This window comes from Streptomyces sp. NPDC057617 (genome assembly GCF_042800555.1).
GTDB lineage: Bacteria > Actinomycetota > Actinomycetes > Streptomycetales > Streptomycetaceae > Streptomyces.
Genome location: NZ_JBHVGV010000015.1, coordinates 1 through 94,241 on the forward strand (window position 1 = coordinate 1; position 94,241 = coordinate 94,241).

75 protein-coding genes, 2 tRNA genes and 2 pseudogenes are annotated in these 94,241 nt (G+C 69.7%); 43 read left to right on the top strand and 36 right to left on the bottom strand.

Going from position 1 to position 94,241, the window contains the following annotated elements; all coding sequences use genetic code 11:
* The 3 genes and pseudogenes from ACFU9P_RS29845 to ACFU9P_RS29855 all read left to right on the top strand — a co-directional run.
* Positions 1-183: pseudogene (locus tag ACFU9P_RS29845) on the top strand (UDP-N-acetylenolpyruvoylglucosamine reductase); the annotation flags it as partial.
* 389 nt (positions 184-572) lie between these two features.
* Positions 573-707, top strand: a complete 135-nt coding sequence (locus tag ACFU9P_RS29850) for a DLW-39 family protein (protein ID WP_208857699.1) — start codon at positions 573-575, stop codon at positions 705-707.
* A gap of 305 nt (positions 708-1,012) precedes the next feature.
* Entirely contained in the window at positions 1,013-2,419 is a 1,407-nt protein-coding gene (locus ACFU9P_RS29855; protein WP_384086746.1) for a hypothetical protein, read from the top strand.
* Between the two features lie 34 nt (positions 2,420-2,453).
* On the opposite strand, the gene ACFU9P_RS29860 is transcribed toward ACFU9P_RS29855, so the two are convergent.
* Both ACFU9P_RS29860 and ACFU9P_RS29865 read right to left on the bottom strand, forming a co-directional pair.
* Complete coding sequence (locus ACFU9P_RS29860) at positions 2,454-3,953, bottom strand: serine/threonine-protein kinase (protein WP_384086749.1); 1,500 nt, start codon at positions 3,951-3,953, stop codon at positions 2,454-2,456.
* 135 nt (positions 3,954-4,088) lie between these two features.
* Positions 4,089-4,637 carry a DNA-binding protein gene (locus ACFU9P_RS29865; protein WP_066955535.1) on the bottom strand — a complete coding sequence of 183 codons (549 nt, stop codon included), beginning with the start codon at positions 4,635-4,637 and terminating at the stop codon, positions 4,089-4,091.
* Positions 4,638-4,824: 187 nt separating this feature from the next.
* Between ACFU9P_RS29865 and ACFU9P_RS29870 the strand changes: the two genes are divergently transcribed.
* The 3 genes and pseudogenes from ACFU9P_RS29870 to ACFU9P_RS29880 all read left to right on the top strand — a co-directional run.
* Positions 4,825-4,897 (top strand) — tRNA-Ala (locus tag ACFU9P_RS29870).
* Positions 4,898-5,001: 104 nt separating this feature from the next.
* A complete protein-coding gene (locus ACFU9P_RS29875; RefSeq protein WP_384086752.1) occupies positions 5,002-5,244 on the top strand; it encodes a hypothetical protein in 243 nt (80 codons plus the stop codon).
* Positions 5,245-5,906: 662 nt separating this feature from the next.
* Positions 5,907-6,014, top strand: a pseudogene (locus ACFU9P_RS29880) (IS5/IS1182 family transposase); the annotation flags it as partial.
* 365 nt (positions 6,015-6,379) lie between these two features.
* Here the strand turns inward: ACFU9P_RS29880 and ACFU9P_RS29885 are convergent.
* On the bottom strand, positions 6,380-7,297 hold the full coding sequence (locus ACFU9P_RS29885; protein WP_384086756.1) for a LysR family transcriptional regulator: 918 nt from the start codon (positions 7,295-7,297) through the stop codon (positions 6,380-6,382).
* Positions 7,298-7,396: 99 nt separating this feature from the next.
* Here ACFU9P_RS29885 and ACFU9P_RS29890 point away from each other — a divergent pair, with 99 nt between their 5' ends.
* Positions 7,397-8,419, top strand: coding sequence for an NADP-dependent oxidoreductase (locus tag ACFU9P_RS29890; RefSeq protein WP_384086759.1), 1,023 nt, complete (start codon positions 7,397-7,399; stop codon positions 8,417-8,419).
* Positions 8,420-8,774: 355 nt separating this feature from the next.
* On the opposite strand, the gene ACFU9P_RS29895 is transcribed toward ACFU9P_RS29890, so the two are convergent.
* Both ACFU9P_RS29895 and ACFU9P_RS29900 read right to left on the bottom strand, forming a co-directional pair.
* The gene (locus ACFU9P_RS29895) at positions 8,775-9,704 is read right to left on the bottom strand and encodes a hypothetical protein (RefSeq protein ID WP_384086762.1); all 930 of its coding nucleotides are present in this window, start codon (positions 9,702-9,704) and stop codon (positions 8,775-8,777) included.
* A 26-nt stretch (positions 9,705-9,730) separates the two neighbouring features.
* The gene (locus ACFU9P_RS29900) at positions 9,731-10,351 is read right to left on the bottom strand and encodes an RNA polymerase sigma factor (protein WP_384086765.1); all 621 of its coding nucleotides are present in this window, start codon (positions 10,349-10,351) and stop codon (positions 9,731-9,733) included.
* A 341-nt stretch (positions 10,352-10,692) separates the two neighbouring features.
* On the opposite strand from ACFU9P_RS29900, the gene ACFU9P_RS29905 reads away from it, so the two are divergent.
* The 4 genes from ACFU9P_RS29905 to ACFU9P_RS29920 all read left to right on the top strand — a co-directional run bounded on the left by ACFU9P_RS29905 (position 10,693) and on the right by ACFU9P_RS29920 (position 15,191).
* On the top strand, positions 10,693-11,289 hold the full coding sequence (locus ACFU9P_RS29905) for a transposase family protein (protein WP_384086769.1): 597 nt from the start codon (positions 10,693-10,695) through the stop codon (positions 11,287-11,289).
* A 24-nt stretch (positions 11,290-11,313) separates the two neighbouring features.
* Positions 11,314-12,258, top strand: a complete 945-nt coding sequence (locus ACFU9P_RS29910; RefSeq protein ID WP_384087049.1) for a transposase — start codon at positions 11,314-11,316, stop codon at positions 12,256-12,258.
* A gap of 92 nt (positions 12,259-12,350) precedes the next feature.
* On the top strand, positions 12,351-14,579 hold the full coding sequence (locus ACFU9P_RS29915; RefSeq protein WP_384086772.1) for an acyltransferase family protein: 2,229 nt from the start codon (positions 12,351-12,353) through the stop codon (positions 14,577-14,579).
* Positions 14,580-14,780: 201 nt separating this feature from the next.
* Entirely contained in the window at positions 14,781-15,191 is a 411-nt protein-coding gene (locus tag ACFU9P_RS29920; protein WP_384086775.1) for a DUF6344 domain-containing protein, read from the top strand.
* A gap of 103 nt (positions 15,192-15,294) precedes the next feature.
* On the opposite strand, the gene ACFU9P_RS29925 is transcribed toward ACFU9P_RS29920, so the two are convergent.
* Positions 15,295-15,981, bottom strand: coding sequence for a DUF5324 family protein (locus ACFU9P_RS29925; RefSeq protein WP_376383157.1), 687 nt, complete (start codon positions 15,979-15,981; stop codon positions 15,295-15,297).
* A gap of 420 nt (positions 15,982-16,401) precedes the next feature.
* Between ACFU9P_RS29925 and ACFU9P_RS29930 the strand changes: the two genes are divergently transcribed.
* Together ACFU9P_RS29930 and ACFU9P_RS29935 are read left to right on the top strand one after the other, a co-directional pair.
* Positions 16,402-16,929 carry a peptidylprolyl isomerase gene (locus tag ACFU9P_RS29930; RefSeq protein WP_376383098.1) on the top strand — a complete coding sequence of 176 codons (528 nt, stop codon included), beginning with the start codon at positions 16,402-16,404 and terminating at the stop codon, positions 16,927-16,929.
* A 185-nt stretch (positions 16,930-17,114) separates the two neighbouring features.
* Positions 17,115-18,044, top strand: coding sequence for a rhomboid family intramembrane serine protease (locus ACFU9P_RS29935; RefSeq protein ID WP_384086778.1), 930 nt, complete (start codon positions 17,115-17,117; stop codon positions 18,042-18,044).
* A 385-nt stretch (positions 18,045-18,429) separates the two neighbouring features.
* Here the strand turns inward: ACFU9P_RS29935 and crgA are convergent, their stop codons facing one another.
* Positions 18,430-18,687, bottom strand: coding sequence for a cell division protein CrgA (gene crgA, locus ACFU9P_RS29940; RefSeq protein ID WP_046507063.1), 258 nt, complete (start codon positions 18,685-18,687; stop codon positions 18,430-18,432).
* 138 nt (positions 18,688-18,825) lie between these two features.
* Here crgA and ACFU9P_RS29945 point away from each other — a divergent pair, with 138 nt between their 5' ends.
* The 5 genes from ACFU9P_RS29945 (at position 18,826) to ACFU9P_RS29965 (ending at position 22,895) form a co-directional block, all read left to right on the top strand.
* Positions 18,826-19,593 carry a DUF881 domain-containing protein gene (locus ACFU9P_RS29945; RefSeq protein WP_384086781.1) on the top strand — a complete coding sequence of 256 codons (768 nt, stop codon included), beginning with the start codon at positions 18,826-18,828 and terminating at the stop codon, positions 19,591-19,593.
* A 157-nt stretch (positions 19,594-19,750) separates the two neighbouring features.
* Complete coding sequence (locus ACFU9P_RS29950; protein ID WP_046507056.1) at positions 19,751-19,924, top strand: hypothetical protein; 174 nt, start codon at positions 19,751-19,753, stop codon at positions 19,922-19,924.
* Complete coding sequence (locus ACFU9P_RS29955; protein WP_384086785.1) at positions 19,921-20,559, top strand: aminodeoxychorismate/anthranilate synthase component II; 639 nt, start codon at positions 19,921-19,923, stop codon at positions 20,557-20,559. The genes ACFU9P_RS29950 and ACFU9P_RS29955 overlap by 4 nt, the downstream gene beginning before the upstream one ends.
* A complete protein-coding gene (locus ACFU9P_RS29960) occupies positions 20,556-21,971 on the top strand; it encodes a class E sortase (protein ID WP_384086788.1) in 1,416 nt (471 codons plus the stop codon). Before ACFU9P_RS29955 ends, ACFU9P_RS29960 begins: the two co-directional genes overlap by 4 nt.
* Before the next feature lie 114 nt (positions 21,972-22,085).
* On the top strand, positions 22,086-22,895 hold the full coding sequence (locus ACFU9P_RS29965) for a class E sortase (RefSeq protein WP_384086790.1): 810 nt from the start codon (positions 22,086-22,088) through the stop codon (positions 22,893-22,895).
* A gap of 112 nt (positions 22,896-23,007) precedes the next feature.
* Here ACFU9P_RS29965 and pknB read toward each other — a convergent pair whose 3' ends face one another.
* From pknB to ACFU9P_RS29995, 6 genes are all read right to left on the bottom strand, one after another.
* Positions 23,008-25,026, bottom strand: coding sequence for a Stk1 family PASTA domain-containing Ser/Thr kinase (gene pknB, locus ACFU9P_RS29970; protein WP_376383085.1), 2,019 nt, complete (start codon positions 25,024-25,026; stop codon positions 23,008-23,010).
* Between the two features lie 168 nt (positions 25,027-25,194).
* On the bottom strand, positions 25,195-26,661 hold the full coding sequence (locus ACFU9P_RS29975; RefSeq protein WP_376383083.1) for a peptidoglycan D,D-transpeptidase FtsI family protein: 1,467 nt from the start codon (positions 26,659-26,661) through the stop codon (positions 25,195-25,197).
* Complete coding sequence (locus ACFU9P_RS29980) at positions 26,658-28,076, bottom strand: FtsW/RodA/SpoVE family cell cycle protein (RefSeq protein ID WP_384086794.1); 1,419 nt, start codon at positions 28,074-28,076, stop codon at positions 26,658-26,660. The genes ACFU9P_RS29975 and ACFU9P_RS29980 overlap by 4 nt, the downstream gene beginning before the upstream one ends.
* Positions 28,077-28,101: 25 nt before the next feature.
* Positions 28,102-29,610, bottom strand: coding sequence for a Stp1/IreP family PP2C-type Ser/Thr phosphatase (locus ACFU9P_RS29985; protein WP_376383079.1), 1,509 nt, complete (start codon positions 29,608-29,610; stop codon positions 28,102-28,104).
* Between the two features lie 141 nt (positions 29,611-29,751).
* On the bottom strand, positions 29,752-30,264 hold the full coding sequence (locus ACFU9P_RS29990; RefSeq protein ID WP_376383077.1) for an FHA domain-containing protein: 513 nt from the start codon (positions 30,262-30,264) through the stop codon (positions 29,752-29,754).
* A gap of 10 nt (positions 30,265-30,274) precedes the next feature.
* Positions 30,275-31,150, bottom strand: a complete 876-nt coding sequence (locus tag ACFU9P_RS29995; RefSeq protein ID WP_376383075.1) for an FhaA domain-containing protein — start codon at positions 31,148-31,150, stop codon at positions 30,275-30,277.
* Between the two features lie 339 nt (positions 31,151-31,489).
* Between ACFU9P_RS29995 and ACFU9P_RS30000 the strand changes: the two genes are divergently transcribed.
* Positions 31,490-31,576 (top strand) — tRNA-Leu (locus ACFU9P_RS30000).
* A 210-nt stretch (positions 31,577-31,786) separates the two neighbouring features.
* On the opposite strand, the gene ACFU9P_RS30005 is transcribed toward ACFU9P_RS30000, so the two are convergent.
* Both ACFU9P_RS30005 and ACFU9P_RS30010 read right to left on the bottom strand, forming a co-directional pair.
* Entirely contained in the window at positions 31,787-33,559 is a 1,773-nt protein-coding gene (locus ACFU9P_RS30005; RefSeq protein ID WP_384086800.1) for a hypothetical protein, read from the bottom strand.
* Positions 33,559-34,470 (bottom strand): hypothetical protein, encoded by a 912-nt coding sequence (locus ACFU9P_RS30010; RefSeq protein ID WP_384086803.1) that lies wholly within the window; start codon positions 34,468-34,470, stop codon positions 33,559-33,561. The genes ACFU9P_RS30005 and ACFU9P_RS30010 overlap by 1 nt, the downstream gene beginning before the upstream one ends.
* A 111-nt stretch (positions 34,471-34,581) precedes the next feature.
* Here ACFU9P_RS30010 and ACFU9P_RS30015 point away from each other — a divergent pair, with 111 nt between their 5' ends.
* Complete coding sequence (locus ACFU9P_RS30015; RefSeq protein ID WP_384086805.1) at positions 34,582-34,893, top strand: multiprotein-bridging factor 1 family protein; 312 nt, start codon at positions 34,582-34,584, stop codon at positions 34,891-34,893.
* A gap of 191 nt (positions 34,894-35,084) precedes the next feature.
* On the opposite strand, the gene ACFU9P_RS30020 is transcribed toward ACFU9P_RS30015, so the two are convergent.
* The gene (locus ACFU9P_RS30020; protein WP_384086808.1) at positions 35,085-35,669 is read right to left on the bottom strand and encodes a hypothetical protein; all 585 of its coding nucleotides are present in this window, start codon (positions 35,667-35,669) and stop codon (positions 35,085-35,087) included.
* 251 nt (positions 35,670-35,920) lie between these two features.
* A complete protein-coding gene (locus ACFU9P_RS30025) occupies positions 35,921-36,802 on the bottom strand; it encodes a TniB family NTP-binding protein (protein ID WP_384086811.1) in 882 nt (293 codons plus the stop codon).
* Positions 36,803-38,706: 1,904 nt separating this feature from the next.
* On the opposite strand from ACFU9P_RS30025, the gene ACFU9P_RS30030 reads away from it, so the two are divergent.
* Together ACFU9P_RS30030 and ACFU9P_RS30035 are read left to right on the top strand one after the other, a co-directional pair.
* On the top strand, positions 38,707-39,048 hold the full coding sequence (locus ACFU9P_RS30030; protein WP_384086813.1) for a hypothetical protein: 342 nt from the start codon (positions 38,707-38,709) through the stop codon (positions 39,046-39,048).
* 502 nt (positions 39,049-39,550) lie between these two features.
* The gene (locus ACFU9P_RS30035) at positions 39,551-39,712 is read left to right on the top strand and encodes a hypothetical protein (protein WP_384086816.1); all 162 of its coding nucleotides are present in this window, start codon (positions 39,551-39,553) and stop codon (positions 39,710-39,712) included.
* On the opposite strand, the gene ACFU9P_RS30040 is transcribed toward ACFU9P_RS30035, so the two are convergent.
* From ACFU9P_RS30040 to ACFU9P_RS30075, 8 genes are all read right to left on the bottom strand, one after another.
* Complete coding sequence (locus ACFU9P_RS30040; protein ID WP_384086819.1) at positions 39,697-40,926, bottom strand: hypothetical protein; 1,230 nt, start codon at positions 40,924-40,926, stop codon at positions 39,697-39,699. The genes ACFU9P_RS30035 and ACFU9P_RS30040 overlap by 16 nt on opposite strands.
* Before the next feature lie 4 nt (positions 40,927-40,930).
* The gene (locus tag ACFU9P_RS30045; protein WP_384086822.1) at positions 40,931-42,037 is read right to left on the bottom strand and encodes an ImmA/IrrE family metallo-endopeptidase; all 1,107 of its coding nucleotides are present in this window, start codon (positions 42,035-42,037) and stop codon (positions 40,931-40,933) included.
* A gap of 1,585 nt (positions 42,038-43,622) precedes the next feature.
* The gene (locus tag ACFU9P_RS30050) at positions 43,623-44,177 is read right to left on the bottom strand and encodes a hypothetical protein (RefSeq protein WP_384086825.1); all 555 of its coding nucleotides are present in this window, start codon (positions 44,175-44,177) and stop codon (positions 43,623-43,625) included.
* 54 nt (positions 44,178-44,231) lie between these two features.
* Positions 44,232-45,209: a hypothetical protein gene (locus ACFU9P_RS30055; RefSeq protein ID WP_384086826.1), complete on the bottom strand. Its 978-nt coding sequence runs from the start codon at positions 45,207-45,209 to the stop codon at positions 44,232-44,234.
* Positions 45,210-45,330: 121 nt separating this feature from the next.
* Positions 45,331-48,717, bottom strand: coding sequence for a Swt1 family HEPN domain-containing protein (locus tag ACFU9P_RS30060; protein WP_384086829.1), 3,387 nt, complete (start codon positions 48,715-48,717; stop codon positions 45,331-45,333).
* Between the two features lie 47 nt (positions 48,718-48,764).
* The gene (locus ACFU9P_RS30065) at positions 48,765-51,566 is read right to left on the bottom strand and encodes a DUF1156 domain-containing protein (protein ID WP_384086831.1); all 2,802 of its coding nucleotides are present in this window, start codon (positions 51,564-51,566) and stop codon (positions 48,765-48,767) included.
* Complete coding sequence (locus ACFU9P_RS30070) at positions 51,563-55,075, bottom strand: helicase-related protein (RefSeq protein ID WP_384086834.1); 3,513 nt, start codon at positions 55,073-55,075, stop codon at positions 51,563-51,565. The genes ACFU9P_RS30065 and ACFU9P_RS30070 overlap by 4 nt, the downstream gene beginning before the upstream one ends.
* A gap of 527 nt (positions 55,076-55,602) precedes the next feature.
* The gene (locus tag ACFU9P_RS30075) at positions 55,603-56,217 is read right to left on the bottom strand and encodes an FMN-dependent NADH-azoreductase (RefSeq protein WP_376383074.1); all 615 of its coding nucleotides are present in this window, start codon (positions 56,215-56,217) and stop codon (positions 55,603-55,605) included.
* Between the two features lie 142 nt (positions 56,218-56,359).
* Between ACFU9P_RS30075 and ACFU9P_RS30080 the strand changes: the two genes are divergently transcribed.
* The 7 genes from ACFU9P_RS30080 (at position 56,360) to ACFU9P_RS30110 (ending at position 62,893) form a co-directional block, all read left to right on the top strand.
* Positions 56,360-56,710, top strand: a complete 351-nt coding sequence (locus ACFU9P_RS30080; protein WP_376383072.1) for a winged helix-turn-helix transcriptional regulator — start codon at positions 56,360-56,362, stop codon at positions 56,708-56,710.
* Positions 56,711-57,057: 347 nt separating this feature from the next.
* On the top strand, positions 57,058-58,569 hold the full coding sequence (locus ACFU9P_RS30085) for a DUF2252 domain-containing protein (RefSeq protein WP_384086837.1): 1,512 nt from the start codon (positions 57,058-57,060) through the stop codon (positions 58,567-58,569).
* 54 nt (positions 58,570-58,623) lie between these two features.
* A complete protein-coding gene (locus ACFU9P_RS30090; protein ID WP_384086839.1) occupies positions 58,624-59,547 on the top strand; it encodes a hypothetical protein in 924 nt (307 codons plus the stop codon).
* Positions 59,548-59,682: 135 nt separating this feature from the next.
* A complete protein-coding gene (locus tag ACFU9P_RS30095) occupies positions 59,683-60,027 on the top strand; it encodes a rhodanese-like domain-containing protein (RefSeq protein WP_376383067.1) in 345 nt (114 codons plus the stop codon).
* Between the two features lie 99 nt (positions 60,028-60,126).
* A complete protein-coding gene (locus ACFU9P_RS30100) occupies positions 60,127-60,834 on the top strand; it encodes a DUF5819 family protein (RefSeq protein ID WP_384086842.1) in 708 nt (235 codons plus the stop codon).
* On the top strand, positions 60,831-62,174 hold the full coding sequence (locus tag ACFU9P_RS30105) for a PT domain-containing protein (RefSeq protein WP_384086844.1): 1,344 nt from the start codon (positions 60,831-60,833) through the stop codon (positions 62,172-62,174). Before ACFU9P_RS30100 ends, ACFU9P_RS30105 begins: the two co-directional genes overlap by 4 nt.
* A complete protein-coding gene (locus ACFU9P_RS30110) occupies positions 62,171-62,893 on the top strand; it encodes a TrmH family RNA methyltransferase (protein WP_384086847.1) in 723 nt (240 codons plus the stop codon). The genes ACFU9P_RS30105 and ACFU9P_RS30110 overlap by 4 nt, the downstream gene beginning before the upstream one ends.
* Positions 62,894-62,922: 29 nt before the next feature.
* On the opposite strand, the gene paaN is transcribed toward ACFU9P_RS30110, so the two are convergent.
* Positions 62,923-64,641, bottom strand: coding sequence for a phenylacetic acid degradation protein PaaN (gene paaN, locus ACFU9P_RS30115; protein ID WP_384086850.1), 1,719 nt, complete (start codon positions 64,639-64,641; stop codon positions 62,923-62,925).
* A gap of 169 nt (positions 64,642-64,810) precedes the next feature.
* Between paaN and ACFU9P_RS30120 the strand changes: the two genes are divergently transcribed.
* Both ACFU9P_RS30120 and ACFU9P_RS30125 read left to right on the top strand, forming a co-directional pair.
* Positions 64,811-66,379, top strand: a complete 1,569-nt coding sequence (locus ACFU9P_RS30120; protein ID WP_384086853.1) for a 3-hydroxyacyl-CoA dehydrogenase — start codon at positions 64,811-64,813, stop codon at positions 66,377-66,379.
* Complete coding sequence (locus ACFU9P_RS30125) at positions 66,376-67,005, top strand: TetR/AcrR family transcriptional regulator (RefSeq protein ID WP_384086855.1); 630 nt, start codon at positions 66,376-66,378, stop codon at positions 67,003-67,005. Before ACFU9P_RS30120 ends, ACFU9P_RS30125 begins: the two co-directional genes overlap by 4 nt.
* Positions 67,006-67,024: 19 nt before the next feature.
* On the opposite strand, the gene ACFU9P_RS30130 is transcribed toward ACFU9P_RS30125, so the two are convergent.
* The gene (locus ACFU9P_RS30130) at positions 67,025-67,672 is read right to left on the bottom strand and encodes a winged helix-turn-helix transcriptional regulator (protein ID WP_384087053.1); all 648 of its coding nucleotides are present in this window, start codon (positions 67,670-67,672) and stop codon (positions 67,025-67,027) included.
* A 191-nt stretch (positions 67,673-67,863) separates the two neighbouring features.
* On the opposite strand from ACFU9P_RS30130, the gene pdhA (ACFU9P_RS30135) reads away from it, so the two are divergent.
* The 7 genes from pdhA (ACFU9P_RS30135) to ACFU9P_RS30165 all read left to right on the top strand — a co-directional run bounded on the left by pdhA (ACFU9P_RS30135) (position 67,864) and on the right by ACFU9P_RS30165 (position 76,351).
* The gene (pdhA, locus tag ACFU9P_RS30135) at positions 67,864-69,030 is read left to right on the top strand and encodes a pyruvate dehydrogenase (acetyl-transferring) E1 component subunit alpha (protein ID WP_384086858.1); all 1,167 of its coding nucleotides are present in this window, start codon (positions 67,864-67,866) and stop codon (positions 69,028-69,030) included.
* Positions 69,027-70,031 carry an alpha-ketoacid dehydrogenase subunit beta gene (locus ACFU9P_RS30140; protein WP_384086861.1) on the top strand — a complete coding sequence of 335 codons (1,005 nt, stop codon included), beginning with the start codon at positions 69,027-69,029 and terminating at the stop codon, positions 70,029-70,031. The genes pdhA (ACFU9P_RS30135) and ACFU9P_RS30140 overlap by 4 nt, the downstream gene beginning before the upstream one ends.
* Positions 70,031-71,473: a dihydrolipoamide acetyltransferase family protein gene (locus tag ACFU9P_RS30145; protein WP_384086864.1), complete on the top strand. Its 1,443-nt coding sequence runs from the start codon at positions 70,031-70,033 to the stop codon at positions 71,471-71,473. The genes ACFU9P_RS30140 and ACFU9P_RS30145 overlap by 1 nt, the downstream gene beginning before the upstream one ends.
* Positions 71,474-71,581: 108 nt before the next feature.
* Positions 71,582-72,433, top strand: coding sequence for an NTP transferase domain-containing protein (locus tag ACFU9P_RS30150; RefSeq protein WP_384086867.1), 852 nt, complete (start codon positions 71,582-71,584; stop codon positions 72,431-72,433).
* Positions 72,430-74,199 (top strand): molybdopterin-binding protein, encoded by a 1,770-nt coding sequence (locus tag ACFU9P_RS30155; protein ID WP_384086870.1) that lies wholly within the window; start codon positions 72,430-72,432, stop codon positions 74,197-74,199. The genes ACFU9P_RS30150 and ACFU9P_RS30155 overlap by 4 nt, the downstream gene beginning before the upstream one ends.
* Before the next feature lie 20 nt (positions 74,200-74,219).
* Positions 74,220-75,281, top strand: a complete 1,062-nt coding sequence (locus tag ACFU9P_RS30160) for a potassium channel family protein (protein WP_384087056.1) — start codon at positions 74,220-74,222, stop codon at positions 75,279-75,281.
* 80 nt (positions 75,282-75,361) lie between these two features.
* Positions 75,362-76,351, top strand: a complete 990-nt coding sequence (locus tag ACFU9P_RS30165; protein WP_384086872.1) for an NAD(P)H-quinone oxidoreductase — start codon at positions 75,362-75,364, stop codon at positions 76,349-76,351.
* Between the two features lie 79 nt (positions 76,352-76,430).
* Here the strand turns inward: ACFU9P_RS30165 and ACFU9P_RS30170 are convergent, their stop codons facing one another.
* The 6 genes from ACFU9P_RS30170 to ACFU9P_RS30195 all read right to left on the bottom strand — a co-directional run bounded on the left by ACFU9P_RS30170 (position 76,431) and on the right by ACFU9P_RS30195 (position 84,223).
* Positions 76,431-76,970 (bottom strand): bacterial proteasome activator family protein, encoded by a 540-nt coding sequence (locus ACFU9P_RS30170; RefSeq protein WP_376383044.1) that lies wholly within the window; start codon positions 76,968-76,970, stop codon positions 76,431-76,433.
* Positions 76,971-77,095: 125 nt separating this feature from the next.
* Positions 77,096-79,933 carry an FtsX-like permease family protein gene (locus ACFU9P_RS30175; RefSeq protein ID WP_384086876.1) on the bottom strand — a complete coding sequence of 946 codons (2,838 nt, stop codon included), beginning with the start codon at positions 79,931-79,933 and terminating at the stop codon, positions 77,096-77,098.
* Positions 79,930-80,679: an ABC transporter ATP-binding protein gene (locus tag ACFU9P_RS30180; protein ID WP_384086878.1), complete on the bottom strand. Its 750-nt coding sequence runs from the start codon at positions 80,677-80,679 to the stop codon at positions 79,930-79,932. Before ACFU9P_RS30180 ends, ACFU9P_RS30175 begins: the two co-directional genes overlap by 4 nt.
* A 75-nt stretch (positions 80,680-80,754) precedes the next feature.
* A complete protein-coding gene (locus ACFU9P_RS30185; RefSeq protein WP_384086881.1) occupies positions 80,755-81,402 on the bottom strand; it encodes a PadR family transcriptional regulator in 648 nt (215 codons plus the stop codon).
* A 131-nt stretch (positions 81,403-81,533) separates the two neighbouring features.
* Positions 81,534-82,325, bottom strand: coding sequence for a hypothetical protein (locus tag ACFU9P_RS30190; protein WP_384086884.1), 792 nt, complete (start codon positions 82,323-82,325; stop codon positions 81,534-81,536).
* Between the two features lie 200 nt (positions 82,326-82,525).
* Entirely contained in the window at positions 82,526-84,223 is a 1,698-nt protein-coding gene (locus ACFU9P_RS30195; RefSeq protein WP_384086887.1) for a protein kinase, read from the bottom strand.
* Between the two features lie 399 nt (positions 84,224-84,622).
* Between ACFU9P_RS30195 and ACFU9P_RS30200 the strand changes: the two genes are divergently transcribed.
* Positions 84,623-86,236, top strand: a complete 1,614-nt coding sequence (locus tag ACFU9P_RS30200; RefSeq protein WP_384086890.1) for a protein kinase — start codon at positions 84,623-84,625, stop codon at positions 86,234-86,236.
* 258 nt (positions 86,237-86,494) lie between these two features.
* On the opposite strand, the gene ACFU9P_RS30205 is transcribed toward ACFU9P_RS30200, so the two are convergent.
* From ACFU9P_RS30205 to ACFU9P_RS30215, 3 genes are all read right to left on the bottom strand, one after another.
* Entirely contained in the window at positions 86,495-87,589 is a 1,095-nt protein-coding gene (locus tag ACFU9P_RS30205) for a phosphotransferase enzyme family protein (protein ID WP_384087059.1), read from the bottom strand.
* 267 nt (positions 87,590-87,856) lie between these two features.
* Positions 87,857-88,273 carry a pyridoxamine 5'-phosphate oxidase family protein gene (locus tag ACFU9P_RS30210; protein WP_376386397.1) on the bottom strand — a complete coding sequence of 139 codons (417 nt, stop codon included), beginning with the start codon at positions 88,271-88,273 and terminating at the stop codon, positions 87,857-87,859.
* A gap of 200 nt (positions 88,274-88,473) precedes the next feature.
* The gene (locus ACFU9P_RS30215) at positions 88,474-89,133 is read right to left on the bottom strand and encodes a response regulator (protein WP_376386403.1); all 660 of its coding nucleotides are present in this window, start codon (positions 89,131-89,133) and stop codon (positions 88,474-88,476) included.
* Positions 89,134-89,466: 333 nt separating this feature from the next.
* Here ACFU9P_RS30215 and pdhA (ACFU9P_RS30220) point away from each other — a divergent pair, with 333 nt between their 5' ends.
* The 4 genes from pdhA (ACFU9P_RS30220) to ACFU9P_RS30235 all read left to right on the top strand — a co-directional run bounded on the left by pdhA (ACFU9P_RS30220) (position 89,467) and on the right by ACFU9P_RS30235 (position 94,108).
* Positions 89,467-90,669 carry a pyruvate dehydrogenase (acetyl-transferring) E1 component subunit alpha gene (pdhA, locus tag ACFU9P_RS30220; RefSeq protein ID WP_384086894.1) on the top strand — a complete coding sequence of 401 codons (1,203 nt, stop codon included), beginning with the start codon at positions 89,467-89,469 and terminating at the stop codon, positions 90,667-90,669.
* 2 nt (positions 90,670-90,671) lie between these two features.
* The gene (locus tag ACFU9P_RS30225; protein ID WP_217307591.1) at positions 90,672-91,652 is read left to right on the top strand and encodes an alpha-ketoacid dehydrogenase subunit beta; all 981 of its coding nucleotides are present in this window, start codon (positions 90,672-90,674) and stop codon (positions 91,650-91,652) included.
* Positions 91,653-91,666: 14 nt separating this feature from the next.
* Positions 91,667-93,214, top strand: coding sequence for a dihydrolipoamide acetyltransferase family protein (locus ACFU9P_RS30230; protein ID WP_384086898.1), 1,548 nt, complete (start codon positions 91,667-91,669; stop codon positions 93,212-93,214).
* A gap of 285 nt (positions 93,215-93,499) precedes the next feature.
* The gene (locus tag ACFU9P_RS30235; RefSeq protein WP_384086901.1) at positions 93,500-94,108 is read left to right on the top strand and encodes a hypothetical protein; all 609 of its coding nucleotides are present in this window, start codon (positions 93,500-93,502) and stop codon (positions 94,106-94,108) included.
* Positions 94,109-94,241: the final 133 nt, after the last annotated feature.

Below are 94,241 nucleotides of genomic sequence, written 5' to 3' on the forward strand. Positions count from 1 at the left end.
ACCAAGGGGTACGGCACGGGCCCGGCCCGTATCTCCAGCAAGCACACCCTCGCCCTCACCAACCGGGGCGGCGCGACCACCGAGGATCTGCTCGCCCTGGCCCGGGAGGTCGTCGCCGGGGTGCACGAGGCCTTCGGAATTACACTCGCCAACGAACCGGTGACGGTAGGCGTGAGCCTGTAGGTCCTGGGGGTCGGCCTTTCGTACCCCGGCGCTACCCCAGCATTACCCCGCCGAGCGACTGAGGGGAGCAGGGGCGGGCAGGGGACGCAGAGGGTAGACGGCTGTAGATGCGGCGATTGGCGCTGGTTGGAGTGACCTGCGAAGGTTCCCGTTTTTGACCTGAATCCTGATAAGGATGAGGCCACAGGTTCAAATCCTGTTAGCCCCACCGCGACAATGGGTCCGTACGGAACACCTCCGTACGGACCCGATTGCATTTATCCGACCGACTGTTTTACTGCCTGATCAAGGCCGGAGTTGGGTTGCGGGCAGGTCACCGATCGGTATCGGTCGGTGTGTATAGTCGGGCGGCAGAAGTCCCCTACGTCAAGGAAAGACGAGGTCGCGCGGTGAAGAAGCTTCTCCTGATCGCACTGGCCGCCATTGGCGGGCTCCTCGTGTACCGCCAGATCCAGGCGGATCGCGCCGAGCAGGATCTGTGGACGGAGGCGACCGACTCCGTGCCCGCAGGTTCGGGTGTGTGAGACGCAACAGTCCTGAAGAGTGGAAGCCCCGGCCGCCGAGCGGCCGGGGCTTCGTGCTGTCAGGGGGCGTGGACCGGGTGGGAGGCATGGGGCTCACTGGGCATGGTCTGGTTCACTGGCGCGAACTGTTCGCTTGCGCGAGCAAAGTCGTACGGGTGAACCGGCCGGGTGGGACAGTGGCGGATCCGCCGGGGCAGGATGGGCGGGCGCCGCGATCGCTGCGGCGCGTAGGGTCCGTCGGTTGGATCGAGCCCAGCAAGATCCGAACGAGAGGCCCTGACGGCCGAGAGGGCGAGGGGAAGCGCGTGAAGTGGCAGCGCAGCAGGGGCCGGGCGGTGTCGGCCGGGGCGGCGGCGATGGGCATGGCGGTGGCGGCGATATGCGCCGTGGTGGCGCTGCCGGGGCAGGCGGGGGCGGCGGACGGCGAGCCGAGCCCGTACGTCTTCGACCCGGAGGCGCGGCAGATCGAGGGCGCGACGGCGAACGGCGGGGCGAAGCCGCTGGACGCGGGCGCCACGTACCGCGACTCGATCGAGCCGGGCGACAGGCTGATATACCGGCTGAATCTCGACGCTCGGACGAACGCGTATGTTTCGGCGGTGGCCGTGCCCTCGCTCGGTACGACCGTCGCTTACGGGGACCGGATCACGGTGTCCGTGGAGGACCCCCAGGGCCGCGACTGCTCCTCCAACGACGCGCAGTTCGGCTCGGCCGGCCGTTTTCCCCGGCCGCTGGCGGGCTACGCGTACCGGATGATCGAGCAGGGCACGCACGCGTGCCAGGAGGCCGGTCCGTACTACGTCGTCATCGAGCGGATCAGCGAGGACACCTCCTCTCCCGAGCCCTGGGAGCTGGAGATACGCCATGTCGCCGAGCCTGGGCTCACGACGGCCGGCCCCACCGAGGCGCCTTCCGACTGGCCCAGCGCCTCGCCGGCACCGGCCGGGGGTACGCCGCGGGCGCGTGAGGGCGGTACGGGCTTCAACGACGCCGAGGTCCTGGCCGACGGCGCGTGGACCGCGTCCGTCGAGCCGGGCGAAACGCTCTTCTACAAGGTGCCGGTGGACTGGGGGCAGCAGCTCTTCGCCACCGCCGGTCTGGGCACCTCGCCGGGGCGCGGCTTTGTGAGCGGGGCGCTGGCGATGTCCCTGTACAACCCGGCGCGGGGGCTCGTCGACAGCGCCGGTTCGATGGCGTACTCCGGCAAGGAGAAGACCACCGCGCTCGACCCGCTGCCCCCGGTGGCGTACGAGAACCGTTTCGGCTCGCGCGCCGGGGACAAGGAGATGCGCTTCGCGGGCTGGTACTACCTGAAGGTCAGTCTCAATCCGCAGCTGGGCGAGGAGTTCGGCCCCGGTCCCTACGGGCTGACGATGCGGGTGGACATCAAGGGCGAGGCACGGCAGGGGCCGGCGTACGACGGGCCCGCGGACGACTTCACCGTGGCCGGCGGCGGTACGGACGGTACGGACGAGCCGGGCGGCGCGACGAGCGACAGCACCACGATGGCGGCGGTCGCGGCGGGCGGGATCGGCGCGGGTACGGCGCTGGTGCTCTGGCTGGGGGTATGGACGCTGGTCGCGCGACGGCGCGGACGCCGGGGCCGGGGGCCCGGGCAGGGTACGGGGACAGGGACGGGGCCAGGCGTGGGTTCGGGGCCCGGGACGGGGACGGCGGAGACGCAGTCGTACGGTCCGCCCTCGGCCTGGTAGTTACGGGAGCGGGGGCGGACCGGAGCAGACCGGGTCACATCCGGGTCAGCGCCCAGAAGCCGACCGCGAAACAGGCCAGTGCCAGCAGCAGCACCGGGACCGCCACCCTCGGGGGCGGTCCCGGCCGCTTTCCCAGGGCGTGACGGGCCGCAGCCGACTGGGGCCGGGGCCCTGGCAGGGACTGCGCCTGCGGTTGCGCCTGTGGTTGGGGCAGTGGTTGCGGTTGCTGCTGGAGCGGGATCTGCGGGCTCTCCGCGGTGTACGGGCGGGTGTCGCCCTGCTCGTGCCAGACCGCCGCGGTCTGGGCCTGGGACAGGTCGGGCGGCGGGGTCTGGAACGGAGCCTGATGGGGGGAGGCCTGTGGCTGGGGCTGCTGGGGCCCCGGCTGTTCCTGCTGCCTGCCGGGAGGCGGGGGGAGATGGAAGCTGCCGGTCTCCGACATGGAGGTGGGGGTGGGGGTCGGAGTGACCGGTGCCGAGGGGGGAGGCAGTGGTACGGACGGCTCGCCGCCGGTCCGCAGGGCCGCGCGGGGATCGGTGGACGGATCGGCCTGGAGACCGGAGTGCGGACCGGCGTGAGGGGTGCCGGTGCTGTACGAGCCGGTGTTCGGGCCCGTCGGCCGGACCTCGGGCCGGAGGTCGGAACCCGCGCCCGCGATGGGCCCGTCGGGGCCGAACGCGGCGGGGAGCGGCCCGATCTGGTCGAAGATCTCGACCACTTCGTCGTCGATGTCCGGCTCGGGCAGCAGCTCCGCGGCCGACGCGAGCGCCTTGCGCGCGCCCGTGGCCGTACGGAACCGCGCGTTCGGATCGGGCTGGAGCAGGCCCGCCAGGACCTGCCACAGCGGCTCGGGGATGCCCTGTGGCGCCCCGGGCGTCCCATGGGCGAGGAAAAGCTCCACCAGGGCCTTGGAGTCGGGCTTCTGACCCTGCAGCAGATAGAGGGCGACCAGACCGACCGCGAAGAGATCGGCGGGGAAGTCGGGCTCGGCGCCCATCATCTGCTCGGGCGCGAAGTAACCGGGCGTACCGACCACATAGTTGGTCTCCGTCAGACGCGGCTCGCCCTTGCGCATGGAGATGCCGAAGTCGGAGAGGCGCAGATGGGGCCGGGCCGTTCCGGTGGCCTCCAGCAGGACGTTGGCCGGTTTGATGTCGCGGTGCACGACTCCTTCGGCGTGCACCGCGGCCAGTCCGGAGAGCAGTTGGTCGAGCAGGGTGCAGACGAAGCGGGGCGGGAGCGGCCCGTAGTCGCCGATGACATGTGCCAGCGATCCGCCGCTCACCAGATCCATGGTGAACAGGACCTTGTCGTCGTCGGCGGCCCAGCTCGCCGGGGCGAGGACATGGGGGTGATCGATTCTGAGCGCCTGTTCCCGGACGAAGCGGAGCAGGGTGTGCGCGTCGCTCTGCTGGAGGACCTTCGCCGCGACATAGCGCCGGCGCCGGTGGTCCCAGGCGCGCCACACGGCGCCGACGCCGCCGCGTCCGACCGGGTCGATCAGCTCGTACCGCCCCGCGAAGACCTCACCCATTGCGCCGCGCTCGCTCCCACGTCGTCGTGTCCGGGGGCCCGCCGCCCCCGGTCCCCGCCCGGTCGTCCCGCTCCGGTTCCCGTCAGTTCCGGTGCGGCTCTCCCGTGTCCCGTACTCGCTCCGGACCGCTCCGGACTAGCTCTGGTGTGCTTCGTAGTGGGCGACCGCCTCCGCGGTGCGCCCGGCGCCGTAGACCCGGAGGAACTCTGCCAGTTCGGGCTGGGTCGGGGCGAGGGAGTCGGCCGCGTCGATGATGTCGCCGGCCGCGGCGACCGACCGCAGCAGCGACTGGATCTCGCGGACCACCCGGCGTACGGTCGGTGCGCCCGAGCTGTTCGTGGTCTGGCTGGTACCGGTGAGAACAGAGCCGCCCTGCGACTTCTTGATCTCCTCCATCCGGTCGGTGGCCTCCCCCGCGCTGACGCTGCCGTCGGCGACCTGACCCGCCAGATCCTGCAGCGCCTGGACCCGCTGGACCACCGCGGGATTGCCAATCTTCGCGCGTTGACCGCTCATCAACTGGGAGAGCATCGGCGCGGAGAGCCCCAGCACGGCGGCGAGCCTGGCCTGATTCAGGCCAAGATCGTCGATGAGCCGGCGGAAGAGCGCCCCCAGTGGCTCTCCGTACCAGCTTCTCTGGAGTTCTCTGGCTCTCGCTGTCGTTTCCTGCTGTGCGGCGTCCATCTGCGTCTCCCCATCGCTTCCCCATCGCGGCAGCTTCGCTGCTGCGAACCTCGTGGGGCATCTTACGGAGCGTGGTCGCGCACGGGGAGTCCCAATCCTTTTGCGGGATCCCGGGGAACACCCGGTAGTCTGGTTCCCGGCGATGGACGAGCCATGCGTCGTAGCGTGGCCGTATCCCAGCCGTCCCGGGGCCTTAGCTCAGTTGGTAGAGCGCTGTCTTTGCATGGCAGATGTCAGGGGTTCGACTCCCCTAGGCTCCACTTGTCGAGAGGTCCCCTGACCTGCGGGAACGCAGGTCAGGGGACCTCTCCGTGTTTATGACGTCAGCACCGTGTCAGCACATGCCTGTCGTACGGTGCCGAGCATGGCGTACATCAAAAAACGGATGAAAAGCGATGGAATGACCAGCTTCGCCGTCATACGGCGGGCGGGCGGCGCTCGCGGTGCCAAGCAGAAGTCCGAGGTCTTCGAAGAATCCGAGGCCGCAGACCGCTTCCCGGATCTCGTGAACGCGCATGGTCAGCAGTGGCCGCCGGGCTGGATACGCGGCCGCGGGTTGGTCCAGGACCTCCGCACCCGGACGAGATGCTCATGCCTTTCGCCATGAAGCAGATCGGTCTGCGGCTTGCTCCACGCCATCCTCCAGGCCGCTGTGGATGCCGAACCGTCCCCCCGTGCGACAAACCCGTGCGCGTACTCCCGGCTCCCTCGGCTTGACGGCGCTGAGGACGAGGAGGAGATGATCTTCCTCGAACGGGAGGAGTACGTCTGGATTCATGAGTGCATGGGCGAGGATGCCGAGGACCTCACTGACGCTCTCGCAGAGACCGGACGCCGCTGGGGTGAGGCCACCGCACTTCAGCCGCGCGACGTCCGTCGTCGCAATGGGCGGCCGGCGGTCCGTGTACAGCGCGCCTGGAAGAGAGATGAAAACGGCAAGCCATACATGGGTGCGCCAAAGACCAAGAAGTCGCGCCGGATGACCGTCATCACGGCCCGGCTCGACCGGATGCTCCGGCGACGGGCACAGGGCCTGGCCCCCAACGATCTGGACCCGTCGGCGCCACTGCCCGGATTCCTCCTGCACTCGGGCCTCGTGAAGGCGGCAGAGGGGCTTCCAGCTGTGCCCCGCCAGCAATCCGGTCCGCCTGGGGACCCCTGGAAGGACGCGAGCGATATGGCACAGCAGGGCACCGCGTACGGCAGCCCCTCGTCGCATCGATCCCGCCGGTTCGCAGCCGACGCGCGCCCCCCGCCGCAGACGGCCGGATTGAACGCACCATGGCCTGGCTCGCCGGTTGCCGCCGAATCCACCGGCGCTACGAGCACAAGCCCGAACACTTCCTCGCCTTCACCGCCGTCGCCACCACACTGATCAACTTACCGACGGCTCACCAAGTGAAACGGCCTCCAAGCATGGTGCAGCAGCGCGCAGGGCGTCTCGGTGGCGACGATTCAGGTGTCCGCGAGGTCCTGGGGCGGCTCGGCTGATGGGGACATTTGAATCTCCCCACCCCCTGCTCCGGGTGGCCTCGGAGTCGCTCGGCTTGATTCCTCAGGCGGACCCACGCTGACCTGCGGTCGGGCGCCACGGGGGAGGGGTCGCCCAATAGTCGGTCAGCGCCAGGGCCGTGGCGGCATTCCGCGACCTCGCGATCGCCCGGGTCGCCCTGACCGGCAGACCGACCTGGCCGCCACCGTCGACCGCTGCCGGTCATACCCGGGTCACGCGCTCGACCTGATCAAGCCTCGCCGCCGAGAAGGCTCACACCCTGGTTGACCGTGGCCCGCAGTTCCCTCACCAAGGCGCGCACGACGGCGGACCTGGCCAGTTCGGAGGTGGTGACATAGCCGACCTGGCGTGTCGGGCGCTCGGGGCCGAGATCAGTGACACGGACCGAGTCCGGTGCTCCGGCCAGGGAGAGCGCGGGCATGATCGCCATTCCGTGGCCTGCGCTCACCAAGGCGAGCACCGCTCCGTCGTCCTCGGCCTCGACGGTGGCCTTCGGGATCCAGTCCTGCGCAGCCCACCAGTCGCGGGTGTACGAGCCGCAGTTTTCGGCCCAGTCGACCAGTGGCAGCGAGCGCGGGTCGGCGCTATTCGGCGCGTGCACCAGGGCATACGGCTCCTCAAAGAGTCCGCTCGCGGTCAGTCCCGGTGGAAGCGGCACGGAGCCGCCCAGCGTGGCGATGGCTATATCGGCTTTCCCGTCGGCCACTTCGCCGGCGGTGCCGCGCCCCGTCTCGCGTACGATCCGCACCCGCGGCTCGATCCTGGGATGCCGGGCGCGCAGCCGCTGGAGGACGGGCGGTAGGAGGTGGAGAGCCGCGCTGCGGAAGACCGCGATCCGTAGCGGCCCTCGCGCCGCGTCGGACCGGGCCGCACCGCGCGCCTCAGTGGTCAGGACGTCCAGCAGGCGCAGGATGTGGCGGGCGTGCGCGACGGCCTTCTCTCCGGCAGGGGTGGGGCGGGCGCCGGTGCGGCCGCGTTCGAAGAGGACGGCACCGATCTTGCGCTCGCTGCCGCGAACCGAGTGGGAGACCGCGGACTGCGTCAGCCCGAGTGTCTCGGCCGCGGCAGAGAAGCCGCCGGTGTCCGCCGCCGCCACCAGGACGCGCAGTTCGTGCGGGGCGAGATCGGACTCGGTCGTGCGGGCCACGTGGCGCTCACCTCAACGTATGAGAGCTACTCATGGAACGGCGGTCACATGAGCCCAACCAGCTGCCCACCAGGCGCATTCCCGCCCTACGGTCCGGGAATGAACGAGACCGCGCTCACCGTGCACCAGACCGCCCGCCCTCACGGCTTCCCCACCGCCGAGCACTTCGCCTTCGTCGAGCACGCGCTTCCCGAGCCCGCAGCCGGCAGCGCGCTCGTGGAAAACCTCTACTGGTCCGTCGACCCCTATCACCGCGAGATGATGGACGACGTGCCTGGCGGCTTCGCGCTCGGCGCACCACTGGAGGGGCGCACCATCGGGCGGGTCATCGCCTCGCGCACACCTGGGCTGGCCGAGGGCGAGATCGTGTTCCACCGGCGGGGCTGGCGCACGCACGCAGCGGTCACGCCCGAGGAGATCCGGCGGCCGCCCCGCTTCGACGGGGTGCCCCTCACCGCGTACTTGAGCGTCCTCGGCGGCACCGGTCTGACCGCCTATGTGGGCCTGACCCGAATCGCCCGGCTCCAGGAGGGCGAGGACCTGTTCGTGTCGGCCGCCGCGGGCGGGGTCGGCACGGCGACCGGGCGGTTCGCCCGGCTGCTCGGCGCCGGACGGCTCGTGGGCAGTGCGGGTTCGGCGGCGAAGGTCGGCCATCTCACGCGGGAGGTCGGGTATGACGCCGTCTTCGACTACCACCTGGGGCCCGCCGCCGATCTGCTCGGCAAGGTCGCGCCGGAGGGCATCGACGTGTTCGTCGACAACGTCGGCGGAGAGCAACTGGCCGCCGCGGTAGGAGCGTTGCGCGAGTTCGGGCGCATCGTCCGCGTCGGCACGATCAGCCAGTACAACATTCCCGACGCGTCGCCGCCACGATTCAACTACGCGGACATTGTGGAGAAGAGCATCCGTATGGAGGGCTTCTTGGTCAGCAACTACCGTGACATGCAGGAGGAGTTGTACGAGTTCGCGATACCGCATCTGCAGAGCGGCCGGCTCGCTCTGGACGAGACGGTCGTTGATGGGTTCGAGCACATCGTGGACGCGTTCCTGGGAATGCTGCGCGGCCATAACACCGGTAAGATCATTGTGCGAGGCCGCACGCAGATCCCGTCCGTAAACTGACACCCAAGTCGGTATTACGGAGCGACGCCCCCTCTCGTGCTCTTCCCGTCCCGTGGGCAGACACCTTGATCATCAGGTTCGTGTCACACATCCCCGGGATCCGCACAGGTTGCCAAACCAGGATGACTTGATCGAGTGAGGCGAGGAGCAGCCCTGGCCGTTTCCAAGGGTCTGGTCGGAATTTCGTGACGGTCACGATCGCGTGTTCCGGGCGGGGCTTGGGGGGCCGTCCTCAGCGTGACGACCATGCACGCCGCCGCCGTCAGGAGCAGGAACAACTGACCGAGGGCGCCTGGGGGCGCTGTACGCCCCCAGGCGCCCTCGGTCGTTCGAGGACCTCCCCGCCAGTCCGGTGTCAGCCGATCTTGTCCGTGAAGCCCACCGACAGGTACGTCTGCTGGGTGACCTTGCCCTTGCTGGCTCCCGCCGTCCACGTGAAGGTGTACTCCAGAATGGAGCTCGTCTTCGGGTCGACGATCACCCGGCCGACGCTCTTGGCCTCCGCGAACTCCAGGGCGGTCCCGCCGCGCCCGGTGCTGTCCTTGACGGTCCCGACGAGTTTGACGCCCTTCAGCCCCGCCATCGCCTTGAACAGCCCTGCCCGCAGTTTCGGGCTCGCCGGGGACCCGCCGAGCAGGGTGACCGCCTGGTCGAAGGGGGAGATGCTCTTGGGCCTCGGCGGAGTCTGGAGCAGCTGGAGCAGCTTCGCCGGGTCCGTGGTCAGCTGGTCCAGGGCCTTCCAGTCGAGGTCCTTCGGCCCGAACTGCCAGTCGGGCTGGCGCCCCTTCTTGTAGGCCTTGCCGTCGTTGACGACGTAGAAGTCCATGGACTGCGAGAGGTACGAGTCGCCAACCGTCAGATGCATCTTCCAGTACTTCCCCGAGGAGACCGACTGGGTGGCGGCCACCGTGGAGATGTCGTTGAGGAAGACGGACGCGGTGTCCGCGCGCGCCTCGCTCCGCGTGCCCGTGGGTGTCTCACCGGTGTTCGCGTACGTCACCACGCCGACCGCGACCGCGGCGGCGGTGAACAGGCCGACGAGGACCCGGCGGCGCCCGGACATTCCCCGCAGCGGTGCGGTCACCACCGCGCCCTTCTTGCGCCCGGCGGCGTGCCCGGCCTCCTGCGCGGCCACCGCCGCCTCGATCCCCGCCAGCGCCCTGGCCAGCGCCTGTGCCGAGGGCGGCTCGACCCGCCCTGCGGCCACCAGTTCATCGCTGCCGGGGAAGTCCAGCAACACCGCCCGCTCGGTCATGCCGGTCTCCTCCACGTCCTGCGTACTCATGCCGGTCCTCTCCACGTCGTACGTACTCATGCCACGTCTCCCGTCACGCTCAGGTGCCGTCCGGCCGGGCGTGTTGCTGCGAGCCGGTCGCGCAGCCGACCCCGTGCCCGGTGCAGCCGCGAGCGGGCGGTGCCCGCCGGGATGCCCACGGCGGCGGCCGCCTCGGCGGGGGTGAGCTGCTCCCAGCTGACAAGCAGCAGCACCTCCCGCTCCTCTACGGGCAGTTCGGCCAGCGCCCGGCGCAGCGCGGGGGCCAGCGCGGCCGCGTCGAGCCGCTGGTCCACCGCCTGCCAGGGATCGGTGATCTCCACTCCCGGTACGGCCTCCTGCCGCCCCGCCCGCCGCAGGTGTTGGGCCAGTACGTTGCGGGCCACCCCGAACAGCCAGCCCCGCGCCGAGCCGCGCGAGGGGTCGAACGTGCGCCGCGCGGCGAACGCCTGCAACCACGCCTCGGCCAGCAGATCGTCCGCCGCACTGGGCATGCGCCGGGCGAAGTAGCCGTGCAGGGCGGGCGAGTACGCCTCGACCAGCGGGGTGAACGCCGCCGCGTCCCCCGCCGCCGACCGTGTCAGCTGGGCGTCGCTGTCGCCGTCACGGTTGGGGGCGCCGTCGCTGAGCTCCTCGTGTTCCCGGGTATCCGGTTTCACAGAATCTCCGTCTCCGACCGCCGGACGACGGTCTCACCCTGTACTTGTCATCAAGTTGCGGATCCGTTCGCACCCCCTGCCAGAGTGGCTCCCCGTCGGAGTGACCTCGTCTTTTGTTGGCACGGCTCGAACGCGTGCATCATTGCTCAGCCGTTGTCAATGGAGCTGGCGAATGACGGATGGCGCGGCTTGCCGCCGACGGTGATGCCCCGTGCAGGCGCTCTGAACCCGCAGTCTGGGCGCGACACCTCCGCCACGTGGTGCCGACAGACGGCATACCGATAGCGGCGGTCCACCTTCGATGAGGCCAACTCACGTTTGACGGCGGGAATGCCCTACTCATGGGGGATCTGTTCGTGCTGAAGGACGTACTGTTCCCGAACTCCGTGGGGATGGTGCTGGACCGGTTGACCGAGGTGGGCGGGGTGGTTGTGGCCGAAGCCCACAGCGCCGTACCTGAGTTGAGGTGCCCGGACTGCGCAACCGCCTCACATCGGGTGCACAGCCGGTACGGGCGGCGGCTCGCCGAGTACCCAGTCGGCGGGCGCCGCGTGGTGGTGAAGTTGGAGGTCCGGCGGTTCTTCTGCGACGCACCCGATTGCGGGCGGCGCACGTTCGTCGAGCAGGTCGAGGGTCTGACCACGCGTTATGCCCGTGCCGGGCCCGGCGTGAAGACGCTGTGGCGGTCTGTCGCGCTCACAGCAGGCGGCCGACCGGGTATGCGGCTGTGCCGCTCGCTGGCCGTGCCCACCGGCCGGGCCCGGCTGCTCGGCCAGCTGCACGCGCCCGACGTTCCCGCCCACAGCCCGCGGGTGCTGGGTGTCGACGACTTCGCTTTTCGCCGCTCGCGCACCTACGGGACCATCCTGCTCGACGTCGAGACCTCCACCCCCATCGACCTGCTGGCCGACCGCACCAGCGAGACGCTCGCCGCCTGACTCACCGCACACCCCGGCGCCGAGATCGTCTGCCGGGACCGCGACAGCGGTTACAGCCGTGCGATCAAGGAGGCGGCACCGGACGCGACCGAGGTGGCCGACCGCTGGCACATGCTTCAGAATCTGTCGGCCGCGATCGAGAGGACCTGCCACCAACACCGCGCCTGCCTGCACAAATACGCCCTGGACGACGTGGACGCACCCCCGTCGGCGACCGCACCGCCAACGGCACTGCTGCCGCTGGCGCCGCCACTCGACAACATCCCCGCCACCCCGCTCATGCAGCGGGTGACGGACCGGCATGCGGAAATCCACCGATTACGGGAGGCGACGTGGACGATCAGCGCCATCGCCCGCCGGTTCGGACTGGACCGTAAGACCGTCCGCCGCTACCTGACCACCGATCTCGACGTGCTGATCGCCTCGGCCCGCGACCGCCGCCCCCGCCAACTCGACCCCTACCGCCCCTACATCCAGCAGCGGTTCACCGACGGCTGCACCAACGCCGCCCAGCTCTACCGCGAGATCCACGAGCACGGCTACCGCGGCAACCATCAGGCCGTCCGCCTCTACATCCGCTCCATGCGCGGCGGCACCGCCGCGGCCGAGCCTCCCCGTCCCATCCCCACACCGCGCAAGATCACCTCATGGATCATGAGACCGCGCGACGGGCTCAGCCGTGAGGAACAAGACCAGCTCGACGAGGTGCGCATCGCCTGCCCGGACATCGCCACCGCCTGGCGGCCTCCTGGCCCACCTGGCGGGCCCCGAGCAGGGCCGCGCCCGATGGGTCTTCGAACGGGTCATGGATCTGTGGCGGTCCCAGGCAAGCGCGTACGAGACGGACACGTTGCGCCCGTCGGCGTGCACCGTGGACGGCGCGTTCTGGTACTGGAGCCTCAGCTTCCCCGGCACACCGACCTGGTACAACCTCACGCGGTTCTGAGGGCGGTGTCCGGCGTACGGTGACCCGGTGATGGGATGACTCCGGCGCACAACCGTCCGAGCGAGTCGATGGTCTGTGCAGTGCGGATTCCATCGGCCCGACGCAAGGACATCGAGTGAAGACGCCATCCCGCGAGGGCCATGTCTCGCGGCCCTCAAGCACGTTGACACCCGACGCCCAGGCCCCGAGCCTCGATGCTCCCGGCGCCGATGTTCCCGGCGCCGATGCTCCCGGTACCGAGGCTTCCGACGTCCACGCTCCCGGGGGCGGGACCCCGCCGCGCGACGAGCGGGCCGGGGGGCGGCATGCGGTGCGGCTCGATGTGCAGGGGCTTCGTGCGCTGGCGGTGTCTCTTGTTGTCCTCTCCCATGCCGGGGTGAGCGGGTTCAGCGGTGGTTATATCGGCGTTGATGTCTTTTTTGTGATATCGGGCTTTCTTATCACCTTGCTGCTGTTGCGCGAGTTGTCAGCCTCGGGCGGGATATCGATCCGGAAGTTCTACGCCCGCCGGGCGCTGCGTCTGCTTCCCGCGTCGACGCTCGTCGTCGTCACCACCCTGGTCGGCTCCTGGCTGTTCCTGTCGAAGGTCCGCTTCGAGGAGTACGCGGGGGACGCGCTGAGCAGCGCGCTGTACGCGGTGAACATCCGGCTGGCCGTCAACGGCACGGACTACCTCGCCGAGGGGAGTCCCCCGTCACCGTTCCAGCACTTCTGGTCGTTGGCCGTCGAGGAGCAGTTCTATCTGCTCTGGCCGCTGCTGCTTCTGGCGAGCTGGCGGCTGGCGCGCCGGCGCGGACGGCTGCTGGCGGTGCCGCTCGCCGTGCTCTGCCTGGTCTCGTTCGGGCTGAGCGTCACGGCGACGGGCGGCTCGGCGTCATGGGCGTACTTCGGCTCGCACACCCGGTTCTGGGAACTGGGCGTCGGCGCGCTGCTCGCCCTGGCGGCCGGGCGGCTCGACCGGCTGCCCGCCAAGGCTGCCGCGCCGATGACCTGGGCCGGTCTGGGCTGCGTACTGCTGGCGGCCGTTTGGTACGACAACGACACCCCCTTCCCCGGGGTCTACGCCCTCCTGCCGGTTCTCGGGACCGCGCTCGTACTGGCCGGTGGCTGCTCGCCCGCTCCGTACGACGCCCGGTGGCTGCTCGCCAGGCGGCCGGCGGTCTGGCTCGGCGGGCTGTCGTACAGCTGGTACCTGTGGCACTGGCCGCTGCTGGTCATCGGGCCCATGGCGCTGGGCAGGCCCGGCAGCGTCCGGCTGGCGCTGGTGTTCTCCGCGCTCGCCCTGCCGCTGGCCTGGGCGACCCTGCGTCTGGTGGAGAACCCCGTACGGTTCCACTCGGTGTTCCGCGGCCGGACGGGCCGCGCGCTCGGGCTCGGGGCCGGTCTGTCGGCGGGCGCCGCTGTGATCGCCCTGACGGCGTCCCTCTTCCCGCCGGCGATCAGTTCCGGCAAGGCCGCGCCGGAGCTGAAGCAGGAGATCGCGACCGCGGCGGATCCGCTGCCGCGCCTGCGGCAGCTCCTGGAGACGTCAGGTACGAGCCTGCCCAGCAATCTCACACCGGCCCTGACCGAGATCAAGGCGACGAAGTCCGCGGTCTACCGGGACGGCTGCCATGTGGCATACGTGGGCACGCAGACGCCGCCGTGCGTCTACGGAGACCCCGCCTCGGACACGGTCGTCGTGCTCTTCGGCGATTCCCACGCGGCCCAGTGGTTCCCCGCGCTCGACCAGCTTGCGCGTACGCACCATTGGAAGCTGGTGTCGCTGACGAAGGCGTCCTGCAAAACGGCCGCCGTGACCACCGTTTACCACGGCGGTCCGTATGCGTCCTGCGACACCTGGCGCAACAAGGCGATCGCGAAGATAAACGCGCTCCGGCCCTCGCTGGTGATCGTCTCGTCCTCGGACGCCGGTACCCCGGCCCATCCGGCGGCCGACCCCGTACAGCAGTGGACCGACGGGTTCCACGAAACCTTCGGCGCGCTCGGAAGATCAGGGGCCCGGGTCGCCGTACTGCTCGACACCCCCTGGCCGAAGACCGACGCGGTCGACTGTGCGGCGTCCTATCCGCTGCGGCTGGGGCGTTGTACGAACCACCTGCCTGAGGCAGTCCGTGACCAGTCGCGGCGGAAGCAGGTCAAGGACGCGGTGAAGTCGGCCGGTGTCTCGCTGATCGACCCCGAGCCCTGGCTGTGCACCCGCGCGGGCGACTGCCCCGTGCTCGTGGGAAACACGGTCGTCTACCGCGACGACAGCCATGTGTCCGAGGCGTACGCCGCGGCCATCGCCCCCGTGCTGGGCAACCGGCTGACCGAACTCTTCGGGGCGAAGCTGGATCGGTGAGGGCCGGCTCGGCGAGGGGTGAGGGCCGGATCGGCGAGGACCGGAGCGGTTGGACCGTACAAGCGGTTGGACCGTACGAGTGGTGTTGATCCGAAGAAATGCGCAGGAACGGCGTAGCTCCGCCGATTCTCAAGATGCGTACACATCATGAGGAAGGTATGTAGATCGCCCAACCCGAACCGAACCTGAAAGCGAGGGGTCATGGCCGCCCTCAAGGTCAAGAAGTTGTGGACTGTCTTCATCACCGCGTTCTTCGCGGTGCTCGCCTCCCTGGGGTTCTCGACCCCGGCCGCCGCTGCCGGTACGGCCGTACAGCAGCCGGCCGAGCAGCCCGTGCCCGCGCCGGCCGGGGAGGCCGGCGGTACGGCCGAGGCCGCCGAAGCCGCTGATCCCGTACCCGTACGGGCCACCGTGCCCAGAGCGGCCGGGGCTTCACGCGATCGGTCGCTGCCGCCGACGATCAGACAGCGCATCACCGCCGAGGCGCACGGTTCCTCCCCGTCGGTCCGTCATCTTCCCGCCGACACGCATCTCTCCGCGGGCGCGCCGAACGAGGCCAACCCCGCCGCGGACGCGGCACTCGTCGGCGCCGGCGCGGCTCCCACGACGTGACGCGGCAGTTCGGCCAGGCCTTGAGACGGGCCCCACGACACGCCCCACGACACGTCCCACGACGGGCCCCGCGACGGGCCTCGAACGGCGTCGCGTGCAGCGTTCAGGGACGGTGCTTCCGTCGCTCCGCCTCCGCTTCCGCCTCGGCCTGCTTCGCCTTCGCCTGCACCTCGGGATCGAGCGGATCCACCACATGGCTGCCACCGGTGTTGGTCATCGACCCGCGCTCCGAGACCTCCGTAGCGGCCGGCGGCTCCACCAGCCAGTCCGGATTCGCCTGCTTGTCCCACCACTTCCAGGCGGCGAAAGCCCCACCGGCCAGCACGCCCAGGACCGCCAGGCCCTTGGCGATCCGCGCGGCCCTGGCCCGCCGTTCGTGCTTCCTCACCAGCTTCTTGATCTCATCCGCCGTGACCTGTCCGCGCAGAGCGGCCAGGGCGGCCGCGGATCGCGCCGCGGCCTGTCCGGCCATCGGCTGCGCCACGGCCACCGCCTGCCCGACCCTCGGCACCGTGTAGTCAGCCGCCTGACGGGCGGCCTGGCGCGTGCGCTGAGCGGCTCGGTGAGCGGCCACATCGACCTTTGGGGGCACCCTGGGCGCCACATGGGCGCCGTACTGAGTACGAGCTTGCTGAGCGGCCTTCGTCATTGTCGGCGCGAGCCTCACCCGCGCTTCGTGGGCATATAGAGCGGCCTGCTCCTTGGCCGTACCGGCGTAGGGGGCCACCGCTTCCGCGGCGTGCTGCACGCTCTCCTTCGCCGAACCGGTAGCGGCGCGCACGCTGTCCATGCGGGTCACAGGATCATCCTCCTCGGTGGCGTTCCGTATTTCGCCTGTCCACCCTTTTCGAGATCATGCCTGCCGGACCCGGTCTCGGCATGTGATGCGGGCATCCGGGTCATTGCTCCGGGTCATCGCTTCTGCCGTGGCACCCGACGCGGACGGCTTCACGGCCCTCCGGCGTTCCCGCGTGCCCTCGTTGCCTTCGTACCGGCGTGACATCACCGCCGGGCGTTCCTTCGCCATGCCCGCCGCGCGTACCCGGCCTGTCGGCCAGGCCTGTTGTGCCTTCCCTCCATCGTGCCCCCATACGGCCCCGAAATCGCCCCAAGACGGGCGCAAAGCCCTTTCAAGGGCAGCGGCCGGACATCATCCGCGCCGTCCGTGCGAGGATCGTGAGGGTCAGAGCAGACTTACGGAAGGCAGATCGTGGCCGAGCAGCTTTACGCCACCCTGAAGACCAACCACGGCGACATCGAGATCCGGCTCCTGCCGAACCACGCGCCGAAGACGGTCAAGAACTTTGTCGAGCTCGCGCAGGGCGAGCGGGAGTGGACCCACCCTGAGACCGGCAAGAAGAGCAAGGACCGGCTGTACGACGGCACCATCTTCCACCGGGTGATCAGCGGGTTCATGATCCAGGGCGGGGACCCGCTGGGCAACGGCACCGGTGGCCCGGGCTACGAGTTCGAGGACGAGTTCCACCCGGACCTGGCCTTCGACAAGCCGTATCTGCTGGCCATGGCGAACGCCGGCCCGGGGACGAACGGCTCGCAGTTCTTCATCACCGTGGCGCCGACCGCCTGGCTGACCCGGAAGCACACCATCTTCGGCGAGGTCAGCACCGAGGCCGGCAAGAAGGTCGTGGACACCATCATCGGCACCCGCACCAACCCGCGCACCGACCGCCCGGTGCAGGACGTGGTGATCGAGTCGGTCGTCGTCGAGACGCGCTGACGCGGCGTACGGACCGCTCCGACCCGGCGTCACGAACCGCCCCGGGCGTCCCGGACCGCTGGGATCCCGGGGGCCCGGGAACCTCCCGCCCTGCCCGTCCGTAGTGGTTACATACCGGGCGGGCGGGGCGGTGCGCCGTGCACTGCCCGGTACGCGCCCGCCGTCACCAGGACCCGAGGGGACCGATGGACCACCCGCCAGGCGGCCATGGAGGCCAGGACCAGCCCGCCGTCAGTGAGGGCCTGCCCGACTGCTACCGCCATCCGGGGCGGGAGACGGGCATACGGTGCACGCGCTGCGAGCGCCCCATCTGCCCCGAGTGCATGATCGACGCCTCGGTCGGCTTCCAGTGCCCGGAGTGCGTCCGGCAGGGCTCGGGTACGGGTACGGGGCGCGGGCCTGCCCCACGTCAGGCGCGTACGCTCGCCGGCGGGACGATCGTGGCCGATCCCCGGCTGATCACCAAGATCCTGCTGGGCATCAATGCCGCTGTCTTCATCGCGGTGCTCGCGGTGGGCGACAGCCTGGTCATGGATCTCGATCTGGTCGGCCGTGCCTTCGACCCGGCGGCGGGCGGGCTGGTCGGGGTCGCGGACGGCCAGTGGTACCGGCTGTTGACGGCGATGTTCCTGCACCAGGCCGTCTGGCACTTCGGGTTCAACATGCTGGGGCTGTGGTGGCTCGGCGGGCCGCTGGAGGCGGCGCTCGGCCGGGGCCGGTTCCTGGCGCTCTACCTGCTCTCCGGACTCGCGGGGAGCGCCCTCACGTATCTCATCGCCTCGCCGAACCAGGCCTCGCTGGGCGCTTCCGGCGCCATCTTCGGGCTGCTCGGCGCCACCGCCGTACTGATGCGCCGGCTCAACTACGACATGCGGCCCGTCTTCGCCCTGCTGGCGCTGAATCTGCTCTTCACCTTCACCTGGTCCGGTATCGCCTGGCAGGCGCATGTCGGCGGGCTGGTGGCGGGCACGGTGATAGCCATCGGCATGGTGCACGCGCCCCGGGAGCGGCGGGCGCTGGTGCAGTACGGGACCTGCGCGCTGGTGCTGGCGGTGACGGTCGCGATAGTGGTGGCGAGGACGGCGGCGCTGCCCGCGCTGCCCTCGGCGTTCTGAGCCCGTACGGGCCGGAGGCGGGCCGTACCGTCCGTACTGTCCGTACGGCCTGTCCGTAATGTCCGTCCGTACTGCACAGTTGTCCACAGTGCGTGCAGGATCTTGTGCATCCTGTGGAGAACGTGCGTACCCCTTGTCGTCAATGCTGGGTTGACCAGCGGCGACAAGGGGCGGGCACGTCAACCGAAGGGCGGACGCGGTCACACCGGCGTCAAGAACCCGTGGAGTTATCCACAGATCGTCAGACCTTTTCCCCTGCTGTGGACAAGGCTGTGGATAAGTGGGGACGCAGGGTGACGACGGGCTGGTGACGACGGTGACGACCGCGCCGGTGCGGCTGCGGGACAGCGACTGCCGGGACTGCGACTGCCGGGGTGCGGACCCGCTACTTCCACTGGGTGGAGACACCGAAGCCGGCGGCGATGAAGCCGAACCCGACCACGATGTTCCAGTTCCCGAAGCTCGACAGCGGCAGATCGCCCTCGGTCACATAGAAGACCACGATCCAGGCCAGTCCGATCAGGAACATGGCCAGCATGACCGGGGCCACCCAGCTCCGGTTGGTCAGCCTTATGGCGGTCGCCTGCTTCGCCGCCGGAGGCGGCGTGAAGTCGGCCTTCTTGCGGATACGTGACTTCGGCACGAGGGACTCTCCTGTCGATGCGCTGCGTGACCGCGCAGGTAACTGTTACGGGTGCCGGGGCGGAGAGCAGGGGGAACCGCCGCCACCGGGCGTCCGTTAGCGTAGTGCTTCCGCGGCGCCTAAGGAGATAAGGGTACGTTGAGCAATTCCGCCGACTCTCCCCCAGGGCCGGTCCGGCGCCCCTCGCGGCGGCCCGTCCGGCTGCTCACGGCTGCCGTCTTCGCGCTCGCCGGGCTGATCTTCGTGACCAGTTTCAACACGGCCAAGGGCACCAACATCCGTACGGACGCCTCCCTGTTGAAGCTCTCCGACCTGATTCACGAGCGGGACCGCAAGAACGCCGAGCTGGGTGACACCACCGCGGCCGTCCGCCGGGACATCGACGCGCTCGTCGGCCGCGACGACGGCTCCACCGAGGCAGAGAACGCCCGGCTGAGCGCCCTGGAGAAGGCCGCGGGCACCGAGAAGCTCACCGGCCCCGCCCTCACCGTCACCCTCAACGACGCCCCGCCCAACGCCACCGCCAACCCCGGCTACCCCGAGCCCCAGCCCAATGACCTCGTGATCCATCAGCAGGATCTCCAGGCCGTCGTCAACGCCCTCTGGCAGGGCGGCGCCCAGGGCATCCGCGTCATGGACCAGCGGCTGATCTCCACCAGCGCGGTCCGGTGCGTGGGCAACACGCTGATCCTCCAGGGCCGCGTCTACTCACCGCCCTACAAGATCACCGCTGTCGGTGACCAGGACGCCCTCCGCAAGGCCCTCACCGACTCCCCGGCGATCCAGAACTACCAGCTCTATGTGAAGGCGTACGGCCTCGGCTGGAAGGTCGACGAGCACGGCGAGGAGACGCTTCCCGGCTACACGGGCACGGTCGATCTCCACTACGCGGAACCGGTCGGGTAGCCCGGCGCCCACACCGGACTCCCCCCGGCCCCGGCCGGACTTCCCCCCAACCCCGCCCGAACCTCAGTGCACCTGCCGGATGCGCCGCCCATGTGTCACCGCCGCCGTTTAGTCTGGTGCAGTAGCGCCTGGGGCGGTACCGAACGGAAGGGACAGCATGTACGGCTGGATCTGGCGTCATCTGCCGGGCAACGTGTGGCTGCGGGCGGCCATATCGCTCGTCCTGGCGCTCGCGGTCGTCTATGTGCTGTTCCAGTACGTCTTCCCCTGGGCGGAGCCGCTGCTGCCCTTCAACGATGTGACGGTCGACGGAGCGGGGGCCGCCGGATGAGCGCGCGGATCCTCGTCGTCGACAACTACGACAGCTTTGTCTTCAACCTCGTTCAGTACCTGTACCAGCTCGGCGCCGAGTGCGAGGTGCTGCGCAATGACGAGGTGGCCACCTCGCACGCGCAGGACGGCTTCGACGGCGTTCTGCTCTCGCCCGGCCCCGGCACCCCCGAACAGGCCGGTGTCTGCGTCGAGATGGTGCGGCACTGCGCGGCGACCGGAGTACCGGTCTTCGGCGTCTGCCTCGGTATGCAGTCGATGGCCGTGGCGTACGGCGGAGTTGTCGACCGGGCGCCCGAACTGCTGCACGGCAAGACCTCGCTGGTCACCCATGAGGGCAAGGGCGTGTTCGCGGGCCTGCCTTCACCGTTCACCGCGACCCGCTACCACTCGCTGGCGGCCGAGCCCGCGGCGCTGCCGGCCGAGCTGGAGGTCACGGCGCGTACGGCGGACGGGATCATCATGGGCGTACGCCACCGTGAACTGCCCGTCGAGGGCGTGCAGTTCCACCCCGAGTCGGTCCTCACCGAACACGGTCATCTGATGCTGGCCAACTGGCTTGCGCGGTGCGGTGATCCGGGGGCGGTGGACCGGTCGGCGGATCTGGCGCCGGTGGTGGGCAAGGCGCTGGCGTGACCGCACTCCGCCCCGAACACGAGGCAGGCTACGGAGGCTCGTACGAGCAGGGAGCGTACGAGGCCTCCGGCGCGTTCGGGGCGGCCGCGGAGAGACCGGCGGAGCCCGCCGACCCGCTCAACGACCCACTGAACGGTCCGCTCGACGACCCGCTCAGCGACCCGTTGAACGGTCCGCTTCCGGGGCAGCGGCGCGGGCACCGCCGGCACGCACGGCCGCCCGAGCAGGAGCCGCCATGGTTCCAGCCGGAGGAGCAGGCGCAGCCGGCCGCGGACCCGGAGTCCGAGTGGTCCGGTGACTACTACCGGCAGTACGCGGCGGAGTCCCCGGACGGCCGGACCAATCCGTACTACGCGGAAGGCCCGGCGGTCCCGGCTCCCGCCTCCTCCCCGGCTCCCGCTCCCTCCCCGGCGCCCGCGCCTTCGCCGCCCACCGTGCCGTCCCCGGCTCCGGCTCCGATGGACGACCGTACGGTCGCTCTCCCCGTGGTCGAGATGCCGCCCGATCCGGGGCCGGAGCAGCCGGAGCACGCGGCCGGGCCGCCCGAGCCGGCTCCTCGTACCGGCGGGCGCGCGGAGCGCCGTAAAGCGGCCGCCAAGGGCGGCCGGGGCCGCAGACGGGCCGAGCCCGCGACGGCACCGTCCGGGGGGCCCGCATCCGGCTCCGGGCCCGGCTCCGAGGGCGAGGCGCCCGCCCGGCCGCTCTCCCGGGTCGAGGCCCGCCGCGCGGCCCGCGCCGCCAAGGACAGCCTCGCGGTCGTCGCCAGCCGGGTCGTCGGTGAGTTGTTCATCACGTTCGGCGTGCTGATGCTGCTCTTCGTCACGTATCAGCTCTGGTGGACGAACGTACGAGCCGACCAGTTCGCCGGCAACGAGACCAACAAGATCCAGCAGGGCTGGGCCGAGGGCCGGCAGCCCGGGGCCTTCGAGCCCGGCCAGGGCTTCGCCATCATGCACATCCCCAAGCTGGATGTCGTCGTCCCGATCGCGGAGGGCATCAGCAAGGCGAAGGTCCTCGACCGCGGCATGGTCGGCCACTACGCGGAGGGCAGCCTCAAGACGGCGATGCCGTCCGACAAGCAGGGCAACTTCGCGGTGGCCGGTCACCGCAACACCCATGGCGAACCGTTCCGCTATATCAACCAGCTCACGCCCGGCGACAAGATCGTCGTCGAGACGCAGGACGCGTACTACACGTATGACATGACGAGCATCCTGCCGCAGACCGCGCCGTCGAATGTGAGCGTGATCGGTCCGGTGCCGCCGGGCTCCGGTTTCACGGGGCCGGGACGCTACATCACGCTGACGACCTGCACGCCCGAATTCACCAGTACCTATCGCATGATCGTGTGGGGCAAAATGGTGGAAGAACGGCCACGCGGTGAAGGCAAGCCCGACGCTCTCGTCGGCTAGGGTCTTTCGTTTGGATCTGGCGCGAGCCCAGCAAGATCCAAACGAGAGGCCCTAGGCCGATCGGACTCAGGACAGGGCCGGCGGACCGGCGAAGACGAACGGGGACGGGGCGCTGTGTCAGCGAGCACCGAGAACGACAGAGAGACGGGCACACCGCCGCCGGACCGGACGGCGGCCGACGCCCCCGCGGCTTCCGCGACTCCGCAGGCACCGGCACCCCGGCCCGCCCCGCCACGCCGCTTCCGCAGTCCCCTCGCGGCCGTGGTCAGCGTCTGCGGCGAACTGCTCATCACCGCGGGCGTCATACTCGGCCTCTTCGTCGTCTATTCGCTGTGGTGGACGAACGTGCTGGCCGACCGGGAGGCCGCCAAGCAGGGCGGCGACGTACGCGACCACTGGGCGCAGGAAGACACCAAGGGCGGCAAGCCTCCGGTGTACGACTCCGCGGACGGCATCGGCTTCCTCCATGTCCCGGCGATGGGCGGCGGGGAGATCCTCGTCAAGAAGGGCACGAGCACCTCACTGCTGAACGACGGTGTGGCGGGCTACTACACGGACCCGGTCAAGTCGGCCCTGCCCTGGGACCCGAAGGGCAACTTCACGCTGGCGGCGCACCGGGACGGCCATGGCGCCCGGTTCCACAACATCCACAAGATCAAGACCGGTGATCCGGTGGTCTTCGAGACCCGGGACACCTGGTTCGTCTACAAGGTCTACAAGGAACTCCCGAGGACCTCGAAGTACAACGTGGACGTCCTCAAGCCGGTCCCCAAGGAGTCGGGGAAGACCAAGCCGGGCCGCTATCTGACCCTGACGACCTGCACACCGATCTACACCTCGGAGTACCGCTACATCGTCTGGGCCGAACTGGTCCGCACGGACAAGGTCGACAAGAACCGCACGCCACCGCCGGAGCTGCGCTAGAGGCGCGCCAGGCGGCGCTCAGGACGGCTCAGGACAGACTCAGGACAACGGAAAGCCCCGGCACCCTTCATGGGTGCCGGGGCTTTCCGTACGGGCCGTACGGCCGGTCCCGCTAGTTGTCCTTACGGGCGACGGCGCCGGACTGGCCGCCGAAGAAGCCGCCGCCGTTGTCGCCGCCTCCGTTGTTGCCCTGGCCGCCGCCGGCGGTGAACAGGGTGACCGTATCGCCCTTGTTCACCATGCTGCCCGGTCCCGGCTGAGCGGTCAGAACCCGGGAGTTGGGGTCGTTGGACGAGTTGGGCGCAAGAGCGACATTGAGGCCGAGCCCGGTCAAGATCTGCTGGGCCTCCTGGAGCGACTTGTTGCCGCCGGCGATGTCGCCGGGGATCTGGACCTGCTGTTGCTGCGGCCCCTTGGAGACGTCCAGTGTGACCTTCGTGCCCTTGTCCGCCTTGGTGTTTTCCTGCGGATCCTGCTTGACGACCGTGCCCGCGGGCTGGTCCGAGTCCACGTCGTTCCGTTCGACATTGAACTCAAGCTGCTCAAGCTGGTTCTTCGCTGCGTCGAACTGTGTGCCGACCACGGGGGCCACCGTGACCTGGGCCGTCTTCGCGATCTTCAGCGTGATCGTGGCGCCCTTCTCGGCCTGCGAGCCGCCCTCCGGGTCCTGCTCAAGGACCGTGTTGGGGTCCTCGTCCGACTCGACCTGCTCGATTTCGACGTTGAAGTTCTCGTCCTCCAGTATGGAGGTCGCGTTGTCCACGTCCTTCTGGGTGACGTCCGGGACCTTGACCTGCGGCGCGCCCTCCGAGACGACGACCTGGACGGTCTCGCCCTGGTTCATCTTGCCGCTCGCCGGGTTCTGGCTGCAGATGGAGCCCTTGGGCACGTCGCACCGCTCGGAACCGGACTGGGCGACCTTCACGCTCGCGTTGCTCGCCAGCGTCTCGGCCTCCGCGAGCGTCTTGCCGACGAGCTGCGGGACGGTCACCTGGCTGGTGTCGCCATCGCCGTTGAAGAAGGCTCTCCCGATCAGTATCGCGCCGATCAGGACCAGGACGCCCGCGGCCACCAGCAGTATCGTCGAGGTGTTCGATTTCTTCTGGCGGCGCCGGTCCGGGCGGTCGTCGTAGCCGCCGTATCCGCCGCCGCCGTCCGGGTTCATCGGCGGCAGCATCGTCGTCTGGCCGGCCGGGTCGTTCTGGCGCAGCGCGGTGGTCTGCTGGGCGTCATGGCCGCCGTATCCGCCGCCGTACCCGACCGCGCCCATGGCGGCCGTGGCCGCGACGGGCTGGCCGTCGAGGCAGGCCTCGATGTCGGCCCGCATCTCGTCGGCGGACTGGTAGCGGTAGTCCGGGTCCTTGACGAGGGCCTTCAGCACGATCGCGTCCATCTCGGGCGTGATCTCGGGGTCGAAGACGCTGGGCGTCTGCGGCTCTTCCCGTACGTGCTGGTAGGCGACCGCGACTGGGGAGTCCCCGATGAAGGGCGGCCGGACCGTGAGCAGTTCGTAGAGCAGACAGCCGGTGGAGTAGAGGTCCGAGCGCGCGTCGACCTGCTCGCCCTTGGCCTGCTCCGGCGAGAGGTACTGGGCGGTGCCGATGACCGCGGAGGTCTGCGTCATCGTCATACCGGAGTCGCCCATGGCGCGGGCGATGCCGAAGTCCATGACCTTGACCTGGCCGGTACGCGTCAGCATCACGTTGGCGGGCTTGATGTCCCGGTGGACGATGCCGTTGCGGTGCGAGTACTCCAGCGCCTGGAGGATGCCGATGGTCATCTCCAGCGTGCGCTCGGGCAGCAGTCTTCGCCCGGAGTGCAGCAGCTCGCGCAAGGTCGAACCGTCGACGTACTCCATCACGATGTACGGGATGGAGACCCCGTCGACATAGTCCTCGCCGGTGTCGTAGACCGCGACGATCGCCGGGTGGTTGAGCGAGGCGGCCGACTGGGCCTCTCGGCGGAACCGGGCCTGGAAGGACGGGTCGCGGGCGAGATCGGCCCGCAGCGTCTTCACAGCGACGGTGCGGCCGAGCCGGGTGTCGTGCGCGAGGTAGACCTCCGCCATGCCACCACGGCCGAGCACCGAGCCCAGCTCGTACCGGCCGCCGAGGCGACGCGGCTCTTCCATAACTGTTCCAGCCCTCTCCGTCAGTCCCGACCGCACCGGTGTGTGGTCCGGCGGTGTGCTGTTCGCGCCTACGCTACCGGGCACGCCGTATGCGATTGGCCCGTAACGGTGACCTGATATACGACCGGTATCGCAATGTGCGTGTATGGAGGTGAGCCGTGACCGGCGTCACCTCCTGCTGTCGATGACCGCCTTCATCACATTCTTGGCGATGGGGGCCGCGAGGCCGCCACCGGAGATGTCGTCGCGGTTGGCCTTGCTGTCCTCGACGACGACCGCGACCGCGACGGGGGAGCCGCCGTCCGTTTTGGCGTACGAGATGAACCACGCGTACGGGTTCTTGCTGTTGTTCTCGCCGTGCTGGGCGGTGCCGGTCTTGCCACCGACCGTCACATTCGGGATCTGGGCGTTCTTGCCGGTGCCGTCCTTGACGACCGTCTCCATCATGCTCTGGAGCATCTGCGCGTGCTCCTGGGTGAGGGGGCGGCTCAGCTCCTCGGGCTCGGTCTTGCTGAGCACGTCCAGATTGGGCGCGCGGAGCTGGTCGATCATGTACGGCTTCATCAGCTTGCCGTCGTTGGCGACCGCCGCGGCGACCATGGCCATCTGGAGCGGGGTGGCCCGGGTGTCGAACTGGCCGATGGAGGAGAGCGCGGTCTGCGAGGAGTTCATCTCCTCGGGGAAGAAGGACGCGTTGGAACGTACCGGAGTGAACTGTTCGGCGTTGAAGCCGAACTTCTTCGCGGTCTCCAGCATGTCGTCCTTGCCGAGATCGGCGCCGAGCTTGCCGAAGACGGTGTTGCAGGAGTAGCGCAGCGCGTCCCGGAGGGTGGCGTCCTTGCAGGGGATGTTGCCCTCGTTGACGAGCGGGGTGGTGGTGCCCGGCATGATCCAGGGGAGCGGCGAGTCGGTCGGCTCGTCGATGTCCGTGATCTTGCCGTGCTCCAGGGCGGCGGCCGCGGTGACCACCTTGAAGGTGGAGCCGGGCGGGTAGGTCTCGCGCAGCGCCCGGTTCTGCATCGGGTCGTCGGGGTTGTTCTTCTTGTCGAGGGCGACCCAGGCCTTGGAGTCCTTCTCGCTGTTGCCGGCGAAGGTGGACGGGTCGTAGCTCGGCGTGGACGCCAGTGCCAGGATCTTGCCGGTCTGCGGGTCGATGGCCGCCACCGCGCCCTTGGCCTTCCCGAGGCCCTCGTACGCGGCCTTCTGGGCGGCGCCGCTGAGGGTGGTGACGACGTCGCCGCCCTTCTTCTTCTTGCCCGTGAACATGGCCATGGTGCGGTCGAAGAAGAGCCGGTCGTCGTTGCCGGTGAGTATGCCGTCCTCGAGCTTCTCGATCTGGTTGGCGTCGAAGGCCTGCGAGGCATAGCCGGTGACGGGTGCCCACATGGGGCCGTCGACATAGGTGCGCTTGTACGCGAAGTCGCTGTCGTCGGTCTTGACGGAGCCGGTGATCGCCTTGCCGTCGACGATGATGTTGCCGCGCTCGTTGCTGTAACGCTCGATGAGCACTCTGCGGTTGAACTTGTGCGAGTTCAGCTCGTCCGCGCGGACGTACTGGAGCCAGTTGTCCCGGATCAGCAGGGCCAGGACGAGCAGCCCGCAGAAGATCGCGATGCGTCGCAGCGGCTTGTTCACGGTCGGACCACCTGGGTCATCTCGGCGTCGGGTGACGGGGCGGGGGCCGGCGCGGGCCGGCGCGCGGTGTCGCTGATACGGATCAGAACGCCGATCAGCGCCCAGTTGGCGAGCACGGAGGAGCCGCCGTACGCGACGAACGGCATGGTCATACCGGTCAGCGGGATGAGCCCCATCACGCCGCCGGCGACGACGAACACCTGGATCGCGAAGGCGCCGGAGAGGCCGATGGCGAGCAGCTTGCCGAACGGGTCGCGGGCGGCGAGCGCGGTCCGTACGCCCCGCTCCACGATCAGCCCGTAGATCATCAGGAACGCCATCGTGCCGGCCAGCCCGAACTCCTCGCCGACCGTGGTGAGGATGAAGTCCGCGTTGGCGGCGAAGCCGATGAGGTCGGAGTTGCCCTGGCCGAGGCCGGTGCCGAGGGTGCCGCCCGAGCCGAAGGACAGCAGGGCGTCGCCGATCTGCTGGCAGGCGCCGGTGACATCCGTCTGGTAGCAGGCGAAGGGGTCGAGCCAGGCGTTGACACGGGACTGGACGTGCGGCTCGAAGGAGGCGACGCCGACCGCGCCCGCGACCGACATCAGCAGACCGAAGACGATCCAGCTCGTGCGCTCGGTCGCGACGTACAGCATGATCACGAAGAGGCCGAAGAAGAGCAGCGAGGTGCCCAGGTCGGTCTCGAAGACCAGGATGAGGATCGACATCGCCCAGATGGCGAGGATCGGGCCCAGGTCACGGCCGCGGGGCAGGTACATGCCCATGAACCGGCGGCTGGCCAGGGCCAGCGCGTCACGCTTCACCATCAGATAGCCGGAGAAGAAGATCGCGATGATGATCTTCGCGAACTCACCGGGCTGGATGGTGAAGCCGCCGATGCTGATCCAGATCTTGGCGCCGTTCACGGCCGGGAAGAACATCGGCAGGATCAGCAGCACGAGGGCGGCGGCCATCGAGATGTACGTGTAGCGCTGGAGGATCCGGTGGTCTTTGAGGACCATCAGTACGGCGACGAACAGCGCGACCGCGATGGCCGAGTACATGAGCTGCTTGGGGGCGTCCGGGCTGTAGGCGCCGAAGAGCGCCTCCGCGCGCCGGATCAGTCGCGGCGACTGGTCCAGCCGCCAGATCAGCACCAGACCGAGCCCGTTGAGCAGGGTGGCCAGCGGCAGCAGCAGCGGATCGGCGTACGGGGCGAACTTGCGCACCGCGAGATGGGCGATCCCGGCGAGCAGGCCGACGCCCAGCCCGTACCCCAGCATCCCGGCGGGTACCTTGCCGTCGAGGGCGAGTCCCACGTTCAGATACGCGAACACCGGGATGACGACGGCGAAGGCGAGCAGCCCCAGTTCGGTGTTGCGGCGGCTCGGTGCTTCGATCGCGCCGATGGTGGTCGTATTGGTGACAACGCTCATGTGGTGAAAGGCCCCCTACGGCCGGCTACTGCTGCTTCCCGCAGTTCGAGGCCACTTTCTGCTCCTCCTCCGAGAGGCTGGGGCCCGGAGTGGGAGTCGCGGCTTTCGGCTTGATGGTGGTGGTCCGGCCGGAGGTGTTCGTACCGGTCGTGCCGCCGGCCTGGCCTTCGCCGGTGACCACATTGGCCTCGCGGTCGGCCTGACGGCGCTGCTCGTCCTTCTTGCAGGCCGACGCCTGGGTGGCGAGTTCCTGGATCTTGTCGCGGCCGTTGGCGAGGCTGCCCTCGGCGATGGTCTCCTCGACCTGCTTGCGCTGGTAGGGCGGGAGGTACTTGAGTTCGATCTCGGGGTGGTCCTTCTCGATCTCCGAGAGGGAGAGCCAGGCGAGATCCTGGCTGATGCCCCGGTAGAGCGCCACATGCTCCTCGTTGGCACCCACGTAGTACTGGGTCTGCGTCCAGCGGTAGCCGCCGTACAGTCCGCCGCCGACGACGGCCAGGGCGAGCACGGTGTAGAAGGACCTCTTGAGCCACTTGCGGCCGCCGCGCGGCTTCACGAAGTCGTCGTCGCTGTACGCGCCGAAGCTCCCGTCGGAGGGCATGCCTCCGTAACCGCCGTCCCCGCCGCTGCCGGGCGGGCCGAAGCCGCCTCCGGGCTGGGGCGGTACGGAGCGGCCCAGACCGGCCGCGCGGCCGGCGGGGGTCTGCATCGCGGCGGCGTTCTCGGCGGAGTTCAGCGGAAGCTGGTTCTCGGCGACCGCGCCGACGACGACCGGGGTGTCGTTGAGCTGCCCGGCCAGGGTGTCGTTGGACTCGACGTCCAGGACATCGGCCACGATGCAGGTGATGTTGTCGGGGCCGCCGCCGCGAAGCGCGAGCTGGATGAGCGCCTGTACGGTCTCCTGCGGGCCCTGGTAGCTGGCGAGGGTCTCCTCCATGGTCTGGTGGGAGACAACGCCGGAGAGGCCGTCGGAGCAGATCAGATAGCGGTCCCCGGCGCGGACCTCGCGGATGGAGAGATCCGGCTCGACATGGTCGCCGCTGCCCAGCGCGCGCATCAGCAGGGAGCGCTGCGGATGGGTGGTGGCCTCTTCCTCGGTGATCCGGCCCTCGTCGACCAGCCGCTGCACCCAGGTGTGGTCCTGGGTGATCTGGGTCAGGACGCCGTCGCGGAGCAGATAGGCGCGGGAGTCGCCGACATGGACGAGGCCGAGCCGCTGGCCGGTCCACAGCAGGGCGGTGAGCGTGGTCCCCATGCCTTCGAGCTGGGGGTCCTCCTCCACCATCACCCGGAGCTGGTCGTTGGCCCGCTGCACCGCCGTACCGAGCGAGGTGAGGATGTCGGAGCCCGGCACGTCGTCGTCGAGCTGGACGAGGGTGGAGATCACCTCGGAGGACGCGACCTCGCCGGCGGCCTGGCCGCCCATGCCGTCGGCGATGGCAAGCAGCCGCGGTCCGGCGTAGCCGGAGTCCTCGTTGCCCTCCCGGATCATGCCCTTGTGCGATCCGGCGGCGAAGCGCAGAGACAGACTCATGCGCACCTCGCCCGTCGGCTCGCCCGTCGACTGTCGCGCCAGCCGGTCTCGAGCCACACTGCCCACCCTCCGGTCGGGAGCCTGCTCCGGTCCGCTGTCGGGACCGCCGCGGCTCGCTCGCTCCGCTCGCTCATTGTCGTACTACTTCCGCAGCTCGATGACGGTCTTGCCGATGCGGATAGGAGCGCCCAGCGCGATCGGTGTCGGTGTCGTGAGCCGGGTCCGGTCGAGATACGTACCGTTGGTGGACCCGAGATCCTCGACGATCCACTGGCCGTCCCGGTCCGGGTAGATCCTGGCATGCCTGCTCGACGCGTAGTCGTCGTCCAGCACGATCGTCGAGTCGTGCGCGCGGCCCAGGGTGATGGTCTGGCCCTGGAGAGCCACTGTGGTGCCGGTGAGGCTGCCCTCGGAGACGACCAGCTTGGTGGGCGCGCCGCGGCGCTGCCTGCCCCCCTGCTGCTGGCGCTGCTGGGGCGGCGCCGCCGACTGGCGGGACTGCTGCGGGCGGGCGTCGCCGCTGCGGCGCGAGCCGCGCTGGGTGACCCGTGTCCCGAACAGATCACTGCGGATGACCTGGACGGCCACGATCACGAACAGCCACAGAACGGCCAGAAAACCTAGCCGCATGACCGTCAGGGTCAGCTCTGACATTGCCCCCGCTTCACCCTTCGGCTTGCCTGTAAACGATGGTGGTGTTGCCCACGACGATCCGCGAGCCGTCGCGGAGCGTAGCGCGGGTGGTGTGCTGTCCGTCTACCACGATGCCGTTGGTGGACCCGAGGTCCTGGATCGTCGAGGGCGTTCCGGTCCGGATCTCGCAGTGCCGGCGCGAGACCCCGGGATCGTCGATCCGCACGTCGGCGTCGGTGCTGCGGCCCAGTACGAGCGTGGCGCGGGAGATCTGATGGCGGGTGCCGTTGATCTCGATCCAGCGGCGCACCTGACCCTGCGGCAGCGCGCCGGGGCCGGCCCCGGGGAGGCGGCTCGCGGCGGGGGCGTGGCCGCCGGGGGGCGGTGCGGCCGGCATCGGGGGCGCGGCGGCGGGCGGATAGCCGTACCCACCGGGGGCGCGGCCGGGAGGAGCGGCGGGGGCCGCCGAGCCTGCGTACCCGCCGGGACCGCCGACGGGGGCCCCGCCGCCGGGCGCCTGCGGCTGTGACGTACTCGACGCCAGCGTGCGGCTCCGTACCCGGTACAGACCGGTGTCGAGGTCCTCGGCCTTCTCCAGATGGACCTTGATCGGGCCCATGAAGGTGTAGCGCTGCTGTTTCGCGTAATCGCGGACCAGCCCGGACAGTTCGTCACCGAGCTGGCCGGAGTACGGGCTGAGGCGCTCGTAGTCCGGCGCGCTCAGCTCCACGATGAAGTCATTGGGGACGACCGTCCGCTCGCGGTTCCAGATCGTCGCGTTGTTGTCGCACTCGCGCTGCAGGGCACCCGCGATCTCGACGGGCTGGACCTCGGACTTGAACACCTTCGCGAAGGTGCCGTTGACCAAACCTTCGAGACGCTGTTCGAAACGCTTCATGACTCCCATGTGGCACCTCCTCCGTCGTTGCCGTCCTGGTACTGCTTACTGATCGTATCCACGCGTCGGGAAATCGGCTGGTTCCCCTTGTCTGCCCCGTCGATGAGTGTCCCCTCTCACACGGATCGTAGAGGCGGCTTCATGACAGTGTCCCGCACCCGGGGTGCACTCCGGAGGAGCGGGGGGCGACGGTTGGCCGATCGTTGTTCGGGGGGCGGTTCGGGGGGCGGTTCGCGGGTGGGGTCGCGTGGAGAAAGGGATGTGAAGCCACCCTCGCCACCGTGCTAATCTTCTCGATGTCGCCAGGGACACACACCAGCAGGTGAGGGACCGGACGACACACCCAATGCGCGGGTGGCGGAATAGGCAGACGCGCTGGATTCAGGTTCCAGTGCCCGAAAGGGCGTGGGGGTTCAACTCCCCCCTCGCGCACCACAGGGACACCGACGAATAGTGTCCTGTCGCACCGACGAGAAGGTCGGCATCATGACTATGATGCCGACCTTCTCGCTGTTTCGGGACAGATCAGTGCTGGTCAGGCCTGGATACGTGTGAGTGCCGACGGCTGGGCCGTCGGCACTCAGGGGTCTTGATCTTCTGATTTTCAGTCTTGGTTGTCGGCTGATGTGATGCTGCTCTCGTTGGTCAGGTTTGCTGGACGAAGCCCGTGGGGGTCCAGGTGCCAATCGGCTTGGTTTCGCGGCGGCGAGTGGGGCGACGGCGGGGGCGTTCGCCCTTCAGGGCTACGGCGTCGGCCCACGCGGCCAGTTTGCGGCGGTTGGCGTGGGCGAGTTGGAAGGCAAGCAGGATGGTCTGGGCCGCGATGCCGCGGATGCGACGGGTGCCGGCTGACTCCAGACGTTCGTGCAGGGGGTCCTTGGCGAAGCCGTTGACGCCTTCGATGGAGTTGCGGAGCCGGAAGTAGACCCGCTGCCACATGTCGTGCCCGTACTGAAGGGGCTGCCAGAGGGCTGCACCGGCTTCGGGTGGGACGGTCATGCTGCGCTGCTTGCATACCGGGGGCGGTGCGGTGGGGCTGGGGATGATGTCGAGGAGGGGGATCTCGACGCCGCTGCCCAGGGTGTGGGGCTTGAGGATGCACTGGAGGCGCTGGGCCTGTGCGGGGCACATCATGCGTCGGTGTCCTTCGGCGTCGGCTTTCTCCTTGGGCATGAGGAGGTGAGCGGTGCGGGCGCGGATGCGCTGGATCCAGGTCTGCTTGTCGATGCGCTTGGCGATCAGGTCGCTGGTGGCCGTGACGAGGTGGGTCGGCATGGAGGGGCAGTACCAGTTGCCCTCGATGAGCTGGGCGCCGCCGAACTCACCCTTCGAGCCGAGTTGGTCCTTGGCGTAGTCGTAGACGGGCTGGTAGCCCATGGCGCGGATGGGTAGCTGGAAGTTCTCGGGTTTCTGGTCGTTGTAGAGCCGGTCGCCAGCGAGGTAGCCGCGTGGGTAGCGGGGGTCGACGTGCTGGAGGGCTTCGATCGCGACCTCGCCGGGGCGGTGGCTGGGTTTTTCGACGGAGAAGGCGAAGATGAGGGCGGGTACGACGTCGGGGTTGGCGGAGCCGTCCGGCAGCGGAGCGCCGTCGTGTTCGGGGTCGCGGGCGACGATCAGTGAGGCGTCGAATCCATACAGCTTCTTCTTCAGCCGCGGCTTCTTCTTGGTCTTGCTGGCGGGCTTGGTGCCTTTCTTGGCCTGGGGCGGGGGCGCGGCGAGTTTGTCGAGGGCCAGGGGGTCTTCGTGCCGGGCGGTACGGACGTACCAGCCGGCGTCGGGGTCGGTGGAGGTCTCCTCGCTGTCGGCGGCGAGGCCTTTTGCGTAGGTGCCGACGACGGTGGCATCGACTACGTAGTGGCCGCCCCAGGTGCCTTCGAGCAGGGGGTGCGCGTGCAGGAGCGACATGCCGAGGACATGGTTGGCGACGCGCAGCAGCAAGGTGCGCTTGTGGGCGAGGAGATCACGATCAGCCCGGGCTTCCAGCTCGGCGGCGTAATTGAGGCCGAGGCGGTGGTTCTTGGGGAGGGGGGAGGGATCGATCGCGTCGATGATCTTGTGGAAGAGGCGGCGAACGACGGCGTAGAAAGCTTCGAAGCCATAGTCATTGTCGGGATACCAGGGGATGTCGAACTGGGTGCGGAAGGCGTCGCTGAGGCCGAAGGCAAGCAGGTCGGCGACAGCGCAGAGAGTGACTGTCCCTGAGCGCAGGGCAGAGCATAGGGACATACCCAGCAGCAGCCCGCGCACGTTGAGGTGGCGCTTGGGGCCCCTGTCGTTGGGCACCAGCGGCTCGATTTCAGCAACCAGCGTGGTGGTGTCCAGGTCGGCCAGGAGTGCTTGGACGTCCTCGTCCAGAACGGCCTTGCGGTGGGAGCGGAGTTTCTCGATGCTTGCGTGGCGTTCGAGGCGGCTAGTCATCACAGTTCCTTCAGCGCGGCGGCGGCCTGATCGGCGGTCAGGTTGCGGACGTAGGGCATGATCCGGTCGATGGAGCGCAGGGTGGACAGTCCGGCCGCAGCCATCAGGGTCGGCAGGTGCATGCGGGCTTCCACCGCGTCGACCAGCCAGGTGGCACGGGCCCTGCCTTGTACGAGGGGTGGCGTGCCGGGCGAAGTCTTGGTGCGGGCGAGGAAGTTGGTGACCGTGTTGGTGCCGCGGGCATAGGAATTGGGCCGGAAGAGATAGCGGGCCTGGCCGGGGATGGACGCCCAGTCCGCCGCCTCGGTGAGCACGCTCGCCCAGGAGGAGCGGCACAGGATGAGCCGGGCGCGCTGGCCGCGTACCGAGACGGCGACGGCTCCGTTTGGTGCGGTGCGCACGTCGTGGGTGCACAGTGGGATGATCTCCGGCGAGTCCAGTACGCAGCCGAATCCGAGGGCGAGCAGGGTCAGGCAGCCGAAGCGCAGCTCAGCAGTGGGTTGGAACCGGGCGGATGAGTACAGGCGGGACTGCTCGGCTTTGCTGTAGGGCAGGGAGGAGTCGGAACCGGAGTAGGCGGCGGGCTGGCCGGTCAGCAGGTCGGGTCCGAGCAGGGTGCGGCGCAGGTGGTTGAGGCGGCCCCGGCGGTTGCCGCACGAGGCTTCGCTCAGGTGCCCGCAGCCGGTGGCGAGGAACCATTCGATTGCCTCGGGCGTGAGCAATTTCTCGGCTGTGGTGGAGCGTCCGCAGGCGTCGGCGTACGCGGCGGCGTGTGCCAGGGCCCCGAGCCAGTCCCTCGCCTGCTTGGGCCCGGACGGCTTGGCCCGGGTCACTGCACGGCGGCAGTCGGGGCCGATCCGCTCCCATACCGGCCTCGGCAACTGGGGCCGGTATCGCTCGATGGCATCCATCACGATTCTCCACCACGAAAGAACCCCGGGCGGGGTGCTATTCCGATAACATTTGGTGGAGATGGCGGCCGCTGTCATGCCAGGAGGTCCGGATGGGCGACACTCTTCGCTGTGCCACAGGGAGACAAGCGACACCGCAAGCCCGTCGAGTACCGGCTCCGGGACGTCTGGCCGCACGCCGTGCTCGATGACCACCATGGGGCGCGGGTGGCCCAGGAGGTGGCTGCCCGGTTGCGTGAGGCGATTGACGCGCGCGGCTGGTCGGTCGCAGAGCTTTCCCGGCGCAGCGACGTCGCGCGGTTTACCATCACCAAGGTCCTTGACGGCGTGGTGTGGTGCGATCTGTTGACGATCGCGAACCTGGAGAAGGCGCTGGGGGCCGACCTGTGGCCGGGGAGGAATCCGGGCAATCCGCCACGGTGAATTCGCATGGGCATTCGACTTCCTGGGAAATGGCAGGATGAATTGGCCGAATGCCCGACGTGCCCGGCGGGAGCCGGGTAGTGTCGAGAACGGCCTTAGCGGGCCGACCGTCGCCGCGGACCCCGGGTGCAACCGGGGAAATATTCTGCGGCGGCGGTCATAGACGACTGGGTGAGTCGGTGAGTTTCGGTTTACGTGGTGTGCTCGAATTTCCAGTTGAGCAGCGGTCGGTAGTAGGTGTTTTTTCCTCCTTCGCCGAGGACGCGCTCCAGCATGCCGCGGTCGGCCAAGTTCCGGATGGTGCCCCGCAGTCTTCTGCGGCCCTCCCTGTCGTCCTTGGCCAGCCCCAGAAGGGTGGCCACGTCCCCGCTCGCCCAGAGGGCGTCGGGCCGAGTGGCGAGGAGGGTAAGGATCTGCTTGGTCTTCTCGCCACGTACAAGGAACACCCGTGACGTCGGCGTGTCGGCCGACGGTGCAGGAGTGGCGGGGGCGTCCGGTACAACACGCAAGTGGGATGTTCCGGGCGGGCTGAAGGTCAGCAGGCCAAGCTTCTCGGCGCGGTCTCGCACCGAGTGCACGCTCGCCAGCGCTGTGCGCGTCTCTTCGCGTACGGAGGCGACCTGTGCGTGCTTGTCCCTCACCTCGCGCAGTGAGGCCTCCAGTTCGCTGATCTGCTGCTCATATTCCCGCATGAGAATGTCGCACTGGGGTGCCAACTGCCCGATTTCTTCAAGGGTGTTATCGGTGCTGCCATCGGGGTTCGGCTGCTGAACCATGGCTTCACCGTAGAGGGCAGAGCACGTGCGTGTCTGCCCTTTCGGGAAGTGCTTTCCCGAAAGGGGAGAGAGGGTGTGCATACGCCGTAATTTAATGATTTTTTTGTTCGGGTGTGGGATATGTGTGTGAATTAACTGCCGCGGGGTAAATCGTGGACCATTCGCTCCCGGGTCAACTTGTGGCCGGCCCGGGGCAGCTCTCAAGGATTTGTCCTGCGGAAGATGGCCAAAGTGACGAAAGGTTGCTTTGGCTATCGCGAGTTGAGGTCCTGGAGGGACCACGGGGCGAAGAGTGCGGTGAGCGCCTGTCCGGTGATGCGCTCCGTGCCGTCGCGGATGGCTTGGATGGCGGCACTGCCCAGCAGGTAGGAGACGCGGAGCGGGGTGCCTGCTGTGAGGCGGTGCAGGAGGTCCGCGTGCTGCAGCGTGCCGACAGTATGCTCGCGTAGCCGCAGGGCCTGCTCCACTTCGGCGATGAAGGCACGCCATGCTTCGCCCTCTATGAGAGCGTGCACGACGACGGGGATGAGGCGCCGGTGTGCGGCGACCGTGACCGCGCTGGTGAGGGAATCGGTGGTACCGATGCCGGCATAGATGAAGGTGGCGGGCACGCGGTCGCACAGGTAGTCGAGCATGTCGCGAACGGAGGCCGCCGCGGGGCTGGCGGGACGGATGTTGTGTGCTTCGTCAACGAGGACGAGCGCGGGAGGGCAGTCCTTCAAAGCTTCTTCGGCGAGGCGGGCCAGTTCCGGGCTGCTGCATCCTGCCCGGAAGGGGATTCCTAGGCCGCGTACCAGCTCCACGATGAGCATGCGCGGTGTGGCCGCCGGAGGTACGTGAACGTACACCAGCGGGGAAGCGCTGCGGTGCGGCTCCGGAAGGCGCCGCAGCCGGATGCGGTGGTGGCGGATGATCTCGGTCAAGGCAATGGTCTTGCCGGTACCGGCAGGTCCGTACAGGAGCATGCCGTGCCGGGCGCCGGTCGCGTGTTCGTTCAGCAATACCAGCTCTTCTGCCTGTGCGACGTCGGGTGCGATGACGGTGAGCCGGGCGTGATAGGCCATGCGGTCTCGGTCGACATCGGCGGGGAGGGTTTCCGGAATATCGGGCTCGGAGGGGGCGAGCAGCCGCACCTGGAATGTCCCGCTGTGGACAGTGTTGGCCGAAGGCGTGGCGCCCGACCGGGAGGTTGGGAGGTATGGCGAGGTGTGGCACTCAGAGGGCAGGGCGGCTCTATGAGAAGGTGACGGCGTGTCACCGGCGGCATGGTTGCTGGCGGGCACGGTGGTCCAGAGTCCGTAGGGCATCCGCAGCCAGATCCGGCGTGTGTCGTACGGCTCCCAGCGGACAACTAACGGGCGGTGCCCCCCCGGGGGATACCTTGCGATGCCGAAGGGCGTCGAGCGCGGGGCTGTCGTAGGTCCGGCCGAGCAGGCGCATGCCCGATGGACCGACGACCCTCCGTGTCACGGGGAGGAGGGCGGTGAACTCCTGCGGGGGCAGGGGGGTGGCGATTCACCCCGCTCGCGCGACCAGGCTCTCGTAAAGCTCGGCGGGGGGTACGCGCGGCCCTGGAGCCTTGCACGCCGAGTCCTGGGAGTCCGGTGCCCGGCCACACGTGCAGCGACCACGTGTCCAGCAGTTCCTGCACCTCCTCCGCTGTCCGGCTCCGCAGGACCGGAGCGACGGACTGGGCGTGCCCGCTGAAGCTACGGACGAGATGGGACACCATGCCCTTGGCCCGGGAACGCTCACCCGGGCGGGAGGACGTCGAATGCTGGACACGGATGCCGTAGCGCAGGCATGCCTCGTACAGGCTGCGCATCCTCGGGACAGACGCCCGGTCGATGACGAGCGTCGCCAGCTGGACCACCGGGCCCCAGCCGTTTGACCTCATGCTGGCCTGCTCGGCCGTGTTTCCGGCGGACAAGACCCACCAGCAGCAGTGCTCTCGGTCCGACAGTGGGTGCGGGAGCGGGACTCCTCGGTCGCGCAGTGCTCAAAGCTGATCCAGTCGATGAGGACGAGCCCTGGGAAGGTGCGAACGTTCGTACTGGTGCTGGGCAGTGGCCGCTGATTGTGTCTTTGGAGAACGGGGGACCCGGCGATGCCGTTTTCGGGCCGCAGTCGGAGGCCGTGGAGCTCACGGCCAGTCCAAGGTGATCGGCCCGTCTGGAAGCCATCCCTCCCAGTAACCGTCCACCACATCCGGCAGCTCCGGGGGAAAGACCGGTACCTCGGACTCCCGAAGCCCGGCCGGAGTCCACCACCGCCCGGACAACGGGCCCGCCGACGCGAGCGTCCGCACGGTATCCACGCACAATGGAGCGTCCGGGATCGACAGCAGCAGCCGATGCTCGATCCGCGCACCAGACGGCGGCTCGGGCCCCGAAGCCCACATATGCCCGGTCACCGCTCCGTAGCGCACTGAGAGGGACTGTGACCTTGCCCGTGTGACGGCCTCGGCGGCTTGTTGGTAGGAGGATCTGCATCCGGCCCTCCCCGCAAGGGGAGACAAGGCGCCTGCACGCTCCACCAGCAGCACTGTCTTGCGGCAGCGGTCGAGTAGAGCGACGAGAACGATTCTCTTCAGACGCGGAGCGGGAACGGTCACAGCAACACCATGACTCGGGCGCAATTCCAATTGCATGCGGGGTGGCGCGGAAGGGTGAGTTCGTGCCGAGAGGCCTCTTATGGCCGCGGCGTTGCACGGCAGGCAGGGCCGGGGGTGGGATGGCGGGCGAGTGAAAGCGTCGGGCAGTGGTGGTCGGCTACTGGCGGGCGATGGAACTGTTCAGCCCGCAGAAGATTCCGGGTGTTTCGCTGTGGGATCCGGTGTGCGAGGTTGCTGCGGCGCGCGGCCGTGAGAGGACGGTCGCCCGGTGCGGCGGCTTTCGCTGGATCCTGGGTACATCTGGCGGTACATCGTTCAAGGCGGCTCTTCGCGCTCGCGTTCGGCTGACGTGTGTTCCGCGAGGGCTTCTACGTGAGGCAGCATCGCCCGGCACTGCATCCACTTCTGCTTGACGCAGGAGGCATGATTAATGAATCATTAATCATGCCTCCTGAGCAGATGCGCCGCGTCTCCGCGAAGCTGTTCGGTAATCGTTACCGTGCCGAGCTGATGCTGGCGCTTGCGCACGCAGGTACTCAAGGGGTTTGTATGGGAGATCTCGCCGTCCGGTATGGCGTGCAGTCGAGCGTCTACCGGGCTCCGATGGGGGCACTGATGTCCCTGGGGCTGGCGGAAGCCCTCCCTGCGGTCGCTGGGGAGCGGCGTCGCTGGCACCGAATAACGGCGCAGTCCTCGCTGTGGCCGTTTCTTCGGCCACTGCTGGACTGTTTGGCTGAGGAGACGTCGCCTGCGCAGGTGGAGTAGATGGGATGCCCTGGCGGCATCGGAATCGCGATAGGGCAGGGTGGGATCTATGGCAGTCGCGGCGAGTAGTGCAGTGGGTAGTTCGGTCAGAGCCGCTTCCGGCGCTCTGATCCACCCCAATGGCCACGCGAAGATGCTTTCCCTGCTCGGATCCGACGCCCTGGTCTTCTACCGGTTCGACGCCACCGAGCACACTCGCCGGCGGCGCGCCGGGATGAAAGGACTGACCGGTATGGGACCGCTGGAGACGTTGTTGACGCTGCCGGTGGACATGCCCGTGCCCCTTAATTCGCTGAGCTCGAAGGACAGGGCGGCCGTGCGTAGGCTACCGGTTGGCTCCGCGGACTGGGATGGACATGACGTCACCCGCCACGCTGTACGCCCGTTGCATGTGGACCTGGTTGTCGTGACCGCCCAGCAGCCGAGGCGGGGGCTGGAAGCCGCTACTCGTTTCGCCCCGTTCTGTAGCCGAGCTGTTCTGCTGCGGCGTCCGGCCCCGCGGATGGACGACTTGCTCAACGAGGCCTCGTTCTACGGGGTAGGGGTGCTTGTCGACTCGCTCTCCGGAGTCGAGCTGGTGCTGGAGCCGCGCGCCTACCGGCCGCGGCGTCACACGGCCGCGGCGTGGAGATTCATCGAAGAGCTGTATCAGCGGGTGCGCTGACCGGCCGACGCCGAGTTGCTGGTGAGGGGCACGTCCGGGATGAGCGAAGCCCAACGCTTGAGTTGCACGTCGGGTTTGAACGGACGCTTCTGGTCGATTGACGCGTTCAGGATGGGGTAGTGCTCGACGGCGGCGCGGCACAGTTCGTGCCACCGTGTCTGGCGTTCGTATCCGGGTGCGGCGGCCATCACTGTACGCAGCCAGGTCCCCATGACCTCGACGTTATGTGCCGCAGCTTGGCGCTGGTGCTCTCCGAGCATGCTGGTGAACCGGTCCAGACCGTCACCCTCGCAGACCAGGCAGTAGCACAGAGGGCTGTCCGTTGAGGCAAAGCTGTCGGCGATCTTCGAGCCCATGAAGAAGCCCATCAGCTCGGGGAAGAGTACGTGGGGGGCGCGCATGATTGCCTTGCTCGACTGGGTCGGCTGACCGGGTGGGACGATGTGCCGCAGTGAACTGATCGCTCCGTAGGATCCGAACGACGCGCCGTGGGCCAGGGCACCGAAAACAGCCAGGTCGGTGCGCATCAGAGCGACCCCGGGCACGGACGCCAGGATCCGGCGAAGGTTGCCCACGGCTTGGGGGAAGCGGCCAAGCGGGTCCATCTGCCCGCCGAGCATGAGGGCTTTGGGTCCCTTGATCAGGTTGAGTGCGCCGATGAGCTGGCCCACGCAGTCGTCTTCCTGCAGCCAGCCGACGTCGACGGGTGCGGCGAAGATGACAGAGGGATCGTCCAGGGCGTTGACCTGCCGGGCGGCAGCTAGCAGGGCGTCGGAGTCCTCCGCCTGGATGTAGCCGGTCGGAGTGATCGCGGCGGTGACACCCGCGGCGCGCTGCCGATACAGCGACATTTGCAGCGGGTCGTCGAACAGCGGGTCCTCGAAAGAGAATCCCTCCCCCTCGGTTTGTGGGAAGGGCGCCTCCTCCGTAGCGACGTGAGACGTGTACAGCTCAGGGTCCACAAGCAGCGGCGCGTTGAAGCCCTGCCGATTCAGTTCCATAGCCTTGTTGATGGCCTCGTTCCCGCACAGCACCAGGCCGCCGCGGTTGGTGTCGACGTGGTCGCGGACCTGCCAGAGACGGGAAACCGAGACATGCAGCAGTAGGCGGCCGTCTAGAGGGCTGGTAGGCAACAACGATGCGTCGGCCGAGCGGTCGGACGGTGCGGAGACGTTGCGGGGTGGCAGGGGGGTGGACGCGGAGGAATCGGTCATGTCGTCACCTTCGAGGAGGGTTCATGGACAGCAGGCGGTTGCCTTCGCGGTAGAGGCGCACGAAATCCTCGGGAAGCAGGTGGGCGCTTGCGGCCGCCTGCTCCGTGGTGAAAGTGCGTTCTTCCATCAGCCTGTCGACGAGGAACGGCACGCGACAGGGCTCTTCGAGGGGAACATGCACCGGTTCGGCGGTGCGGTATCCCAGGGCCGACATTTCGATGATGACCGTGCGGTACTGCCACTCGGTGATGGCGTTCAACGACATAGCCCTGCGCAGCAGGGCGCTCATGGAGACCCGCCAACTACGTTTGAGGCTGGCCAGCTTGGTGATGTTGACGCCGTTGGCGAACTCCGCGCGGATGTCCTTCGCGGGCATCAGGAACTCCGAGGCGAAGGCATCGGCCTGCTTCTCTTGCTCTGGGCCGGATCCCGGCTCAGAGTGCATGACGACATGACCGATCTCGTGGGCCACGCTGAACCGGCAGCGGTCTCCGGGCGCACGGCTGTTGACGAGGAACAGCGGGGCTTGACCGGGAGTCCACTGGCTCACCGCGTCGAGCAGGTCGCTCTCCAGATCGCGCAGGACGATTAGTGCCCCGGCGTCCTCCGCGGAGCGCACGACGTCGACCACCGGCCCGGCGGGCAGGCCCCATCGCTTGCGCACCGTACGGGCGGCATCCCTTGGTGTGACCAGGTCGTGCAGCTCAACCCGGGGGAAATCCGCTTCCAGGTTTTCTTCCGCAGCGGCACCGTACAGACCGTTGAGCTGGATCCGGGTCAAGGCAAGCTCCGCATGGATGCGGCGCAACGCCCCTACCGGCAGGGAGGCTCGCTTGCGGTGGTGGATCAGCCCGACGCCCACCCCATGCACCTGCGGGTCCAGGCATAGGAGATCCGGCGGATAGGAAAGCGCGGCGGCATACAGGTCCAGCCGTTCACCCGTAACCGGCAGGCGCCCCGACTCGGCCTTGCTCACGTACCCCTGGGACACCTGGGTGCCCGCGTCTCTCGATGCCTCGGCCATCGCGACGGCCACATCGGTCTGGGTCATGCCACGGGACTCACGAACAAGCGTGAGCATCGCCGGCTGCGCCCGCAGATCATCGGCCACCACCCATCACCTCCTATCAGGCCTCGAAATACTACCACCAATTATTCCTATGGGGATTCTCCGAAGTGTCGGGCTCGCAGTGATCGGTGAGGCAAACCCGTGAACTGCTTGTTCTCGGGGGCTGGCGACGGTCACATGGACAACGAGATCGTGAGTCGTCCCTTCTGGGCGACAACCGTTCGTTGCAGGTGCGGGTGACGGCGTCTGGCGGATGTGCAAGTGGGCGCCCCCACCGCACGATCAAGTGCTGGGGTCGTGGGCGAGGACGTGGACAGCGTGGCGCGGATTGATTCGCACAGGGACCGGGCGGGCGGGAAGCTCTGGGTTCCCTCCGAACCAGCCGTCGGCCTTTCTTACGCCGCAGAGCATGCGGCGCCAGGCATCCAACCGGTCCAGCGTGCGGTGTTGGGGTTGCTGGGCTGGGTCTGACCAACAGAGCGCGGCGGCATCCTCAATCAGGCTCGCTACCGCAGGCCGCTCACAACGCTGACTCGCATGACAGACGGCATGCGCATCGGCTTAAGCGGCTCAGGGCGGCAATACCTTCTCGATCGGCCAGTGCCCCACGACTTTCAGCCCCGCATGCTGCAGCAGCTCTATGAGCGTGTCTCGCCCACCCGTCATGGGAACCCATCCTGCCCGACGCGGCAATCAGTCATCCCGACGGCTGGTGGGGTGCGGAATGCGTGTCAATCCGCGGTTGAGGGCGGTGGCGTACTCGGGGCCTAAGCCCTTGCGTTCGCGGTCGCGGTCCCAGTCGTCGCCAGTGCTCTGGCGGAAGCCGAGCAGTTGGCTGAAGACGTAGGGCGGCAGCTCGGAGGCGATCTCTATGAGCGTCGCGTAACGCGCGACCCGGGGGCGGATACGGATCCGAACGAAGCCTGTTATCCAAGTTGCGCGGGGCCAGGGACTGGCCCTGGGAAGCCGCCCGGGAGCAGCCACTTTGGTTTGTCGCGTGGGATGGTCACGGCATGGCCTTGGCGCCGCCCCCCTGCGAGGCGTCGCACCAAGGCCCATCGCTGGCCTTGGGCGATGACGTGCGTGGGTGAAGTCCCTCAAGCAGAGTGCGACGTGCAGTGGCGCGGCGTGGCCGCGTCGGCTGGTCCAGAGTAGGAAGGAGCACACAGGCCCGCTAGGTGGGTCTCTCGAGCCAAGCGCCCAGATGGTCTTGGGTTGCACTGGGTGAGGGGCGTGCTCTGTTGATGGAGCTACTCCAGGAGCCGCACGACGTTCCGGATCTGGTGCCGGACGCCGGCGGCCTGGCTGTGGGCCACGTACTTGCCGTGCGGGAGGCGGCGCAGGCGCTGCATGTGTTCGGACTCCGCGGACTTCGCCGTCTGTGAGGTGGGACGGAACGGGCCAGAGATGCAATGCAATCCACGACCATCTTGATGCGGACTTCCCGCAGCTCAGAGCCATCGTGGAGGGCCAGCGCCGAGCTACCCACATAGGACGTAGGCCAGGGCCGTGTGACGGGGCGCCAATCACAACTGACAGCTACCCGAGATGGTGCGTGCCCCAACAGCCGATGACAGTGGGGGCAGGGTGAGCTGCTTCGGCAGCAGTTGTCCCCGGGTAGGGAAGATTACCCGAGGGCAGAAGAAGAGGGATGCTGGGTCGCCGGCTGTGGGGAGTCTGCTAGGTCTCTGTCCGTTGCCTGGATGACGGAGTTGAACAGCCACAGCAGGCGGTAGGCCCGGGCCGCACCAAGGAGCAAAACACCTTCCACAGTCCAGTGGACGCCCCCAGGGTCGGCCTCGGTAGTATCGAGGGCGGTTGCGAGCAGGCAGACACCGGAGATGAGCAGGGTGGCTGATAGGACGCTCACCCAATTCCGCCGGAACTGTGAGGCAAGGTGTGGCGCAGTGCGCAGAACCCGCATCCGGCGGCCGGTGGCGGAAGCGTATTGGGCAATCGCGGCAGTGACGAAGCTGCCGACCAGTGCAACGACGGTTGCGCCGGTGGTGTAGATCGTTAGGCGTTGTTCGCGGCCGGGCGCACCGAGGATGTCGCCGCGTCCGGTCAGCGCGACTATCAGACCATGCCCGCCGAGGGCGACTGCAGTCAGCAGCCAGTCCGTCGCCGGCCTTGACCGCCATCTGTGTAGTAGTCCGCGTGCTGTCTCCACCAGGCTTGCCATTCCAGCCTCTCCCCCGCGCCCCCACCAGGGCTTTCGCCCCGGCTGCCTTCCAGGCTAGAGGTCAGCACTGACAGCGGCCCGCAGCACCCTTTCGTTCTCGTGGGAGGCCCGTTCCAGTTCGTTCAGGGCCACCTGGAGGTCGATGGCGTGGCCGTCGCCGGAGGAGAACGGCACGACGCACTTCGCGGTGATGCGCTCGCTGACGAAGTCGATCTTCTCGTCTTCGGCCTCGCTGTGCCACGCTTCCATGCGGGCCCGGGCAGCAGCGGTGTCGACGGCGTCGGAATTGTCCAGCCAGTCCTCGATGTCGTTGGCGAACACCCGGGTCGAACTGAGGAGTTGGCCGTGGCCACGCGAACGACGGCGCGGCGACAGGATGCCGGGCTTCTTCGGCACCTCCAGGGTCAGGGTGATCACCATGTCCGGGTTGTCCTCATGCAGACGGCTGAGAGCGGTGCCGAGGTCGGAGCTGGCGCGCAGGGCGGAGGGACTGTCGTGCGGCTCAGGGGCGATCTTCACGGTCAGCTTCTCGATGGCCGCGGCGTGCGCGAGCTTCTCCCGGGAGCGGGCGTTGACCACCGGCCGCAGAGCGACGTTAGGGACGTCGGGAGCTGCCACATGCATCTCGTCGAACCAGCGCTTCAGCGCCTGGGCTCTAGGTGCCGAGATGCCGCCCGTCATGGTGGCGATGACGTTGCCGAAGGGGAGGAAGTACACCGTGGTGACGTCCACCAACTCCTTGTCCGCGGCGAGTTGGAGACGGCTCAGAGTGCCGTCGACATGGTCGATGAGCTGCGGTACGTCCTGGCGGACCTTGGCCAGGAGCAGATGGGGGGCGGTCTGGTGAGGGTCGACGGCTCCGATCAGCGCACCGTCCCCCGCGCCGCGTGCGGTGCGCTGCGGCGGCGGCTGGGCGCACAGACTGCGGATATGCGCTGCCCAGTCGCGGTGCGGGAGACGGGAGCCGTCAGGGGCGTCGGCGTCGGCGATCTCGTAGAAGTGGACGACTCTGTCCCGGTTGCGTGCGGCCATGCCTGTGCTCCCCCGTGGCTGATGTGGATGACGTCGGTCGACCAGCCTATCGAGAGTGCCAAAGGCTGCCGAAACGATCAGGTCGGGTCGGGGCACACCACCCCGGCCCGGCCGCCCTGTCCTACCCCTCCTCGAACTGGGCTTGCAGCTTCAGGGTGTTGGCGTTTTCGATGAGCGTGCGCACCTTGTCCGCGGAGAAGCCGCCGGGCGCGGTCGCCTGGATCTCGACGGTGATCTCTACGTCGGCGCCGATGGCTTCGAGGTGCTGGAGGATCTCGAAGGCGTACTTCGTGGCGTGCTTGCTGTACTGCTCGGTGTCCAGCCGGGCGTGGGCGTAGAAGCGGGTCGGGACGCGGGGCAGCGGGGTCGGCGTGGGGGCCGGGCCACCCGGCGTGGGGCGGGGCGACAGCGACGGGCCGCCAGAGCCCTGACCGGTGCCGTCGTCGGCGTCCTCCTGATCGGCCGGTTCCTGATCCCGGGCGGCGGCTGCCGCCAGGTCGGCGGCCTCCTGGGCGACGGCGAGGTCGGCCCGCACCAGCAGGGTGGAGTCGGTGATCTGGCCGAAGGAGCCTCCCCGGCAGGGCAGGACGAGGCCCTCGTAGCGGCCGGTGCCCGGATCGTGGCCGGTGGCCAGGGCGAAGCCGTCGGTCTCCCAGGTGACGTGGGTGAGGACGTCCTCGACGCCCTGATCGAGGACCGAGCGGTCGCGCAGCCGGTTCATGTACGGGTACTTGGTGTGCAGCTCCCACAGGCGGCCGACGGAGATGTGGCCATCCCGGTTCCACTCCTGGCCCAGCGCGTCCTTGATCCGCTGATAGAGGACGGCGGGGGCCTGCTGGAGGTAGAGCATGCCCTGGCGCTTGAGACGTTCGCCGACCTGGAGGGCGGCGTCGTCGATGGTGGGCAGGTCGACCTTGAAGTCGACCCACTCGAGCTTGGCGCCGGGGATCTGCTCGGGGACGAGAACCCACCGGTAGGCCTTGCCCAGACGGAGGCTGACCGTTTCGTCGGCCTTCTCCATACGGGTCCTGGCCTGGGTCCGCTGATTGTCTGTCAGGTCGAGCTGGAGGTGCTGCTGGAGCACCTGCTTCCAGCCCAGGTACTCGCGGACGGCCTCGGCGACCTCGTCGATCTCCTTGCGGTCGGGGGCGAGGAAGACGAGGGTGTTGCGGTGCTGCCGGGTCGCTGAGCGGTGCTGGTCGAGGGCCTCCTGGACAAAGTGCAGGGCCTCGGTGTCGGGCACGCTCTTGGCGTTGCGGTGGGTGAAACGAGGGTGGACCAGGACGAGGCGGGCGCCGTCGTTGTCTGGAATGTCGCTCGCGGGCAGGGGTGCGGCGTGGACGGCGGTGAAGAACTGACCGCGCACGCTCCGCACCGGGCTGAGTCGGCGCACCACGTCCGCCCACACCTTGTCGGGGTCGTCGAGGAGCTTCTCCGCCGCGTCCTTGGCGGTGCGGGTGATGTTGGCGTGGATGTCGTACCAGTGGCGTTCGCCGTCGCCGTAGAGGTAGGTGGAGCGATCACCGAGGGCATTGAGCGCGGTGCGGAAGTTGCCCAGTGGCTCGCCGGGGATGGCCATGCCCAGCCGGATGTGCGCCTCGGACAGGCCCTTGCGGGCGGCGTGCACCCGGGGAGCAGAGCCCATGAAGACGGTGCGGGCCACACGGCGGCTCATGCCGCGCTGCCCGAGGACCGGCTTCTCGGCGTCTACGGTCTCCGGGGTGGAGCCGGGCCCGTCGACGTCCGCGTCGATGATCGGCTTCCAGCTGTCCTCCAGGTAGTACGTCAGCTCCTGGTTGACACGGGTGTCGTGTATCGGCACGTCACCGGGCATGATCATGGGGCTCTGGTTCTGGTCCCGCCACAGGGCGTGGATGACGGTGCTCATCAGTCGCAGCACACCGCGGGTGCGCTGGAATTTGGGGAGCGTGGACCAGTCCTCGTAGAACCGGGCGAACAGCTCTGGATGGATGGGATACGTCGACTTGATCCGCCGCTCGTAGTCCATGGTGTCGCAGCCGGCCGGGAACTCGCGCTTCTCGGTGCCGTAGAACTGTGTGTAGAGCCGGGCCACCTTGTTGATCTCGGCCTGGACCTCGCTGGTGGGGGTCTGGAAGAGACGGCGGCGCACGATCTCGAAGGACTCGTCGGAACTCGCGGGCCGCCAGGTGTCAGCCTTGCGGTGGACGACGTTCTGCAGCCGCTCCAGGGCTGTGCGGTTGTTCTCGCCGCCGATGTCGTACTGGTCGGCGGCACTGATCTCACCGGTCACGGACGCCGGGATGGAGACCAGCAACTGGGCCCCCTCGACGGAGGCGACCGCCTCGGTCAGGGACTGTGCGAAGGAGAAGTGCGACTCGAAGGAACCGGCCGGCAGATGGTTGTTGCCGAGCAGTGGACCCGCGTACTGCACCCATTCGTCGATGAGGATGACGCAGGGCGCGTACGCGGCGATCAGATCCTGGAGCAGGGCGGTGCCGGGGCTGGTGCTGGTGCGGTCGGCCTCGGCGATGATGTCGTACGCCTGCCTGCCCCCGAGCCCCCAGGCGAGCTGGCCCCACATGGTGTTGACGGTGGTGCCGTCGGCCTTGACGTCGGCCTGCCCGATACCCAGCTCGTTACCGACCAGCACGGCCCGGTGCACCGGACCGCCGGGCAGTCCTCCGCCAGGCGCGGCGGCGATCAGCTCCTGAAGGTCCTGCGGCAGCCGGTTCGCCTTCAGGGCGGGCGCGTACAGGTGGTACAGCGCCATCATCGAGTGGGTCTTGCCGCCGCCGAAGTTGGTCTGGAGGTTGATGACGGGGGCGGCGTTCGGGTCGCCGCTGATCCGGCGCAGCGACTTGGCGAGCAGTTCCCGCAGACCCTCGGTGAGATACGTCCGCTGGAAGAACTCCTCCGGTTCGGTGTACTCGGCGGCGCCCTCCCCGCGCGCCACCCGCCACAGGTCGGCGGCGAACTCGGAGGCGTTGAAGTCGCCGCGCGCCACGTCCGGGTGCGGGGTGAGCACCTCGCGCCAGGGCCGCAGCCCCTCGGCGGCCACGCTCGGCAAGGCACGCGCCTTGCGGGCCGCCTTTTTCGTCTCCTCCTCCGTCACCTGCCGGTGCAGTGCCTGCCGCGACTCCCGGACCTGGTCGACGAGTACGGCGTCCGCGTGCACGGCCCGCAGCAGCCGCTCCGCCGTGTCCAGCGCGCGCAGGGTGTCGTCCGCGGTGAACGACTCGTGATGCGCCCACCGGTTGCGTACGTCGTTCAGCTCGCTGGCGAACCCGCGGGCGCTGCCCGGCAGCAGGTGCCGGAAGTAGTTGCTCCAGTACCGCTGGAGCAGGTTTAGCAGGAACTGCGGATCGTTTTTGCCGATCTGCCTCCCCTGTCCCCTGGCCTCGCTCTCCGCGTCCTCGAACCAGCTGTCGCCCTGCCGCTTGGCCATCTCCCGTTCCAGGAAGGGCAGCAGCCCCTCCGCGAGGATGTCGATCATGCGGGTGACACGGTCTCGGTTGTTCACCGCCATGGTGCGGGTGTCCTGCCTTTCGGGGTGCCTGTGGGTGAGCCTGGCGTTCAGAAGAGGGGCTGGTGCTGGGGCTTGCGCGGGCCGCGCTTCTCCGCCGCGCGGGCCTCGGTCTGGAGGTCGGACCAGGCACTAGCGAGGTTGTTGAACCGCTGCCCGCTCTCCGACCAGCGACGCCGGTCGCAGACGCTGTAGAGGAGATGAGCGAGGTCCCGGATGGCGTCCTCGTCGAACTCCCCCCGCTGCCTAATCCCGGCGAGCAGCTCACCGGCCGGTCCGACGCCAGACTGGGCGCCCTTCCCATCCAGCACCCGGGACAGGTGCATTGCGGCCTCCCACACGGAGATACGGACGTCTGTCTCCGGGTCGTACGACTCGGGCAGGTCGGCCGGGGCGACTAGCCATACCTTGCTGTCGCCGGACGCGGTGATGTGGGCGTCCTCGAGTCCCTTCACGGACACGTTGTACGCCTTGGCAAGCGTCTCGGCGTCCCCGAACGTGCCCTTCCCCCAGTGGAACTGCTCGAACCAGCGGATCGCCCACCGGGTGTCCTGGTCGAACTCGCCCTCCTGTTCGTTGAGTACGTCGGCGAGTACGTCGTTGATGAGCCCGAGTGCCGTGCGTACGCGCATCGGTGAACCGTCCGGCTCGGTCACCTTGGCGTACCGGGAGAACACGGCAATGCCAGGGCCGATCGCGGACTGAGGGAGGTCGACGGGGGCGAGGTTGCCTTCCTGCAACTTCCGCAGCTTCTCGGGGAGTTCACTGCGCAGGGCGCGGAGGAAGCCGCGGCGGTCGGTGGAGCCAGCTGTGACGTGGCGAGGGCGGCAGGCGAGGACTACGGAGGAGGCGAGGGCGTTGGTGCCGATGCCGATGGAACGGCCGGAGCGCTCAGTACGGACGGGCCAGGTGCCGGTGACTGACCAGCCAGCCTGGATGAGGCCGTTCAGCATGGTCTCCCAGCCGGTGGAGGCGATGCCATTCTCGTTGTCGGTTTCCGCCTGCTTGAAGGCGTAGTAGACGACGAGGGGGAAGTCCGGGTGGTGGCCGGCGCGCATGTGCGTGAAGGTCTCGACGAAGCCCTGCTCGAAGTGGTCCTCGGCCTTCTCGCGGCTCCCACCATGCCGATACGGGGAGGCGATTAGCTCCGGCTCCTTGGGGGTGAGGATCGTGCTCATGACCTCGGGGTAGATATCGCTTAGGGAACTGCGGAGCCAGACGTAGAAGTAGTCGGAGAGGTCGGCGTAGCCGATGTTGTCGTAATAAGGGGGATCGGTGTTGATGACGTAGTCATCGTAGGAGCGGGTGGTTGCGTCGGCTTGAACCGCATTGCCCGTGGCTTGCTCGGCAGGCAACAGCTCGAGAGCCTTACCGACAGCAGTGACCATGATGTCCAGAGTCCCGGACGACGGGCCGAAGACGTTACTTTCGGCAAAGTCCCAGGTCATGGGAAGTGCTTGGCGCGCAAACGTGCTGCGCACCAGCTCGTTCTGGGGGTTGCTCGACCACGTGGAGATGGTCGAACAGTAATCGGCCGCCCGGCTGGACGCCAAACCCAGGTACAGCGCCACTGCCTTCCCATACTCCGCCGCCTCGGCCTTCTCCATACCAGCGCCCCGTGCATCCCGCTCAACCCTCTTGCGGGCCTCGCCAACCAGGTCGCCAAAGGTGGTCAGCGCAAGCAGCTGCCGGTTCGTGAACAGGTCGGCGTGCTTCGTCATCCCGTAAGCCTGCACCCGGAAGCTCAACGCCTTCTCGGGCAACTCGGACTCCGGAACCTTGGCAGGCCGCCCCACCTCGGCCGCCCCCACATGCTCCATCGTGGGCGGCAGATAGATCCGCCGCCTCTTTCCCTCCGCAACCACGGCCATCATCACAGCACTCATCCGCCCGGCCACCCCCTCGGCCCGGACGTACTTCAGCGTCGCCCGGTTACCGCACACCAGGCACTCGGCGCCCTTGCCGTCAACGGTTCCCTCGCGGGGCTCGCCCTCGGGGCCGCCGATCGTGAAAGTCACCTGCCCGTCCATGGGCTCAGGGACGATGTAACGAGGCCGATCCTTCTTCTTGCTCAGCCAGAACGACCGCACCAGCGGCATCTCGGCCCCGCAAGCCGGGTCAGGGCAAGCCACAGTCCGCGCCCACAGCCAAGCGATGACCGGGCGCTCGGTCCCGTCCTCCAGCTTGGCCTTCGGATAATGCTTACCGATGCTCGCGTACGCCCGCTCCCGCATCCACTTCCCGTACTGCCGCACATCCTCCGCAAGCCCACTCGCCCCCCGCCAGCTCCCTTCATGACGAAGTTCCGCAGTCGGCGACACCGGCTTACGCCCAGCCCACTTCGGCGGAATCTCAATCAGCGCCTTGTTGATGACGACCGGGACCGGATTCAGGTCACTGGCGTAAGCCTGGAGCCCAAGCCGATGCGCCTCCAGCGGAATCGTGCCGCCGCCCGCAAACGGGTCCAGGACGGGCGGAAGCGGACCGTCGCCGTGCGACTCGGCGATCTTCTCCCGAACCTTGCGCATGATCCGTTCATCTCGCGTGGCCTCCCACGGGACCATCTCCTCGATGAGGTCGAACAGCTCCTGCCGCGCGGCCTTCTGCTCCTCCTCCCCCCGATAGAGATCGGGCCGCGAAGCCGGGTCGTCCACAAGCTGGGCGAACAGCATCGCGCGGGCAGCCGCCAGCGGCCGACGGGCCCACCACAAATGCAGCGTGGACGGGTGCCCGTGCCGGATGGACTTCTCCCGGGCCGACTCCCTGTTGATCGCCTCCAGCGGGAGGGAGACCTCGATGAGCTTGGTGCGGCGCTCCGGGGCTGGGGCCGTCTCTTCGCTTGCACCGCTCACTGCGGGGTTCCTCCCTTGTTCCAGGCGTCCTGCCAGGACAGCAGGAGACCCTCGGTCTTCAGATCGCCGAAGTCTGTGTCGGCGAAGGCGTCGGTCAGGTACCGGATCTCGTCGTGCTCCGGGCCGTGCGGGCTGACGGAGACCAGGGCGAGACGGTGGTGTTCGCCCCGGTTCTTGGCGACGAGGACCTCGTTGCGGCTGACGTAGAAGTGCTCCGCTCCCTCCCGGCGGCCCTTAACCTCGATGTGCATGAGGTGACCGTCAACACTAAGCGATCGGATGTCGTAGCCGGGATTGTTGTGGGCCATCTCCTCGGGGACCCGGCCCAGGCCGCGCTCGGCACCGAGTACCGCGGCCACAGCCCGCCGGTCGGTCTCGTAACCGTCGGCCGCATGCAGGGCGTCCAACACGGCCCTTTCGGCCGGGGTCTCGGCAGGGCCGAGGTGCCCCACCAACCAGCCCACCGGCACGACGAGGGCGCAGCCCGCCACCACCGGCGGGCGGGCCTGGAGTGCCTGGTCCTTGTCCAGGGCTGCCAGCCGCTGCTCGCGGCGGCGTTCAAGGTCCTCGGCCCAGGCGCGGGCCGTCTCGGGACGGTGGCGGACCTTCTTGCCCTCCGCCACGTCCAACTCAAGCTTCCCGGCCTGCGCGTACCAGAAGCTGATCTCCTGCCGCAGGCGCTGCTCGACCTGGGCGCGGGTGCGTTCGATGACGGGCAGGAGACGTTCCCGGGTCCGGTTGAGGTGCTGGGGGACCGCCTCCCGTACCGCCCACTCCATGGCGCGGGCGGGGCCGCCGTCCCGTAGCCACTTCTCCTTGAGGAGCACTCCCGCCGCCTCGGCCTCCCGGGGCGTGGGCGGGCGGTAGTCGAGATAGGGCGCGGGTCCGGCGTCGTGGGCCGTGCCGTCGGGACTCAGTTCCACGAACGCGAAGGAACGGTCCACCGACCGCCCGTGCCCGTCGACAACCTCCTGGACCAGGGCCGTAAGCAGCCGCGGCCGAGTCCCGGCATCGGATGCGTCGACCAGCACCGTGCCCCGCGTGAGCAGGTCCCCATGCCGGTGGACCGTCTCCTCCAGTACGGCGTCGAAGAGCGGGTGCCCGGGGGCGATCAGGTCGGCGCGGGCAGCGCCGGGGACGGTGACGCGTTCGCGGTCGAAGCAGACGCGCTCGTAGCGGCGCTGTACGACTCCGCCCAGCCCCAGCCCGAAGCGGCCCGTGTCGCGCAGGACGGCCGGGATGTGGGTGATCTCGTGCCGGCCACTCTCCCGGGCCCTGAGGTGACCGCCGAGGCGGTCGAAGGCGTCGCGGAAGAAGGCTCGTACGTAGTGCGGGTGCAGCCGCTTGGCCTGGGCCTCCTCCATGCGCAGCCGTACCGCCTCGACGTCCTCCAGGCCCATGACATGGGCGTCGAGTGCGAGCCCCTTGATCAGATCTACGGCCCGTTCACCGACCCGGGCGTCGATGACCTGGTCGAGACGGCTCTTGACCTCGGGCCGGTCGCCGTAGCGGATAGCCTCCAGGAGCAGGCCGCGCAGCGGCTCGCCCTCGAAGAGTTCGCCGAGGACGTTGTAGACCTTGCCGTCGTACGCCTTCGACTGCGCTTCGATCTTGTCGAGGAGCCGTTGGAAGACCTGGCCCTCGCGGGTGTCGGCGGCGACCAGGTTCCACAGGTGGCAGACCTCGGTCTGGCCGATGCGGTGGATACGGCCGAAGCGCTGCTCGATGCGGTTGGGGTTCCACGGCAGGTCGTAGTTGACCATGAGGTGGGCACGCTGAAGGTTCAGGCCCTCGCCAGCGGCGTCGGTGGCGACGAGGACACGGACATCGGGGTCCTGGTTGAATGCGTCGCGGATGTCACGGCGGTGCGGGCGCGGGGTGCCGCCGTGGAGGGCGACGACCGCCTCGGGGCGACCGATCAGGGTCCTGATACGGCGGGACAGGTAGTCGAGGGTGTCGCGGTGCTCGGTGAAGATGATCAGCTTGCGCGGCAGCCCTTTCTCGTCCCGCAGCAGCGGGTCGTCCTGGAGCAGCCCGGACAGTTCCCGCCACTTGCGGTCGTCGCCGGAGGCCAGGACACGTGCGGCGAGCCGCTCCAGCTCGCTCAGCGCAGCGATCTCCAGCCCCAGCTCCTGGAGGGTGCGGGCGGCGGTCGCCGCGTCGACGACCTGCTCCTCCAGCTCCTCCAGCTCGCCGCCGGTCAGATCGTCCAGCTCATCTTCGACAGGAACGGACGGCACGGACGCAGGCACGGAGACCGTCTGCTGACCCGACAGCATCTCCTGGCGGCGGGACTCCAGCCGCAGTCTTCTGCGCTCCAGGGAACGGTGGATCGCCGCCGGGCTGGAGGCGAGACGGCGCTGGAGGACGGTGAGCGCGAAACCGACCTGGTTGCCGCGCCGGCCGTCCAGCCGCTCCGCCCGGTTCATCTCCTGGCGGACGTACTCCGTGACTTGCTCGTACAACTCATGCTCGGCGGACGACAGTTCGTACGGCACGGTGTAGGCGCGGCGCTCGGGGAAGAGCCGCTTGCCATCGAAGGTGAGCAGGTCTTCCTTGATCATGCGGCGCATCAGGCCGGAGACGTCGTGCCGGTGGATGCCCGCCCGGTACCGGCCGCTGAACCGGTCGCTGTCCAGCAGCGTCATGAACAGCTGGAAGTCCTCCTCCTTGCCCGCGTGCGGGGTGGCGGTCATCAGGAGCAGGTGGCGGGTGAGCCGGCCGAGGAGGCGGCCCAGCTCGTAGCGCTTTGTCGTCTTCAGCTCCGTGCCGAAGTAGCTTGCGCTCATCCGGTGCGCCTCGTCCACGACGACCAGGTCCCACCCGCTCTCCCCGAGCAGTCGCCGCAGGTCCTCGGAACGGGCCAGGGCGTCCATGCGCGCGATGAGCCGGGGATGCCGGTCGAAGACGTTGCCGTCGATCGTCGTGTCGGTCAGCTGCCGGGTGAGCAGTGTGAAGTCCAGGCCGAATTTCTCCAGCAGCTCGTCTTGCCACTGCTCGACCAGCCCGCCCGGTGCGACGATCAGACAGCGCTCCAGGTCACCGCGCAGCGCCAGCTCCTTGATGTAGAGCCCAGCCATGATGGTCTTTCCGGCGCCGGGGTCGTCGGCGAGGAGGAAGCGCAGCGGAGTACGAGGCAGCAGCTCGTTGTAGACGGCCTGGATCTGGTGGGGCAGCGGGTCGAGGAGGCTCGTGGACACAGCGAGCATCGCGTCGCCGCGTGCCGCCATCCGGATCCGCAGTGCCTCGGCCGCCAGTCGGAACAGCCCGGGATCCGCGTCGAAGCCCCGGTCCGCCGTGCCGGGGGCCACCTCGGCCAGTCGCTCGGCGTCCTCCTCGTAGAGGATCCGCTCCTCCACGGTGCCGTCAGGACGGCGGTAGGTCACCTGTGCCGCCGTCGGCCCGAACATCCGCACTGCGACAATCGTGACGATACTTTCGGCGACAATGCCTGATACGACACGCCCCGCGGCCAGATCGCCAAGGCAGAGCTGACCCCGCTCAGGCATGCTGTTCCCTTGGTCCCGCCGGTGAAGGTGCCCCTTCCTTGAGGTCAATGATGCCGTACCGAAAACGAGGAGCTCACGGGGTTCACGCGGGATGATGGCTGACTCGGTAGCCATACAGCTTGGCCATGTTGTCGATATACAAGGTTAGCCTCGCCACGAGGCGAGGCTGTTGCTGCCGGAGGGTGGTCTGAGCCACGACCGCGTGGATGACGTATGTGTGTGATGCAGGCGTTCGGTGACACAGGCGGAGTTCTGCGCGTGGCCTGGGCTGCAACGCAAATGATCAACGTCATCGGAGTGACAGCGTGGATAGGGTCGCCTTCGAGTACGCATGGTGCCCGAAGAGCGCTCTGACCTGGTGTGCGGGAAAAAGTCCGACACAACGCGGGAGACGTTCCCTGAAATAGTTGTATCCCGCCCTGACCAGCGCATTTCGTCGGTGCCCCACCACAGAACCCCCGCTCCGGATCTCTCCGGAGCGGGGGTTCTTCGTTGTGCCGCTGCGTGTCGTGCCTGCTGCCTCGGGGTCAGGCGGCGAGGCGGGCGGCGAGCGCCTTGGCCTTCTGAGTGGCCTCCTCCTGGGCCTTGGTACGGGACGCCTCGGCGAGCGGGACCAGTTCGGCCATCTCCGGCTTGGAGTGGGCGAGCGTCAGCTCCGGGACGATGAAGTCGATCTCCGTGGCGCCGAACATCCCGGTCAGCACCTTCTCCAGGTAGTTCTGGACGAACTCGAAGTCCGCGCGCGGGGTGCCGGGAGCGTACGAACCGCCGCGGCTGGCCACGATGGTGAACGGCGTGGAGGCGTGCGGGCTGTCGGGGCCCGCGTTGTGGCCGACGATGATCACCTGGTCCAGCCAGGCCTTCAGGGTCGACGGAATCGTGAAGTTATACATCGGCGCCCCTATGAGGACCGCGTCCGCCTCGGCCAGTTCGGCGGCCAGTTCGGCGCGCAGGGCGTTGCCCGCGCCCGCAGACGCGGCGCTGATGTCCAGGTGGGGCAGCGGCGAGGCGGCCAGATCGCGGTAGACGACCTTGCCCTCGGGGTGCTGCTCAAGCCAGGACGTGACAAAGGCCGCGGTGATGTCGCGCGAGGCGGAGCCTTCCGGGAAGACGGCTGAATCGATGTGCAGAAGCGTGGCCATGACGTTCTCCATGGGGGGCTGAAACGGCGTACCGAATCGTTGGGTGAGCTCGGTAGGCGAGCGGAGTTTCCGTTCGCACCTATGGATAACATAGTTGCTTACTTTTTTTCATCCCGAACCGGAAAACCGGTACGCTGTGCGCATGGCGGACCATGGCGCGGAGGAGTGCAAGAAGGTCGACGTGAGCATCACGCGCGTCTTCGAACTGCTCGGCAAGCGGTGGTCGGGCCCGATCATTTCCGTGCTCATGCAGCGGGCGGTCTACTTCGCCGAGCTGCGGCGGGCGGTTCCCGGCATCAGCGAGCGCATGCTCTCGGACCGGCTGACCGAACTGGCGGCGGCGGGCCTGGTGGTGCGCGAGGTCGACGAGGGGCCGCCGCTGCGGGTCGCGTACCGGCTGACGGACGCGGGCGCGGCGATGGAGCCGGCGCTGAAGGAACTGCGGCTGTGGGCCGAATCGAATCTGCGGGAGCCGCCCGAGGGCGGGTGTTAGGGCGGCCGGTCGGGGCGTCTGCGGTCGGGGCGTCTGAAGCATCCTGAAGCGTCGGCCGGGCGGGGTTGAGGCGGGCGCCGGGCGGGGCTGCGGGGGCGAGCCGGGCGGGTTGAGGCGCGTGGTAGGACGGGGCTGCGGAGGCGAGCCCGGCGGGTCGAGGCGCGTGGCGGAGGCGGGGCTCGGCGGGAGCGAGGCTCAGCGGGCGCGTTCGGCGGGGTGTTCGGGGTTATCCACAGGGGGAGACGGCTGTCGCGGCCCGGCGGTACCGTCGTCTGCGGTTGATCTCAAGCGGTTCTCAAGTGAGTTCCGAGTACGGCGAGTACGAGCACGGGGGGAGGCGGCACGCCATGGGCGGTGTCGGGGTCGAGTCGGCGGTGGTGTCCGCGGGCGGGCGCATTCCGGTGGTGCCGGGTTTCGCGACGCGTACGGCGACGGGGACCGGCGCGGACGGGGCTCGGGTGGACGGGGCTTCGGCGGGCGGGGCGGACGGGGCGGCGCGGACGCCCAAGGAGCTGGGCAAGGCGCTACGGGCCCGGGTGCCGAGGTCCTCGCACGACTCCGTCGTGTTCGCGGCGGGTCGGCCCGACGCGGTGCGGGCCGTCGAGGAGTCGAGCCGCGGCCGGGTGCCCGAGCTGGCGCCGCTGCGGGTCGGGCGGATGGCCGCCACCCCCTTCGCCTTTCTGCGCGGGGCGGCCGGACTGATGGCCCATGATCTGGTGGGCACTCCGGTCACCGGCGCCGCCGCGCAGATATGCGGCGACGCGCACGCGGCGAACTTCGGTCTGTACGGGGACGCGCGCGGCCGGCTCGTCATCGATCTCAATGACTTCGACGAGACCGTGACGGGCCCCTGGGAGTGGGACGTCAAGCGGCTCGCCACCTCGCTGGTGCTGGCCGGCCGCGAGGCGGGCGCGGACGAGGACACCTGCTGGCGCGGGGCGTACGACACGGTGGGCGCCTACCGGCGCACGATGCGCCTGCTGGCCAAGCTCCCCGTCCTCGACGCGTGGAACGCGATCGCCGATGAGGAGCTGGTCTCGCACGCGGACGCGCGTGATCTGGCCGGCACCCTGGAGCGGGTCGCGGGAAAGGCGCGGAACAACACGAGCGCGCGGTTCGCGGCCAGGTCGACCGAGGCGGTGCCGGACGCGGGCGGGGCCGTCGGCGCGGACGTCCAGCGGCGCTTCGTGGACGCGCCGCCCGTGCTGCGGCGGGTGCCGGACGAGGAGGCCGCGGCGGTGGCCGCCTCGCTGGAGGAGTATCTCGGCACGCTCCCGGAGGACCGGCTGCCGCTGCTCGCGCGGTACGCGATCCACGATGTGGCGTTCCGGGTGGTCGGCACCGGCAGCGTCGGGACCCGGTCGTATGTGGTGCTGCTGCTCGACCACCGGGGCGAGCCGCTGGTGCTCCAGGTGAAGGAGGCACGGCCCTCGGCCCTGCTGCCTCATCTGCCGGCCGCCGGATTCGAGGCGGCCCCGGTGGTGCACGAGGGGCGCCGGGTGGTGCTGGGACAGAAGCGGATGCAGGTGGTGAGCGACAGCCTGCTGGGGTGGACGACCGTGCTGGGCAGGCCCTTCCAGGTACGGCAGTTCAGGAACCGCAAGGGGAGCGTCGACCCCGCGGCACTGCCGGCCGACCAGATAGACGACTACGGAAGAATGACCGGAGCACTGCTGGCCCGGGCCCACGCGCACAGCGTGGACCCCCGGCTGATAGCCGGTTACTGCGGTAAGAACGACGAACTGGACACAGCGATGGCGGCCTTCGCCGTGGCGTACGCGGACCGCACGGAGGCGGACCACGCCGAGCTGCTGGCGGCCGTACGGAATGGGCGGATAGCGGCCGAGCTGGGCGTGTGACGGCCGGGAGCGGAACGGAGGCCGCCGCGGCCCGCCCCGTACGCTGGGCGGGTGATGCAGGACGTCCCTGAGGAGCCGACGATCCGTAACGACGACGAACGGGATGTACGAGACGTGCCGGATGCGACGGAATCCACGGTGGCGGCGGGTGCGAGCGAGCCGACGGAGGCTACGGGGGAGGGCGCCGGCAAGGCGGCCGAGGCGGACCGGCCGGAGGCGCGGCTGGAGCGGGCCGTGCGCGTTGCCGAGCAGGCGCTGATCGAGTTCGAGATCGCGCTGGAGACCTTCCGCATCGAGGTGGAGAACTTCTCCCGGCTGCACCACCAGCGGCTCGGCCCGATGTACGCGCGACTGGACGAGCTGGACGCGATGATCGCCGAGGCCCGGGCGGCCAGGAGCGGCGACCCCGAGGATCTGCGCAAGGCGCGGGAGGCCCGCGCGATGGTGCAGCCGATGCCGGGCGTCGAGGAGCTGTTCCACGACTGGCTCGATTCCGACGGCCTCTCGCCGGAGGCGGCGGCGATGCTGACCGGCCAGCCCGTGCGTCCGCCCAAGCGGGTCCGGCCGAGCGACGAGGCGCGCAGGATCTACCGCGAGCTGGTGCGCAAGGCCCACCCGGACCTGGCGCGGGACGACACCGAGCGGGCCAGACGTGAGGAGTTCCTCACCCGTGTGAACGCGGCGTACGGGCGGGGGGACGAACCGCTGCTGGAGGAGCTGGTCGCGGAGTGGGCCGCGGGGCCCGCGCTGAAGGCGCCGCGCCTGAGCGAGAGCGAGGAGCTCTACGCCCGGCTGGAGTGGCTTTCGCAGCGCAAGGAGATGCTGACGCTGGTCGCCAAGGAGCTGGAGGAGAGCGCGATCGGCGCGATGCTCAGGATGGCGCCCGACGACCCGGACCGGCTGCTGGAGGAGATCGCCGAGCAGTTGCTCGCGGAGGTCGCCGGGCGTGAGACGGAACTGGCCGGGCTGGTGGAGTAGGTTTTCCGGAGTCCCGCACCCCCGGTCGGGTTCTGTCCCGCAGTCCCGCACACCTGGTCCTGGTCATGCCCCAGCTCCTGGTCCCTGCGCCGGCCCTGGTCCTGATCCTGGCCCGTACGAGAGAAGGCACAGCTCATGAACTTCGCCCCGCTGCCCTCGGTCGATGCCGCGGCGGTCCCGTCCGACGGACTGGTGCTGGACGTCCGGGAGGACGACGAGTGGGCGGCCGGTCATGTCGAGGGCGCGCTGCATGTGCCGATGAGCGACTTCGTCGCGCGCTTCGGCGAGGTGACCGAGGCGGTGGCCGGGGGCCGGAAGGCCTATGTGATGTGCCGGGTCGGCGGCCGCTCCGCGCAGGTCACCCAGTATCTGGTGCAGCAGGGCCTGGACGCGGTCAATGTGGACGGCGGCATGCTCGCCTGGGACGGCGCGGGGCGGCCGATGGTCACGGACAACGGCACTCCCGCGTTCGTGCTCTGAGACCCTGCCGCTCCCGGTTCGGGACCATGCCCTGGGCCCGGCCCGTAGGGTGTCAACCCTCTGGACGACTGACTGGGCGCGGGCGGGGATCGGGGCGGGATGGATTCGTACGACGACAAGGGTGTGAAGGCCGGGCCGCCACCCGGCGCCGGGATAGCCGGCCTGTCCCTTCCCGGCCAGGTGGTGGCGGCCGCGGCGCTCGCGGTCCTCGGACTGCTGGCCTGCACGCATCTGGCCATGATCTTTCTGCATGCCGCCCCGTCCAACACGATCACCAAGCAGCACGGCAAGGCCGTCGACGAGTGGGTCTATCCCGAGTTCGAACAGAACTGGAAGCTCTTCGCCCCCAACCCGCTCCAGCAGAACATCGCCGTCCAGGTGCGCGCCGAGGTGGCGAAGCCCGACGGCGTACGGACGACCACCGACTGGATCGACCTCTCCGCCGAGGATGGCGAGGCGATCCGCGGCAATCCCCTCCCCAGCCATGTCGACCAGAACGAACTGCGCCGCGCCTGGGACTTCTTCACCGGCTCGCACGACAACGACAACCGGCCCAACGGCCTGCGCGGGCAGCTCTCCGAGAGCTATGTCCGCCGCATTGTGATGCTGCGCCTTGAGGACCATGACCTGGGCGGTTCCGTGGAACGCATTCAGCTCAGGTCCGCCGCCACCACGGTCGCGGCGCCCCCCTGGAGCACCGAGAAGACCGATACGCGCCCGGCCTACCGGCTCTATCCCTGGTGGACGGTGAACGCCACGGACCTTCCCGAGGGCGTACGGAACGGCCGTACGGAGGCGGAACAGTGAGCGCGCACCCGACCGATCAGCCGACCGATCAGCCGACCGATCAGCCGACCGATCAGCCGAGCGGTCAGCCCGATGGTCTGCCGCACGAGCAGCCGGTCGGCCGGCCCGACACGCAGCCGACGGATCAGCCGGGTCCGCGGGCCGCGGGGAGGCCGCTGCTGGTGGCCGGGCCGGTCGTCCGTGCCGTCCAGCGCGTCACCGCCGCCGCCCTCGGCCCGTACCAGAGCGCCGTCGTCCGGATCGGGTTCGCCGGCGCCTGGCTGCTCTTCCTGCTGCGCGAACTGCCCCACCGGCGTGAGCTGTACGGACCCGACGGCCCGTGGAGCTGGGACATGGCCCAGCAGCTCATCGCGAAGAACGGCGCCTTCACCGGGCTGATGTGGTCGGACAGCGTGGTGTGGTTCGAGATCGTCTTCGCCGTCGCGGTGCTGTCCAGCGCGCTGCTGCTGATCGGCTGGCGCACCCGGACCATGTCCGTGGTCTTCATGTTCGGCGTGCTGTCGCTCCAGAACCGCAGCATCTTCATGGGCGACGGCGGCGACAACGTCATCCATCTCATGGCGATCTATCTCGTCCTGACGCGCTGCGGCCAGGTCTGGTCGCTGGACGCCAGGCGCGCGGCGCGCCGGGCGGACGGCGCCGGGCACGACCGGATCGGACCGGTGCTCTGGAGCTGCCTCGGGGTGTTCCTGGTCATCGGCTCGGCGACGGACCGGATCCATGCCGACCTGTGGTTGGTGGTCGTCTTCTGGGGCGTCTGGATCGGGCAGGGCCTGTGGTGGGCGGCGAACCGCTACGCGCCGGACGGTGAGCAGCGCGCCCTGCTGGATGTCCTCGCCAACCTCCTCCACAATGCCGCACTTCTGGTGATCATGGCCGAGGTCTGTCTGGTGTACGCCACGGCGGGCTGGTACAAGATCCAGGGCTCGCGCTGGCAGGACGGCACCGCCCTCTACTACCCGCTCAAACTGGACTACTTCAGCCCCTGGCCGGAGCTTTCCTCCCTGCTCGCGGCCAGCGGTGTCATCGTGATGCTGGTGACGTACGGCACGGTCATGGTGCAGGTCGCGTTCCCGTTCACGCTCCTCAACCGGCGGGTCAAGAATGTGCTGCTGGCTCTGATGATGCTGGAGCACGCCGCCATCGCCGTGGTGCTCGGACTGCCCTTCTTCTCACTCGCGATGATCGCCGCCGATGCGGTGTTCCTGCCGACGCCCTTCCTGCGGTGGCTCGGCGACCGGGCCGCGGGTCTGTGGAAGCGGCTGTTCGCCCGCCCCAAGGTGTCCCTTCCCGAGCAGCGGAGCGACAGCCCGGAGCAGACCCGTACTCTCGTCGGGTGAGCAGTGAGACAACGGCGGAGGTCCCCGGGCCGGCCCCGGAGGACCTGGAACCCGTCCAGTACGACGAGGGCTTCGGCCCGGAGATCGGCGTCGGGCCGCACCCCGGCCCCTGGCCGCGCGGCGAGCGGTACGACCCGGAGCTGCTGGCGGCCGGGGACCGGCGCAATGTCGTCGACCGCTACCGGTACTGGACGCGTGAGGCCGTTGTCGCCGATCTCGACACCCGGCGCCACGACTTCCATGTGGCGGTGGAGAACTGGACCCATGACTTCAACATCGGGTCGGTGGTCCGCACCGCCAACGCCTTCCTCGCGAAGGAGATCCATATCGTCGGGCGGCGGCGCTGGAACCGGCGCGGCGCCATGGTCACCGACCGCTACCAGCATGTGCGCCACCACCCCGACGCCGCCGGACTGACCGCCTGGGCGGTGGCGGAGGGGCTGCCGGTCATCGGGATCGACAATCTGCCGGGGTCCGTACCGCTGGAGCGCACCGAACTGCCGCGCCGCTGCCTGCTGCTCTTCGGGCAAGAGGGCCCAGGCCTGACCGAGGAGGCCCGTGAGCACGCTGCGATGGTGTGCTCGATCGCACAGTTCGGCTCGACCCGCTCGATCAACGCCGGAGCCGCCGCCGCGATCGCCATGCACGCCTGGATCCAGCGGCATGCCGTCATCCCGGGCACCGGCGCTCCCGATGCCCCGGCGCCGCCCGCGCCCTGACCCGCGGCGGGCGGCCCCGGAGCGCTGTCTCAGGCCTGGCGCCTGACCTCCACCATCCGGAAGCGGTTGGCCACGAACGCCGCGTCGCACAGCGCCGCGTTCGCCGCGGGATTGCCGCCGGAGCCGTGGAAGTCCGAGAAGGCCGCCGTCTGGTTCACGAACACCCCTCCCGTGAGATTCAGCGAGAGCTGCGCGGACTCCTCCAGGCAGACCTCCTCGATCGCGCGCTCCGTCTCCGGCGAGGTCGTGTACGCGCCGACCGTCATCGCGCCCCGGTCGCGGATCGTACGGCGCAGCAGCTCCACCGCGTCGTCCGTCGAGTCCATGGCGACCGCGAACGACACCGGGCCGAAGCACTCGCTGAGATACGGCACCTCCGCGGCGCCCTCGGCCCCGCTCTCCGCCGCCTTCTCCCAGGACTTGCGGGAGCCGTCGGCCTTGACGATCGCGGGCGTACGGACCACGGCGTCCGGGAAGTCCGGATTGCTGATCTCGCGCGAGGGGAGCGCCACATCGCCCAGCGTCGCGGCCGCCTCCAGCCGCGCCTTCACATCGGGGTTGACCAGCGCGCCCAGCAGCCCGGCGGCACGGGCGTCGTCGCCCAGCAGCCCGCTCACCGAGGCCGCGAGATCCGCGACCACCTCGTCGTACGACTTGTCGCCCGCGTCCGTCGTGATGCCGTCCCGGGGGATCAGCAGATTCTGCGGGGTGGTGCACATCTGGCCGCTGTAGAGCGACAGCGAGAAGGCCAGATTGGACAGCATCCCCTTGTAGTCGTCGGTGGCGTCGATGACGATCGTGTTGACACCGGCCTTCTCCGTGTAGACCTGCGCCTGGCGGGCGTGGGTCTCCAGCCAGTCGCCGAAGGCGGTGGAGCCGGTGTAGTCGATGATCCGGATCTCCGGGCGCGTGGCCAGCGTCTTCGCGATGCCCTCGCCTGGCCGCTCCACGGCCAGCGCCACCAGATTCGGGTCGAAGCCGGCCTCGGCGAGCACCTCGCGGGCGGCCCGTACCGTCAGCGCCAGGGGCAGCACCGCGCGCGGATGGGGCTTGACCAGGACGGGATTGCCGGTGGCCAGGGAGGCGAACAGGCCCGGATAGCCGTTCCACGTCGGGAACGTGTTGCAGCCGATCAGCAGCGCGATACCGCGCGGGGCGGCGGTGAAGGTCTTCCGCAGCTCCAGGGGGTTGCGCTTGCCCTGCGGCTTGGACCAGTCGGCGGCGGCCGGGGTACGCGTCTGCTCCGCGTACGCATACGCCACCGCCTCCAGGCCGCGGTCCTGGGCATGCGGCCCGCCCGCCTGGAACGCCATCATGAAGGCCTGCCCGCTGGTGTGCATCACCGCGTGCGCGAACTCGTGCGTGCGGGCGCTGATCCGCGCGAGGATCTCCAGACAGACCAGGGCGCGCGTCTCGGGTCCGGCCTCGCGCCAGGCGCCCATGCCCGCGCGCATGGCGGGCAGCAGGACATCCACGTCCGCGTGCGGATACTCGATCTCCAGCGCCGGGCCGTACGGCGAGATCTCGCCGCCCGTCCAGCCGTCCGTGCCCGGCTGGTCCAGCTCGAAGCGGGTGCCGCGCAGGGCCTGGAAGGCGGCGAGACCCTCGGCCGGCGCGCTCTCGCCGTACGCCTTGGGGTGCTCGGGGTGCGGCGACCAGTAGGCGCGGCTGCGGATCGCCTCAAGGGCCCGGTCGAGTGTGGGCCGGTGCTTTTCTGAGAGCTGCTGGGGGCTGAGCTGGGCGGCCATGACGGACCCACTCCTCGGTCGGGCTGAGACGGGGACATGTGCTGACGGACAGAGTTAGAGTAACCGAACGATCGGTCGGGACAAGGGGGCCCGTCGAACCTGTGGACAACTCACCCCCTGGAGAACTTATGGCCCCGTCAGCGCCCGCTCATACGGAAGGATTGCTCCCATGACAGCTATCGAGTCCGGCCGTGTCGTCGCGGTCGTCGGCACCGGCACGATGGGGCAGGGCATAGCCCAGGTGGCACTGGTCGCCGGGCATCCCGTACGGCTCTACGACGCCGTGCCCGGCCGCGCGGAGCAGGCCGTGACCGCCCTCGCGGGACGGCTCGGCCGGCTGGTCGAGAAGGGCCGGCTCGACGCCGCGGCGCGCGATGCCGCGGTGGCCCGGCTCCATCCGGCCGCGGATCTCGCCGAGCTGGCCGACTCCGCGCTGGTCGTCGAGGCCGTACTGGAACAGCTCCCCGTCAAGCGGGAACTGTTCGCGGCGCTGGAGGACATCGTCTCCGACGACTGCCTGCTCGCCACCAACACCTCCTCCCTCTCGGTCACAGCCGTCGCGGGCGCCCTGCGCGTCCCCGGCCGTCTGGTCGGACTGCACTTCTTCAATCCGGCGCCGCTTCTGCCGCTCGTGGAGGTCGTCAGCGGTTTCGCGACGGACGAGGAGGCGGCGCTGACCGCGTTCGAGACGGCGCGCGCCTGGGGCAAGACGCCGGTGCGGTGCGCGGACACCCCCGGCTTCGTCGTCAACCGCATCGCCCGCCCGTACTACGCCGAGGCCTTCCGGGTGTACGAGGAGGGGGCCGCCGATCCGGCCACCATCGACGCGGTACTGCGCGAGTGCGGCGGCTTCCCGATGGGCCCCTTCGAGCTGACCGATCTGATCGGCCAGGACGTCAACGAGGCCGTCACCCGGTCCGTATGGGAGTCCTTCTTCCAGGATGTGCGGTTCACGCCGTCCCTCGCGCAGCGCAGGCTGGTGGAGTCGGGGCGGCTGGGCCGCAAGTCGGGCCGGGGATGGTTCCCGTACGGCGAGGACGCGCCACCGGTCCAGGCACGGACGGCTGGACCCGCGCCGGCCCCCTCGTCCATCACTGTCCAGGGCGAACTCTTCGCCGCCGACTCGCTGCCCGGGCTGATCGAGGAGGCCGGGATCGAGGTCCTCTTTAAAGAAGACGCCGTCCCCGGTCATCCGGGGTGGATCGAGCTGTCCGACGGCACACGGCTCTTCCTGTCGGACGGTTCGGCCGCCGACGACGCCGACATGCCCGTCATCCACTTCGATCTCGCGCTGGACTACCGTACGGCGACCCGGATCGCCCTCGCCCCGGCCGCCCGGGTCGACGAGGCGGCCCTGAACGAGGCCGTAGGGCTCTTCCAGGCCCTGGGCAAGGACGTCAGCGTGATCGCCGACATCCCCGGCATGATCGTCACCCGTACGGTCGCGATGCTCGTGGACTTCGCGCTCGACGCGGCGGCCCGCGCTGTGGCCGCCCCCGAGGACATCGACACCGCGATGCGGCTGGGCGTCAACTACCCGCGCGGGCCTCTCGACTGGGGCAAGGAGCTGGGGGCGCGATGGGTGCTGGACGCGCTGGAGGCCCTGCACGAGGAGTACCCCACGGGCCGCTACGCCCCCTCCCAGGCGCTGCGCCGGCTGGCTGTCGCGCAGGAAGAGCGGGAAGAGCAGGGCGGGCACGGGGAGGACGACGGGCACGGGGAGGACGGCGCGTCATGACCACCGCCAAACGTGACACCTATACGCCCGAGACCCTGCTGACCGTCGCGGTCCAGGTCTTCAACGAGCGTGGTTACGACGGCACCTCCATGGAGCATCTCTCCAAGGCCGCCGGGATCTCCAAGTCCTCGATATACCACCATGTGGTGGGCAAGGAGGAGCTGCTGCGCCGGGCTGTCAGCCGCGCCCTGGACGGGCTGTTCGGGATCCTCGACGAGGACGGCGCGACCCGTGGACGGGCCGTCGAGCGGGTCGAGTACGTGACCCGCCGTACGGTCGAGGTGCTGATGGCCGAGCTGCCCTATGTGACACTGCTGCTGCGGGTCAGGGGCAACACCCAGACCGAACGCTGGGCCATGGAGCGGCGCCGCGAGTTCGACCACCGGGTCGCGGAACTGCTCAAGGCGGCCGCGGCGGACGGGGATCTGCGGGCCGACATGGACATCCGGCTGGCGACCCGGCTGCTCTTCGGGATGGTCAACTCCCTGGTGGAGTGGTACCGGCCGCACGCGGCGGGCGGGTACAGCCGCGAAGAGGTGGCGGAAGCGGTCGTACGGATGGCCTTCGCCGGGCTGCGCACCGAAGGGCCGCGCACCGAACGCGAGGGTTCCGGGGACCTCTTCTAGAGCGTGGGACCGGTGGTCTCTAGAGCGTCGGGCCGGTGGTCGACCCGGATCCCAGGTCCGTTTCCTCGAAGACCAGCAGCGTGCGGGTGGAGAGCACCTCGGGGATGGACTGGAGCCTGGTCAGGACCAGTTCGCGGAGCGACCGGTTGTCCGGCGCGTGCACCAGCAGCAGTACGTCGAAGTCGCCGCTGACCAGCGCGATGTGCGCCGCCCCCGGCAGCTCTTCGAGCTGCTCGCGCACCGTGCGCCAGGAGTTCTGCACGATCTTCAGGGTGATGTACGCGGACGCGCCCTGACCCGCGCGTTCATGGTCGATCCTGGCGCTGAAGCCGCGGATCACCCCGTCGTCGATGAGCCGGTTGATCCGGGCGTACGCGTTGGCGCGTGAGACATGGACACGCTCGGCGACGGACCGTATGGAGGCCCGGCCGTCCGACTGCAGGATCCGGAGGATGTCCTGGTCGATGGCGTCGAGCGGGCGCGGCGACGGAATCCGGTCCGGCGGAGGGGTCCGCTCCGGTACGGAAGTCCGGTCGGGTACGGAAGTCCGCTCCGGTGCGGGAGTCCGGTCGGGTACGGGGGGCCGGTCCGCGGTGGCGCCGGTCCGGCCGGCCCCCAGCCCGCTGCGCCCGGGCGTCTCGCCGCTCCGGTCCGTGCCCTCGGCCATTTGTTCAGTTCCCATGTCCCCCCGCCTCTCCGCGATGGACGGCCTGTGGTCATCCCAAGCTGTGGAGAACCGTTTGTCCACAGGCTGGAGCCGCCTGTAGCCAAAATGCCTGAACGACCGAACAATCGGTAGGTGAGGCGTGCCACACCAGGCACCCCGCCGTCAGCCCGCTCCCACGAGGAGGTGCACGCGTGAAGAAGAGCAGTACGTCGGTCCAGGAGCTGCCCGGTGCCGCGGCCCACCGGCCCGTCCCGCCCCCGGCGTGGCAGCCGCGTACCGACCCCGCACCGCTGCTCCCCGACCCCGCGCCGTACCGCGCGCTGGGCACGGACGCCGTGGCAGCCGCCGACCCCGGGCTGCTGCTGCGGCTGTACGGCGAGCTGGTCCTCGGCCGCAGATACAACGCGCAGGCGACGGCCCTCACCAAGCAGGGCAGGCTCGCGGTCTATCCGTCGAGCACCGGCCAGGAGGCCTGCGAGGTGGCCGCCGCCCTGGTCCTGCGCGAGCAGGACTGGCTCTTCCCCAGCTACCGCGACACCCTCGCGGCCGTGGCGCGCGGCCTCGACCCCGTCCAGGCGCTGACGCTGCTGCGCGGCGACTGGCACACCGGTTACGACCCGTACGAACACCGGATCGCGCCGCTGTCCACCCCGCTCGCCACCCAGCTTCCGCACGCCGTCGGCCTGGCCCACGCCGCGCGGCTCAAGGGGGACGATGTGGTGGCGCTGGCCCTGGTCGGCGACGGCGGCACCAGCGAGGGCGACTTCCATGAGGCGCTGAACTTCGCCGCCGTGTGGCGGGCCCCGGTCGTCTTCCTCGTACAGAACAACGGCTTCGCGATCTCCGTGCCGCTCGCCAAGCAGACCGCCGCGCCCTCCCTGGCCCACAAGGCCGTCGGGTACGGCATGCCGGGCCGGCTGGTGGACGGCAATGACGCGCTGGCGGTGTACACGGTGCTGCGCGACGCCCTCGCCCGCGCCGCGCGGGGCGAGGGCCCGACGCTGGTCGAGGCCGTGACGTACCGCATCGAGGCTCATACGAACGCGGACGACGCGACCCGTTACCGCTCCGGCGGCGAGGTCGAGACCTGGCGCGCACACGACCCGATCCGGCTGCTGGAGCATGAGCTGACCGAGCGGGGGATCCTCGGCGAGGGCGGCATCCGGCAGGCCGCCGAGGCCGCCGAGACCATGGCCGCGAGGCTGCGGGACCGGATGAACGCGGAGCCGGTGCTCGACCCCATGGATCTCTTCACCCATGTCTACGCGGACCGGACCTCCCAGCTCCGCGAGCAGGCGGAGCAGCTCCGTGCCGAACTGGCCGCGGAGGCCGGGGAAGGACCGGGTGAGGCGCGATGACCACGGTCGCGGTGAAGCCCGCCACCATGGCGCAGGCCCTCCAGTGCGCGCTGCGCGATGCCATGGCCGAGGACCCGTCCGTCCATGTCCTCGGTGAGGACGTCGGCACCCTCGGCGGAGTCTTCAGGATCACCGACGGGCTGGCCGCGGAGTTCGGGGACGACCGCTGTACGGACACCCCGCTCGCCGAGGCGGGCATCCTGGGCACGGCGGTCGGAATGGCGATGTACGGGCTGCGGCCGGTCGTCGAGATGCAGTTCGACGCCTTCGCCTACCCGTCGTTCGAGCAGCTCATCAGCCATGTGGCGAAGATGCGGAACCGTACGCGCGGCGCGATGCCGCTGCCCATCACCGTGCGGGTGCCGTACGGCGGCGGGATCGGCGGGGTCGAGCACCACAGCGACTCCTCCGAGGCGTATTACATCGCGACGCCCGGCCTCCATGTCGTCACGCCCGCCACGGTCGACGACGCGTACGGCCTGCTGAGGGCCGCGATCGCCTCCGACGATCCGGTCGTCTTCCTGGAGCCGAAGCGGCTCTACTGGTCAAAGGCCACTTGGTCGCCCGACGATCCGGCGCCGGTCGAGCCGATCGGGCGGGCCGTGGTCAGGCGCCGGGGCACCAGCGCCACCCTCATCACCTACGGGCCGTCCCTGCCGGTCTGCCTGGAGGCGGCCGAGGCGGCCCGGGCCGAGGGCTGGGACCTGGAGGTGGTCGATCTGCGCTCCCTGGTGCCGTTCGACGACGGCACGGTGGCCGATTCCGTACGGCGGACCGGGCGCGCGGTGGTCGTCCATGAGTCCACCGGCTTCGGCGGCCCCGGCGGGGAGATCGCCGCCCGGGTCACCGAGCGCTGCTTCCACCATCTGGAGGCGCCGGTGCTTCGGGTGGCGGGATTCGATATTCCGTATCCACCGCCGATGCTGGAGAGGCACCATCTTCCGGGAGTGGACCGGGTGCTGGACGCGGTCGCGCGGCTCCAGTGGGAGGCGGAGAGCTGATGGCCCAGGTGCTGGAATTCAGACTGCCGGACCTCGGTGAAGGGCTGACCGAGGCGGAGATCGTCCGCTGGCTGGTGGCGGTGGGCGATGTGGTCGCCATCGACCAGCCGGTGGTCGAGGTGGAGACGGCCAAGGCGATGGTCGAGGTGCCGTGCCCCTATGGGGGCGTGGTCACGGCGCGCTACGGCGAGGAGGGCACGGAGCTGCCGGTCGGGGCTCCGCTGCTGACGGTGGCGGTGGGCGCGTCGGAGCCGGGGGAGGTCCCGGCCCCGGCCGGAGAGCCCTCCACGACTGAGTCCGCAGCCGCTGAGTCCCCCACCGCTGAGCCGCCGGTCGCGCCCGCCGCTGAGCCGGTCACACGCCCCGCCGCCCGGCCGGTTTCCGGCTCGGCGGGCCCGTCCGCCGGTGAGACATCCGGCAATGTGCTGGTCGGGTACGGGACGGGTGCGCCGGTGGCGCGCAGGCGCCGGGTCCGTCCCGCGCGGCCCGCCCCCGCTCCCCGTATCCCTGCCGCGCCCGGCGCGGGTCCGCTCAACGGTGCGGCGGGGCCGGTCCCGGTGGTCTCCCCGCTGGTGCGCCGACTGGCCCGTGAGCACGGCGTCGATCTGCGCGCGCTGACCGGCTCGGGGCGGGACGGGCTGATCCTGCGGTCCGATGTCGAGCAGGCGGTCCGGCACGGTGCCGTGCAGCCGCAGCCCGCGACGGCGGCGACGCCCACCGCGGCTGCTCCGGTGGCCGCGGCCACGCAGGAAGGTGCCGTACGGGTGCCGCTGCGCGGAGTACGGGGCGCGGTCGCGGACAAGCTCAGCCGCAGCCGGCACGAGATCCCGGACGCGACCTGCTGGGTCGACGCGGACGCCACGGAGCTGATGGCGGCCCGTACGGCGATGAACGCGGCCGGGGGCCAGAAGATCTCCCTGCTCGCCCTGCTGGCCCGGATCTGCACGGCGGCCCTGGCCCGTTATCCGGAGCTGAACTCCACCGTGGACATGGCGGCCAGGGAGATCGTGCGCCTGCCCGCCGTGCACCTCGGCTTCGCCGCGCAGACCGACCGTGGGCTGGTCGTCCCGGTCGTACGGGACGCGCACACCCGCTCCGCCGAATCGCTGAGCGCCGAGTTCGCGCGGCTGACGGAGGCGGGCCGGTCCGGGGCGCTGACGCCGGGCGAGCTGACCGGCGGGACCTTCACACTCAACAATTACGGGGTGTTCGGCGTCGACGGTTCCACGCCGATCATCAACCACCCGGAGGCCGCGATGCTCGGGGTCGGCCGGATCGTGCCCAAGCCCTGGGTCCACCAGGGTGAGCTGGCCGTACGTCAGGTGGTGCAGCTCTCGCTGACCTTCGACCACCGGGTCTGCGACGGCGGTACGGCGGGCGGCTTCCTGCGCTATGTGGCGGACTGCGTCGAACAGCCGGCGATGCTGCTGCGCACGCTGTAGCGAGACATCCCGAACGAAGGGCACGGAAAGCGCCGAAATTCCCGGGAGGTTCGGCCCGGGCGCACCGTCGGGCGCTTCGAACGCGTGATCGCGGCTCATACTTCACCCATGACCGCCTATGACGCCATCGTGCTCGCCGGAGGTGCCGCCAAGCGGCTCGGCGGCGCCGACAAGCCAGGGGTACGGGTCGGGGGCAGAGCGCTGCTCGACCGGGTGCTGGCCGCCTGTGACGAGGCCGGCAGGACCGTTGTCGTGGGCGGTCGGCGGCCCACGGTACGGCCGGTGCGTTGGGCGCGCGAGGAGCCGCCCGGCGGCGGGCCCCTGGCCGCGCTGGACGCGGGGGTGCGGTGCGTGGAGGCCGACACCGTGCTCGTACTCTCCGCGGATCTGCCGTTCCTGGGGAAGCCGACGGTGCGGCGGCTGGTCGGGGCGCTGGAGACCAGCGGGCGGGAGGCGGCGCTCCTGACCGACGCGGACGGACGTGACCAGCCGCTGGTCGCCGCGTACCGCGCGGAGCCGCTGCGTCGTGAACTCGCCCTTCTCGCAACGGAGTACGGCAATCTGCGCGGGCTTCCGCTGCGCTTGCTGCCGGCCGAACTCGAACTCGCCCGGGTCGATGACGATCCCCTCGCCTCCTTCGACTGCGACACCTGGGAAGACATCTCCACGGCCCGGGCCCGGATCAGGGAGCATGGAACTGTGCTGGATGAATGGATCACCGCGGTCAAGGACGAACTCGGCATCGAGCTGGATGTCGACATCCGCGTTCTGCTCGACCTCGCCCGGGACGCCGCGCACGGCGTCGCCCGCCCCGCAGCTCCGCTGACGACCTTCCTGGTCGGCTACGCGGCGGGCCGGGCCGCCGGTGACGGCCCCGAGGCCGTCGCCGAAGCGTCCCGCAAGGCCGTGGCGCTCGCCGCCCGCTGGGCGGACGAGACGAAGGGCGACGAAGCGGGATGACGCCCCGGGACCGGGAGTCCGAGGAGATCGAGGAAGCGCTGGCCTTGGTCGGCAGAAAGCCGCCCCCACCGAGCGCCCCGCCGGGTGCCGGCAGCCCGGACCGGGGCCATGGCAATGGCGGAGGCACACACGGTGCCGGTTCCGGAGCTTCGGTGTCCGGCGCCGATCGGACCGACAGCCCGGACCCGGGCACTGTCCGGGGCGACGGCCCGGACCCGGGCCGGGGGACGGGCCGGAACAGCGGCGGGGACGGCGGCGACGGCCTGGACTCGGGCCGGGCGGCGGACCGGAAGCACGGCGCCGGCCCCGGCTCCTCCGCGCCCGGCGCCAGCCGGGGTGGCAGCCCGGAACCGGGCCGGGGCGCAGCGGAAGGGCACGGCTCACATCCCACCGCCGGATCCGGGACACCTGCCCCGGGCCGTGGTGCCGCTCACGGCGCGCATGCCGCCGACGGGCGGCACTGTGCCCGGGCTTGGGAAGAAGCCCGCGCCATTGCCGAGCGGGCCGGGCGGACCGCGGGGGGCGATCCGGCTCTGCGGGCCGAATCCGTGCCGCTCGACCGGGCGTTGGGGCGGGCGCTCGCCGCGGCGTTGACCGCGCTGACCGATCTGCCGTCCTTCGACACCTCCGCGATGGACGGCTGGGCGGTCTCGGGGCCCGGCCCCTGGACCGTACGGAACGCGCCGGGCGGCCCATCCGAGTCCGAAAACAGTGCCGGGGGCAGCGCCGAGGAGGGTGCCGAAGACAGCGGCATCCTCGCCGGGCAGGCGGCGGCCGCGCCGCTCCCCGACGGTTCCGCGGTACGGATCGCCACCGGCGCCCGGATCCCGCCCGAGGTGACCGCCGTGATCCGCAGCGAACACGCCCGGACCGACAGCGGCGGCCGTCTCCACGCCGAGCGCGAGGTCGCGCCCGGCCAGGACATCAGGCCGCGTGGCCAGGAATGCCGCTCCGGCGACCGGCTGCTGCCCGCCGGTTCTCTGGTGACTCCCGCCGTTCTCGGCCTCGCGGCGGCGGCCGGATACGACGAACTGCTCACCGTCCCCCAGCCCCGCGTCGAGGTACTGGTCCTCGGCGATGAACTGCTCACCAAGGGCCTGCCCCATGACGGCCTGATCCGCGACGCCCTGGGCCCCATGCTCGGGCCCTGGCTCCGCGGGCTTGGCGCCGAGGTCCTCGCCACCCGCCGGATCGGCGATGACGCCGACGCGCTGCACCGTGCGATCACCGGTTCCGAGGCCGACCTTGTCATCACCACCGGCGGTACGGCCGCGGGCCCGGTCGACCACGTCCACCCGGTGCTCCGGAAAGCCGGTGCCGAACTGCTGGTGGACGGTGTTGCCGTACGACCCGGCCACCCCATGCTGCTGGCGAAGCTTGATGGGCAGCCCCGCCATCTGGTGGGGCTGCCCGGCAACCCGCTCGCCGCGGTCTCCGGGCTGCTGACTCTCGCCGAACCCCTGCTGCGCGTGCTGGCCGGACGCTCACCCCGGGTCCCGTACCGGGTGCCGCTCCGTGAGGCGGTGCATGGTCATCCGTACGACACGCGCCTGGTGCCCGTTGTCCATCGCGACGAGGGGCTCGTACCCCTTCATTTCAATGGTCCGGCGATGCTCCGGGGTATCGCTGCCGCCGATGGGCTGGCCGTCGTACCGCCCGGCGGCGCACGGCCCGGTGAGGAACTGGAAGTGCTTGACCTGCCGTGGACGGCCTCGGCCGATGGGCCACTGGAGGGTGTTTCACGTGAAACAGGGTGTTTCACGTGAAACTTCCTGGCCATGACGCTATGGCCCGGCATGCCGACGAATATCTGGTGACCTCCCGGGTGAAGCTTCCGCGCCGCAGGGCTGTACGCCCGCTGCGCCAGGTGAGTCGGCGCCTGCTGATGGCCCTGTTCGTGCTGGCCCTGACGGTGTTCATCGTCTACATCGACAACGAGGGCTACCACGACAACTCCGACGACTCGGTCGACTTCCTCGACGCCGTCTACTACGCCACCGTCACCCTCTCCACCACGGGTTACGGCGATATCGTCCCGTACAGCGACAGCGCCCGGCTTGCGAATGTGCTGCTGGTGACCCCGCTGCGGGTGGTTTTTCTCATCATTCTGGTCGGCACCACTCTTGAGGTCCTCACGGAGCGCACCCGGGAGGAGTGGCGGCAGAACCGCTGGAGGTCCAACGTGCGCGACCACACCATCATCGTCGGCTATGGCACCAAGGGGCGGTCGGCGGTCCAGACCCTCTGTGCCACCGGTCTCAAGAAGGACCAGATAGTCATCGTCGACCCGTCGAACAAGGTGATCGAGGCGGCCAACGCGGAAGGGTTCGTCGGGATCGTCGGCGACGCGACCCGCAGCGATGTGCTGCTGCGCGCGGAACTCCAGCGCGCCCGCCAGATAGTCATCGCCACTCAGCGCGATGACACCGCGGTTCTGGTCGCGCTGACGGCACGCCAGCTCAACCGGGCGGCGAAGATCGTCGCCGCTGTGCGCGAGGAGGAGAACGCGCCGCTGCTGCGCCAGTCGGGCGCCGACGCGGTCATCACCAGCGCCAGCGCCGCCGGCCGGCTGCTCGGACTCTCCGTGCTCAGCCCCAGCGCCGGTACGGTGATGGAGGATCTGATCCAACAGGGCAGCGGACTCGACCTCATCGAACGCCCCGTCATAAAGGCCGAAGTGGGCCGCAGCGTAAGGGAGACGGACGATCTGGTGGTGAGCGTGCTGCGCGGCCATCGGCTGCTTGGTTACGACGACCCGGCCGCGAGCCCGCTCCAGTTGACCGACCGTCTGATCACCATCGTCCGCGCCCAGAGCCCCGCCACTCAGGACGGCCCCAACTCGGCATAGGACCAGTCCGGTACACCGGGGGCCCGGCCCGTCCACCGGTGGCAGGTCGCCTTTCCGGCGCCGGGGGGTAGCCTCGCGCCATGCATGCGATCACGATTCCGGAACCCGGTGGCCCCGAGGCGCTTGTATGGGCCGAGGTGCCCGATCCCGTACCCGGCGAGGGCGAGGTCCTCGTCGAGGTCGTGGCGAGCGCGGTCAACCGCGCCGATCTTCTGCAACGGCAGGGCTTCTACGATCCCCCGCCCGGCTCCTCCCCGTACCCCGGCCTGGAGTGCTCGGGGCGGATCACCGCGCTGGGCGCGGGGGTCGCGGGCTGGGCCGTCGGCGACGAGGTGTGCGCACTGCTGGCGGGCGGAGGGTACGCCGAGAAGGTCGCCGTGCCCGCCGGTCAGCTTCTTCCCGTACCGAAGGGGCTGGACCTGGCGACGGCCGCGGCGCTCCCCGAGGTCACCTGCACGATCTGGTCCAACGTGTTCATGATCGCGCACCTCCGCCCCGGCGAGACCCTGCTGGTGCACGGCGGCGCGAGCGGTATCGGCACCATGGCCATCCAGCTCGCCAAGGCGGTGGGCGCGAAGGTCGCGGTCACGGCGGGCAGTCCCGCGAAGCTGGAGCGCTGCGCCGAGCTGGGTGCGGACATTCTGATCGACTACCGCGAGCAGGACTTCGTGGCGGAGATCCGCAAGGCCACGGGCGGCGCGGGGGCGGATGTCATCCTCGACATCGTCGGCGCCAAGTATCTGGACCGGAATGTGAAGGCGCTGGCCGTGAACGGCCGGCTCGCGGTGATCGGCCTTCAGGGCGGGGTGAAGGGCGAACTCAATCTGGGCGCCCTGCTGCACAAGCGCGCCGCCATCACGGCGACCTCGCTGCGCGCGCGCCCGCAGTCGGAGAAGGCGGCGATCGTCGCGGCGGTACGGGAACATGTCTGGCCGCTGATCGAGAACGACGACATCCGGCCGGTGGTGGACCAGTCGCTGCCTCTGTCGGAGGCGGCGGAGGGGCATCGCGCGCTGGAGGCCGGCACGCATATCGGCAAGGTGCTGCTGCTCACGGCGGCGGTGGGCTGACCGGACCGCGACGGGCCGGGGGCCTGCCTCCCCCGGCCCCAGGCTCCGGACATCCGGCCTGAGCTACGCCTCAGCAGTTCTACAGATACGGTCCCGAGCGGATCGCGCCATGGCCCGGGTCGCCTTCTTCGTCCTGGACAGAGCCCGGCGGCAGCGCGCGGCGCATCTGTTCGAGCTGGGCCCTGGCCGCCATCTGCTGGGCGAACAGCGCGGTCTGGATGCCGTGGAAGAGGCCCTCCAGCCACCCCACCAACTGGGCCTGTGCGATACGCAGTTCCGCCTCGGAGGGAATCGCGTCGTCCGTGAAGGGGAGCGAGAGCCGCTCCAGCTCCTCCACCAGCTCGGGGGCGAGCCCGTCCTCCAGCTCCTTCACCGAACCGGCGTGGATCTCCTTGAGCCTGACCCGGCTCGCCTCGTCCAGAGGAGCCGCCCGCACCTCCTCCAGAAGCTGCTTGATCATGCTGCCGATGCGCATGACCTTGGCGGGCTGTTCGACCATCTCTGTCACGGGAACCTCGCGCGCCTCGTCGGCCCCACCGCCGCCGAGCGCCATCCCGTCCTGTCCCACCACTAGGACATGGGGGCTCTCCTGCGACCGTTCGTTACTCGGCATCTCCATACGGCCCATTGTCTCGCACGTGTGCGTCACCACGGTGTGTGCCCCCGTACGGAGGTGATCCACCTTCGTACGGGGGCACGATGCACAGGCGCCGCCTGCCTCGGAAACCGGTCCGGCAGGCCCTGTCACGTGGCCGCGCGGCGCCCCAGTGTCCGGTGCGAGCGGGTGACCAGCGCCGCCAGGACCGCCGCGCCCAGCGGGACGGCGATCAGCAGCGCGGCCAGCGTCCCCCACGGGATGACAACGGGCACGTACGGCAGCGAGACGGAATTCAGACCCTCGTCGAGCGCCTTGTGGTACGCGTTCAGGCTGCTGCGCCGCTCCGTGAGCCGGAGTCCGATCGCCGGGAGCACCCCGGCCGCCGAACCCAGCAGCACACCCATCACCGCCACCACCCCGCACTGGAATCCGCTGAGCGTCCTGCGGACCCGCGACGGGGCGCCGACCGCGGCGAGCGTCTTGAGGTCGCTCTCGGCGTCGGCCTGGGCGAGCCCGGTCGCGATCCCGGCAGCGCCGATGGTGACCAGTCCGGCGAAGACCGTCAGCGCCAGCAGCACGATGTTGGTCTCGCTGGTGAAACCGGCCTCGATATCGAGCTGCACCGAGCTGCCGGTCTTGTCCAGCTCGCTCTCCAGCTTCTGCTTCTGGGTGTCGCTGGGCGGGGCGCTGGTGGTGAAGTACGCGCCGACCGGGACGGTGCTCAGACCCGCGGCCCTGGCCGTGGCCGGGGTCAGCAGCATCGTGACGCCGTACGCGTTCGGGTCCCCGGACACCTGGTAGGCCGGGATCGACTTGACGACGCCGGGCGCCGGCAGGTTCTTCACTATGGCCTCGGCGGCCTTCTCCCTGTCCGTGATCAGCCGGATGCCGATCTTCCCGTCCGTATCGACGTTGCGCTTGTCGAACGAGACGGCCTTGCCGTCCGCCAGCGCCTTCACCGCCGCCGGATCGTCGATGCCGAGGACCTTCATCACCGCGGCGTCACCCACCAGCACACCGCCGTTGACATAGCTGTAGACCGAGCTCTCCTTGCAGCGCCAGTCCTTGAGGAGTTTGCGCCGCTCGGCCTTGCTGAACTTCTCCGCGGGGTCCTCCGTGCCCGTGTACCAGAGCGGGCACTGCTGGGCCTCCGGTACGACCACTTCGTACTCTCCGCAGCCGTCCTCGCGGCCCCACATCGGGCAGCTCGGCCTGCCGACGGAGATCCGGTCCACATCGGCCCGTACGTCGGTGGGAAGGATCTTCTCGACCGCCGTGCGCACGGTCGGGACGGCCCGGCCGCCCTCTTCGTCGATCATGACGGAGACGGCGCCATGGGGGAGCTGCGGGGTGTACGAGGCCCGCTGCTGGGCATCCTGGCTCGCGGTGTACGTGGAGACCGCCACCGTGCCCGCGACCGCGGCCAGCACCGCCGCCACGGCGGGGGCCGTGCGGCCCCGGTTCCGTACGGCGTCCCGCAGCGCCAGCCGCGGCGAGAGCGGCAGCCAGCGGCCGGTCCTGCCGAACAGCCCGACCAGCGCAGGGGTCAGCGCGACCACGCCCAGCTCAGCGATGGCGCTGCCGCCCGCGACGACCGCGAACTGATCGGTCATGGTCGAGCCGTACAGTGCGATCACCGCGCCCAGGGCGACCGCGATCAGGCCCAGCACCGGCAGCACCCTGCTGCTTCCGCGCACGCCCCGGCGGCCGGTGAGTGAGGCCAGGACGGTCTGCCGGGAGGCGGTGACGGCCGGGACGATCGCCGCCAGCAGACCGGTGAGCACGGCGAGCAGCGCGATCCCGAGGAGTTCCAGTGGCCGGACGTCGAAGGCACCGAAGCGCTGGCCGATGTAGTCCTCAAGGACAGGACGCAGGGCATAGGTGAGGCCCAGGCCCAGGACCGTACCGACCACGGCCGAGGCGACACCGATCACCAGACCGCCGCCGAGGACGATGGCCCGGATATGGCGCCGGTCACCGCCATTGGCACCGACAAGGCCGAGCTGGCGCCGCGAGCGGCGGGCGCCGACCGCGAAGGCCGGGCCTGCCAGCAGACAGATCTCCAGCATGGCGAGGCCGACGATGGTGCCGGCCGCGGCCAGCTGGGTGGTGTTGCTGTCCTGGTATTCGTGCCGGCTCTCCTGCTTGTACAGGGGCACATCCGCGTCGGCGGGCGGGTGCAGGGTCACGGCACGCGAGATCACCTTGATCCCATGAGTGTTGGCCTGCTGCACCATGTTCCACGTGAAACCACCCGGCGCGCGCACGAGATGGGTGGTGCGCGGTTCGACCCCCGGCAGCCCATCGGCCTGGAGCGCCTTGTCGAGCGGGGCCAGCAGCGCCCCGGGAAGCGCGTTGACCTGGTCGGTGTCCAGCGAGTCGGGCAGTTCGTACGCGCCGACGATCCGGTACGTGGCATCGAGGCCGCGGGCGGAGAGCTCTGAGCCCACCCGTAGCCCGCTGACCTCCAGGAAGTGGCTGGTCGCCGCGACCTCGCCGCCCTTCTCGGGGAACCGGCCCTCATTGAGGCGCAGCAGGCCGCGGGCGATGGGGTCCGAGGCCTTCAGCTCACGGATCTCGGTCTGGAGCAGGCCGTGCGTGGTACGGAGCTTCGCGCGGGCCAGGGTGTCCTCAAGGGTGGTGGCACCCGCCGGAATGACCTTGGTGACATCGCCGGGCCCGCTCGGCCAGGGCCCGTTGTCGAAGTCGCCCACCGGCGAGTAGGTGTCGCCCGTGGGGCTCTGGTAGATGGCGTGCCCGCCCAGCTCGGGGTCGCTGACCTCGGCGTCGGCCCGTCCGAGCGTACGGTCGAGCTGCTCCTCGGTGGACAGTTGCGCGCTGCGTACGGTCAGATCGAAGGCGCTCACCCCGAGGATGGGCAGCGCGATCATGGCGAGGACCAGAAAGCTGCGGCCCTTGTAGCGCCAGGCGTCGCGGCGGGCTATGCGCAGCGCGGCACGCCAGGAGTGGTACCAGGTCTTCACAGTTCGGCCGCCTGGCCCGTGAGCAGCGAGTCCGCCTGGCTGCGGATGGTCTGGTCGACGACCGCGCCGTCCCGCAGGAAGACCACCCGGTCCGCCCAGGCCGCGAAGCGCGGCTCATGGGTGACCAGCACACCGGCGGCGCCCGCGTCGCAGCGGGTGCGCAGCAGGGCGAGCACGGACTCGCCCGTCTCGGAGTCCAGTGCCCCGGTCGGTTCGTCGGCGAGTACGAGCCGCCGGTCGCCGACGAGCGCGCGGGCTATCGCCACCCGCTGCTGCTGGCCGCCGGACATCTCGTCGGGGAACCGGTCGGCGAGCTGCTCCAGCCCCATCTCGGTCAGCGCGGCCACGGCCTCGGTGCGTGCCTTGCGCGCGGAGGTGCCGTCGAGTTCCCGGGGCAGCGCGATGTTCTCGGCGGCGGTGAGGGCGGGGATGAGGTTGTAGTCCTGGAACACATAGCCGATGCTGCGGCGGCGCAGGGCCGCGAGCCGCTTGCGGTCGATGGTGGTGATGTCGGTGCCCTCGACGATCACCCGGCCCGAGCTGGGGCTGTCGAGCCCGCCCGCGATGGTCAGCAGCGTGGACTTGCCGGAGCCCGAGGGTCCCATGACGGCGACCAGTTCGCCGGGGAAGACATCGAGGTTGATACCGCGCAGGGCATGGACCTCGGTGGCGCCACTGCCGTGGACACGGGTCAGCTCCTGGAGTTGCAGCACGGGCTGCTGGGACGGTCGTGCGTTTTCAGGCATAAGGGATCCCCCTTGGGCGTGCGGGCACGTACGGGTGTGTGTGAGGTACGTGCTGAATCAGGAAGGCGGGTGGGGTCAGGACGAACGCGCGTCGGTGCGACCGGACGGGTGGCTCTCGGCGGGGCTCTGTGCGGGGCTCTCCGAGGGGCTCTGTACGGCGCCGTCCGACGGCCGGTCGTTCGGTTCCGGCAGCAAGGAGAGCCGGATCAGCCGGGCTTCGCAGTGGTCGAGCCAGCGGGCCTCGGCCTCGGTCTGGAAGATGAGCTGTTCCAGTACGAGCAGCCAGGCCACTTCGTGCCGGTCCGCCGGGACCGCCTCCAGGGCCTGCGCCTTCAGCCGGGTGTAGTCCTGCATCGCCTGGATGGTGTGGTGACGCTGCGACTGGATGACCTCCCGGATGTCGACACCGGGCGCGCCCACCGCCATGGCGAGCTTGATCGCCAGCTCGTCGCGGGGCGGGCTGGTGCGGTCGACGGGCCTGCGGAACCAGGCCTTCAGCTCGGAGCGCCCGGCGTCCGTGATCACGTACAGCGCATGGCCCGCGGGGTCCTCCCCGTCCTGCGTGACCATGCCGTCGCGCTCCAGACGGCCGAGGGTCGTATAGACCTGGCCGACATTGAGCGGCCAGGTGGCGCCGGTGCGGGACTCGAACTCCGTACGGAGCTGGGAGCCGTAGCGCGGGCCACGTTCCAAGAGGGCCAGCAGCCCATGGCGAATCGACATACTGAGTATGTATACCGAGTATGGAGTGTCCCGCAAGCGACCTGAGGCGGACGTCATAAGTCCGCCGTAAGAATGACGTCGAGGTCGGGGACGGGTCCGGTACGAGCCCGGGGGCAGGCCGGGAGGGCCGGTCAGCGGCGCCGGAGCCGCAGTCCGAGGAACCCGAGCCCCAGGCCGATCAGCGTGATTCCGGTGCCCAGGGTCAGCACCGGGATGGGGTGCGAGGCGGTGCCGGTGACCGTCCGCGAGCCGGGTTCGCGGGCGGCGGCGGGCGGGCGGCGAGGGGCCTCGGAGTCCTCGGGCGACTCCACGAGGTCCTCCGGGGACTCCTCCGTGGCCAGGCCGTCCGTACCCTCGTCCGTCTCGGCGGTCTCGTCCGTGCCCCTGGTCCCTCTCGCCTTGCCCGTCTCCTCTGCCGTGTCTTCGCTCGTATCTTCGCTCGTGTCCTCGCTGTCATGGGTGGGCGGCGCGTGCTCGGAGGGCGAGGTGCGGGGGCGGGTGGTGGAGGGCGCGGTGGACGCCTTCGGGGGGCGGTGGGTGGGGTGCGCCGGGTGCTCGGAAGGGCCCGGATCCGTCTCCTCCTCGGGGCCGATGCCCGCGTCCGTCCCTGGATCGGCCTCGGCGTCCCGGCCCGGCTCTTCGTCCGTGCCCCAGTCCCACCACTTCGGCTCGTGGTCCGCCGCCGGGTCCCCGCCCGTGTCCGTATCGGCGTCCGCGCGCGAGTCTCCGGCGTCGGGCGCCTCGGGTCTTCCGGGGTGCGGGCGTCCTTCGCCGGCCGGGCGGCCCGCCATGGAGATGTCGAACTCGGGGGCGGCCGTCGGATGGGCGGGGGGTGGGACTGACTCCTCGGCGTATGCGACAGGTGCGGTCATCAGCAGCGACGCGACCGCGAGCGCGCAGGGAGTGCGGAGCGTAGGAGTCACCGACTCAGCGTCACATGTAATGATAATTCCGGCATCTCGGGAAGCTCATCCGGGTACCGCCAAGCCTCGGCGCCAGAGGTCAAGCCTCAGTACCGGGGGTCAAGCCTCAGTACCGGGGGTCAAGCCTCAGTACCGGGTATGCCCGCAAAAGCGGGTGCATCCCGAAGCGGGTACGCCCCCGTACTACCCCGCGTTCCCTGCTACCCCGCGTTCCCCGTCGAGACCGTCAGCTCGAACTCCTGGTCCCTGGGCAGGATGGCCGCGCCCGGACGCGGGTACTGGTCGATCACGATGTCCTGCGCCTGCGACCCGTCGTCCTCGGACTTCACCGCCGCCCAGGTCCAGCCCGCCTCACGCAGGCAGTCCTTCACCGAGAGGATGTCCTTGTAGCGCAGGTCGGGGGCCGTCACCTTCGACGGATCGAGCCCGTCCTCCGTGGCGTCCGTGCACTCCGTCGCGTCGATCGTCCGGTTGCGCTCCGGGTCGCGGTGGCCGCTCGACGTGTCCGACGAGTACGAGGAGTCGCGGTTCGGCGGGGCGTCCGTGCCACCGGTGCCCGAGTCGTCCTTGTTGAACGAGAGCGCCGCTATGAGACCGCCGACGGCCAGGATCGCGACCGCTATCGACCCCACGATGACCGGCATGTTCCGCCTGCCGCCACCGCCGTGCCCGCCGCCATGACCGCCGTGCGCGCCATGGCCGCCACGCCCGCCCCCGGGCGCCGTCGCGGGCTGCGGCGACATCACGTACGGCTGCGGCGTCGGCGGCATCGGCTGCTGGGGAGCCTGGTACGCCGCCGGGGCCTGCTGCGGATGCGGATGCTGCGGATAGCCGTACCCGGGCCCCGGAGGCGTCGGTGCCGGGGTCGGCGGACCGTACGACCCGGGGCTGTACGGCGTCTGCACCCCCTGCGCCGACGGCGCCTGCCCCGACTGGTCCACCGGCGGGAAGACCGCCGAGCCCACACCGGAACCGCTGTTCTGCGGAGTGCCCGGCACGATCACCGGAGCGCCCGTCTGACCCGCCGTCAGCACCCGGGCGCACTCGTCACGCATCGCCGCCGCGCTCGGGAAACGCTCGTTCGGGTTCTTCTTCAGCGCCCGCGCGACCAGCGCGTCCACCGCCGGGGTGACCGACCGGTTGATGCTGGACGGAGCGACCGGCTCCTCCTGCACATGCGCGTACGCGATCGCCAGCGGCGAGTCCGCGTCGAACGGCAGCCGGCCCGTCAGAAGCTGGAAGAGCATGATGCCGACCGAGTACAGGTCGGAGCGGGCGTCCACCGCTCGCCCGAGGGCCTGCTCGGGCGAGAGGTACTGCGGGGTGCCGACGACCATGCCGGTCTGGGTCATCGACGTGACCCCCGACTGCATGGCGCGCGCGATGCCGAAGTCCATCACCTTGACGACGCCGCGCTTGGTCATCATCACGTTGCCCGGCTTGATGTCCCGGTGGACCAGGCCCATCTCATGGCTGGTCTCCAGCGCGGCCAGCACATCGGCCGTCACCTTGAGCGCCTTGTCCGCCGGCATCGCGCCGTACTGCGTGATGTCCCGCTGGAGCACCGAGCCGAGCGGCTGCCCCTCCACGTACTCCATGACGATGTACGGCATGAGCGCGCCGTCCAGCTCGTCCTCGCCGGTGTCAAAGACCGAGACGATATTGGTGTGCGACAGCTTGGCGACGGCCTGCGCCTCGCGCCGGAAGCGCTCGCGGAAGGACTGCTCGCGCCCCAGCTCCGTGTGCAGGGTCTTGATGGCGACCTGACGGTCCAGCGCCGAGTCGTACGCGAGGTACACGGACGCCATCCCGCCTTCGCCGAGCAGGTCGCGAAGCTGGTACCGGCCGCCCGCGACCGAACCGCCCGCGTAGCGGCCGTGTGCGCCGTGCTGGCTCATGACTGTGCTTCCCCCCTCGGCGCGCCGGCGCTGTCCGGTCCTGCGGTCCTGGACGCGATGGTGCTCACGCGGTGATCCCGTTATTACGCGCCAAGTCTGCCCGAGGGCAGTGACACGTCAAGCCGGGTGCCCGTTCCGTGACCGTACGCACAACAAGCGTCTCGGAAGCGTTACAGGAAAGGCATGGAACGAACGCATGGAGAGGGTGGAGCGAGCAGGGAATTTGCGTGGGTATCGGGTTGCCGGGTTTCATGTCCGGTCCACCGTGGACCGGTGTGTCATACGGAGGCTGTAGCGTGATGTGGCACAGCCACCTCTGAGAAACCCATCCCTGAAACACGTACATACCGCGGACCGCGTACGCGGTCGTGAAGCGGACGGAAACGACGGCGAGGACTGATGGCACCCGAACCCGAAGCAGGCGGCGGAGTGTCGGATGCCGCGGACTCCTGGGGCGATGGCGGCCTGGTCGGAGGGCTGGTCGGCGACGGCCGCTACCGGATGACCCACCGTCTCGGCCGTGGCGGCATGGCCGAGGTGTTCGCGGCGGAGGACGTACGGCTCGGGCGCACCGTGGCGGTCAAGCTGCTCCGCGCCGATCTCGCGGAGGACCCGGTCTCCAAGGCCCGGTTCACCCGCGAGGCACAATCGGTCGCCGGGCTCAACCACCACGCGGTGGTGGCGGTGTACGACTCCGGCGAGGACACGGTCAACGGGCAGACCGTGCCGTACATCGTGATGGAGCTGGTCGAGGGCCGCACCATCCGTGATCTGCTGGTCAACGCCGAGGCGCCGCCGCCCGAGCAGGCGTTGATCATCGTCTCCGGTGTGCTGGAGGCCCTCGCGTACTCGCACCAGCACGGCATCGTGCACCGGGACATCAAGCCCGCCAATGTGATCATCACCGACGCTGGCGCGGTCAAGGTGATGGACTTCGGCATCGCGCGTGCCCTGCACGGCGCGCAGTCGACGATGACCCAGACCGGCATGGTCATGGGCACGCCCCAGTACCTCTCCCCCGAGCAGGCGCTCGGCAAGGCCGTCGACCACCGCAGCGACCTGTACGCCACGGGCTGTCTGCTCTACGAACTCCTCGCGCTGCGGCCCCCGTTCACCGGTGAGACCCCGCTCTCCGTGGTCTATCAGCATGTGCAGGACATTCCGGTGCCGCCCTCCGAGGTCTCGGACGTGGCGCCGCCGGAGCTGGACGGCCTGGTGATGCGCTCGCTGGCGAAGGAGCCGGACGACCGGTTCCAGAGCGCAGAGGAGATGCGCGGACTGGTCCAGTACGGCCTGCAGATGCTCCAGCAGCAGGGCAGCCACACGGGCACCTGGAACACCGGCGCGTTCGACACCCATATCGGCGGCGGCACCCCGGCGATGGGCATGGCCGCGACGACCGCGATGGGCCACCCGCCGCACGGCGACACCTCGCAGAGCCCGATCCTGCCGCCGAGGAATCCGCACGACGGCGCGTACGACGGAGGCCGCAGGGGCGGCGGTGGCGGCAGCAAGATGTGGCTCTTCGTCGCGCTCGCGGTGATCGCCGTGGTGGCGGGCGTGGCGTACGCGGTGAACAGCATGAACGGTACGGACCAGAAGGGCACCTCGGACAAGCCGACGGTCTCGACGAGCGAGGAGACGCCGAGCACCGACGACCCGACGCCGTCCGACGAGCCGAGCGAGACCGAGCAGACGGACGACTCGTCGGGAGGCGGTGACCACTCCAACTGGCCGCCGGCCGACGAGCCGACCGAGTCGCCCAGCGAGACCGAGAAGACGTCGCCGACCCCCACCACCAGCAGCGATACGGGTACGTCGGACGGCGGAGGCGGTACGAGCGACGGCGGGACCACGGGCGAGCCGTCGGGGGATACCTCCTCGACGCCGACGGAGCCGGACGGCGGCGACGGAGGGGACACCGGCGGGTCGCCGGGCACGAGCGGCGATCAGGGCGGCGGTGTTCTCGGCGGCAGCGACAGCGGCGGTACGCCCGGCGGTGGCGGCGCCTGATCACTCCCGGACCGGACCCGGCCGGAGCGCTTCGCGGCGCTCCGGCCGGGTTTTTCGTGGGCGGGGGCAGCCGTCCCGGGCCGGGCCCGCGCTTCCTGGGCCATCGGCCCGGGGTCCCGGGGAGGGGTCGGCCTGGCGGGCTCGCGCTTTCCGGGCCGTCGGCCCGAGGCCCGGAACCGAGCCCGCACTTCTCAAGCCGCCCGCCCGGGGCTCGGCCCGCGCTTCCCGGGCCATCGGCCCGAGGCCCCAGTCACGTCCTCAGTCCGAGAAGGCCTCGCAGACCGCCTCGTACTCCCGTGTCCACCACACCGCGAGGGCCGACACCGCCGCGAACAGCGGGTCGGCCCGCCGGTCGTCGAGCTGGTAGCGCCAGCGCAGCACCCAGAAGTCATTGAGCCGCTCCCACCAAACCCGGTGCACGGCCGCGGCCAGTTCGGAGGCGGCGGCCCCGGCCGCGCGGCGGTAGGCGCGCGCGTACGCCCGTACCTTCGGCAGTTCCAGCTCGCCCGTCGGGCGTACGAAGAAGATCGCCGCGGCCCGTACGGCCTCCTCGGCCCGTGGCTGGACGCCGAGCCGGTCCCAGTCGACGATCGCGGCCGGCTCGCCGCCCCGGTAGAGCAGATTCAGCGGATGGAAGTCGCCGTGCACCCAGCCCGTGGCCGGTTCGGCGCCCGGGGCCGGTCTGCGGTGGGCATGGCGTTCCAGCAGGGCGCGGCGCTCCACGAGCCGGTGCTCGGCGAGGGCGTCGAAGGTGTCGCCGGGGGTACGGCCACGGGCCAGGGCCAGCAGCTCGTCGATCAGCTCGAAGGTGTCGGCCGGGTCCGGGCTGTCGTGGCTGCCCCGGTCAAGAATGCCCTGGTCGAGGCCCTCGCCGTGCAGGCCGTCACGGCTCTCGTCGTACAGGCTCCGGTCGTACGGGCTCTGGTCGTACAGGCTGTCGTCGTACGGGCCCTTGTGGAGCGGCGGCGCGAAGTCCCGTCGCATCACCCGCTCCAGACAGGTGTGCACCCTGCCGAGGAGTCCGCCGAGGCGCCGCGACTCCGCGGCCGTGAGCTGCGAGCCGTCGCGGTGGCGCCCCTCGACCCACGGGTGCAGGGCGTAACAGCGGCCCTCGATCACCGCGACGGTGTCGCCGTCCGCGCTCTCCATGGGCGGCGCGACGGGCACGCCGAGCGCCTGGAGCCGCTGGGTGGCGCGGTGCTGACGGGTGATGAGCTGGTGGTCGCCGTCGAGATGGTGCTTCAGGAAGAAGGTGCCGCGCGTGGTGAAGACCCGGTATCCGCGGTTGAGGAGCCCCTGGGCCACGGGCTCGCAGGACAGCGGCTCGCCCGCGTTCCGGTAGCGGCGCAGCAGCGCGCGGACCGGAGGCGCGGCGTGACCGGCCTGTCCGGCCTGTCCGGCCTGTCCGGCATGACCGGTCTGAGCGGCATGGCCGGTACGGGCCGCGGGGATCGCAGGACTCGTGGGGGCGGCGGAGCGCCCGAAGAGTTCGGTACGGATCGGAACGGGTTTCGCGTGGCCGGCACGGGCGGCGACGGGCTGGGCGAGGGGCTGGGGGATCACGACAGGCGCGGCAGGCGTAGCGATTTCATATGAGCGCGGCACTTGTCAGATGTTAGATCACGCAGCGTGTCTGCTTGGTCGCTCTCGGGAGTAGTCGAGCGTGTGTACGGTGACAAACTGCGGCACAAGCCGCATATAGACCGGATCGAACGGTTCTCCGTCCACCCGACGCGGCCCATTACCGAACAGCGCCAGCTCAGGAGCGGTCGGCTGGATGATCTCGGCCGTACCGGTGAACTGCACCGACCACCGGTCGGTCTCGTCGCTGGCGAAGTTGTCCGCGCCGTACGCCACCACTCCGCCGCCGCACGCCCGGTGGTAGCCGTGGCCGGCGTGCATCCGCAGCAGGACCGAGCCGCCCGTCACCACATGGCGGGCCGGGGCCACGAACGGCAGGGCCCGCATGCTCGTCGCGACCCGTCCGTACGAGACGCGGTTGAGCAGCTCTATGGCGCGGAGTTCCTCGGTGGACATGTTGTCCACTCTCCGTCACGAACCCACCCCGTCAACAGAGGACGCGGCCCTTCAACCGAGGGACGTTGGTCCCGGTTGGGACAGGCCCCGCCGCGGTACGAGGGTCCCGCGACGCCGCCGCGCCGTACGCCTCAACACGCCCGGCCCTCCGCCCGGCCGGTGCGCAGCCCTCCGCCCGGCAGGCCGCCGCGCCGTACGGCTCAGCCCTTCTCGGCCTTCAGCCGGGCCACGTACGCCGCCGCCTGCGAGCGCCGCTCCATGCCCAGCTTGGAGAGCAGGCTGGAGACATAGTTCTTGATCGTCTTCTCCGCGAGATGCAGCCGCTCACCGATGGCCCGGTTGGTCATGCCCTCGCCGATCAGATCCAGGATCTTGCGCTCCTGGTCCGTCAGCGCGGCCAGCTTGTCGTCGCCCTTGGGCCCCGTACCGCTGCGCAGCCGCTCCAGCACCCGGGCCGTGGCCACCGGGTCGAGCAGCGAACGGCCCGCGGCGACATCCCGTACCGCCGTCAGCAGCTCGTTCCCGCGGATCGCCTTCAGCACATAACCCGAGGCCCCGGCCATGATCGCGTCGAAGAGCGCCTCGTCGTCGGCGAAGGAGGTGAGCATCAGGCACTTGACGTTCTCGTCCAGCGAACGGATCTCGCGGCAGACCTCCACGCCGCTGCCGTCGGGCAGCCGTACGTCCAGCACGGCCACATCGGGGTGCGTCGCCGGAATCCTGGCCATCGCGTCGGCGGCCGTGCCCGCTTCGCCTACGACCTCGATGTCATCCTCGACGGACAGAAGCTCGTAGACACCCCGCCGTACGACTTCATGGTCATCGACCAGAAATACCGTAATTTTTCCTTCTTGCTGCACAGAATTCAGTCTCACACACTCACCCCCCTCCTGCCCTTCCCTGGTTCGGATCAGCGGGATAACGTGCCGTTGTTCCGGCGGCCTGCGAGGCTGTGACCAGTGGTATTCCAGACTTTGCCGATTTACTTGGAAATCCAAGCAAAAATGCAGGTCAGATGGGGTTTCGCAGTAATGCTGCCCACTGGGTAACGTGCCTGTGACAGAGCGCTCGCCGGGGCACCTGTCACGCCTGTTCCGACCGGGAGGCACCCACCCCGTGCCCTCGGCGAGGACAGGCGAGCCGCACTGGTTCCCGGCGGATCCCGGGGGCCGGACAGACGGAGGAGCACGCACGTGACCGTGGAGAGCACTGCCGCGCGCAAACCGCGACGCAGCAGCGGCACCAAGCGCGCCAGCGCGAAGAGGACGCCGCAGCCACAGAGTTCCGACCCCCAGCTCGTACAGTTGCTCAGCCCGGAGGGCGAGCGAGTCGAGCACCCGGAGTACCGGATCGACCCGACCCCGGACGAGCTGCGCGGGCTGTACCGGGACATGGTCCTGACCCGCCGCTTCGACGCCGAGGCCACCGCGCTCCAGCGCCAGGGCGAGCTGGGACTGTGGGCATCACTGCTGGGCCAGGAGGCCGCGCAGATCGGCTCGGGGCGCGCGCTGCGCGACGACGACTACGTCTTCCCGACCTATCGCGAGCACGGCGTGGCCTGGTGCCGGGGCGTCGACCCGACCAATCTGCTCGGCATGTTCCGGGGCGTGAACCACGGCGGCTGGGACCCCAACAGCAACAACTTCCACCTCTACACGATCGTGATCGGCTCGCAGACGCTGCACGCCACCGGCTATGCCATGGGCGTCGCCAAGGACGGCGCGGACTCCGCCGTCATCGCGTACTTCGGGGACGGCGCCTCCAGCCAGGGCGATGTCGCCGAGTCGTTCACCTTCTCCGCGGTCTACAACGCGCCGGTCGTCTTCTTCTGCCAGAACAACCAGTGGGCGATCTCCGAGCCCACCGAGAAGCAGACCCGGGTGCCGCTCTACCAGCGCGCGCAGGGGTACGGCTTCCCGGGCATCCGGGTCGACGGCAATGACGTGCTCGCCTGTCTGGCCGTGACGCGCTCCGCGCTGGAGCGGGCGCGCCGGGGTGAGGGACCCACGCTGGTGGAGGCCTTCACGTACCGGATGGGCGCGCACACCACCTCCGACGACCCGACCAAGTACCGCGCGGACGAGGAGCGCGAGGCCTGGGAGGCCAAGGACCCGATCCTGCGGCTGCGCCGCTGTCTGGAGCGCGAGGGCCACGCCGACGAGGCGTTCTTCACGGCGCTGGACGAGGAGAGCGAGGCGCTGGGCAAGCGGGTACGGGAGGTGGTGCGAGCGATGCCCGACCCGGACCCGATGGCGATCTTCGACCATGTCTACGCGGACGGGCACACGCTCGTCGACGAGGAGCGCGCGCAGTTCGCCGCGTACCAGGCGTCCTTCGCGGACAACGACAACGACACCGCCGCTGAGACCGCCCCCGCCGCCGAGGGGAGTAAGTGATCATGACCGTACAGAAGCTGCCGATCGCCAAGGCCATCAACGAGTCGCTCCGCAAGGCCCTCGACACCGACCCCAAGGTCCTGATCATGGGCGAGGACGTCGGCAAGCTCGGCGGTGTCTTCCGTGTCACGGACGGGCTCCAGAAGGACTTCGGCGAGGGCCGGGTCATCGACACCCCGCTCGCCGAGTCGGGCATCATCGGCACGGCCATCGGTCTCGCGCTGCGCGGGTACCGGCCGGTGGCGGAGATCCAGTTCGACGGTTTCGTCTTCCCGGCGTACGACCAGATCGTCACCCAGCTCGCGAAGATGCACGCCCGCGCGCTGGGCAAGATCAAGATGCCGGTCGTGATCCGGATTCCGTACGGCGGCGGCATCGGCGCGGTCGAGCACCACAGCGAATCGCCCGAGGCGCTGTTCGCGCATGTGGCGGGGCTGAAGATCGTCTCGCCGTCGACGGCGTCGGACGCGTACTGGATGATGCAGCAGGCCATCCAGAGCGATGACCCGGTGATCTTCTTCGAGCCGAAGCGGCGCTACTGGGACAAGGGCGAGGTCAACACCGAGGCCATCCCGGGTCCGCTGCACCGGGCGCGGGTGGCGCGCGAGGGCTCGGACCTCACGCTCGCGGCGTACGGTCCGATGGTGAAGGTCTGCCTCGAAGCCGCCGCGGCGGCCGAGGAGGAGGGCAGGTCGCTGGAGGTCCTCGACCTCCGCTCGATGTCCCCGATCGACTTCGAGACGATCCAGGCGTCGGCGGAGAAGACGCGCCGGCTGGTCGTGGTGCACGAGGCACCGGTCTTCTTCGGCTCGGGCGCGGAGATCGCCGCTCGTGTCACGGAGCGGTGCTTCTACCATCTTGAGGCGCCGGTGATCCGGGTCGGCGGCTATCACTCGCCGTATCCGCCGGCGCGGCTGGAGGACGAGTACCTCCCGGGCCTGGACCGGGTGCTCGACGCCGTCGACCGCTCGCTCGCGTACTGAGGAGTGCCGTGACCATGACTGCTGACACTTCCACCGGCCCATCGGCCGCCGGCTCCCCGGACCGCTACCGCGAGTTCAGGATGCCCGATGTGGGCGAGGGCCTGACCGAGGCCGAGATCCTCAAGTGGTACGTACAGCCGGGCGACACGGTGACCGACGGCCAGGTGGTGTGCGAGGTGGAGACGGCGAAGGCGGCCGTCGAACTGCCGATCCCGTACGACGGGGTGGTGCACGAGCTGCGGTTCGGGGAGGGCACGACGGTCGATGTCGGCGTGTCCATCATCACGGTGGACGTGGCGCCGGGGAGCGGGGCGGCGCCGGCTCCTGAACCGTCCGCCACTGCGCCCGCGCCTGCGCCGTCCGCTCCGGTGCCGACTCCGGAACCGGAGACGGGCGACGAGCCGAAGGGCCGTCAGCCCGTGCTCGTCGGGTACGGAGTGGCCGACGCGCCCACGAAGCGCCGCCCGCGCCGGGGTACGTCCGTACCCGGGCAGGCGGCGGAGGCGGGGGACGTGGCCCGGAGCGCGGCTGCCGCGATCCAGGCGGAGATGAACGGGGCGGCGCCTGCCGCGGCGCCTGCCCCTGAGGTACCTGCCCCCGCGCCTGTGGCCGGCGCGCGTCCGCTCGCCAAGCCGCCGGTGCGCAAGCTCGCCAAGGACCTCGGCGTGGACCTGGCGACGATCACACCGACGGGCCAGGGCGGGATCATCACCCGCGAGGACGTCTACGCGGCGGCTGCCCCGGCGACGGCGGCGGCCGTGGCGGCTGTGGCGGCGACTTCGGTGGCCGCGACTTCGGTGGCCGCGCCGGAGGCCGTACAGGCGCCCGCGCCCGTGACTCCGGTGGCACAGGCCTCTCACGGCCGGGAGACCCGTATCCCCATCAAGGGGGTACGGAAGGCCACCGCGGCCGCCATGGTGGGCAGCGCGTTCACCGCGCCGCATGTCACGGAGTTCATCACCGTTGACGTGACGCGCACGATGAAGCTGGTCGAGGAACTGAAGTCCGACAAGGACATGGCAGGCCTGCGCGTCAACCCGCTGCTCCTCATCGCCAAGGCCCTCCTGGTCGCCATCAAGCGCAACCCGGAGGTCAACGCGGCCTGGGACGAGGCGAACCAGGAGATCGTGGTCAAGCACTACGTCAACCTGGGCATCGCGGCCGCCACCCCGCGCGGTCTGATCGTCCCGAACATCAAGGACGCCCACGACAAGACCCTGCCCCAACTGGCCGCCGCCCTCGGCGAACTGGTCGCCACGGCCCGCGAGGGCAGGACCACCCCGGCGGCCATGCAGGGCGGCACGGTGACCATCACCAACGTCGGCGTCTTCGGCGTCGACACCGGTACGCCCATCCTCAACCCGGGCGAGTCGGCGATCCTGGCGGTCGGCGCGATCAAGCTCCAGCCCTGGGTCCACAAGAACAAGGTCAAGCCCCGCCAGGTCACCACCCTGGCCCTCTCCTTCGACCACCGCCTGGTCGACGGCGAACTGGGCTCCAAGGTCCTGGCGGACACGGCGGCCATCCTGGAATCCCCGAAGCGCCTGATCACCTGGTCCTGACCGCTTCCCGTACGCACTACCGCCCGGCCCCGGAACCCGCTCACAGGGTTCCGGGGCCGGACTCGTCCGGGCGGCGCCGGAGCGCCGCGAGGCCTTCCCGCGGTCCGGAGGGGCGTGCCGCGCTCTGCCTTCCATGCGCGCCGAGTGAGTACTCGATTACTCACGACGTGCTCGCGCCCGCCTGGAATCGTGGCCGACGACAGGGCCAGCCGCCTCCCTGGCCGGCAGGTGCCGGTCGTCCGGCGGTGGCCTGGCCATCCTGGTTCTCTCCGAGGGAGTCGGCTCATGTCCACCACTCCGCAGGTACGAACACGTCATCCACTCGTTCTCGTAGCGATCGCCTTGTTCACCATCGTCAGCATCACCGGCGCCGGCCTTGTCCAGGGACAGTCGGCACAGGCCGCCGACATCAGCGCCTCCAGATCGGCCGCCGCCACGCCGCCCCAGGCCGATCAGTCCGTCTCCGCGCTCCGTACCGCACTGCTGCTGTGGTGGAGTGCCGCGCGTGGCGACAACTTCATTGCCGGTACCGCCGCTGAGGATCAGAGCGCCCGGGAAGCCGGCTACTCGTTCTCCCGCCAAGAGGGCTGGGGTCTGAAAACGCAGGACCCGGGCACCGTGCCGCTGTATCTGTTCTGGAGCGCCGGCCGGGGCGACAACTTCAGCACGGCAACCCAGGTGGGCATCGATTCCGCCTACGCCGCCGGGTACAGCTACGCCGGGATCCAGGCGTACATCTATCCGGTCCAGGTGAGCGGCACGGTGCCGTTGTACCAGTTCTGGAGCAGCACCAGGCAGGACAACTTCGCCACCGCGACCGCGGAGGGCATCAACTCGGCGTACGCCGCCGGCTACACCCTGGCCAGGGTCGAGGGCTACGTGTACCCCAACTGAGTCCAGAATTCGAACGGGGGGGGTCGGGGGGCGAGGGGGGACCGGTGGGGGGGGGGGGGGTTGCCTCCTCAGAGTTTTCCCGGGGGGGGGGGGGTGTGCTTCTGGTGGGGGGGGCAACAGGGCCAGGGGCGGG

Bases quoted from the DNA above. Each gene is read 5' to 3' on its own strand.
- ACFU9P_RS29860 (WP_384086749.1), bottom strand. From the start codon at position 3,953: ATGGGTGAGGTCTTCGCGGGGCGGTACGAGCTGATCGACCCGGTCGGA.
- ACFU9P_RS29865 (WP_066955535.1), bottom strand. From the start codon at position 4,637: ATGGACGCCGCACAGCAGGAAACGACAGCGAGAGCCAGAGAACTCCAG.
- ACFU9P_RS29875 (WP_384086752.1), top strand. From the start codon at position 5,002: ATGGCGTACATCAAAAAACGGATGAAAAGCGATGGAATGACCAGCTTC.
- ACFU9P_RS29890 (WP_384086759.1), top strand. From the start codon at position 7,397: ATGAACGAGACCGCGCTCACCGTGCACCAGACCGCCCGCCCTCACGGC.
- ACFU9P_RS29895 (WP_384086762.1), bottom strand. From the start codon at position 9,704: ATGAGTACGCAGGACGTGGAGGAGACCGGCATGACCGAGCGGGCGGTG.
- ACFU9P_RS29905 (WP_384086769.1), top strand. From the start codon at position 10,693: ATGGGGGATCTGTTCGTGCTGAAGGACGTACTGTTCCCGAACTCCGTG.
- ACFU9P_RS29920 (WP_384086775.1), top strand. From the start codon at position 14,781: ATGGCCGCCCTCAAGGTCAAGAAGTTGTGGACTGTCTTCATCACCGCG.
- ACFU9P_RS29925 (WP_376383157.1), bottom strand. From the start codon at position 15,981: ATGGACAGCGTGCGCGCCGCTACCGGTTCGGCGAAGGAGAGCGTGCAG.
- ACFU9P_RS29935 (WP_384086778.1), top strand. From the start codon at position 17,115: ATGGACCACCCGCCAGGCGGCCATGGAGGCCAGGACCAGCCCGCCGTC.
- ACFU9P_RS29950 (WP_046507056.1), top strand. From the start codon at position 19,751: ATGTACGGCTGGATCTGGCGTCATCTGCCGGGCAACGTGTGGCTGCGG.
- ACFU9P_RS29955 (WP_384086785.1), top strand. From the start codon at position 19,921: ATGAGCGCGCGGATCCTCGTCGTCGACAACTACGACAGCTTTGTCTTC.
- pknB (WP_376383085.1), bottom strand. From the start codon at position 25,026: ATGGAAGAGCCGCGTCGCCTCGGCGGCCGGTACGAGCTGGGCTCGGTG.
- ACFU9P_RS29980 (WP_384086794.1), bottom strand. From the start codon at position 28,076: ATGAGCGTTGTCACCAATACGACCACCATCGGCGCGATCGAAGCACCG.
- ACFU9P_RS29985 (WP_376383079.1), bottom strand. From the start codon at position 29,610: ATGAGTCTGTCTCTGCGCTTCGCCGCCGGATCGCACAAGGGCATGATC.
- ACFU9P_RS29990 (WP_376383077.1), bottom strand. From the start codon at position 30,264: ATGTCAGAGCTGACCCTGACGGTCATGCGGCTAGGTTTTCTGGCCGTT.
- ACFU9P_RS29995 (WP_376383075.1), bottom strand. From the start codon at position 31,150: ATGGGAGTCATGAAGCGTTTCGAACAGCGTCTCGAAGGTTTGGTCAAC.
- ACFU9P_RS30005 (WP_384086800.1), bottom strand. From the start codon at position 33,559: ATGACTAGCCGCCTCGAACGCCACGCAAGCATCGAGAAACTCCGCTCC.
- ACFU9P_RS30010 (WP_384086803.1), bottom strand. From the start codon at position 34,470: ATGGATGCCATCGAGCGATACCGGCCCCAGTTGCCGAGGCCGGTATGG.
- ACFU9P_RS30020 (WP_384086808.1), bottom strand. From the start codon at position 35,669: ATGGTTCAGCAGCCGAACCCCGATGGCAGCACCGATAACACCCTTGAA.
- ACFU9P_RS30030 (WP_384086813.1), top strand. From the start codon at position 38,707: ATGATTAATGAATCATTAATCATGCCTCCTGAGCAGATGCGCCGCGTC.
- ACFU9P_RS30035 (WP_384086816.1), top strand. From the start codon at position 39,551: ATGGACGACTTGCTCAACGAGGCCTCGTTCTACGGGGTAGGGGTGCTT.
- ACFU9P_RS30040 (WP_384086819.1), bottom strand. From the start codon at position 40,926: ATGACCGATTCCTCCGCGTCCACCCCCCTGCCACCCCGCAACGTCTCC.
- ACFU9P_RS30050 (WP_384086825.1), bottom strand. From the start codon at position 44,177: ATGGCAAGCCTGGTGGAGACAGCACGCGGACTACTACACAGATGGCGG.
- ACFU9P_RS30055 (WP_384086826.1), bottom strand. From the start codon at position 45,209: ATGGCCGCACGCAACCGGGACAGAGTCGTCCACTTCTACGAGATCGCC.
- ACFU9P_RS30060 (WP_384086829.1), bottom strand. From the start codon at position 48,717: ATGGCGGTGAACAACCGAGACCGTGTCACCCGCATGATCGACATCCTC.
- ACFU9P_RS30070 (WP_384086834.1), bottom strand. From the start codon at position 55,075: ATGCCTGAGCGGGGTCAGCTCTGCCTTGGCGATCTGGCCGCGGGGCGT.
- ACFU9P_RS30075 (WP_376383074.1), bottom strand. From the start codon at position 56,217: ATGGCCACGCTTCTGCACATCGATTCAGCCGTCTTCCCGGAAGGCTCC.
- ACFU9P_RS30080 (WP_376383072.1), top strand. From the start codon at position 56,360: ATGGCGGACCATGGCGCGGAGGAGTGCAAGAAGGTCGACGTGAGCATC.
- ACFU9P_RS30085 (WP_384086837.1), top strand. From the start codon at position 57,058: ATGGGCGGTGTCGGGGTCGAGTCGGCGGTGGTGTCCGCGGGCGGGCGC.
- ACFU9P_RS30090 (WP_384086839.1), top strand. From the start codon at position 58,624: ATGCAGGACGTCCCTGAGGAGCCGACGATCCGTAACGACGACGAACGG.
- ACFU9P_RS30095 (WP_376383067.1), top strand. From the start codon at position 59,683: ATGAACTTCGCCCCGCTGCCCTCGGTCGATGCCGCGGCGGTCCCGTCC.
- ACFU9P_RS30100 (WP_384086842.1), top strand. From the start codon at position 60,127: ATGGATTCGTACGACGACAAGGGTGTGAAGGCCGGGCCGCCACCCGGC.
- paaN (WP_384086850.1), bottom strand. From the start codon at position 64,641: ATGGCCGCCCAGCTCAGCCCCCAGCAGCTCTCAGAAAAGCACCGGCCC.
- ACFU9P_RS30120 (WP_384086853.1), top strand. From the start codon at position 64,811: ATGACAGCTATCGAGTCCGGCCGTGTCGTCGCGGTCGTCGGCACCGGC.
- ACFU9P_RS30125 (WP_384086855.1), top strand. From the start codon at position 66,376: ATGACCACCGCCAAACGTGACACCTATACGCCCGAGACCCTGCTGACC.
- ACFU9P_RS30130 (WP_384087053.1), bottom strand. From the start codon at position 67,672: ATGGCCGAGGGCACGGACCGGAGCGGCGAGACGCCCGGGCGCAGCGGG.
- ACFU9P_RS30140 (WP_384086861.1), top strand. From the start codon at position 69,027: ATGACCACGGTCGCGGTGAAGCCCGCCACCATGGCGCAGGCCCTCCAG.
- ACFU9P_RS30145 (WP_384086864.1), top strand. From the start codon at position 70,031: ATGGCCCAGGTGCTGGAATTCAGACTGCCGGACCTCGGTGAAGGGCTG.
- ACFU9P_RS30150 (WP_384086867.1), top strand. From the start codon at position 71,582: ATGACCGCCTATGACGCCATCGTGCTCGCCGGAGGTGCCGCCAAGCGG.
- ACFU9P_RS30155 (WP_384086870.1), top strand. From the start codon at position 72,430: ATGACGCCCCGGGACCGGGAGTCCGAGGAGATCGAGGAAGCGCTGGCC.
- ACFU9P_RS30160 (WP_384087056.1), top strand. From the start codon at position 74,220: ATGGCCCGGCATGCCGACGAATATCTGGTGACCTCCCGGGTGAAGCTT.
- ACFU9P_RS30165 (WP_384086872.1), top strand. From the start codon at position 75,362: ATGCATGCGATCACGATTCCGGAACCCGGTGGCCCCGAGGCGCTTGTA.
- ACFU9P_RS30170 (WP_376383044.1), bottom strand. From the start codon at position 76,970: ATGGAGATGCCGAGTAACGAACGGTCGCAGGAGAGCCCCCATGTCCTA.
- ACFU9P_RS30180 (WP_384086878.1), bottom strand. From the start codon at position 80,679: ATGCCTGAAAACGCACGACCGTCCCAGCAGCCCGTGCTGCAACTCCAG.
- ACFU9P_RS30185 (WP_384086881.1), bottom strand. From the start codon at position 81,402: ATGTCGATTCGCCATGGGCTGCTGGCCCTCTTGGAACGTGGCCCGCGC.
- ACFU9P_RS30195 (WP_384086887.1), bottom strand. From the start codon at position 84,223: ATGAGCCAGCACGGCGCACACGGCCGCTACGCGGGCGGTTCGGTCGCG.
- ACFU9P_RS30200 (WP_384086890.1), top strand. From the start codon at position 84,623: ATGGCACCCGAACCCGAAGCAGGCGGCGGAGTGTCGGATGCCGCGGAC.
- ACFU9P_RS30210 (WP_376386397.1), bottom strand. From the start codon at position 88,273: ATGTCCACCGAGGAACTCCGCGCCATAGAGCTGCTCAACCGCGTCTCG.
- ACFU9P_RS30225 (WP_217307591.1), top strand. From the start codon at position 90,672: ATGACCGTACAGAAGCTGCCGATCGCCAAGGCCATCAACGAGTCGCTC.
- ACFU9P_RS30230 (WP_384086898.1), top strand. From the start codon at position 91,667: ATGACTGCTGACACTTCCACCGGCCCATCGGCCGCCGGCTCCCCGGAC.
- ACFU9P_RS30235 (WP_384086901.1), top strand. From the start codon at position 93,500: ATGTCCACCACTCCGCAGGTACGAACACGTCATCCACTCGTTCTCGTA.